At 39.8% G+C, this 115,343-nt stretch carries 90 protein-coding genes, 1 tRNA gene and 3 pseudogenes; 53 read left to right on the top strand and 41 right to left on the bottom strand.

The features are described 5' to 3' along the window. Window positions 1-173: 173 nt before the first annotated feature. From N3A72_02135 to N3A72_02115, 5 genes are all read right to left on the bottom strand, one after another. Entirely contained in the window at window positions 174-884 is a 711-nt protein-coding gene (locus N3A72_02135; GenBank protein ID MCX7918408.1) for an ABC transporter permease subunit, read from the bottom strand. Between the two features lie 29 nt (window positions 885-913). Further along, window positions 914-1,855: an ABC transporter ATP-binding protein gene (locus tag N3A72_02130; GenBank protein MCX7918407.1), complete on the bottom strand. Its 942-nt coding sequence runs from the start codon at window positions 1,853-1,855 to the stop codon at window positions 914-916. Window positions 1,856-1,990: 135 nt separating this feature from the next. Next, window positions 1,991-4,366: a phosphoketolase family protein gene (locus tag N3A72_02125; protein MCX7918406.1), complete on the bottom strand. Its 2,376-nt coding sequence runs from the start codon at window positions 4,364-4,366 to the stop codon at window positions 1,991-1,993. 626 nt (window positions 4,367-4,992) lie between these two features. Then, on the bottom strand, window positions 4,993-7,002 hold the full coding sequence (locus N3A72_02120; protein MCX7918405.1) for an alkaline phosphatase family protein: 2,010 nt from the start codon (window positions 7,000-7,002) through the stop codon (window positions 4,993-4,995). 96 nt (window positions 7,003-7,098) lie between these two features. Next, complete coding sequence (locus N3A72_02115; protein ID MCX7918404.1) at window positions 7,099-7,506, bottom strand: hypothetical protein; 408 nt, start codon at window positions 7,504-7,506, stop codon at window positions 7,099-7,101. Between the two features lie 245 nt (window positions 7,507-7,751). Between N3A72_02115 and N3A72_02110 the strand changes: the two genes are divergently transcribed. From N3A72_02110 to N3A72_02100, 3 genes are read left to right on the top strand one after another with little or no spacing between them, the layout of a single operon-like run. Next, window positions 7,752-8,471 carry a sigma-70 family RNA polymerase sigma factor gene (locus N3A72_02110; GenBank protein ID MCX7918403.1) on the top strand — a complete coding sequence of 240 codons (720 nt, stop codon included), beginning with the start codon at window positions 7,752-7,754 and terminating at the stop codon, window positions 8,469-8,471. Window positions 8,472-8,531: 60 nt separating this feature from the next. Then, window positions 8,532-9,656, top strand: coding sequence for a zf-HC2 domain-containing protein (locus N3A72_02105; protein MCX7918402.1), 1,125 nt, complete (start codon window positions 8,532-8,534; stop codon window positions 9,654-9,656). A 42-nt stretch (window positions 9,657-9,698) separates the two neighbouring features. Further along, window positions 9,699-10,295, top strand: coding sequence for a hypothetical protein (locus N3A72_02100; protein MCX7918401.1), 597 nt, complete (start codon window positions 9,699-9,701; stop codon window positions 10,293-10,295). Window positions 10,296-10,361: 66 nt separating this feature from the next. Here the strand turns inward: N3A72_02100 and N3A72_02095 are convergent, their stop codons facing one another. From N3A72_02095 to N3A72_02075, 5 genes are all read right to left on the bottom strand, one after another. Next, the gene (locus N3A72_02095; protein ID MCX7918400.1) at window positions 10,362-10,838 is read right to left on the bottom strand and encodes an NAD(P)H-dependent oxidoreductase; all 477 of its coding nucleotides are present in this window, start codon (window positions 10,836-10,838) and stop codon (window positions 10,362-10,364) included. Window positions 10,839-11,075: 237 nt separating this feature from the next. Then, window positions 11,076-12,155, bottom strand: a complete 1,080-nt coding sequence (locus tag N3A72_02090) for a hypothetical protein (GenBank protein MCX7918399.1) — start codon at window positions 12,153-12,155, stop codon at window positions 11,076-11,078. After that, the gene (locus N3A72_02085) at window positions 12,139-13,371 is read right to left on the bottom strand and encodes an acetate/propionate family kinase (protein ID MCX7918398.1); all 1,233 of its coding nucleotides are present in this window, start codon (window positions 13,369-13,371) and stop codon (window positions 12,139-12,141) included. The genes N3A72_02090 and N3A72_02085 overlap by 17 nt, the downstream gene beginning before the upstream one ends. Next, window positions 13,361-14,599: a peptidase dimerization domain-containing protein gene (locus N3A72_02080; GenBank protein ID MCX7918397.1), complete on the bottom strand. Its 1,239-nt coding sequence runs from the start codon at window positions 14,597-14,599 to the stop codon at window positions 13,361-13,363. Before N3A72_02080 ends, N3A72_02085 begins: the two co-directional genes overlap by 11 nt. A gap of 96 nt (window positions 14,600-14,695) precedes the next feature. Next, window positions 14,696-15,247 carry an XRE family transcriptional regulator gene (locus tag N3A72_02075; protein MCX7918396.1) on the bottom strand — a complete coding sequence of 184 codons (552 nt, stop codon included), beginning with the start codon at window positions 15,245-15,247 and terminating at the stop codon, window positions 14,696-14,698. Between the two features lie 681 nt (window positions 15,248-15,928). Between N3A72_02075 and N3A72_02070 the strand changes: the two genes are divergently transcribed. The 6 genes from N3A72_02070 to N3A72_02045 all read left to right on the top strand — a co-directional run bounded on the left by N3A72_02070 (window position 15,929) and on the right by N3A72_02045 (window position 19,992). Next, the gene (locus tag N3A72_02070; protein ID MCX7918395.1) at window positions 15,929-16,264 is read left to right on the top strand and encodes a GlpM family protein; all 336 of its coding nucleotides are present in this window, start codon (window positions 15,929-15,931) and stop codon (window positions 16,262-16,264) included. Between the two features lie 30 nt (window positions 16,265-16,294). Next, complete coding sequence (locus tag N3A72_02065; GenBank protein ID MCX7918394.1) at window positions 16,295-17,887, top strand: APC family permease; 1,593 nt, start codon at window positions 16,295-16,297, stop codon at window positions 17,885-17,887. Further along, window positions 17,877-18,101 carry a hypothetical protein gene (locus tag N3A72_02060; GenBank protein MCX7918393.1) on the top strand — a complete coding sequence of 75 codons (225 nt, stop codon included), beginning with the start codon at window positions 17,877-17,879 and terminating at the stop codon, window positions 18,099-18,101. The genes N3A72_02065 and N3A72_02060 overlap by 11 nt, the downstream gene beginning before the upstream one ends. A 17-nt stretch (window positions 18,102-18,118) precedes the next feature. Beyond that, on the top strand, window positions 18,119-18,754 hold the full coding sequence (locus N3A72_02055) for a universal stress protein (GenBank protein ID MCX7918392.1): 636 nt from the start codon (window positions 18,119-18,121) through the stop codon (window positions 18,752-18,754). A 94-nt stretch (window positions 18,755-18,848) separates the two neighbouring features. Beyond that, complete coding sequence (locus N3A72_02050) at window positions 18,849-19,268, top strand: TrkA family potassium uptake protein (protein ID MCX7918391.1); 420 nt, start codon at window positions 18,849-18,851, stop codon at window positions 19,266-19,268. Window positions 19,269-19,338: 70 nt separating this feature from the next. Next, window positions 19,339-19,992 (top strand): NAD-binding protein, encoded by a 654-nt coding sequence (locus N3A72_02045; protein ID MCX7918390.1) that lies wholly within the window; start codon window positions 19,339-19,341, stop codon window positions 19,990-19,992. Window positions 19,993-20,038: 46 nt separating this feature from the next. Here the strand turns inward: N3A72_02045 and N3A72_02040 are convergent. After that, window positions 20,039-20,115: transfer RNA gene (locus tag N3A72_02040), tRNA-Met, on the bottom strand. 108 nt (window positions 20,116-20,223) lie between these two features. Here N3A72_02040 and scpB point away from each other — a divergent pair. Together scpB and N3A72_02030 are read left to right on the top strand one after the other, a co-directional pair. After that, entirely contained in the window at window positions 20,224-20,886 is a 663-nt protein-coding gene (scpB, locus tag N3A72_02035; protein ID MCX7918389.1) for an SMC-Scp complex subunit ScpB, read from the top strand. A 7-nt stretch (window positions 20,887-20,893) separates the two neighbouring features. Further along, the gene (locus N3A72_02030) at window positions 20,894-22,684 is read left to right on the top strand and encodes an O-antigen ligase family protein (GenBank protein MCX7918388.1); all 1,791 of its coding nucleotides are present in this window, start codon (window positions 20,894-20,896) and stop codon (window positions 22,682-22,684) included. A 916-nt stretch (window positions 22,685-23,600) separates the two neighbouring features. On the opposite strand, the gene N3A72_02025 is transcribed toward N3A72_02030, so the two are convergent. Continuing rightward, on the bottom strand, window positions 23,601-23,975 hold the full coding sequence (locus N3A72_02025; protein MCX7918387.1) for a hypothetical protein: 375 nt from the start codon (window positions 23,973-23,975) through the stop codon (window positions 23,601-23,603). Between the two features lie 68 nt (window positions 23,976-24,043). Beyond that, window positions 24,044-25,900, bottom strand: coding sequence for an ATP-binding protein (locus N3A72_02020; protein MCX7918386.1), 1,857 nt, complete (start codon window positions 25,898-25,900; stop codon window positions 24,044-24,046). Between the two features lie 333 nt (window positions 25,901-26,233). Here N3A72_02020 and N3A72_02015 point away from each other — a divergent pair, with 333 nt between their 5' ends. After that, on the top strand, window positions 26,234-26,935 hold the full coding sequence (locus tag N3A72_02015) for an ankyrin repeat domain-containing protein (protein MCX7918385.1): 702 nt from the start codon (window positions 26,234-26,236) through the stop codon (window positions 26,933-26,935). Between the two features lie 554 nt (window positions 26,936-27,489). On the opposite strand, the gene N3A72_02010 is transcribed toward N3A72_02015, so the two are convergent. The 10 genes from N3A72_02010 to N3A72_01965 form a co-directional block, all read right to left on the bottom strand. Next, window positions 27,490-29,004: a DegQ family serine endoprotease gene (locus tag N3A72_02010; GenBank protein ID MCX7918384.1), complete on the bottom strand. Its 1,515-nt coding sequence runs from the start codon at window positions 29,002-29,004 to the stop codon at window positions 27,490-27,492. Window positions 29,005-29,122: 118 nt separating this feature from the next. Beyond that, the gene (gene htpX / locus N3A72_02005) at window positions 29,123-29,989 is read right to left on the bottom strand and encodes a zinc metalloprotease HtpX (GenBank protein ID MCX7918383.1); all 867 of its coding nucleotides are present in this window, start codon (window positions 29,987-29,989) and stop codon (window positions 29,123-29,125) included. Between the two features lie 101 nt (window positions 29,990-30,090). Then, a complete protein-coding gene (locus N3A72_02000) occupies window positions 30,091-30,480 on the bottom strand; it encodes a response regulator (GenBank protein ID MCX7918382.1) in 390 nt (129 codons plus the stop codon). Between the two features lie 368 nt (window positions 30,481-30,848). After that, the gene (locus N3A72_01995) at window positions 30,849-32,309 is read right to left on the bottom strand and encodes a transglutaminase-like domain-containing protein (GenBank protein ID MCX7918381.1); all 1,461 of its coding nucleotides are present in this window, start codon (window positions 32,307-32,309) and stop codon (window positions 30,849-30,851) included. A gap of 127 nt (window positions 32,310-32,436) precedes the next feature. Then, complete coding sequence (locus tag N3A72_01990; protein ID MCX7918380.1) at window positions 32,437-32,844, bottom strand: hypothetical protein; 408 nt, start codon at window positions 32,842-32,844, stop codon at window positions 32,437-32,439. Between the two features lie 38 nt (window positions 32,845-32,882). After that, window positions 32,883-34,082 (bottom strand): HEAT repeat domain-containing protein, encoded by a 1,200-nt coding sequence (locus N3A72_01985; protein ID MCX7918379.1) that lies wholly within the window; start codon window positions 34,080-34,082, stop codon window positions 32,883-32,885. 54 nt (window positions 34,083-34,136) lie between these two features. Further along, window positions 34,137-34,532, bottom strand: a complete 396-nt coding sequence (locus N3A72_01980) for a secondary thiamine-phosphate synthase enzyme YjbQ (GenBank protein MCX7918378.1) — start codon at window positions 34,530-34,532, stop codon at window positions 34,137-34,139. 70 nt (window positions 34,533-34,602) lie between these two features. Next, window positions 34,603-35,649 (bottom strand): aspartate-semialdehyde dehydrogenase, encoded by a 1,047-nt coding sequence (locus N3A72_01975; GenBank protein ID MCX7918377.1) that lies wholly within the window; start codon window positions 35,647-35,649, stop codon window positions 34,603-34,605. A gap of 28 nt (window positions 35,650-35,677) precedes the next feature. Further along, window positions 35,678-36,499: a pyrroline-5-carboxylate reductase gene (gene proC, locus N3A72_01970; GenBank protein MCX7918376.1), complete on the bottom strand. Its 822-nt coding sequence runs from the start codon at window positions 36,497-36,499 to the stop codon at window positions 35,678-35,680. Between the two features lie 23 nt (window positions 36,500-36,522). Continuing rightward, window positions 36,523-37,215: a YggS family pyridoxal phosphate-dependent enzyme gene (locus N3A72_01965; protein MCX7918375.1), complete on the bottom strand. Its 693-nt coding sequence runs from the start codon at window positions 37,213-37,215 to the stop codon at window positions 36,523-36,525. Window positions 37,216-37,403: 188 nt separating this feature from the next. Between N3A72_01965 and N3A72_01960 the strand changes: the two genes are divergently transcribed. Next, on the top strand, window positions 37,404-37,949 hold the full coding sequence (locus tag N3A72_01960) for an ankyrin repeat domain-containing protein (GenBank protein MCX7918374.1): 546 nt from the start codon (window positions 37,404-37,406) through the stop codon (window positions 37,947-37,949). 55 nt (window positions 37,950-38,004) lie between these two features. On the opposite strand, the gene N3A72_01955 is transcribed toward N3A72_01960, so the two are convergent. Next, complete coding sequence (locus tag N3A72_01955; GenBank protein ID MCX7918373.1) at window positions 38,005-39,411, bottom strand: glycosyl hydrolase; 1,407 nt, start codon at window positions 39,409-39,411, stop codon at window positions 38,005-38,007. A gap of 269 nt (window positions 39,412-39,680) precedes the next feature. On the opposite strand from N3A72_01955, the gene N3A72_01950 reads away from it, so the two are divergent. The 4 genes from N3A72_01950 (at window position 39,681) to aspS (ending at window position 43,359) form a co-directional block, all read left to right on the top strand. Continuing rightward, window positions 39,681-39,962: a DUF507 family protein gene (locus N3A72_01950; GenBank protein ID MCX7918372.1), complete on the top strand. Its 282-nt coding sequence runs from the start codon at window positions 39,681-39,683 to the stop codon at window positions 39,960-39,962. Window positions 39,963-39,980: 18 nt separating this feature from the next. Continuing rightward, the gene (locus tag N3A72_01945) at window positions 39,981-40,286 is read left to right on the top strand and encodes a DUF507 family protein (protein ID MCX7918371.1); all 306 of its coding nucleotides are present in this window, start codon (window positions 39,981-39,983) and stop codon (window positions 40,284-40,286) included. Between the two features lie 59 nt (window positions 40,287-40,345). Continuing rightward, on the top strand, window positions 40,346-41,476 hold the full coding sequence (locus tag N3A72_01940) for an NAD-dependent epimerase/dehydratase family protein (protein ID MCX7918370.1): 1,131 nt from the start codon (window positions 40,346-40,348) through the stop codon (window positions 41,474-41,476). Between the two features lie 86 nt (window positions 41,477-41,562). Then, the gene (aspS, locus tag N3A72_01935; protein MCX7918369.1) at window positions 41,563-43,359 is read left to right on the top strand and encodes an aspartate--tRNA ligase; all 1,797 of its coding nucleotides are present in this window, start codon (window positions 41,563-41,565) and stop codon (window positions 43,357-43,359) included. Between the two features lie 362 nt (window positions 43,360-43,721). On the opposite strand, the gene N3A72_01930 is transcribed toward aspS, so the two are convergent. From N3A72_01930 to N3A72_01915, 4 genes are all read right to left on the bottom strand, one after another. Beyond that, window positions 43,722-46,520, bottom strand: coding sequence for a YfhO family protein (locus tag N3A72_01930; protein MCX7918368.1), 2,799 nt, complete (start codon window positions 46,518-46,520; stop codon window positions 43,722-43,724). A gap of 78 nt (window positions 46,521-46,598) precedes the next feature. Then, a complete protein-coding gene (locus N3A72_01925) occupies window positions 46,599-48,440 on the bottom strand; it encodes a glycosyltransferase family 39 protein (GenBank protein MCX7918367.1) in 1,842 nt (613 codons plus the stop codon). Beyond that, the gene (locus N3A72_01920; protein ID MCX7918366.1) at window positions 48,434-49,567 is read right to left on the bottom strand and encodes a DUF2029 domain-containing protein; all 1,134 of its coding nucleotides are present in this window, start codon (window positions 49,565-49,567) and stop codon (window positions 48,434-48,436) included. Before N3A72_01920 ends, N3A72_01925 begins: the two co-directional genes overlap by 7 nt. Before the next feature lie 81 nt (window positions 49,568-49,648). Further along, window positions 49,649-50,908 carry a DUF2029 domain-containing protein gene (locus tag N3A72_01915; GenBank protein ID MCX7918365.1) on the bottom strand — a complete coding sequence of 420 codons (1,260 nt, stop codon included), beginning with the start codon at window positions 50,906-50,908 and terminating at the stop codon, window positions 49,649-49,651. Window positions 50,909-51,059: 151 nt separating this feature from the next. On the opposite strand from N3A72_01915, the gene N3A72_01910 reads away from it, so the two are divergent. Further along, window positions 51,060-53,378: a heavy metal translocating P-type ATPase gene (locus N3A72_01910; GenBank protein MCX7918364.1), complete on the top strand. Its 2,319-nt coding sequence runs from the start codon at window positions 51,060-51,062 to the stop codon at window positions 53,376-53,378. 356 nt (window positions 53,379-53,734) lie between these two features. Further along, window positions 53,735-55,534 (top strand): tetratricopeptide repeat protein, encoded by a 1,800-nt coding sequence (locus N3A72_01905; GenBank protein MCX7918363.1) that lies wholly within the window; start codon window positions 53,735-53,737, stop codon window positions 55,532-55,534. A 28-nt stretch (window positions 55,535-55,562) separates the two neighbouring features. Here N3A72_01905 and gatC read toward each other — a convergent pair whose 3' ends face one another. The 9 genes from gatC to N3A72_01860 form a co-directional block, all read right to left on the bottom strand. After that, window positions 55,563-55,850 (bottom strand): Asp-tRNA(Asn)/Glu-tRNA(Gln) amidotransferase subunit GatC, encoded by a 288-nt coding sequence (gatC, locus tag N3A72_01900; GenBank protein ID MCX7918362.1) that lies wholly within the window; start codon window positions 55,848-55,850, stop codon window positions 55,563-55,565. Window positions 55,851-55,934: 84 nt separating this feature from the next. Continuing rightward, the gene (locus N3A72_01895; protein ID MCX7918361.1) at window positions 55,935-56,294 is read right to left on the bottom strand and encodes a hypothetical protein; all 360 of its coding nucleotides are present in this window, start codon (window positions 56,292-56,294) and stop codon (window positions 55,935-55,937) included. Further along, window positions 56,275-58,293, bottom strand: a complete 2,019-nt coding sequence (locus N3A72_01890; protein MCX7918360.1) for a UvrD-helicase domain-containing protein — start codon at window positions 58,291-58,293, stop codon at window positions 56,275-56,277. Before N3A72_01890 ends, N3A72_01895 begins: the two co-directional genes overlap by 20 nt. A gap of 84 nt (window positions 58,294-58,377) precedes the next feature. After that, window positions 58,378-58,863 carry a D-glycero-beta-D-manno-heptose 1-phosphate adenylyltransferase gene (rfaE2, locus tag N3A72_01885; GenBank protein ID MCX7918359.1) on the bottom strand — a complete coding sequence of 162 codons (486 nt, stop codon included), beginning with the start codon at window positions 58,861-58,863 and terminating at the stop codon, window positions 58,378-58,380. Between the two features lie 26 nt (window positions 58,864-58,889). Further along, the gene (locus tag N3A72_01880; GenBank protein ID MCX7918358.1) at window positions 58,890-59,462 is read right to left on the bottom strand and encodes an SIS domain-containing protein; all 573 of its coding nucleotides are present in this window, start codon (window positions 59,460-59,462) and stop codon (window positions 58,890-58,892) included. 128 nt (window positions 59,463-59,590) lie between these two features. Then, window positions 59,591-59,809, bottom strand: a complete 219-nt coding sequence (locus N3A72_01875) for a DUF2273 domain-containing protein (protein ID MCX7918357.1) — start codon at window positions 59,807-59,809, stop codon at window positions 59,591-59,593. A gap of 139 nt (window positions 59,810-59,948) precedes the next feature. After that, window positions 59,949-60,551: an alkaline shock response membrane anchor protein AmaP gene (gene amaP, locus N3A72_01870; protein ID MCX7918356.1), complete on the bottom strand. Its 603-nt coding sequence runs from the start codon at window positions 60,549-60,551 to the stop codon at window positions 59,949-59,951. Window positions 60,552-60,613: 62 nt separating this feature from the next. Further along, window positions 60,614-61,009 (bottom strand): Asp23/Gls24 family envelope stress response protein, encoded by a 396-nt coding sequence (locus tag N3A72_01865; protein MCX7918355.1) that lies wholly within the window; start codon window positions 61,007-61,009, stop codon window positions 60,614-60,616. A gap of 123 nt (window positions 61,010-61,132) precedes the next feature. Continuing rightward, window positions 61,133-61,771 (bottom strand): cyclase family protein, encoded by a 639-nt coding sequence (locus N3A72_01860; GenBank protein ID MCX7918354.1) that lies wholly within the window; start codon window positions 61,769-61,771, stop codon window positions 61,133-61,135. Window positions 61,772-62,202: 431 nt separating this feature from the next. Between N3A72_01860 and N3A72_01855 the strand changes: the two genes are divergently transcribed. The 33 genes and pseudogenes from N3A72_01855 to N3A72_01695 all read left to right on the top strand — a co-directional run bounded on the left by N3A72_01855 (window position 62,203) and on the right by N3A72_01695 (window position 110,478). Beyond that, a complete protein-coding gene (locus N3A72_01855) occupies window positions 62,203-63,426 on the top strand; it encodes a DegT/DnrJ/EryC1/StrS family aminotransferase (protein MCX7918353.1) in 1,224 nt (407 codons plus the stop codon). A 136-nt stretch (window positions 63,427-63,562) separates the two neighbouring features. Then, the gene (locus tag N3A72_01850) at window positions 63,563-65,356 is read left to right on the top strand and encodes a hypothetical protein (protein ID MCX7918352.1); all 1,794 of its coding nucleotides are present in this window, start codon (window positions 63,563-63,565) and stop codon (window positions 65,354-65,356) included. An 89-nt stretch (window positions 65,357-65,445) separates the two neighbouring features. Continuing rightward, window positions 65,446-66,888 carry an NAD-dependent malic enzyme gene (locus N3A72_01845; GenBank protein ID MCX7918351.1) on the top strand — a complete coding sequence of 481 codons (1,443 nt, stop codon included), beginning with the start codon at window positions 65,446-65,448 and terminating at the stop codon, window positions 66,886-66,888. A 75-nt stretch (window positions 66,889-66,963) separates the two neighbouring features. Then, a pseudogene (locus tag N3A72_01840) lies at window positions 66,964-67,062 on the top strand (prepilin-type N-terminal cleavage/methylation domain-containing protein). 761 nt (window positions 67,063-67,823) lie between these two features. Then, window positions 67,824-69,800: a hypothetical protein gene (locus tag N3A72_01835; protein ID MCX7918350.1), complete on the top strand. Its 1,977-nt coding sequence runs from the start codon at window positions 67,824-67,826 to the stop codon at window positions 69,798-69,800. A 120-nt stretch (window positions 69,801-69,920) separates the two neighbouring features. Continuing rightward, window positions 69,921-71,498 carry a hypothetical protein gene (locus N3A72_01830; protein ID MCX7918349.1) on the top strand — a complete coding sequence of 526 codons (1,578 nt, stop codon included), beginning with the start codon at window positions 69,921-69,923 and terminating at the stop codon, window positions 71,496-71,498. A gap of 151 nt (window positions 71,499-71,649) precedes the next feature. After that, window positions 71,650-71,748: pseudogene (locus tag N3A72_01825) on the top strand (prepilin-type N-terminal cleavage/methylation domain-containing protein). Next, window positions 71,731-72,255: a type II secretion system protein GspG gene (locus N3A72_01820; GenBank protein MCX7918348.1), complete on the top strand. Its 525-nt coding sequence runs from the start codon at window positions 71,731-71,733 to the stop codon at window positions 72,253-72,255. Before N3A72_01825 ends, N3A72_01820 begins: the two are co-directional and overlap by 18 nt. A gap of 208 nt (window positions 72,256-72,463) precedes the next feature. After that, window positions 72,464-72,553: pseudogene (locus N3A72_01815) on the top strand (prepilin-type N-terminal cleavage/methylation domain-containing protein). Window positions 72,554-73,226: 673 nt separating this feature from the next. After that, window positions 73,227-74,078, top strand: coding sequence for an N-formylglutamate amidohydrolase (locus N3A72_01810; GenBank protein MCX7918347.1), 852 nt, complete (start codon window positions 73,227-73,229; stop codon window positions 74,076-74,078). A gap of 13 nt (window positions 74,079-74,091) precedes the next feature. After that, window positions 74,092-75,408, top strand: a complete 1,317-nt coding sequence (locus N3A72_01805; GenBank protein MCX7918346.1) for a Glu/Leu/Phe/Val dehydrogenase — start codon at window positions 74,092-74,094, stop codon at window positions 75,406-75,408. 89 nt (window positions 75,409-75,497) lie between these two features. Then, complete coding sequence (locus N3A72_01800) at window positions 75,498-77,225, top strand: protein O-GlcNAcase (protein ID MCX7918345.1); 1,728 nt, start codon at window positions 75,498-75,500, stop codon at window positions 77,223-77,225. A gap of 97 nt (window positions 77,226-77,322) precedes the next feature. Continuing rightward, entirely contained in the window at window positions 77,323-79,248 is a 1,926-nt protein-coding gene (locus N3A72_01795) for a trehalase family glycosidase (GenBank protein MCX7918344.1), read from the top strand. Window positions 79,249-79,303: 55 nt separating this feature from the next. Beyond that, the gene (locus N3A72_01790) at window positions 79,304-81,436 is read left to right on the top strand and encodes a beta-N-acetylglucosaminidase domain-containing protein (protein MCX7918343.1); all 2,133 of its coding nucleotides are present in this window, start codon (window positions 79,304-79,306) and stop codon (window positions 81,434-81,436) included. 58 nt (window positions 81,437-81,494) lie between these two features. Further along, complete coding sequence (locus N3A72_01785; GenBank protein ID MCX7918342.1) at window positions 81,495-82,709, top strand: family 10 glycosylhydrolase; 1,215 nt, start codon at window positions 81,495-81,497, stop codon at window positions 82,707-82,709. A gap of 50 nt (window positions 82,710-82,759) precedes the next feature. After that, complete coding sequence (locus N3A72_01780) at window positions 82,760-83,962, top strand: family 10 glycosylhydrolase (protein ID MCX7918341.1); 1,203 nt, start codon at window positions 82,760-82,762, stop codon at window positions 83,960-83,962. 11 nt (window positions 83,963-83,973) lie between these two features. Then, window positions 83,974-86,433: a beta-N-acetylhexosaminidase gene (locus tag N3A72_01775; protein ID MCX7918340.1), complete on the top strand. Its 2,460-nt coding sequence runs from the start codon at window positions 83,974-83,976 to the stop codon at window positions 86,431-86,433. Between the two features lie 238 nt (window positions 86,434-86,671). After that, window positions 86,672-87,841, top strand: coding sequence for an endonuclease/exonuclease/phosphatase family protein (locus tag N3A72_01770; GenBank protein ID MCX7918339.1), 1,170 nt, complete (start codon window positions 86,672-86,674; stop codon window positions 87,839-87,841). A 6-nt stretch (window positions 87,842-87,847) separates the two neighbouring features. After that, window positions 87,848-88,696 carry a hypothetical protein gene (locus tag N3A72_01765; protein ID MCX7918338.1) on the top strand — a complete coding sequence of 283 codons (849 nt, stop codon included), beginning with the start codon at window positions 87,848-87,850 and terminating at the stop codon, window positions 88,694-88,696. 40 nt (window positions 88,697-88,736) lie between these two features. Further along, entirely contained in the window at window positions 88,737-91,256 is a 2,520-nt protein-coding gene (locus N3A72_01760) for a beta-galactosidase (GenBank protein MCX7918337.1), read from the top strand. After that, window positions 91,249-92,226: a hypothetical protein gene (locus tag N3A72_01755; protein MCX7918336.1), complete on the top strand. Its 978-nt coding sequence runs from the start codon at window positions 91,249-91,251 to the stop codon at window positions 92,224-92,226. Before N3A72_01760 ends, N3A72_01755 begins: the two co-directional genes overlap by 8 nt. Window positions 92,227-92,313: 87 nt before the next feature. After that, window positions 92,314-93,708: a neutral/alkaline non-lysosomal ceramidase N-terminal domain-containing protein gene (locus N3A72_01750; protein MCX7918335.1), complete on the top strand. Its 1,395-nt coding sequence runs from the start codon at window positions 92,314-92,316 to the stop codon at window positions 93,706-93,708. Window positions 93,709-93,853: 145 nt separating this feature from the next. After that, window positions 93,854-95,728: a hypothetical protein gene (locus N3A72_01745; GenBank protein ID MCX7918334.1), complete on the top strand. Its 1,875-nt coding sequence runs from the start codon at window positions 93,854-93,856 to the stop codon at window positions 95,726-95,728. Between the two features lie 130 nt (window positions 95,729-95,858). After that, complete coding sequence (locus N3A72_01740) at window positions 95,859-96,659, top strand: BPL-N domain-containing protein (protein MCX7918333.1); 801 nt, start codon at window positions 95,859-95,861, stop codon at window positions 96,657-96,659. 5 nt (window positions 96,660-96,664) lie between these two features. Further along, window positions 96,665-97,951: a hypothetical protein gene (locus N3A72_01735; protein ID MCX7918332.1), complete on the top strand. Its 1,287-nt coding sequence runs from the start codon at window positions 96,665-96,667 to the stop codon at window positions 97,949-97,951. Between the two features lie 71 nt (window positions 97,952-98,022). Further along, window positions 98,023-99,570: a hypothetical protein gene (locus N3A72_01730; protein ID MCX7918331.1), complete on the top strand. Its 1,548-nt coding sequence runs from the start codon at window positions 98,023-98,025 to the stop codon at window positions 99,568-99,570. A 77-nt stretch (window positions 99,571-99,647) separates the two neighbouring features. Further along, window positions 99,648-101,138 (top strand): hypothetical protein, encoded by a 1,491-nt coding sequence (locus N3A72_01725; protein ID MCX7918330.1) that lies wholly within the window; start codon window positions 99,648-99,650, stop codon window positions 101,136-101,138. A 40-nt stretch (window positions 101,139-101,178) separates the two neighbouring features. After that, entirely contained in the window at window positions 101,179-103,452 is a 2,274-nt protein-coding gene (locus N3A72_01720) for an extracellular solute-binding protein (protein ID MCX7918329.1), read from the top strand. 62 nt (window positions 103,453-103,514) lie between these two features. Further along, window positions 103,515-104,366 (top strand): carbohydrate ABC transporter permease, encoded by an 852-nt coding sequence (locus tag N3A72_01715; GenBank protein ID MCX7918328.1) that lies wholly within the window; start codon window positions 103,515-103,517, stop codon window positions 104,364-104,366. A gap of 256 nt (window positions 104,367-104,622) precedes the next feature. Next, a complete protein-coding gene (locus N3A72_01710) occupies window positions 104,623-106,413 on the top strand; it encodes a BPL-N domain-containing protein (GenBank protein MCX7918327.1) in 1,791 nt (596 codons plus the stop codon). 41 nt (window positions 106,414-106,454) lie between these two features. Continuing rightward, a complete protein-coding gene (locus tag N3A72_01705; GenBank protein MCX7918326.1) occupies window positions 106,455-107,648 on the top strand; it encodes a M20 family metallopeptidase in 1,194 nt (397 codons plus the stop codon). A 16-nt stretch (window positions 107,649-107,664) separates the two neighbouring features. Further along, window positions 107,665-108,903, top strand: a complete 1,239-nt coding sequence (locus N3A72_01700) for an ROK family transcriptional regulator (GenBank protein MCX7918325.1) — start codon at window positions 107,665-107,667, stop codon at window positions 108,901-108,903. A 270-nt stretch (window positions 108,904-109,173) separates the two neighbouring features. After that, entirely contained in the window at window positions 109,174-110,478 is a 1,305-nt protein-coding gene (locus N3A72_01695) for a lactate racemase domain-containing protein (GenBank protein ID MCX7918324.1), read from the top strand. 187 nt (window positions 110,479-110,665) lie between these two features. Here N3A72_01695 and N3A72_01690 read toward each other — a convergent pair whose 3' ends face one another. Further along, the gene (locus N3A72_01690; GenBank protein MCX7918323.1) at window positions 110,666-111,844 is read right to left on the bottom strand and encodes a serine hydrolase; all 1,179 of its coding nucleotides are present in this window, start codon (window positions 111,842-111,844) and stop codon (window positions 110,666-110,668) included. Window positions 111,845-111,872: 28 nt separating this feature from the next. Next, window positions 111,873-112,454 (bottom strand): hypothetical protein, encoded by a 582-nt coding sequence (locus N3A72_01685; GenBank protein MCX7918322.1) that lies wholly within the window; start codon window positions 112,452-112,454, stop codon window positions 111,873-111,875. Window positions 112,455-112,872: 418 nt separating this feature from the next. Between N3A72_01685 and N3A72_01680 the strand changes: the two genes are divergently transcribed. After that, window positions 112,873-113,754: a ParB N-terminal domain-containing protein gene (locus tag N3A72_01680; protein ID MCX7918321.1), complete on the top strand. Its 882-nt coding sequence runs from the start codon at window positions 112,873-112,875 to the stop codon at window positions 113,752-113,754. Between the two features lie 27 nt (window positions 113,755-113,781). On the opposite strand, the gene N3A72_01675 is transcribed toward N3A72_01680, so the two are convergent. Further along, entirely contained in the window at window positions 113,782-114,903 is a 1,122-nt protein-coding gene (locus N3A72_01675; GenBank protein ID MCX7918320.1) for a putative CRISPR-associated protein, read from the bottom strand. Then, on the bottom strand, window positions 114,903-115,343 hold a 441-nt coding region (locus N3A72_01670), incomplete at its 5' end, for a hypothetical protein (GenBank protein ID MCX7918319.1). The genes N3A72_01670 and N3A72_01675, both read right to left, overlap by 1 nt.

The raw sequence follows: 115,343 nt of genomic DNA, 5'->3' as shown, positions 1-115,343 counted from the left end.
AATTCTTCTGTTTACCATTGTTCGAAAATTATAACTTATACGTAGGAGCTTGATTGAACAAGCCCTTAGGCGGATTATCGAATTGATCCGCTACATCAACCTAAACCGATTCCTTTACCTTATACAAACTGATGTATCTATGTAACCATGCAACTATGTAACTACTTGCCTGGTTACTTCCACTTTTTATTGTGCATTACTCTGACTGCTAAAAATAGCGCGATAATGATAAACGATAAAAAATAGATGATATCTTGAGTATCAATAATTCCGCGGATAAAATTATTAAAATGTTCGTAAATTGACAGATACTGGATAACTGAACCAACCGGACCGCTGAATTGTTGCGCGATAGCGCTAAATAGCCATAAAAGTAATAGGAGACTAAAACCGAAAACAGCAGCGACTATCTGGTTTCGAGCGAATGATGAAGCTAATATGCCAATAGCTAAAAACGAACTTCCCATGAGGAATAACCCGAGATATCCAGAAATAATTGGTCCTTTATCCGGATTGCCGAACGCGATTAAGAAAAGCGGAAAATGCAACGTTAATATGAGCATAAGTAGATACACGCATACCGCTCCGAAGTATTTTCCAACCACCGCTTCGGTTTCAGTTATCGGCGCAGTTAACAACAATTCGATAGTTCCGGTTCGACGTTCTTCAGCAATCAACCGCATGGTTATCACCGGACTTAACAGCAGTAACATAATCGCTATATTATGGAACAACAAACCCAACTCTGCGGTTCTGGTAAAATTAATAATAACCACATAGAAAAATCCGCTGACTAATAAAAACGCTGCTATTAACACATAAGCAATCGGTGAACTAAAATATGATTTTATTTCTCGTTGCGCAATATAATATACATTTCTCATATACGGTTATCCACCCGTTACGGTTCGTTTCAATCTTTTGTTGCTTCTGTTTCTTCTTTTGTCGTTAATTGCACAAAAACATCTTCTAAAGTCATTCGGATTGGCCGAAGTTCAAGTAACCCTAACCCGCGATTAACGATTATTGACGCAACTTCATCACGAATATCAGTATTCATTTCACTTTCAATTACAAATTGCCGTTCTGATTCTTGAACAATGTTAGTAACCCCGCGTATCTTTTTTAAAATATCAACCAGTTCATTAGCTGACTGTTTAATTTCGATAAAAAATCGTTGAAAACCACGAAGTTGCGCGGTTAAATTCTCCGGAGTATCTTCTGCGACAACTTGTCCTTTATTGATAATTACCACTCGGGAACAGGTCATACTTACTTCCGGAAGAATATGTGTGCTTAATATAACGGTATGCCTTCCAGCAAGACTTTTAATTAGATCGCGCGTTTCCCGAATAGCTATCGGGTCTAGCCCTATGGTCGGTTCATCGAGAATCAATACCGGCGGATTGTGGATTATCGCTTGCGCTAGTCCTACCCGCTGGCGATATCCTTTCGATAACTTGCCAATCAGTTTATCCCGAACATCGGTTATATAACAGCTTTTCAGCACATCTTCAACTCGGTCAGCTCGGTCTTTTTTTGCGACCCCTTTAATTTTTGCATGGAATAATAAATATCCAGCAACCGTCATATCCGGATATAACGGCGCGTTTTCCGGAAGATAACCGATACGTTTCCGTGCTTCTAGACTTTGCGTCGCGATATCAAATCCTGCTACTCGAACCGTCCCGCTATTTGCGGGTAGGAATCCGGTAATGATACGCATCGTAGTCGTTTTTCCCGCCGCATTCGGTCCAAGAAAACCAAGAATTTCTCCCGGTTGCACTTTAAAACTCACGTCCCGAATCGCTGCTAAATTCCCATAATATCGGGTAAGATTATTTACCTCAATCATATATAAAAAAATGATTACCTTGATGTTGTTCTCATAGTAATCATTATTAAGAAATTATAAGAGTTTGAGTAAAAAATTATACTGAAAATTTATCTCCACTTGCAAGATGATACCTAGTCGGTCGATGCATTTTGTTCAATATGGCCATTTCCAGTTACGAATTTCCGGTAAATCATCACCGGTTTGGGTAATATATTGACGATGCAAGATGAGTTTATCGCGAATGAGTTGTTTAACATATCCAGCAGCGGAACCGAGTTTCGGAACCCGGTCAATAACATCATTCGCTAGATGGAATCGGTCAACCTGATTCAGAACGGTCATATCAAATGGCGTAGTTGTAGTTCCTTCTTCTTTATAACCACGGACATGGAGGTTGGGGTGGTTAGTTCTCCGATAGGTTAACCGATGGATAAGCCACGGATATCCATGAAATGCAAAAATAATCGGTTTATTGATTGTAAACATCGCATCGAAATCTTTATCTGACAATCCATGCGGATGTTCGCTCGGTGGCTGCAGTGCCATCAAATCAACAACATTAATCACCCGGATTTTTAGGTCAGGGAAATTTTGCCGTAAAATATCAACCGCAGCGAGAGTTTCTAATGTCGGAACATCTCCAGCACATGCCATAACCACATCTGGTTCTCCGCCTTTATCATTACTCGCCCACTCCCAGATACTGATACCTGCCGTGCAATGTTTAATCGCTGAGTCCATATCCAGATATTGCAACGCCGGTTGTTTCCCTGCAATGATAACATTCACATAATTCCGACTTCGTAAACAGTGGTCAGTAACCGATAACAAGGTGTTTGCATCCGGTGGAAGATATACCCGAATAATTTCCGCTTTTTTATTCACCACGTGGTCAATAAATCCGGGGTCTTGATGCGAGAATCCGTTATGGTCTTGCCGCCAGACATGCGACGTTAGGAGATAATTTAATGATGCAATCGGTTTACGCCAGGGAATATGCCGGGTTACTTTTAGCCATTTCGCATGCTGGTTAAACATTGAATCCACGATATGGATGAACGCTTCATAACAGGAGAAAAATCCATGTCGACCGGTTAGCAAATATCCTTCTAACCATCCTTGACATAAATGTTCACTCAATACTTCCATAACCCGTCCATCAGGAGATAGATAATCATCTTCAGGAATCCGTTGCGCCATCCAAGTCCGGTTAGTCACCTCAAATACCGAATCTAATCGGTTCGATGCTGTTTCGTCAGGACCGAATATCCGGAAATTTTTCGTCTCCTGGTTCAATTTCATAACATCACGGAGAAATTTACCCATAATTCGAGTCGATTCCGCAACTACGGTTCCGGGAGATGGAACATCAACCGCATAATTTTTAAAATCAGGTAGTTTCAAATCTTTGAGCAAAAGACCGCCGTTCGCATGTGGGTTTGCGCTCATTCGTTGAGAACCTATCGGCGCTAACTTTGCTAATTCTGGTCGAAGCTTTCCGGTGGTATCAAACAGTTTTTGCGGCTGATAACTTTTCATCCATTTTTCTAATAGTTTAATATTCTTGGGATTAGACGCTATGTTTGATAACGGAACTTGGTGCGACCGCCACGTTCCTTCAATTTGTTTACCATCAACCGCTTTTGGCCCAGTCCATCCTTTTGGTGTTCGCAGGATAATCATTGGCCAGATTGGACGAAAACGGTTGCCAGTTATTCTTGCTTTTTTCTGGATAGCATGGAGTTCGTTGATGATGGTATCTAACGTTTTTGCCATAAGCTGATGCATGTGTTTGGGATCATCACCTTCAACAAAATAGGGTTTATATCCATACCCGATGAATAAGCTTTCAAGTTCGTCATGCGGTAAACGAGCCAAAACGGTTGGATTAGCGATTTTATATCCGTTCAGATGCAGAATCGGCAGAACCGCACCGTCAGTTACAGGATTTAAAAACTTGTTCGAATGCCAGCTCGTAGCTAATGGTCCGGTTTCCGCTTCGCCATCTCCAACGATACAGGCAACAATTAAATCCGGATTATCGAACGCGGCACCATACGCATGCGCTAGCGCATAACCGAGTTCACCACCTTCATGGATCGAACCGGGCGTCTCCGGAGCGACATGACTCGGTATCCCGCCCGGAAAAGAAAACTGTTTGAATAATCTTTTCATTCCTTCAACATCCTGCGAAATATGCGGATAGAATTCGGTATACGTCCCTTCAAGATACGCATTCGCTACTAACCCGGGTCCGCCATGACCGGGTCCGATGATATAAATCATATTTAACCCGAATTTTTTAATTACCCGATTTAAATGGACATAAATAAAATTTAATCCGGGAGTTGTTCCCCAATGACCTAACAGTCGTGGTTTGATATGTTCTTTTTTTAGCGGAGTTTTTAACAGCGGATTATCCAACAGATATATCTGCCCGACGGATAGATAATTTGCTGCTCGCCAATAAGCATCAAGGTTCCGAAGTTCATCAGGTGTTAATGGAGCATTGCTATTTTTGGTGCGCATGTGATTTGGTTTATTGCTTTTTCTTTTCGACACAAAAACATCTCCTTTCGAAAAATTTTTGTTAGATGATGTTCGAAAAAATGCTTAATACTTTAATACAAAAATTAATGATACCTCCATCCTACTGGCTTTTCATTTCTTCGGTAACCCGTTCTTACTTTACATACTACAAGTATACATCAGAATATTTCAAGAGTAAAACAGTTCGTTAAATGGGATAAACCTACATTTTCTAATTGGAGACATTCTATCTTTAATTTCACACTATATGGAATCAGGTATTTTGGGGGTTAAAACCCTTAAAACCTCAAGATGTTTTATATATTATTCCGTTCAAACTCAAGCTCGGGGCTATTCATCCCTCTGAATTGACTAGCTCAGAACCACGAGCGGAGATGGGTGGGTATTGCTCCGAGCAATACCCACTCTTCTCCCTTAACCTAGTTCTAATAATTTATATATATCCTTAACTAAATCAATTGTCTATATCAAATTTAGTGTATTTCTAGGAAAGATAGGAAATGAAGTGTCGAAGTTTTGTCAGCAAGAATGGCGAAATGAAAATTTGATTTAAAATTATTCGAGGTGGACGTGTGGAACATCAGAATATCATTGTTTGATTTTAGCTATTGGATAAACGTCGTTCCATCCATTTGCGGTCCTTTTTCGAGACCAAGAAGATGGAGGATAGTCGGTGCTAAATCCTGAATCGCCGGATTCGGTCGAGTTAACTTTCGGTTCATTAGCAGGATTCCCGGCGTAATATGCGGGTCGAAAGAACAATGGTCAGCGCTCCATTTCCGTTTATTAACTTCGATGATGTTCTCTGGTGTTCCACCAAGTGAAGTCTGCCATGAAGTGCGGTATCCATCATTAAATCCGACCACTAAATCACCGGATTCTTCTGCATACTCACCGTGGAACACCTCTTCCCGTTTATAGACATTATACCAAACCCGTTCGCCATTGAGCGGATTTCGATACTGTTTCATCTTCTGAATAATCGCATTACGCACCTGCTCATACTCTTCCCCAGGCAAGACTATCCCCTGCCCTTCCCGACCCAGCAGGTTAATATAAATCTCGCTTAATCCCAGCGCATACGCTTTCGTCCGACTCCAATCCACATGTTCGAAAAATGTCCCCTGCCCGAAAAACTGCGATAAATTCTTCTCCTGAAATTGCGTATCTTCTCGTAATGCCATAAACCCGTTCTGCACTAACCACGTGTTCGTATTCACTGTATACCGCCAACTATGAAACCCATGGTCTGATAGAACAATCAACGTCGTATTCGGTGGTAACTCTTGCATCACCTGACCGACAAACTCATCCATCTTCTGATAGAACTTCAGAATCGTATCACCATATTGCGCTGCACCTTCTTTGGTATACATTGGATGTTTCGGATCCATATAACGCCAGAACATATGCTGGACTCGGTCAGTTCCTTCAAAAACGGCAATAAATACATTCGCATCCAGTTCTTTTAATAATTCCAAAGCATAGCGACTTCGCTGTTCAAACGTGTAATAAAGGTCTTCAAGGAAGGTATCTTCATCAATCCGATTTTCATTTAACGCCCAAGTATCTTCTGCCCAACCTAACGTCTTATATAATCCAAATCGTTTTGCAAGTTTCTTCGCAAAATCAGCCGGATAACTGATTTGAAACGGAGGATTTTCCGGATTGAAATTAAATGGCGATAAATATAACTTAAACTCTGGTTCGATAGATATCAGATAGAATCGCGCTATCCCGCTTACACTGCGAAACGGTAATAATTTAAACTCTGCGGTAAACCAATCACTCCATTGCCGAAGTCCAATCGTCTGTTTTTGCCCTTGCAGTTCGAGCGTAACCCGTTTACTGTGCCGGTCAATGGTAATATGCAGCGGTAAGGTGACATCAATCCCACCGGGATGCTTTTTTAGAAACCGATTTCGGGGTCCGATAACTTTCGTTGCAATCGTATCGTTATTGAGCTCAACCTTGATTATTTTCCCGCCCATCTCCGTATCCGCATCAGTTACCGCATCGGAATAAAAACTAAATGTGCCCATTGTCCCACGTAAATCAGGTACCCCTAATCCGGATAACATCGCCCCAGAACATGGTTCCGCTGGAAATGTATCCGGACAATGCAAAACGACCGTATGGATATTCTCTCGCCTTGTATATTCCCATAATGGTATCCCTTTACGATTATTCACCACCTTGGGACTCTCGAGTGGGAATCGCCATTTGCCAATATGAATAAATCGCTTCGGAAAAATTAGCGTATCTAGCGCTAATTCCGGCATATAGGTCGCTGGGTTCCGTTTTAAAAAATCATATATTCCGTGTTTTCCCGGATTACAGCCGGTAATAAACGTCGCCCATGATACTGGCGATTCCGCAGGATTCGTCGTCTGCAACGGACTAAAAGTACCTACTTCGGCTAACTTCGAAAAATTTGGTAGTTTCCCTTCTTTCATCCATTTTGCGGTTAAACCAGCATCCATCCCATCAAAACCAAGCACAACAACTTTCTGCGGTAACGATTTATAATTCGTCTGTTTATTTTTCCCACAACTCCCGAGGCTAATAATCAAACCCAAACTAACTAGCCAAATCAACCATCTATATCTATCCATTATTAATCTCCTACAATTAATCTCCTAAAAAATTAAGCCACAGTTACACATTATTTTTTTATCAAAACCAATTTTTGCCTCCGTGCTAATCCGTGGCTAATTTGTTCTATATTGAATCTGATATCCTAAAAAAGCAAACTCTAAAATAGTAGCTAAAACCGATAGTATCACGATGCCTAATATAGTTATAGACGCTGGGTTCCGCTGATGGATTCGGCAGTTGACAAATCCGTTCCGTTCCAGATAATAACTATGCGTTTCGCGAATATCTACTATCGGTTGTTTGATATATCCTTGCGGTATCAAGGTTTGCTCGATAAACCCGGGAAAGCCGAACTCCATCTGCAGCTTTTTATCATTCGGATGCGATTGATTATAGGCATTAATCCCGGCTTGGATATACTCCATCTGCTGCTGGCATTTCCTTTCTGCAAGAGGGGTGAAAATACGATTTCCTAATAAAACCAACAGAGTCACGACAATATGGTTTATTACCAACGCCATCAAAAACTTCTTCCAAGTAAGCAATTTAGCCATGTTTTAGGTATATACAATAAAAAATCTGATGAATTGTACTATTATTTAGCTATACAGTATAACGTATTCATCTATGCTTTAGCAATAAACTTACAGTATGGCATAATAGTAGTCGAAAATGGTTATATCAATATAAATTGTATTTGTGGTGTAATCGTTGAGCGGAAAAATCACTTTTATTTTTGAATAAAGTATTGAGTTCGGTTGTTAGTATGATTGGCAAAGACAACCCTGAAAATAAAGAGGTAAATCAACCGATTGGCTCAGACGAAGATATGTCAGATACCTGCGCTGTATCGATATCAACCGGCGCATCTTCTGCGCGTGTATTGGAAGATATTAACCTTGATGCAGATTTAGCGTTAGTTCTCCGGTTACAACAAGGGGATGCTATTGCGTTTCAGGAATTGGTGGTTAAATATCAGAAATGGGTATATTCACTCTGCTATCGGGTTTTAGGCAACCATGCGGAAGCGGATGATATTACCCAAGAAACATTCGTTGCGGTATTTCGGCACATCAAGCGATTCAAATCGCAACCGAACGCTACGTTTGCAGGTTGGTTATACCGAATAACCGTGAACTTATGCCGAAACCAGATACGAAAACAGAACCGACGTCGAGAAGAATCACTCGATGCACCGGTTTATATCTCGGAGGAGTCAGAGAAACCATCGAAGTTAGCTGATGTTATACCTGACGACAGTATGAACCCGAAACAAGAACTGGTTAATCAAGAGTTGAATGCTCTCATCCAGACCGCATTGAATTCATTATCTGTAGAACATCGAATAGCATTTATTCTCCACGAACAACAGGAATTATCATATAAAGAAATTGCGGAAATAATGCAATGCCCGATAGGTACGGTGATGTCTCGGTTATATCATGCGAAACGAGAACTGCGTAAGAAACTAAAAAAATATTTATGAAAAATGTTAAATTGGAGTAATTAGTCTGATAAAATTGATAATGTAACACTCATGAAAATTATGCGATGTAAAAAGGTTCAAAAATTAATTGTAGCATATCTGGATAACGAATTATCCGGTCGGAAATCGGATAGGTTAACATTGCATTTAGCCCGATGTCCGGTCTGTTCCGCTGAACTTGAATCGTATAAGAAACTGAATGGAATTATTGAACGTTTTCCAAAACTAGAAGAACGGCCACCATTATATTGGCAGAACCAATTGAAAGCAATTGAACAGAAACTTGCTGCAGTAAAATCTGGAAAGAAACCGGAACCAGCGGTTCGTTTACGCTGGCAGAAACCGGTCTGGGGAAAACTTGCAATAGCATCGGCAACGATATCAATTGTTGCGATTATTCTATGTATCAACATAATCAATCAACCTGTGACTACGATATTACCAAAAGAAGAAATTAACCCACCGATGGTTCTAGCTAGGCAACCTACTGCGGATAAGCCAGAAAGAAGTGTTCAAGCAAATCGGCTGCAACCGAAACCAGCAGAACAACCTGCTACGCACGGAACTCCAACGATGCAAGAACAAGATATTACTGCGTTCGGAGAGCCGAAAGTTACCCATGGTGATATTTCTTCTGAAGAAGCTGAAAAGAATCAAACATTAACAAAGATGAAAAGTGTCGGCGGGAACATAACAAGCAGGGAACTTGCCGCTACGCCAACAGCTATAGCTCCATTCTCGCCGAAGGAGATAGCAGGAGAAGCGAAATATGCTAAAGAAGCGTATCCAATTGGTAAAACTAAGTCTGTATCTACTCCTGAGGTAAAAGGAGGAGAATTCGGTATTAGTCAAGCGGCAACTACTGGAGATACTCTCTCTCAAAGTATCGGACTTGCACGGGGGACTTCAGTATCTTTTACTCCACAACGAATGGAACAGGTGGCTTCTTATGACTACCGAACGGTAATTCAAATAGTTCCGTCGGCATTACCACCTGTTGCCCAACCTCATCTTGCATTCGACTCTATCAGAGCCAGAATGATACAAGAAGCCATGGAACTATCCATTCAAACTCATTCGCCTGACCTTCAGATTCAGCGGTTCATTGAAATTCGGGAAATACCACAAGCCGAAAGTTCATCACCACGGCATTTGCAGATAAAAATGGAATTTAATGAAAAATAATACAGCACAGAGAACCCAAAGACTACAGGAGGTATAGAATATATGGATAAAAAACCAATTATCTTAGTAATTGGAATTCTCTTTTTTTCCATTATCTCTATTAGTTATGCTGAACAACCGGCGGAGAAATTAAGCAAGGAGCTAATGAAAATTTCGCTAGAATTAACTAATATTCCTATCACTACGGCAATTACGCAAATTGCGAAATCCGGAAATTTTAGCGTGGTTATTTCACCGGAAGTACCGAATGTAATGATAACAGCAACGTTCAAAAATGTTCCGGCAGACCTTGCGTTGCAGACCGTCTGTGATGCTGCCGGGTTAACGATTCAGAAGAAAGAAGCGAATGTTTATCTCATTTCGATAAAAGGTTGGCGCGATAGCGATATTTCTGAAATGATGCGTGAGATAGTTCCTTCAGCGATTAGTGAAGCGAAAAAAGTAATAGAAGAAAAAATATCCACGCCGATACTGCAAACTTGTCCGATGTGCACCAAGCAATTTCGCGCGTATGCGAAACCGGAATTCTGCCCGTATTGCGGAGCGAGTATGGTAACAAAATGCAAATCCTGCGCGAAAAAGATTACTGACCCTGATTGGTGCTATTGTCCATACTGCGGAAAGAAGCTTAAAAAATAAGAAAAACAATCTTAGCTTACTACAAATTAACTCTACTTAAAATTATCGATAAAAAATACTTATTGGTTATCCGCTGATTCTTTTAACCAATTTCGCGATTCGTTTCCCTTGGCGAATAGCGTTATCTTTCGCGCGGTCATCGGGTTTACCGATAGCAACAGAGCCGTAATGGTCTCCTTTCGGGTCGCCTTGAATTATCATTCCGTGAATCAGCATTGCCGCAAGAATATCAAGTATCGTTGTTTCATTTCCGCCAGCGATATTCGCTGAAGTAGAAAATGCGGCACCGACTTTCCCATCCAGTTTTCCATGGAACTGAACACTATCATCGAGGAGTTTCTTAATTTCCGCTGCCATCGTTCCATAGTATACCGGTGAACCGATTACAATTCCCTCATAATCCAATAATTCTTTAACACTAACATCCTGAACTTTCTTACAGATAACCTCAACTCCTTCAGATTTAATGCCATCTTCGATATACTTCGCCAACTTTTCAGTATTTCCACTGCGGGAATAGTAAATAATCAAAACCTTCGGCATACTTTACCTCCTTTATCGTTATATTATTATATCATTCATGCCTGAAAAACAACTTTATCTATGACTTAAAATTAGGTTCGAATATGAAATCGAAATCATAAAAATTAGCTATCTAACAAATTGAGCTTATTATACACTCATATTAATTTCAATTCAAGGCAAGATAGTTAAAAAATCAAAAGCGTGAACAAGATATTGCGATGCGAATTGGATTGAACTCTCACGACACTCAAAAGACTAAAGTAATTTTACTGCTTCATCATAGATAATTTGTGCAAGATTCTCTAAATTGAGATATACTCCAATTTTCGAATCTGGAGAAGTGATAGACATTATGTTGGTTTTATTCTTCCACGGTAATTCTTTGAGATTAATCCCTAAAAATCTTATCTTTTCGAGCAGATGCAATATGAGTGATTGTGCATATCTGATCAAACCACCAGAAAAAACCAATATATCTACTCCACCGAGAACCGAAATTCCTTCTCCGATATATTTTAAGATTTGGTTTTCGTAGATATCAAACGCGAGTTTAAGTTTTTCATCTTTCCCATATAATTTGAAATACTCTTCCATACTCAAATCGTAGCCCGTAAGTCCATAGAACCCGCTATCTCTTTTTAGGATTTCATCGATTTGGAATATCGAATAGTTATATTGTTTCATAAGGTAGAACACTATCCCTGGATCTATATCACCGCAACTGGTTCGGCTCATTATCCCTTCCAAAGGTGTATATCCCAGACTAATCGCTAATGGTCGATTTTGGTATATAGGACAAACGGTAGTCTGCTTATCAAAAACGATTGAAATAATTCGGTTGTCTGATTTTGATATCTGAGCATTGAACTTATGATAGATGCCGTGGTATCCCCAACGTTTGATATTAGTGTTCTGGAAATACTCATAGGGAATCGCATAATATTTCTCTTCTTCTGGCAAATCAGTAAAAAATGCTGTCTCGAAAAATGCTAGTATCGGAACAGTAGTATATTTCTCATATACCGACCGGAGTAAATCTTCAATGAACGGAATATAAAAAGGGAAAAATTTAACCAACGATCGGAATTTATCGAAAAAAGTTCGGTCGACAAAAACTGCCTGATCGAATAGGTCAGCACCGAAATAAATATGGAATGCAATCGCTTCTAGTTTCTCCTGGTTTAATATAGTATCTATTACTGTTTTTAAACCGATAATATCACGAACCTCATCTGTTTTTTTAAGTAAACAAGTATTTTCGGTCTTACCAGTTTTACCTTTCGTAAAACCCCAAAATGTAATTTCACGTAATGTCGGTTCAATAACGATTATCATGGTTAAACTCCTTATATGCCTCTCGCGCAATCATAATTTCTTCATCGGTCGGTAGTACCAGAATTCGGGTTTCTGAATCTAAGGTTGAAATATCTTGTATTCCATTAGTATAATTTGCATTTTTGAATTTATCCAACTTGATTCCAAAGAAATCCAATCCTTGGCAAATCTCTTCTCGAATCAACGGGACTCCAACTCCGATTGAATCAGTAAACAAAATAATATCTGCTTTTCTTAATAAGAGTATATAGTAACATATATATTTTTTTACCCGGCGGACGTACATATTAAACGCCATTTTGGCTTTATAATCGTTATTAATACTTTTAATCACATCGCGTAAATCCGATGAATTCTTAAATATGCCAAGGACTCCACTTTTTTTATTTAAAATTGTCTCGGTATCTTCAGGCGAGATATTTTCTTTAAACATAATATAAAAGAGCAACCCTAAATCTAAATCCCCGGAACGGGTGTTCATCATTAATCCTTCTAACGGAGTAAATCCCATCGAATTGTTGATTGATTTCCCACAATCTATCGCGCATACACTGGAACCACCCGTACCTAAATGACAACTAATAATCCGTTGAGTTCTATAATCTCGATTTAGATATCGGCAAGCTTCCCTACTTACATACTGATGTGAGATACCATGGAACCCTATTTTTCTTAGCCCATATTTTTTTACCAGTTTCATGGGTAACGCATAGCTATACAATTCCTTTGGAATCGTTGAATGAAACGCGGTATCGAACACCACATATTGCGGAATTTCCGGATACTCTTGTGTGCAAAGTTCGACCAACGCAAATGATATCGGATTATGTAACGGCGCTAATTGCAATGTTTCTCGCAACCGTTCGAGTCTGGCATTAGTGATTTTTGTTGTTTTTGAAAACCACGTTCCCGGATGAACATATCGATGGGCAAAGATATCGAACGTAACCGATTTATGGGTTTTATGGTCTTCTTTAATCAGTGATAACGCTTTTCGGAACGCTACGGTATGATTCGGAATTTCAGTTTTAACCACCCGTTTTTGGCCGAAAACATAATGGGTTATCATCGGGGTATCTTGTGTTTTTATTCCAACCCGTTCCGCTTCACCTGAAACCAATTCCTGTTCTTCCGGCATCCGAATAATTTTATATTTTAGCGATGAACTTCCGCAGTTCAGTACTAGAATGTTAATTGGAGTAGCATTAGATTTCATCTTCGCACCACCCAAACGTTGGCATACCAAGATTCCGGTGAATTATCAGGGTTTGTCCATATACTGATTTAGCTAAATCATCGATCGATATCATAGGTTTGCCGACAGTTAGCATCTCTTCCGAACCAGCGCCAAAACCAATAGTTGGTATCTGTAATTCACCACAAGTATATGAACCTTCGGTAATAATTTTTTTCCAGTATCCAAGTGTAGCATTAAATCCGTTTTCTCTCAGTACTCCTAACGAAGAGAGAACAAATGGATGATGTTCTTCCATTCTCCATGGTTTATATTCTTTTTCAGCAATAACTTCTGTTCCAGCTAGGGTTTTAACTCTGCGCGTTGCCACCGCAGTGTCAACTATTACTTCCGGTTTTTCTCGATAAACACTTTTCGCAATCGATTTGGCTTTATTTAAAATCGTTTCCTCTCTTTCTTCCGGAACATAGGTGCGATCAACGACCACCCGACATTCTCGTAAATCTTCCAATGGCTGATACGGACTACCGTAACCGCTATAGCTAACATCTTTAATCCGTAAACTCGATGGACCTAATGTAAAATCGCGAGGTAACGTTTGTGAATATTTCTCTAATTCGTTGATTAACGGAAACATAGTCCCGAGCATATTTATTCCCCGTTGTTCGAAAAATTCATCTTTCCCAATTTTCCCTTTCACCACAATCTCATACTCCATTTTTCCTTTATGACCAAGATTGATATTAAAGTCAGTTGGCTCACAAAGAATGACTCCCTGAATATGTTTGCGTCGTTCCCGTAAGAAATTATCGAATAGATATTTGATACCTATTCCGCAACTTTCACTTCGGGGAACACAGCAAACGATTAGATTCCCCTTCAATGGCATTAACACCCGCTTCATTAATCCCCCGGCGTATATCGATGAAATTATTCCGGCTTTAAAAGTCAGCATATCCAGTTCTGGTTGGTATGACCTGAACGATTGTAATCCAGAGAACACAGAAAAATCCATATGGGATATCAGAATTAAATCTTCCTGAGCGTCATAACCATTAATGATACCGATAATATTGCCGGCATGGTCTTGAACCACTTCATCAAAGTCTAACTTTTTCATCTCTTGCGAGATCAAAGTAATAAATTCAGTCATGTTCCTTTCATCAAGATTAAACTCAGATAATCGACCGGAAAAATCCTGCATGGGATTTTGTAATCCGGTTAGTTTGGTTTTTAGAATGTTATACATACCTGTTACCTCCCATTACTAGTTAGTTTTATATAAATTAACTATATTAAGTAATAATTAACATAGCGTATAAAAAAATAGAGCAGTTTACTGCACTTAAAAAGTTGGTGGGGTTACCACCCATAGTGCTTCAGTAGTCCCTTTAGAGACATTTCGAAACAGATGCGGAATACTGGAATTAAAATAAATACTATCTCCTTTTTTCAAAATATACTTGCTCTCATTGAGTGTGATTTCCAATGTTCCTTTCAAAACCAAAACAAACTCTTGACCAAAATGGCGATATGACGCTTCTCCGGAATTAGCCTCTTTATCCAGTTTAAACAATAACGGTTCCATCTGTTTATTCGGATCCGGTGAAGTTAATAAATATAATTTAATCCCTTTCCCTAACTGTTTGAGCGATTTGCGTTCCTTCTCACGAACGACTGGTTGGGTCGCCGTAGGTTCTGTTTCACCGATTAAACTCCCTACCGTGGTGTGTAACGCATCGGCAATGTTCTTTAAGGTTGATAATGACGGCGATGCTTTTCCGGTTTCAACCTGTGATAAGAAACTTGCGCTGACGTTCAATTTGCTCGCTAAATCGCGTAAAGTGATTTGCCGCTCTTCCCGATATCGCTTTATATTAACTCCAACTAGTTTCATTGTATTTCTACCTTTCACCAAATAGTATACACCACAAAAAGATGTTTGTCAAGTATTATTTAATATTTTTTGAAATATTTAAGTATAACTTAACTTCTGACGGATACCTATGCCGTGATAGAGTAACTACGGATTTATTTTCCACAAAGGATTATTTGAATGAAAAATTTTGAAGGATCAGTCGGAAAAATGGCACTGTATTTTTCCCACCCTGATAATGCATTACCGGTATAAATCTGGGTATCGAACTTAACTGTTGCCGTCAACGAAAAATATGCGCCTGACATGGAATCGAAACTTGGTTTTTCTTCAATCACAATTTCAATGTCTTGTTTTGTGGTTTTTCAAAGCGAGAAACATAGCGAGGAGATTCCCCGGACTATTTCATGATAATCGTTAAAATACCAAAAGTAACTGCAACCTTATTATTTTCATAGGAGTGCTATTTTATTATATTTTTCATGAGAATGAATAATGGGAAATAATCAAGGTTATTGCGTAGTGCCTTAACTCTACTTCACTTCAACTTCAAGGAAACCCTTAGTACATCATTACATTTAAAAATGGTCAATATATCTCCTAGGAGATTGATTATCATTCGGTTCCTAAAATAAAACCGTGATGTGATTTAATCTATAAGGTTAAAATTATGGTATAATAATGTATGTTACAATATTGTTTATGACTCAAATTTTAATCAAAGCGGTCATTGGCGGCGCATTTATTGGTTTGATTCTATGGCTTTCCCAGACGAAATTGAGTTATCTTGCTGGATTGCTCCTATTTTTTCCAATCATTAGCCTTCCGACATTCTTTTTTTTAGGAAGCAACGGCAATGGCGACCGAATGCGGGAAACGATTATCTGGAGTTTCTGGGCGATTCCGGTCTGGATAGCATTTGCGTCAACCTTATATTGGTGCAGCTATCGGTTTAAAATACTTCCGAGTATTTTACTATCCCTATTAGTGTGGTTGGTTTGTGCAACGATTCTCGTTTTCGTAAAAAAAGGATTTTAGAAAAGTTTCAAATTACCGGTTAAACTCAATATGGTTGGTGAATCTAGCGATACGCCTGCTACCAGTTCTAATCATCAATTTCCTCAACCCGAACTCCGGCGGAATGTAAGCGTGTGGGGTTCGTTCATGTGGGGGTATGCTGATGTCGGCGCAGATATTTATGTTGCACTCGGTATCGTTATGGCAGCTGCACAAGGCGCAACTAATATCGCATTTGCCGTAGCCGGACTTGTCTATATCCTTATCGGTTTAGCTTATACTGAACTTGCGTCTGCATATCCCGTTGCTGGAGGTGGACAGTATTTTACCTTACGTGGTCTCGGTGATTTCTGGGGATTTGTGGCAGGAAGTGCTTTGCTATTAGACTATACTATTGATATTGCCCTATTCGCTACCGGAACCGCAGGTTACATCAACTTCTTTTTCCCAGCCATCCGCGACCTAAATATTTCTTTCGGTCAATTTACCAATTTGAATCCAATATGGTGTTTAGAAGCTCTTCTCTTAATTGTAATATTAATCTGGCTAAATATTAAAGGGATTCGCGAATCATCGTTATTGAATGAAATTCTTGGTGTTTTCGGAATTGTTGTAGAAGGAATCATCATTGTTGTAGGATTCATTTTCACGTGGAAACCGGAAATGCTAATCTGGCATTGGCAAACTCAATTCCCAAGCTGGAATAATTTTATGTACGGTTCAAGCTTAGCGATTATTTCCTATGTAGGATTAGAATCAATATCGCAGGCAGCACAGGAAACCCGTCGTCCAGCAACAATTATCCCTCGGACTTCGTTAAGTCTTATTTTTAATGTTTTTATTTTCGCAACCGCATTTTCAACTCTAAGTTTAGGTATTCTTCCATGGACAGAAGTTTCTTACGGTGATCCAGTCGCAAAATTAGCGAGTAATATCTCATTTATCGGATTAGTTGCCGGACCGTTAACTGCAATTCTTGGCGCATGTTTTTTATTCATTTCCACAAACAGTGGAATTGTCGGGGCTTCTCGGCTAACGTATTCTATGAGTAAAATGGAATGCATAAGTGAATGGTTTGATAAAGTTCACCCAAAATATAAAACTCCGGTTCGAACAATTGTGGTTTTTTCTAGTATCGGAATTATCGAATTATTATTATCGTTCTTAAGTAAAAATGCATTGGATACATTAGGAAATATGTATGCATTTGGTGCATCATTAGGTTATACTTTAGTTTTTATTGCACTAATAAAACTTAGGTTTTCTGACCCTTATACACCAAGACCCTATAAAGTCCCATTAAATCTGAAATTGAAATTAAAACATCAGGTGGTCGAATTCCCGATTCTTGGAGTGATAGGTTTATTTGGTGTATTTTTAGTTCTGGTTATGGTAGTCCTAACACATGAAATCGGACGCATTGCTGGTCCACTATGGGTATTCGGCTGTTTCATCTATTATGCTTGGTATCGGAAAAGACGAGGATTTCCAATTTTTGGTAGCATTAAACGTAATTGGGAAGAACAACAGAAACAGGTGCTCGAATCCGCAGAGGAATTCGATTTGCTAGAACAATATAAAAATGCACTCGCGGAACGCGACCGAAAAAGAGCGCCATTAATTGAATCAGAAAATGTCACCTAAGAAAATTAGTATTCCAACGCTAGATTATTTCCGAATTGCATTCGGAATTATCTTAACGATACTTGGTCCGATTTTAATTTATCGATCGTTGAAAGTCCCAACCTGGTACGGTGTTCTAATCGGAATATTGTTTTTTCTAGCTGGGGTATACCGGATGTGGCTGTTTTATCGGGCAATAAATAATCTAAAAATCACATCCGAATCAAAAAGATAAATTTTAAAATCAAATGTATGCAATTAACGACTGCTAGCGAAACCACAACTAATTTTGTTTCATCATTATTGATTGTCCCGCAGTCTACCGGGGAAATATCGTTTTCCTGGATAGGATTGCTGCTCGCTCTGCTCTTTACCGCATCGTTGAGCGGGATAATGTGGTGGATGCTGCATCCGCCGCCAATGGTATCTCGTGATGTCGCTAAAGCAATACGGTCGGTTGATGCAATTAAACGAATTCTGGTCCCTACACAGGGAACTTCATATTCTGACCGAGGAGTAGAACTCGCGTGTCGGCTCGGCGCTGAACAGAACGCTGAAATTGTGTTAACGTATATCGTTGAAGTCCCACGAACTTTACCGCTAGGAGCAAAGTTGCCAAAAGAAGAAGAAAAAGCAAAACAAGCGCTTGACCGAGCTGAAGCGATTGTTCAATTACGTGGATTACCCGCGATTCGGAAAATCGAACGTGCCCGAGTTGCAGCGGAAGAAATCATCCGCTCCGCTAAGGAATATGATGTAGACATGATTGTTATGGGCGTTCGTCCTCGGGTTAACCCGGCGCAAATGGTTCTGGGCAAAACTACGGATGTTCTCCTTCGACGCGCTCATTGCGAGGTAATCATCGACCGACCAAAACTAGAGAAATAATTGCGAAGTCATCAATTTGGGACATAGGTATTGGGATTGGTATATTATTATAGAATGTACTTAATTTGCAGTTTATAAAATAGAAAGGTTATGTATGCGAATCGTCATTTTAGGTTGTGGTCGAGTGGGGGCACGGTTAGCATCCCAGCTAGATGCTGAAGGACATAAAGTTACGATTATAGATGAGAATCGGCAAGCGTTTCAGCATCTCGATGAAAACTTTAAAGGGACAATCCTTGTTGGCCATGGGCTTGACGATGCGGTTATTCGCGAAGCGGAATTAACTAAAATAGATGCATTTATTGCGGTAACTAATTCAGATAATATGAATTTAATGGCAGCACAGTTTGTCAAAGAGAAATTTGGCATTAATCGGAGTATCGCGCGAGTCTATGACCCGAAACGAGCGGCTGCGTTTAAAGAAATTGGGATTATTACGGTTTGCCCGACCATTATGATAACCGAAATGTTAAAAGAAACGTTATTTCCGAAAATATCCGGAAAAAAGAAATAAAAAAAGGAAAAAATCAAAAATCCAATATTAAATCATAGCATTTGGTTTGGATTGAAGATGTTATAATCGTATGTATGTTATTGTCGTAGGTGGAGGGAAGGTAGGGTATAACTTAACCAAAGTCCTATTAGCAGAAGGACATGAGGTTCTCCTCGTTGAAAAAGACCCAGCTCGATATACCAAACTAAACGAAGAATTAGGCGAAACGGTTATACTCGGTGACGGTGCTGAACTCGAGACCTTAAAAGTTACAGGGATGAACCGGGCAGATGTCTTAGTTGCTGTGACCGGTTCGGATGAAGATAACCTGATTATCTGCCAGATGGCGAAAATTGTTTATTTTATTCCAAAAACTATTGCTCGGGTTAACGATCCGAAAAATGAAGAAATCATGCAAATGCTTGGTATTGATGTTACGGTAAATAGTACTCGAATTATTAATACCTTGATAGAAGAGAAAGTTGATTCGAGTATGGTAATCCCGTTGCTTTCACTACAAGGCGGAAATGTTGAAATTGTTAAAATAGAACTATCAAAAGATGCACCTGTGGTTAATAAACAGATTCAAAAAATACAATTACCTAACGACTGTATTCTAATTGCGGTTATTCGCGAAAGAACGGTGGTTATACCTAAAGGGGAAACAGAACTGAAACCAGGGGATACGATTATCGCAATTATCCCTTCGTCAAGTCGCGAGCAGTTTCGCGAGTTATTCTACTAAAATAAAAAAGCTGAATAATCATTATTATTCAGCCTCAGATCACGATTGGTTGCGGGGGTCGGATTTGAACCGACGACCTTTGGGTTATGAGCCCAACGAGCTACCGGACTGCTCCACCCCGCGTCATTAGTTGCATATAATATTATCTCTCTCAAAGGATATAATTGTCAAGCTAAATAAACCTGAGTTGCGCTTGGGTATATGTTGCAAGATAGGATATAATAAATTATTATGCTCGAAATATCTGAAGTTAAACCAATTATTGAGTCTTTGTTATTCGTTGCCGATGAACCGTTAACTATCCGAAAATTCAAACAGATTATTGAAGATGTTGATGAGGCTACCATTAAACAGGCGCTTGCAGAATTGAAGTTGGAATACTCTCAAAACGGACGCGCAATTCAACTGGTTGAAATCGCTAATGGATATCAACTCGCTACTCGACCAAGATATGCAGAGTGGGTCAAGAAACTAATTCAATCTACCACCAAATTCAGATTAACCAAACCAGCATTAGAAACGTTAACGATCATCGCATATCGGCAACCGGTAATGCGTGCAGAAATTGAAGCTATTCGTGGAGTTGATTCCGGTGGTGTTATCCAAACCTTACTTGAAAAAAAATTGATTCGGGTTACTGGCAGAAAAGAAGTTGTCGGACGTCCGTTACTCTATGGAACCACGCAAGAGTTTCTTGACCATTTTGGACTACGGAATTTAAGCGATTTACCGACCATTGAAGAAGTCGTTCCGGAATCAGCGGTTGGTCCCGCCTCAACTGAAACTGGAATAGACCTTTTTACCCAGACGCAACCGGAAGCGGAACGTAAACCTGATGAAATCGGAAATTCTAACCAACCTGAAGAACAAACCAATCCTGAATCAGCATCTTGAGGATTAAATGATTGCTTCGCTGCTTGTTATTTTCCTAGCTATAATTGTTCTCTTTCCATCTGCAGTTTATCTCTGGTCTAAAGTGCTCATCCAGAGTTTCGTTTTCATAATTTTAGCGGTCGCCTTAATTCCGACCAGAAACTATTTCAGAAAATGGGAATCGGTCGCAACGGCTTTTCTGATTTATGTCATTTTTAGTGCATTCTCGATATTTAATGCGGTATATCTTAACGGCAGTTGGCTCGGTTGGTTAAATCTGTTCATCGGATTTCTTATCTATTGGTTAAGTTCATCTGGTTCCCTAACCTATCCGATTGCACGGCAGTGTCCCGCTTACGAATTTATCGGATACGGATTGATTCTGCTCGGAATTCTTGAAGCGGGTTATGGTATTTATCAATATGTTTATGGGTTCAAGTATACAATTCAACTAATTTCGCAGAATCCGGATTTAATTTCTACCCAGTATTATACAGGGATACTCCATGCACTGCAGACACATCGGATTATCGGAACGTTCGGCAATCCAAATGTATATGCGCTCTTTCTCGCAATGATTCTCCCGATATCAACTTACTACTTTTTAAACTCAACACAAGTTGGGAAAAAGACTCTGCTCCTTATTGCAACGGGAATTCTCCTGACTGCACTCGCATTTACTTATTCCCGCGGTGGATATCTTTGTTCAATGTTCGGGTTAATTCCACTAATATTTTTATTCAAAAAGCAAATCAATCTAAACCAGCTCTTCTGGATTTGCAGTTTGATTATCATCTCAATTGCTCTTATTACAATCTGTTCCCAATTTCCGAAAATGGAATTGCAATCGGAAAAATTGGAAACATTCTCTTCACGGTTGACTAAACCAACCAGCACGGTTAGTGAACGATTCCAATATTGGAATATCGCTAAACAGATGATTTCCGACCATCCGTTCGTTGGAACCGGTATCGGGAGTTTTGCAATCCGGTATGGGAAATATAAGCCGGTCGGAGTTGGCGAGACGAAATATGCGCATAATCTATTCCTGCAGATTTGGGTTGAACAGGGTTTACTCGGGCTCTTAAGTTTTATCGGATTAATGATTACGCTGGTGTATTTCACATTCAGGTATTTGAAAAAAACTGAATTGAACCTTGCGTATGCCTTATCGGGAAGTTTGTTCGCGTTTATTACCGACGGTTTTTTCGGATTCGGATATTATACGCTTGAATTGTTTTATCTTTTTTGTTGTATCCTTGGGGTATATATTGGGTCAATTCGTCCGTCGAAACCTCAATCTGAACTTGAACCTCAAAAACCTTCGTTAGTTTCGTTTGTAATCTTTGGTATTATTCTTCTTATCTTAGCTGGAGTATGGTATTTTGCGGTATATTCTCCTTATCTCGGTCAACTCTATTTTAACACTGCACTGACCCGACTAAAAGAAAAACAACTGGTTTCTGCGGTTGCCGGATATAAAGCAGCGCTGGTTTGTGACCCGATGAATTCTGAATACCATCAACATTTAGGCAATACGCTTCTCCAATTGAACGCAGTTGAACAGGGAATACGACATCTAGAACTCGCAGTTAAACTGAATCCAAATACCGCCTATTATCATTCGGATTTAGCGGAAGCGTATCGGGCTATCGGCAGATATCCGGAAGCGGAACGAGAAGCGAAATTAGCGATTGCACATTATCCGAATAAACCCGCGTACCACTATCAACTTGCCCAGATTTATGCAGAACAGGGTAAAGAAGCGTTAGCCACGGCAGAGATGCTCAAATTCGCTGAACTATCGAAGAATAAATAGTTGTTTCCGTGAAAGCGTAAACAAAACCTCAATGGGTTATTTCGGTGAACTGACTATATATTTACAAAAGCTTCCTTAAATCAGCTTTTAAATCTTCGCTAAGAATAAGTCCAGCAGGTTCTTTTCTTCAGAAATAGTCCTCCATTAATATCATGAAGTTACACGAAAACTTTCTCTACGTCTAATCCTAGGATAGAAATAATTATTTCTTGAAACGGTACTTTATATCATATCAACCATGTTTTATGTCATGCTTTAACCAACTGTAACACGGTCAATTTCCATAATTTCATTTTTTAAAATAGGATACCACGACGCACAAAATCAAACTTACCAGTGGTGAGTTTGATTTTGTCAAATAAATAACCGCTTACTGGACAAACCTACAACAAGAAGATTTTTAATTGATTTTATTAGTGTTACTATCGAAGATATATTACAAGCTAAAAAATTCTCTTCATTAATTATCTTCTGGTTGCCGATTTTCTTCTATACTTTTCAAATAATCGGCAACTATCTCTCTAGCAGCATTATAATCTTTTTCCAAAACAATAACTTCTCCCCAATAGCTTTTGAACAGTTCATCAATGGAAAGGTCAATATATCGAGATAATTTTAACGACCGATAACTCGCTTCTATATTCGCTTGTTTTAAAATTTCACAAATTACGATAGCTTCAAATTCGCTTGCGACAGTACATAAATGTACTGCTGCGGATTCAATTTCAGCTCATTTAGGTTCCGGCAACTGACTGACTAACGGAATCTGGCAGTCGGAACATCTCATAATTCCAAACTCATATTCAGTTCGGCATTTCGGACAAAACGGCATCGGTAAACCCATCTCAACGTAAAATGCAAAATTAACATTGTTTATTAAAATTTCAAATGCTAAATGCTAAATTTGAAATACATTTTATGGTTCTTCTTCCGGTTCTTCTTCAAGTTCAAAATTATCGAGAGTCTTTAAATAATCAGCTATAATCTGTTCTGCTTGGTCGGCATCTTCTTCGAGAACCAACACTTCACCTTTATATGGAGTTGATTCTGTTATTCCATCATATCCCGGAATGATAAATGAACGGAACGTAGCGGTTATACCCGATTGTTTTAACAATTCGCAATAGAATACTGCTTCCGATTCATCCATAATTTGAATAACCGACACCAATTCCGCTTCTGGCACCGGTTTATCTTTTTCTTCAGGTAATCGCTCCATTAACGGAATCTGACAATCAGAGCATTCAGTTATTCCCACTTCATATTCCGCTTGACATTTCGGACAAAACATAGGGTATCTTCCTTTCAAAATATAAAATTAAAATATTAAATTTCTATCGATTACTGAATAATGAACTTTTATTCTTTCGACACGTTAAATGCTTCATTGTAAACCGGGATAACAATAATAAACGTACTCCCTTGATTCACTTCAGATACAACTTCAATTTTTCCCCCGTGGTCGGAAACGATACGGTCAACCATGGAGAGTCCCAGTCCAGTACCTTTCTGTTTAGTAGAAAAATATGGCATAAAGAGTTTACTTTTCGTTTCCTGCGTCATTCCTTCCCCAGTATCAGCAAAAGATATTTGAACCGCTGGTCGCTCGTTTAGTATTGTCGGCTGAACGGAGATAGTCAACGTTCCACCGTTCGGCATTGCATCAATAGCGTTTTTAATCAGGTTTGAAAACGCACGCCGTAACTGTTCCGGGTCAGCATATATTTTCGGGATTTGTTCGTTTACCTTAACCTTAAATTGTATCTGGTCTTGTCCACTGGAATAGAGGGTAACGGTACTTTCTATCACTTCCGACAATTCTATCCATTCCGGCTGGGGTTTTGGCATCCGAGCGAATTCGGAGAACGCGTTGACGATTTTATAGAGATTCTCGACTTCCTCAAGAATCGTTTGAGTTGACTCCTGCAATACCTCATCAAAATTAGCCGCTTTGCGATTATAACTTTGTTGAAGATTCTGGATTGAGAGCTGAATCGGAGTTAACGGATTTTTGATTTCATGCGCAATCCGTTTAGCGACTTCCTGCCATTCGGCAACTCGCATTGCCGTAATCAGTTTCTCCCGATTCTCACGTAATTCTTTCGCCATATAGTTATAAGATGATACGAGCGCTCCAAGTTCATCTTTGCTGGTTATCGGAATTTGGATATCATAATCTCCTTTTGCAATTGCAACTGACCCTTCAACCAATTTATCCAGTGGATACGTGATTCGTTTCGCAATAAGATATGCTACCAACAGCGCAATACACATACCGAAAAACCCAAACCAGATAATATTACGACGTAAATCTGCTACTGTCTGCTGGAGTTTCTCCTGTGATACAGCAACGAGTAGAATACCTACTGATTTGTTTCCGGTTATCAACGGCATACCACCAATACTGAACTCGGTTTGATTCAAAACAAACCGCTGCATCAACGGGATTTTCGACGACCGAATTGAACTCAAGAATTCAGCACTTAGGTGTAGTTGCGTTATTGGTTTCCCTTGACTATCAACGAGAGTACTCACTACCAGATTATTTCCTTGAACCAGCCCAAGGTCAACCGCACCAACCCGTTTCAATCGCTGGATAAATTCCGAATTCATTAAGTATCCGCCGGTAAGTACGCCGATAATTTCTCCTCGGTGATATATCGGTACACTCGATTTCAATGCCAAATAACTTCCGGAAACTAGATTCTCAATGCTAATCCCCTGAGCATTTTTTCCGGTAAGCGCAGTCTGCAGAAAGACATCATCCGATTTGATGGAACCGATTTTTCCAGGTTCGTGCGCTGATGCCAAAACTTTCCCATCATGGTCAGTTATTTCTAGAATATCTAACCCGGTTGATTGCATTAAATCTATCAATTGGTTGGATAACCCGAGATAATCGAACCCGGAACTTTCATACCGCATCAGCATTTTCCGTTTCAGTTCAGTTATTTGCGCGATTTTTTCTAGTTTGCCAGTGATTTCATTTCCAGTTATTTTCAGTTCGTTATCAATCCGAGATAATGCATCGGTTATTTGCTCTTTAGCTATTTCATCGAATCGATGTTTGATAACTCGTTGGGATAAAACGAACACTACCGCTAAACAAACGATTACGGTAAGGAAAAATGCAATCATTAATTTCGTTCGTAAGGTTACCCTAACGATTTTCTTAAACGGCTCTTTAAATTTCTGAATTATAATTTGCGGCGTCATGTTTTCCTTCAGTAACATTCATTATAGCATATACAACTATACTGCTAAATGTCAAAGCGCACATGGTAAATCAAAATTAGGTGATTTAATATCAAAAGTGATTAAGGAATTTCACGTCTAAACTAAATGATAAGTCTTGTCGCAACCGCTTACAAATTCAAATTCCAATACTACTACGGTTTAAATTTGCTATTTTTAGCATTAGACACTCATCCATTTATTTGTAATCCATATAATTAAGGATAAAAAGTCAAATTTCGCTTGACGAATTATATAAAGAGAGTTAGAATAAGGGTCAAATCACCTATATTTTACTCCAGGGAGGATTATCTTATGTTCAAAAGAAAACTGGTTTTGCTCATGATGTTAATTGTTTCACTAATCCCGTTAATCTCTTGCGGGAAAAGTTCAGACCGCGCAAAATCGGAATTACTTCAAATGGATTTGGAGTATACCGATAAAAACTTTTTTAAAGTTGCTACGGAAGGAAATATTATCGCAGTAGATTTATTTTTAACCGCAGGGATTGACCCGAATATCAAGAATCCGAATGGATATACGGCGTTAATGCTTGCTGGATTAAATGGCCATACAGAAGTATGTAAATCGTTATTAAAAAACAAAAAAACTGACCCGAACGCGAAAGGTCCACAAGAAGAAACCGCATTACATCTTGCGGCAAGAAAAGGATGTACTGCAGCAGTACAAACGATATTAAGTTTTCAAGCGAACGTTGATGCGGAAGATAAATTTGGTTCAACACCGCTGATGTATGCGGCAGAATATGGACAGACCCGATGTTGTGAAGCGCTCTTGATTAAAGGAGCAAACATTAATTATCAGAATAAATGGGGCAATACCGCTTTGATGTATGCAGCAAAAGAAGGTAAAACTGATACTGTGAAATTACTCCTTGAACGAAAAGCGAATCCGAATTTAACCAATACCGGCGGGAAAACTGCGTTGAAATTCGCGAAAGCTCGTGGTGCCAAAGATATCGTTCAACTGCTTACCGACGCGGGCGCAACCGAATAATTAAATACATAGTGCGAAACATCGTTCCTAGCGATCTAACCCCTGCTCACGATTACCCCAAATAGGAGGATAAAAAGCAATTTTATTATTCTATACTATCTTGGTTTCTCTGATACTTGTCTGGCTAATTCATAATAAGGTAATTACCGTTATTAGAAGAAAATATTTTAATTACTCAAAAAAATTAGAAGCCCTTTTGGGATTCATAATCGGTATAGGATCATTTATTATTCTTACATCTGCGTCTTTATTTGATTAGGAATTCGATTGAGGGAATACTGTTTCTCGTGTTATGTTTTTTGCTCATTAGAAAAGTGTATTGGGAGATAATGAAATCAATTGAAAAACCGTTTCCGGTAGATAAAGAACCTACCTCTGGTATGACAGCATAGAGATAACTTGCGCAACGAATTTGTGCGGGATTCGAGGAAGACTATGCTCGCGTCTTTTAGGTAATAAATACCCCGTTAGCAGGTGGAAGTTTTCTAACGGGGTTTGGTATTATCATATTATATATTATCAATTCGGTGTCACTATGTTTCTATGGTTAAGACTTATTTTTTCTCTTCTTTCTTTTCTTCTTTTTTCTCTGGAATTTGCAAGATGATAAACATATATCCATTACCACGTTTTAGATAAAACTTCACACTATCACCCGGTTTAATTTCTTTGCTGATATCATTGAACTCTTTAATCTCTTTTACCGGTTTATTGTTGATTTTGATAATAATATCGTTCTTTTGAAATCCAGCTTCATCAGCAAGCGATTTCGATTTAACCTCGGTAACCACTAATCCTTCTTCAAACGAGAGATTCAATTGCTGCGCTAGTTCTTTCGTGAATGTTTGCACCGTTAATCCCCATTTTGTCGCCGCATCTTTACTTGCGAGTTCAACATCTTCGGTTCGTTCGGCGATTTTAACAATAACGATTTTCTCTTTGCCGTCACGAATCAGTTTCACCGGAACCTTCTCTCCTACCTTAGCCTGCGCTACTAGATTTCGCAATTCGGTATTAGAATTTACCGGAACCCCATTTATTTCGATGATAACATCTCCAGGTTCGATTCCTGCTTCTTTTGCCGGACCCTCTAAAACATTAGCAATTAACGCACCTTTCTTCTCCTTTAACCCGAGCGCTTTTGCCATTTTCTCATCGATTTCTTCCGGATTCAGTTGAACACCGAGCCAACCCCGTACAACTTTTCCAGACTCAATTAAATCACCCATAACCTTTTTGGCTAAATTTATCGGAATCGCAAACCCAATTCCAGCATTCTGCGCTATTCCACCGGTTTTAATCGCCGCATTGATTCCGATAACTTCACCACGTAGATTCACTAATGGACCGCCGGAATTGCCCGGATTTATCGGCGCATCCGTTTGGATATAATCTTCATAATCTGCAAGACCTATTGAGCGACCGAGTGCACTCACAATTCCTTGCGTTACCGATTCCGCTAATCCAAACGGATTTCCAATAGCGATAACAATCTGACCGACCTGTACGGTATTCGAATCGCCCAGTTTTGCAGTCGGAAGATTATCTCCATCAACTTTAATTACGGCAACATCAGTTTTCGGGTCTTTACCGACCACTTTAACATTGGTGAATTTCCGGCCATCAGCTAAGGTAACTATGATTTTATCTTTCTCCAAGTCTAGCCCATCTACCATATGGTTATTGGTTAAAATATATCCATCGTCCCGAACAATAACCCCAGAACCAAGACTCGGTATAACTCGTTTCTGCACTTCTGGCGGAACCATCCTTCTAAAAAATGGCTCAAATTGTTTAAAAAATTCATCATCGCCAAACGGGTCGAACCAAAACGGATTTGAAGATCGAGTTAGGACTGTTTTTTCGGTACTGATATTAACGACTGCAGGTTTAACTTTTTTCGCTACTTCAACAAATGCTTTTTCTAAAGCTTCTGCGGCGGAGATTACATTCTCGTCTGATTTCGTTGGTCCCTCAGCAGAAACCGAGAAAGAAAAAAAGGATAGAATGAGAATGCATGAAACTCCGAATAGATATTGAGCTAATAATCGGTTTAGATTGTGACGCATAGTATCCTCCCACACATCTAATGGATATTTTTTATTAATCACATTTAATATCTCTATCTAACACCGTACCCTAAGGGTTTATTCAAAATTTTTTGTAATGAATATTTTAGGGTTAGGGTTACTTCATTGCACCGAGTAACTCGGTTAATGACATCGCTCGAAGCCGTTTAATTCGTTCCGAGATCGGTGGATGCGTCGAAAATAATGTTAGGAAAGAACGACCAGATAATGGATTAACGATAAATAAATGCGCCGTCGAAGGATTCGCATTCATTGGTAATAACTTTGCTGCTTGTTCTAATTTATATAACGCATTCGCTAACCCATCAGCATTTTTTGCGAACCGTGCTCCGGTCGCATCAGCTTCATATTCTCTCGTGCGGGATATCCACAACTGAACCAGTAACGCAGCTAATGGTGCAACGATTATCATAACCAATAACGCTAAGGGATTATTTCCTTCACGGTCATTGCGACCACCGACCCCACCGAACATCGCAGCAAATTGCGCCATCCGCGCTAGCATCATCACCGCACCAGCTATCCCTGCAGCAATCGTTCCAATCAGCATATCTCGATTTTTCACATGCGCTAATTCATGCGCTAGTACCCCTTTAAGTTCATTATAATCGAGAATACGTAGAATTCCTTCGGTAACCGCAATTGCTGCATGGTTCGGATTCCGTCCAGTAGCAAACGCATTCGGCGTATCGGTTGGAATTATATACAATTTTGGCATCGGTAAACCCGCATTTTGTGTCAATTCGGCAACCATCTGGTATAACTGCGGTGCTTCTTGCGGTGTTACTGGTCTCGCTCGATACATCATTAATACCATCTTATCACTGAACCAATACATAAATAAGTTCATTCCTAAGGAAAAGATTAACGCAAATACCATTCCTTCGGTTCCCCAAAATGAACCGATAAACACTAAAATCATGGTTAAAACAACCATTAGCATGGTGGTTTTAAGTACATTCATCTCTATCAACCTCCTATAATTTATCCCATTAGTACTATCACAGCGTGTATCTGCAACTAATGGGATTTATACTAGCAAAAAAATATCGTTGTATTTTTTGGTTACAACTTAAATAATGCGTGACGTACCGCATGTCGTAATAGCGCTATATCAATAGGTTTCGGAAGTAACGAGAATACATTGAGTTCCATCAATGCATGGAATAAATCTGGCGCTCGTGAAGCTGTTATCATAATCACTGGCAATTGCGACCACATATATCTTATTTCACGCAAAACTTCTATTCCATCTCGATCGGGAAGATTTAGGTCAAGCAGAACTAAATCAATTAATTCGTTCATAACAATTTCAGCTACTTGGTTCCCATCCGGCAGACCGAACGTATTGAATCCTTCCCGTTGTAAAACATCTTCTAGTGTCAACCGAGTATATCGGTCATCGTCAACAATAAGAATTTTTTGTTTGTTATAAGGTGAAATTGCAAAGGTCATAATTTGCACCTTGCCTTATGTTATGATTGAACAATTAACTTCACCTGAAAAAGAATAGCATAATTTTAATTGATATTCAAATCAAGTTCAGCTTAACACTCTGCCAAGATTTCCCTTTATTTATATCACTCACAGAAAGTATGAAAAGTATAATTTGAATTATTTTCCGTTTAATCATTCGAGCAATTTCTATACCAGAGTTAACTCACAAAATTCGGATTCGATACAATAGTCAAACAGGTACAAATTCAGCTTAAAATCAAGTGTTCAGCGAACAATGTTGGAATTATAAAAGTTATTATAGGAGTAAATTGTTGATTAGGGTGTCATAATGTACCATTGCACACTGCCAAAATGGCACAACAGAACTATTGGGATTTTAGCAGGTTTTCTAAAACTTTATACATCTCATTTTGACTTGACATTTGAGTATCTTGGGAAGAATAATATTCCCCTGCCATATCGTAGTCAAGTATCTCTAATGTAATTTTTTTAAGAGAACGGAGGAGTTTCAATGCATAGTCACTTAATTCATCTTCTTGAGTCTCAGTTTCCGCAAGTTTTATATGTGTCGCATTCACCCGGATTTCATCCATCGTCGGGTCTAATGCAATCCATTTGCCAACATACACTTCTACCCACATATGGTAGTAAAAACCATCTTCAGCATAGGTTATTCCAGTAACAATTTTGGTCGGAATTCCAACCGCACGAGTTAATGCTGCTAATAAAACCGAATGTTCAGTGCAATCTCCGCGTTTGGTTACCAGCGTATCCTTAGCTGATGCAAACCCCGTATCAAACCCTTTATTCTCAACATAATTATTTACCCAATGGCATAATGCTATTGCTACTTTTACGGAGTTTCTTTCAGAACCAGCAATCTGCTTTGCAATAGCAACTATTGCCGAATCATCTGATTGAATATAGGGCGTATTTGATAAGAACCTCGTTATATTCTTATCTTTAATTTTTAACGGTAGTTCCAGCACTGTATTTTCATCAATCGGATTTGCGGTTATAATTAACACTCGCGATTGAACAGTTGTATCGGATAGCTGTTCCCATTTCTGCCGGTCATCCTCAGGAATAAAGGTTCTCGGGTCACCGTCAGTATAAGTTATTTTAACTCGCATTCGGGTTACTTCTTTTGGCTCATCGAAAGTTACATTACTTTTTAACATTGCGAGATTCTTGATTTCCATTTTCTGCTTAAACTCTTTCGCTTCCGCTTCCGGTACCTGAACCATAACCATCCCATAATTCCCAACCTCTGCTTTGACCACTCGGTTATCTTTCCCAATCCACGTTCGAGATGTCAACTCTGGCGCTTGTAAATACTCCGTATATACAACTACTGCGTCTTGGATGATGCCATTTACCTCTACCTTTTCGGTTGTCCCAACTGATACTGACACATCAAACCATCGCGCTAACTCCGGACTATATACCTTAAACTGATACGTCTTTCCCACAGGTAAGCCATCTCGCACAATCTTTTCAACTACAGCCGCATCAAAATAATTTGACGGAGCCCAAGCTAACGTTTGCTTGGTTATTTCACCATTCAGATTGATTTCTACCAATAATTTGTTTCCTTGCACCGTTGCGGTAACGATTTTTTTACTTCCCATCATTTCTTCTTCATATTTACAAAAACGAGCGGAATAATCTTTCGCTAGATATACCTGCGATCTCTGAATTACATTGAACTCGATTCCGAACCGTGCAAGTTTCGATATCATCTCGCTGTTGATTTCATAGACCTTTTCACCGTTAAAAAGTGTTTCCTGTTTGGTCTCATGATAATACCCTATCTTTTCGCCCATGAGAAACACATTCAACCAATTCTCGGAAGTAGGATTCGAAAAACCAAATGTTCTACAAGGAATAAAAACTATTAAAATGAATAATATTACATGCCAATTATTTCTTTGTATTAATTTCATGAACATACTAGGGGGTTACTACAGGATCAGGAGGAAACATCCAGCGTCCCCAACTAACTCCATATTTACCTGCGCTAGAAATTGTTTTATATCGTTGTTTCTTTAACCAATTGTAACCAACTTTAGCCAGTGTTTTATTCCCACAGGAAATATAAGTAGCTGCTATATCATTATTACCTTTTGCATATAATACTGTTACAAGATAATGAATAATTTCTGCTCTACCGATACAGATAAAAGAATAGATTCCGTTTTCAATTTTTCGAATATCAGAAGTTTCTATATCCTGTATTAAAATTCGTTTGGTTAATTCCCAGTTGTCAATAAGATTTTGCACATCTCTTTTACAAATCATGGAATATATCTGTTCCTTTTCAGTTTTCGGTATCCAATCTAATTTTTCTAAAGCCGCCACAATTCTACCTTGAATGTCCCAATCGGGCAAACTGTTTACTAAATAAGGAATAACTTTTTGTCGCCAATATTGCCTAATGCGTCTATTGCGGTTCCTCGTATGTATTTATTGTTATTTTGTATTAAGTTTATTAACGGTTCGATTGCGCGAGTGTCTTTAATTTCTCCCAGTATTACAGCAGCAGAAGTGCATAACCTAGGATTTCTATCATTCAAATGTTCAAGCAAATGAGTCACCGCTGGTTGACCGATCTTTATGAGCGCATTGGAAACAGAATTATACACATCGTAATGATTATCCTCCAAACATACTATTAGCGGTGCAATTGCCCGCTCATCTTTAATTTCGCCTAACGCATTCGCTGCTATTGCCCGTACCATCCAATTATCGTCCTTTAAACATTCAATTAATGGATTAACTGCTTTAACGTCTTTAATCTCATAAAGAACATGCGCTGCTATCGTCCGTATACTTGCGTCCTTATCTTTTAAACAAGCAATCATTGGCTCAACAGATAACTTACCAATCAAAACCAATGCTTTTATAACCGATTCCCGTTCTATTCCTTGTATCCAGGATTCCTCTTCAGTATCTTTTAAAGCCGATATTAATGAGTCTATCGAAGGTTGGCCTATTTTTGCTAAAGCTACTGCTGCTGTTTCATGCACAGCGTTATCTTTTAAAAAAGGAATTAAATATGTAACTGCTCGATTATCGCCAATTTCGCCTAACGCCCTTATAGTTGAAGAACGTACCATCGGACACTCGTCATTTAAAAATAGAACTAACGAATTTATTGTCTGCGGATCTTTTATCTTGCTTAATGCATTCACTACCGCAATTCGAACGTACATATTATCATCATGTAAACATTTTGTTAATGGTTCAATCGCACGGGCGTCTCCTATCTGACCCAGTGCTTCTGCTACAAATCGTCTGACTTCATCATCTGTATCTCTTAAACATAAAATTAATGATTCTATAGCACGACCGTCTCCCTTCAATATCATTGCTTCTGCAGCGAATCTTCTAACACAAAAATCCTCATCCTTCAAACATGAAATTAGTGATTCGTCCACTCTCGGATCTTGAATTTTACGTAATGCTAAAACAGCAGGGCGACGAACCCAAAAATCTTTATGCTTTAATTGCGATATTAAATCATCAACTCGGTCAGCGAAACTGAACGAAAAACAAATGAATATTAATATGCCTGATACGATTTTTTCATATTGCATAGTATCGGTTTTTTTGCGTTCTTTCTTTTATATAAAGTTTATTACGATAAAGTTCTAAGAAGGAATTATTTTAATCCAGACTTGTCGATGTCGCGGTCCATCAAATTCACAGAAAAATATCCCCTGCCATGTCCCTAAAACTAACCGGCCATTTTCAATCAGGATAACCTGTGAACACCCAACGAATGTTGATTTAATATGCGCCGCGGAATTCCCTTCCGAATGCTGATAATGGTCATCAAACGGAACGAGTTTATTCAATTCTTTTATAATATCGGCTGGAACTGATGGGTCTGCATTTTCGTTAATTGTTATCCCGGCAGTAGTATGCGGAACATATACATAGCATACGCCATTACCTACTTTACTTTTTCTGACCGCATCTTCAATCTGCGCAGTTATATCAACTAACGCAGTCCGTGTAGGAGTATTGATTTCTATCTTAATCATAATAAAAAAGGAAGGCGCAATTTTGTTTGCGCCTATGGTTGTATGGTTTATCTCGTTGCAATGAAACTCTTTATTCAAACCATCTATCTTTAAGCAGCCCCATAGTATGCATTATTTCCGCAATCTGGATTGCATTTAATGCTGCGCCTTTTCGAATATTATCAGCTACAATCCACATATTGATACCATTTGGAATAGATTCATCTTCCCGAATCCGACCAACAAATACTTCATCTTTTCCTGCAGCATTAATTGCTAATGGATACTCATTTTTACTCGGGTCGTCAACTACAATTACGCCAGGCGCATTTTTTAATAACTCTTTAACTTGGGCAACGGTTAATTTCTTTTCCGTCTCAATATTTACCGACTCGCTATGTGCATAAAAAACCGGTACACGAACCGTAGTCGCAGTAACCTGGATACTCTGGTCACCCATAATTTTCTTAGTTTCATTAACCATTTTCATTTCTTCTTTGGTATATCCATTCGGTAAAAAACTATCGATATGTGGTAAACAATTGAACGCAATCTGATGTGGGAATACGGCTGGCGCAGGATATGGTTTCCCTTCTGCCCACGCGCGCGTCTGTTTTTCTAATTCATCAATTGCCTTCAGTCCTTTTCCGGATACAGATTGATAGGTTGAAACAACAATCCGTTTAATTTTTGCAACGTCATGGATCGGCTTCAATGGAACTACCATCTGAATTGTTGAACAATTCGGATTCGCAATGATCCCCGAATGCCAGGTAACGTCCTGCGGATTAACTTCCGGAACAACTAATGGCACATCTTTCTCCATACGAAACGCGCTGGTGTTATCTATCGTGATACATCCTTTTTTTGCTGCATCACGCGCAAACCACTTACTCACATCGCCACCAGCTGATGCGAGAACAATTTCATCTCCTTTGAAACATTCGAGTTTCAGCTCTTCTACTGGAATTTCTTTTCCCCTAAAGACCATAGTTTTACCGATTGACCGCGATGAAGCTAATAGCCGCAATTCCTTTACTGGGAATCGGCGTTGTTCTAAAATTTCTCGGAACTGGATTCCAACCGCTCCTGTTGCTCCTACAATAATAACTTTATAACCTACCTTATCGATTTCCATATGTTTTTTCTCCTTTAACATTAAATTTTCATTTTTTAGCTTGGTTTAATTCTCTCGACCTCGCTGTAGCTGCGGATACCGCTTGAATGAGCGATTTCCGCAATCCAGCTGATTCTAATACAGCAATCCCGGCAATTGTTGTCCCGCCTGGGGATGCAACTTTATCTTTCAACACCGCAGGATGTTCCCCTGTCTGGAGAACCATCTTTGCTGCACCTAAAACCGTTTGCGCTGCCAGCAACAGAGCAGTTCCTCGTTCTAATCCTTCTTTAACTCCTGCATCCGCTAACGCTTCAATAACCATAAAAATATATGCTGGACCACTACCAGATAAACCAGTTACGGTATCCATAACCGTTTCATCTACGACCACCACTTTCCCTACCGCACCGAGTAATTGCTGAGCTAGTTCAAGATGGGATTTTAACGTAAACGACCCAGGGCAGATGGCCGTCGCTCCTTCGAGAACTAACGCGGGAGTATTCGGCATCGCCCGGATTACTGGAATATGTCCAGTTAACTGTTTCTCAATTCGAGCAATAGTAATACCAGCAGCGATACTGATTAATAATTGTTCTTTCGTTAACAGCGTCCCGATTTCTGATAAAACGGTATCAACTACGTTCGGTTTTACTGCAAGAAAAATAATATTTGCTTCTTGAATCGCTTCTCGATTATCTCGTGTTGCTCTCACTCCCACACGACGACTAATATATTCTACTCGGGTATCAAGTGTATCACTGGCAATAATCGCTGACGGTTTCACTAATTTCGAATAGAGTATCCCGCGAATCAATGCTTCAGCCATATTCCCTGCACCAATAAACGCTAGTCGTTTTTCTTTACTCATATTACAGCCCTCCTTCCGGCTCGCTACGGAAGTCGCGCTCCGAATATCGCGGTTCCGATTCTAAGCATATTTGCTCCTTCTTGAATAGCTACCGGATAATCGTTCGTCATCCCCATTGAAAGATACCGCATTTCAACACCAGCTATATGCTGACGTTGAATCTGTTCAGCCAACTCTCGTAACTGGATAAAGCTCGGTCGCGCTCGTTCTGGGTCAGCCACTAATGGAGCAATAGTCATTAACCCTTGGATTCGAATGTTTGGCAAGGGCAAAATCTGTTCAATCAATTGCATTAATCTATCAGGTTCTATTCCAAACTTAGTCTCTTCTCCCGAGGTATTAACTTCGATGAGAACGTTCTGAACTTTATTAATCTGGCGGGCGCGTTTATCTATTTCTCTCGCGACCTCGATACGGTCAATTGATTGAATCAACTCGAACATCGCAACTGCCGGTTTAACTTTATTCGTTTGTAAATGTCCGACTAAGTGCCAGATTACCTTATTCCCAATTTGGTTGAACTTCTCTCGAGCTTCCTGTACTCGATTTTCACCGATATTATGTATTCCAGCGTCAATCGCTTCCAGTATTTTTTCGATAGGAACAGTCTTAGTTACTGCAACTACAATGATTTCTTCTGGATTCCGATGACTCCGTAATGCTATCTCATGAATTCGCTCTTTCAAACGAAGCAAATTGTCCGTAACTTGAGACATACAATGGGTAATAAGGATTCTACATTAGTAGATATTATACCTTGAAATCCTCATTTTTTCATACTGTATATAGATTAGTGTGAGTTCAGAGTTCACGAACCGTATCACGTATCAAAATTTAATAGGCACTATAAGTAAGTTGGGATATAATAAATAATAATTTCGAAAAATTTTACCACGAGAGTATTATGTTATTTTTTAAAAATCCTAAAAAAGAAGCGGTTAATGAGATTTCACGACTCGGACTTATCTACAGTGAAGAAACGTTTTTAAAACGGGTCGAACATAGCGATATTACCGTAGTAAAATTATTTATTACTTCTGGAATAAATCTGAAAGCAAAAGATAAATACGGTCATACCGCATTAATGATCGCTGCTGAAAAAGGACATCTCGGTATTGTTCGGGCACTCATTGAAGCACATGCTGAACTCGATGAACTAGACCCGAAAGGATGGTCAGCGTTGATGCTTGCTGCACGAGAAGGACATCTTGAAATTGTGCGCGCATTATTTAGCAGTGGCGCTAATATCAATCTAACTACTACCGACGGGAGAACGGCGCTAATGGTAGCTGCACGAAATAAACATGTTGCTATACTCCGCTTTTTAATCAGTAAAGGAGCAGATATTAATGCTCGGGATAATTTCGGTGAGACTGCCCTAACCCGCGCAATCAAAGATAACAATTTTGAAATAGTTGAGGTTCTGAAGCAATCAGGCGCAAAAGAATAAAATTTAATCTTCTATATCACATTAAAACAGTGACTCAGGAGAAATCGGTTATTTCTCATTCAATATAAACAGGTTTATCTTTCAAAACTAAATTCAGTTTCCCGTTTTGAACTGAGGCTGACGTGGTGACAAATGCCGTTGCATAATTCGTGACTTTTTTTCCGGTTTCATAGTTCGGGATAGCTTCAGTGATAGTTACCTTATTAGCGGTCAATCCAGGAAGAGTTAACGTTACCGATGCCTGCGAAGCATTATCTACCCAAACAACATAGATTGGTTTTCCCGCTTTGGTAAACTGCACGCCATAAACTCCGGCAGGTAAATTGGTTAATCTGCTGGTTTTCGACCAATCTGCTCCTTCCAGTTTTTCAGTCATTTTCTTATATGCATAATAACTTAATTTTTTTACCCACGGCCCTTCATCAGCCAACCCTAATCCGTTATAGATTAATCCGGTATGGTCGAAATATCCGTCTATTTTATTCATAAAACCATAATCCTCAATCAAGCCCCATGCCCAGAACACTTTTTTTACCCCTAGCCCGAAACTTAAAATATATCGCCGAACTAAATCTATCGCCTGTGCTTTTTCCGTTTGAGATAATTGCTGTTCCGGATGCATTGGAAAATTATAGCTACCACTCGCAGTACCAGTTTCGGTTATCCAAATCGGTTTATTTACTCCATAGTGTTTCATTATCTTTTGCGCATCGGTCACCTTCTGTTCAATCTGGCGATAATCACCCTGCGCATTTCCAAACGCATGGATATCGAGAATATCGAAATAATTAGCACCACCTGATTCTAGAATCGTTGCTAGGAAATTCGGCTGTGAATTCATCTGGATATCCAATCCAGCAATGAGAACCTGACATTTACTCGACGCATTTTTTACCGCAGTATATCCGATTTTTAGCAATTCTAAATATTCGGTAGCGTCAACTCGGTTTTCCGGTTCATTCCCGATCTGCCAATACAGTACCGGTTTGGTTAATCCCGGCATATCATCTACACCATCGCCATCATATCGTTCGACCAATTGCTGGATACGGTCGGATTCCGCAGTGCCAGGCATCGGTCGATTCTGATAGCTCACCGTGAATAAAACATTTACACCAACTTTATTTGCATTTTTCACGATATTATCCGTGCGGGAGAAAATATCGTCTGCCATCATAAATCCGATTCCCATTCGATCCCAGCGAATCCCGAGTTCTTTTTCAAAAGCTGCAATTTTTGTATTCCAGTCCGACCCAGTTTTAACCCCTAATTTCTCATATTGAGCGGTGATATTTTCTTTTAATCCTGGAGGTGGATTTTTCGGCATACCAAGTTCGAATGTTTTCCCATGGATACCAAACGGAGAATCGAAATAAATATCTGCACCATTAGTTTTCTGACAATGCGCGAGCCACAATACAATTGATATACATAATAAGCATAAACTTACCATAAATCGCATAAACAATAAGTTCCCCTTGATTTAGTTTGATGTAATATTATAAAGAATATTTGACCAATGAACAAATGATTATTTCTTGTATATTAATTTACAAACTTGTTTTACGAAGATATGCGGTAGCTATGGAGCAGACTATGTTAGACAAAATTGAAAAATAAATGCAATTAAACCCTAGAGTGTAATTTGACAAAACTGACATTTTAAATGATAATGTTAATTTAAATTTAACGTTATCCCAAACATGAAACGGTCAATCTAAAATTAGACCTATGCGTTTATCCGAACCAAGAATAGCTTATTTAGCAACTAAAATAACCGAATTATTGAAAAAGGAATCTCAATTGACTCTATTAGCAGATGCAACCTCAATTGAATCAGTAATTAAAGAGACAATTGTGTTCGATTTAAAACGTGAAGATGAACTTGAACAGGAAGCGATTAAAATCCTCAATCAACATAAAGATAAATTAAATCAGGAAGGGTTAGACTATCGAACCTTATTAACTAAAACCAAACTAATCTTAGCTAAACAAAAAGGAATTATTTTATAATACCTACTCGATAGAACTATGCTGACTCATCCAAGCAAAACGCGATTAAGCGATGAACGAATTGAAAGTATCGCAAATCAGATTATTGCTAATCTCATTAAAAAAAAGCTTATTGCAGTCAAGAATTCAGATAAAACTAGTATTGTTCATAAAATCGTGCAAATTATCGCAGCCGACCAGAAACTTGAAGAAGAAATTGAATCCGAGACGTTGCGTATATTGAAAACTTACGAACAAAAAGTTGCTCCGGGAACTCCCCAATGGCAAGTTGTTTTTAACCAAACGAAGGAACGGATTGCGAAGAAAAAGGGATTTATTTTATAAAAGCAAACTTAAATTACGAATACTAAATGGTATAACGAAAATAGTAATAAGGGGTATGTATGGCTAAACGGATTTTAGTGACTGGAGGAGCAGGGTTTATCGGGTCGCATTTAGTTGATGCGCTTGTTGCTCGGGGATATACGGTACGGATTTTTGACAATCTGGATCCGCAGGTACATGGTAGTGAACGGAAACCGCCGGCGTATTTAAATCCTGCAGCGGAATTGGTTGTAGGCGATGTTCGCGACCGAGTTGCGTTACAGAAAGCTGTTGAAGGTGTATCGGTGATATTTCATGAGGCAGCGGCGGTTGGGGTAGGTCAGTCGATGTATGAGATTCGGCGGTATGTGGAGGTGAATTCGCTAGGTGCAGCGAATCTGCTCGATATTTTAGCGAATGAGCGGCATACGGTAGAGAAACTGATTGTAGCGTCGTCGATGTCGATTTATGGGGAAGGGAAGTATAGTTGTCGGTGTTGTGGGCTGGTGTATCCGAAACTGCGTCCCGAGGAGCAGTTAGCACGGCAAGAATGGGAGATGCGGTGTCCGTATTGTGGAGAAGTAACCGAAGCCATGGCTACGGATGAGGAAAAGCCGTTATTTCCGACTTCAGTGTATGCAGTGACCAAGCGCGACCATGAAGAATTATGTTTAAGTTTTGGTCGTGCGTATCAGCTTCCGACGGTTGCTTTGCGGTATTTCAACGTATATGGACCGCGGCAGGCGTTAAGTAATCCCTATACGGGGGTAGCGGCGATATTTTCTGCGCGAATTTTAAACAATCACCCGCCGGTGATTTATGAAGATGGTCTCCAGACTCGGGATTTTATCCATGTGCGGGATATTGTCCAGGCTAATCTTTTGGCGTTAGAAAAAGAAGAAGCGAACTATCAGGTATTCAATGTCGGTTCTGGACGGCCGCAGAGTATCCTTCATATTGCGGAAGTATTACTGGAGAAGTTAGGAAAGAAAGAGTTTCTTAAACCGGAAATCGCATATAAGTTTCGGAAAGGAGATATTCGGCATTGTTATGCGGATATCAGCCGAATTCAGAAGTCGTTAGGATTTCAGCCGCAAGTGAAATTTGAAGATGGAATGCGGGAACTCACCGAATGGGTTAAACACCAGCAAGCTACCGATGGATTCGAACAAGCGAAACAACAACTCGAACAACGAGGATTAACTTCATAAAAAGGAGAATTCATTTCAAATTTAGCATGTAGCATGTCAAATTTACAAATGCTAATCTTGCAATTTTAAATGAGGTCGATAACGTTATGGCTTTTTGGCAAAGAACTAAATATTGCGGTACCGTATCGAAGAAAGATATCGGTCGAGAAATCGTCTTAAATGGTTGGGTACAACGGACTCGCGACCATGGTGGATTATTGTTTGTTGATGTTCGCGACCGAAGCGGACTGATTCAGGTAGTATTTAATCCGTCAGAAAACGCAGCTATCCATGAATTAGCGCGTTCATTACGGTCGGAATATGTCGTGGCAATTAAAGGAAATGTAGCCCCACGTCCTGCAGGAACAGAAAATCCGAACTTATCGACTGGAGAAATCGAAATTCATGCAACTGGAGTTCAAATCCTCAATAAAGCTGAAACGCCACCATTTCCTATTGAAGATGATATTGATGTTTCCGAAGATATCCGACTAAAGTATCGCTATCTCGATTTACGGCGACCGAGACTACAGCGGAACTTTATTTTACGGCATCAGGTTTGTAAACTCATTCGAGATTATCTTAGCGAACAAGGGTTTCTTGAAATAGAAACTCCGATGTTGACTAAAAGTACCCCTGAAGGAGCGCGAGATTATCTTGTTCCAGCTCGGTTAAGTCCCGGATTCTTTTTCGCTTTACCGCAATCACCCCAATTGTTTAAACAAATTCTGATGGTATCCGGATATGACCGATATTTTCAGATTGTTCGCTGTTTTCGCGATGAAGATTTACGTGCAGACCGCCAGCCAGAATTTACCCAACTAGATATTGAAATGTCATTTATTACTCCGGATAATTTATTCAATGTTTTGGAACCACTGCTCGCGAAAATTATGAAGCTCGGATTAGGTATCGATATTCCGACTCCATTCCCGCGAATGACGTATACGGAAGCTATGCTTCGGTTCGGTTCGGATAAACCGGATACTCGGTTTGGGTTAGAAATTGTTGATATTACTGAAGAAGTACGTCATGTCGAATTTAGTGTTTTTGCTAAAACGGTTGAACTAGGTGGTGTGGTTCGTGGGTTATGTGCTCCAGGTTGTTCAGGTTTCTCACGGAACCAGCTAGACCAACTAACGAATTTCGCAAAACAATTTGGCGCAAAAGGGCTCGTTTGGTTGAAAGTAACGGAAACCACAGTAGATTCGCCAGTAGCAAAATATCTGAAACCAGAAATAGTCGAACAGTTAAAAATAAAATTCGGCGCTAAACCCGGTGATTTATTACTCTTGGTAGCTGATAAACCACAGATTGCGGCTGAAGTTTTGGGAAGATTACGCTTGAAACTTGCTGATGATTTGAATTTAAAACCGAAAGATACCTATCAATTCCTCTGGATAACCGATTTCCCGCTGCTTGAATGGAGTGAAGAAGAAAAAAAATGGAATGCTATGCATCATCCGTTTACCTCACCAATGGAAGAAGATATTCCATTACTTTCGACCGACCCAGGTAAAGTTAGAGCGAAAGCGTATGATTTGGTGCTGAATGGAACTGAAATCGGTGGTGGTAGTATTCGTATTCATAGTGCGGATGTGCAATCGAAAATGTTTGAAATTCTTGGAATAACTAAAGAAGAAGCACAAATTAAGTTTGGCTTCTTGTTAGAAGCGTTTCAATATGGTGCGCCACCTCATGGGGGAATTGCATTCGGTCTCGACCGTATCATGATGATTATCACAGGCAGCAATACGATTCGCGACGTTATCGCTTTCCCGAAAACGCAAAAAGCCACTTGTCTCATGACGAATGCACCGAGTCCTGTCAGTAAAAAACAACTCGATGAATTGCATTTGAAACTTATCAAACCTGAAATTAGCTCAAAATCGGGAATAAGGTAATAGTTAACTCTCGTAGTCTCCAATCAAAATTGAACATATTTCACGGATACTTCACTATTGTTTAAATCAATTTGACTTCTATTGAGTTTCACAAACCAACTTATCCGAGGAATTCACCCGACCTTAAATCCGACTATTTTAGTCAAATTTAACCACTATTTTCTAGCAAATTGATGCAATACTCAATAACGGAGTAGTAGTGGAGTAGAGTGAGAATTGAACCGTTCAATTCTCACTCTACTCCACCCATGCAAAAATTCGTTCAGATACAAGTTAACTCTTTAAATATTAATGGTATATATACAAATTTGGAAATGAATGCGTATAAGAATAGATTAGGTACTAAATCTTGACTAATAAACTCAAGTTTTAGCAGTTAATTTAATTCCGAGAAGCGATATGACCAGTGTGGTAAGGGAAAGAATAGCACCGAAAAATAATGATTTAGGACGAAAGGTTAAGACAATTCTATGTTTTCCCGATTCCAAATAAAGGCCACGCAGAATATAATTTGTCGTATAAATTTTAGTCGGTTTCCCATCAACCGTTGCCTGCCAACCGGGATAATCGATTTCGCTTAACACCAAAAAACTATTATGGTCACTTTCACTTTCTAATTCTATTCGATTAGGAGAAAATCGCGTTATCGTAACAGTATCCGGTTTAAGTGTTAGCTGATGCGAATTTAATCTAACTGGAATCGGTTCTTGTAGATAGGCGGTGTATCTTAAATCAGCAGTTGGTGCTGCTATTTTCTCAAGGAGCTTTGCTTCGTCTGGAATAACTTCTATTTTATGAACGAGAAATGCGCGCGGATAAACCGTCTTATTTTGATATATCCTTACATCGCCGAAATCTGCAAGTTTCGTAAACTGATTTTCGTCATTCTGTTTAATTAACGTTATATGTTGAACAACTATAATTCCGGGAATTCGTAAATGTGATATGGTAATTGTTTTCGGAATAATCGGTTTTGTAAATTTTAATCGGGTATAGAAATTATGGAGCGTATATTCTTTTCCTGCAAGATTTCCAATCCACGTCATTGCGGGTTGTGGCATTCGATGTGCGGCTGGTGTGGTTTCTATCCGCCAGTCAGCGGTTTCGATTCCCGCTCGTATTGGGAGGATTTCATTAACTCCTTTCGAATCAGTAATGGTTATCGTTCCGATTTGGGTTCCCTGCGGCGTCTTGAGATGCCGGTCAAGTAATGAGATTAACCCTAATTCGAGACATGGGGTATCGACCGAAACCGATAGAGTTGTTTCAATACCTGATGCGAGAACAATTTGTTTTCGAAGAACGCTGAATTCATTTACTTCTCCAACAATATAACCGATATTCAGCAAATTGAGAAATCGTGGCGTGCAGGTTGCTACTGTTGCCATCCGTTGGGGATCTTCCGTTGGTGAACGACCAGCGAGTCGCTGCATAACCGTAACATACTTCTGGAGCATGAGCGGGTCGTAACCATGTGCATCCTGCAAGCGATATAACTCCGCGAGTTTCGGCGCGAGATATTCTTTAAACCGATTATCATTCTGGTCAATCGCATATAAGCGCGAAGAATGGAATCCGATAATTCGAACTGGCGCTTTAATTTGCTGTTGAAGAAACTGCACCGCAGCTGGTGGAGATAAATATTCTTTAGCATTAATAAACCGTTTCTGGATACGCGGAGTGAATTGGTATAAATCCGCAAACAGAATAATGAGGATTAATATTTGAAATGTTCTTAACCCAATGTGGTTTTTCCAGAATAATATGACCGTAAAAGAAGTTAATAAAGTAAATAGACAAAGATTTGCCCAGCGATAGAGCAGCGGGTCAGCCCATTTGGTATTCAGTAAAGTCTGGATCAGGAGAGTGCCAAATCGGAAATAGAAATACACGAGAACGATAATGGAAATTAGAAGTAAGAAGTAAGAAGTAAGAAGTTGGAAATTTCGGATTCCGGATTTCGGATATCGGATTTGAACCTGCATAACAGTTTCGATTCCATATGCAGTCAATACAGCGCCGGCTAATGCTAACAGGACAAGACTTCGGCAAGGAAAACTCAATGATTTTAAAAATGGCAGATGATAAAAAATATGATAGAACGGTGCATATTGTCCTCGTGCTATAAGTATTGCGAGGATAGCGGTCGTCAGCCAAAACCAGAGATAACGGGTATCAATGTTCCGTTTCGTAAACGCAAAGAATATCAACATCAATCCGGCAACACCGAAATACGCAGAGGCATCTAAAAATTCTGGGGTTTGCGTGCCGCCAAGAAACGAAGCGAGAATCCACTGCGATTTCAGCGGTGTTTCGACCACTTGCGAAAAGGTTAAATTCGCGCGAATGCTTCTCGTAAACAGTTCGTTCCCAGGGATAAGTTGGATTGCTCCAATACCGACTCCAATTAACACGGTTATAGTAATAAGGAAGAATGGATAAAGGATTGAATACCATTTTGGAAACTTGGTATTTGTTTCTCGGTACTTAGTCGACCCGATAGAGAAAAGAACGGAAATAACCATTGCTAATACCGGATAAAACATATGGTGCGGTGACCCGATTACTGCGATGATTCCAAGCACCAATCCGGCATAAATCGCATTCCTTAAATGTGGACTGCGGTAGCTTGCTACCGTTTTATTATTCGGAGTTTGCTCCGAATCAGTAAGGATATGCATGTTCCCAGTTATTGCCCGTATCGCAAATAACATAAACAATGGTATCCATGCCATTGAGAAGAACAAGGTTCCACTCATGAGCATTTTTGCTTGGAAATAACTACCGTGAATGTAACAGAACGTACCACCAGTTGCAGCGGTTCTACCTAGGGGTAACGAGCGCAGGAATAGATACATAAAAACCAAACCAAGAACATAATGTATGATATAGAATATTGGCATTGCCGTGAAGACATTCACCAGATTAAACAACCAGCGTAATGGATAGAACATAGCAAACTGCGGTTCCGCAAAAGTAGGAAATCCGCTGAATTGATACGGATCCCAAAGGATACTTGGCGAATGTTTCGCTAAAGAAAAAAGCGGATGGTAGAACGCTAGGTTATCGAAATCAAAGGGGATATTGCCAATAAACAGTTGATAGTTTATTAGAATAGCAGAAAATAAAATTAATACTAAACCGATTAAATCTTTTCTCATTAAATTTTTCCAGCACTTTTGATAATTCGGGAAATTAACCCTCGACTAGAAGAAATAAAACCAAGTGCTCAAGCATTTCTATTGCAACAAATATATTTCAAATCCGTTAATTTCGTTCAATTTCGTACTATATTTCGCAAGGAGTTCACTTATTACCGAATTCCGGGTTGGGCTAATCTGAAAAACTAGATGCGTTATTGACCAAGCACGCAACTGGCTATAAATTCGGTCAGCTGAATTATAGCGCATAATTAAATCATGCAGCGGCGAAATATCGAATTCGCTATGCGCGAGATATCGCCGATTGCAATAGAGCGCAGCATATCCGCTGGGAAGCAAAACTTTCGCATCGTGCGGTAAAGTTTGATTGATATATGCTAACATCGGATAAATCTTGATTCGGTCGCTTAAATAGTGTTCCCGATGCTGTTTACCCAAAACCGGTAACCAAGATTCTTTGAAATCCTGTACGAATGCAATCTTCAGATGGATATATGTTCCTAGCATAATCACGCAGAGGATAAAAACGATACATGTTGGCCGGAATAATAACGAACTTGGCTGCATGCTAGCAATTTTATCGATTGCTAAAGATAACGCATATCCAATCGTGATCGCGAGTATCGGATAACTCGGATAGATAAACCTGCCATCGGTTCCGCCTTCAACCACTGCATACATTAGCCAAGCGACTAAACCATAACCGGTTAACCATTTGATTTGTTTCGGTATCTGTTTCATCAGCAACAGCGGGACGCAGACGATAAAAAATGCGGTTAGTATGCCATTTCCATTGATATTAATCGCTATAAACGTATCTCTTATCCGCTCGAGGATAGCAGAAAAACGCATCGGCGGTAGCGACCGAATTGTAGCGAAATTCTGTCCCGCAATATCATACGGATACGGACTGTTAAAATATCCTGATAATAAAGGATATATCGGATTATTGGTATAAAGATAATTTCGAATTAGCCAAGGAGCTATCGGTAACACCATCCAAAATACAAAATACACAATCCAAAATTTATTGCGTTTTTCTCGAAGGAGAACTACTACACTAGCGAATCCGAGTAGCAGTGGGTAGAAGAGCACGGCAATCAGTTTGGTTCCAATACCGAATCCGCAGAATAACGCTGATAGAATCAGCCATTCTTTCCGATTCGAGTTATACCATTCTAACCATGCAATAATCGCAAGAATGCCAAATAACATCCACCAATTTTCATTAAACGCGGAACTGCTCATCCACGCAACTTGCGGGAGGGTATAAAAAATCGCGGCGGATAATAACGGAATCAGCGCAGTATCGGAATACCGTTTCGCTAAACCATACACGGCAATTGCGGTTAATATCGCAGCGAAACAATGCAATAGTTTCGGAAGCATACTATCGCCACCGGTTAACGCTTGAGCAAGAGTATAAATCATTTCTGCGTTTAACGCATAGGTATAATAGATGGTATATGGCACTTCGGCTATCCGATGTTCTAGCAGAAAATAATGCGGGATTGTCTGATGATATTGCAGCGAATCGTGTCTAACTTCCGGAGTTAACGCGCCAAGGATATTAACGAGCGCTATAACTACCATAACTATTAAGAGCATGGATTTAGCGACGAACGATTGGAAGAACCAAAACGGAGTTCGATTTCGGACGATTTCGCTACTCGATCTGCGTTTGGTATAAAATACAATAACGGTTAACGCAATCAGTATTAAAGCAATTAGCCAAGGGTAAAGGCAGGACATCAAACCGAGGAACAACATCAGGTATGCAAAGAGTGCGAATCCTAAACCGATAGTGAACGCAAATTTGAGTGGAAACGAACTCGGCTGAATTTGGAATAACCGTAGGAGCCGTTCACCTAGAAAATACGTGAGAAGTATTATCCAGAGAAAAATAAGAATCGCTACCATATTTTATCTTTAATTGAAACTTGAATTATCAATCCGGCTACCCAACCGATTAATACGCCAAATAGACTTAGGTAACGATAGAGATAACTCGACTGCCCGATAGTAGTCACATCTCCAAGTTGGAATCCGAGGTTCACCAAAATCCAAGAAATGATTAATATGCTGAATGCAATGTAGGAACGGTTTACAACTGATAGTGTAAGTCCCACGAGATAGAGCGGTAAAGTAAGCGTAAAATGATGTAATTCGATAAAAGGAAGTAAAAACGTAGCAGTTGCTATTGTCCACACGAATTCAAATATCAAACGACCGGTCTCTCGATGGGAACGCCGCTGCCAAGTCATATACAACCAGATGCTGATAATTATGAATATCGAACTATAATAGAATCCTTGCCCGAACCATATTGGCAACGATAACCGAGTGCTGGTATCACACCAGAATGCTAATAGCGAAGTATTATTCAGAAAAAGATAGTCTGAAAAAACCCGAGTAGCTAGGTGTTGGGTAGCAGTGAAATATCGGCTGATTTTTTCCAAACCGAAGATTGGAAGCGGCAATAGCCATAAGATTATGATCGTAATAGTGGATATCACAACAAACTTTTTTTCTTTTTTAAGAAGGAAATAAACCAATAGTAATGCTGGTAACCATTTGATAGCCACAGCGATACCTAACAATATTGCGGCTACAGTTTTTTTACCAATGATATATAACCATAAACAAACTAAAAGAATCGCTAGCAACATTAAATTTACCTGCCCTGTTTGTAGGGTTACAATCAGTGGATAAAAATAATAAATACAGATAAAAACGAAACCCGCTGTATAAAGTGTACCGTTATAACCATATCGTCTCTGACCGTTGTCTACAGACTGCTGACCGCCTTTTGAACTATGTATCCATTGAAATGAAAACCACGAAATGAAAATAAGCACAATTAGATTCAAACTTACCCAAATATTTTTTGCAACTGGATATGGGATTAATCGCCAGGGAATCATCAACAACCAGAAAAAAGGCGGGTAGACAAACCAAATATCCGAACGACCAATATTTTTTTCGAATTCATAATAGTATTGGAAATCGATGCCAATTCGGGAATATGATTCCCAAACCCCTTGCATAACGAAATTATAGGCAACAGATATGAGAATCAGCGTGAAAAGAATCTTTATATAAGGTCTATTGAGCAATTCGTACATATTTCAAATTGATTCGTCAATTCTCTCTTTTACCTTTTTTCGATTGAATTCAGCGAGAATTAGGAGTAGTGCTATATAGAGGAACACTATTCCTAGAAAATGGATATGTCGCATTCCAATAACACTACCACCGAGTGAAGTTAAATCATCTACCGCATACCCAATGTTAACCAGCAACCAGGAAACAGCCAATAATCCTTTTGCCGGTAATGAGGTATACTCCGCTGCATAGATAATAGCAAAAATATACCCAAGTAAAAGCCAAGTAAAATGATGCGGTTCAGTATACGATAAGATTAATGGAATAAGCGTTAACGCTGCGCAATATTCAAATCCTAGTTGAACCCATGATGGTTTCTGTCTTGTAACAACAAGGAGCAATAGAAAACAACAAACGCCAGCGAATAGATAGTGAACCAATACTGCTGGTAAATTTTTCGGGAGAAAGCCGAACAATTGCAATTCACGTAGGAATGAATAGAACGATACATTTGCTTGATAGTCCCAATGTTCAAGTACATATCGCGAATAGATCGCACTTCCTTTAATATATGCGAGATGCGTCTCCGGTCCGTAGAGTAGCAAAGTGAAAAGCGTAGCAATGCTGATGGTTAATATGGTTACAATAATAATCTGATATTCCTTTTTCCAGAACCAATATCCGATGAGCAAAATCGGAACTAATTTCGTCATACTCGCAATGCCGAGCAGAACTCCGCTCCACCATTTCCTATCCTTTCGATAGAAATAGAACGATAAACTTAATAGGAGTAGGAGAAGTAAATTTACCTGGCCACCTCGGATGGTATCGCATACTGGCGCATATGCTAACGCCACGATTATGAGGAACCACTGAATCCATCGTTGTTTGACCTTCTCATAATGTAACTCGTTCAACCAATGGAATGTCAGAAGAATAAAACCTGCTACTAAACATACATTGATACATTGCCAAATTAGTTTAGCGACGTCATACGAAACAAAGGTTAACGGATGTAACACCATTCCCCAGAACGGCGGATAATAAAAATGTGGTTCTGGAGTTTTAATCTCACGGAGATACCACCCGTCAAGTCTAAACAACTCCGCCCAACGATAATATACCCGGAAATCCATATTCAGTTGAGTTCCAGGTATAATAATACCGTGATAGAGAAAGTTTGCACCGGTTACTAATACCAAAATGATGGTTAATATCTGGAGATATTTTCTTTGAATCAACGTTTCGATAATCGTTGAAGGAGCTCGTACTGGTAATTGCATATAACCCTTTCTGAATCGGTCTATTCTACTTAACGTCTAATAAAATAAATAGAGATGGTTTTATAATGTAGTATATTATATAATTCGAAATTCAACAAAATAGAGGTTATTTTTCATATCAAAGTAAATCATTCACTCATTCCAACTCGCTATGGAAAATAAAACAATACAATCGATTATTATTCCGGTTGCTGGTATGACCTGCGCACATTGCGCTCGGAGTATCGAGAAGTTCGTTTCCGAACTGCCCGGCGTAAAATCAGCGGTGGTAAATTTTGCTAACGAACAAGTAGCAATTACCTATGATGCGAGCCAAACCGGTCTGCCCCAATTCATTGCGGCAATTCGTGAAGCAGGATTTGATATCGCTCCCGAAACCTATTCCCCAGAACGAGAATTTAAGCGGGTGAAAAAAAAGTTTATTATCAGCGCCATTCTAACCACAATCATTATGCTCGGTAGTATGGCACATATGATATCTGGGCTTCGAGCGATTCCGAATCAGGTTATTAATCTGGTCTTATTCCTGCTCACCACGCCGGTTCTTTTCTGGGCAGGAAGCCCATTCCTTCGTGGATTCTGGTCAGCGACGAAACATAAAACCGCTGATATGAATACGCTAGTTACCGTTGGCACTGTTTCCGCTTATTTATATAGCACCATTGCAACTTTTTATTCGCTATTTGATGTTCACCCGAGCCATTCAGCTGGTTCGATGCACCTTAGCGCCAATATCTATTTTGATACTACTGCTACGATTATCACCCTGATTTTGCTTGGAAAACTTTTAGAATCGCGAGCGAAGCGTCAAACATCATCTGCGATTCGGAAACTAACCGCATTACAACCCAAATCCGCTCGTGTTATTCGCAACGAAACTGAAGTAGACCTTCCACTTGATGAAATTCTAGTTGGTGATATTATCATAGTTCGCCCAGGAGAAAAGATTCCTGTTGATGGAATTATCATTGATGGAACGTCCGCCGTAGATGAATCGATGCTAACGGGAGAAAGTATCCCAGTTGAAAAACAGGTTGGTGATGCGGTTATCGGCGCAACCATCAATATCCACGGGGTATTGAAAGTTCGTGCAACCAAGGTTGGAAAAGAAACAATGCTCGCACAAATCGTTGCTCTCGTTCAGCAAACGCAATTGCAGAAACCATCAATTCAACGTTTTGCGGATCGCGTTGCCGGGATTTTCGTTCCGTTGGTTATCAGCATTGCCAGCATAACGTTTCTGTTATGGTTATTATTGGGTCCGAAACCATCGTTAGGATTTGCGCTCATGAATTTTGTCTCAGTATTAATCATTGCCTGTCCTTGTGCACTGGGTTTAGCTACTCCAACAGCGGTTATCGTTGGAACCGGGAAAGGGGCGGAACTCGGCATTTTAATCCGCAATATTGATAGTTTGGAAAAAGCACAGCAGATTGATACCGTAGTTTTCGATAAAACCGGAACCCTTACCCAAGGGAAGTTACAGGTTACTGATTTTGTTGTAAATTTCGGTTCTACCGATGCGAATACGACACCATCCCTACAAACGCCGGAAACGGATTTGCTGGTTTTAGTCGCATCACTTGAGAATGCGTCCGAACATCCAATTAGCGATGCGATCGTTACATATGCTGTTAAACAGGGAATCAAACCGGTTGAAGTGGCAGAATTCAAGGTTGACCCTGGGTTGGGATTAAGTGGGATAGTGAACGGAAGAAAAATATTAATTGGAAATAAAAAATTTATGGAGTTAAATGAAATCAAGATTTTCGAGTCGAGTCCAGACGATGGTAGTTCCCGATTCATCAAGGCTATTGATGACTTATCAGCACAGGGGAAAACGATTATGGTTATTGCTGTTGATGGCAAACCAGCTGGAATCATAGCGGTGGCAGATACTCTTAAACCAACTGCGAAAGAGGTTATTGCACAACTGGAATCCCTCAGATTGACCACTATCCTGCTTACCGGAGACAATCAAAAAACTGCTACGGCAATCGCAAACCAACTCGGGATGAATCGGATTATTGCAGAAGTGCTTCCACAAGAAAAAGCAAACGAAATTAAACACTTACAACAGCAGGGACATATCGTTGCGTTTGTTGGCGATGGGATAAACGATGCACCGGCGTTAACTCAAGCGGATATCGGACTCGCACTTAGTTCCGGCTCTGATATCGCAATCGAATCTGCGGATATAACCCTGATTACAAATGACTTGAAAAGTGTTCCAATAGCTATACAGTTATCCCGAGAAACCATGAAAACGATTAAGCAAAATCTATTCTGGGCGTTTATCTACAATCTTATCGGAATCCCTATTGCCGCAGGGGTTCTCTACCCATTTTTCGGAATCCTACTCAACCCTATCTACGCAGCAGCAGCGATGGCGTTCTCCTCAGTATCAGTGATTACCAATTCGCTCCGTTTACGAAAATTTCGGGCTCAAACTCCAGACCCTGGAATTTGAACCGAATGAAGTGTAAATCTTCCATTCATTGAAATATCCAGTCGTATCTACGAAGGAAATGAACATAAAATAACTATCTCTCACCAAATTTTACTCAATTTGCTTGGTTAATCCCAGCAAATTGTGCTATAAATATATACTAACAAGAGAAATATACGTTTTATTAACCTAGCAAGTTTTAATAGATTTCATAATATACTCAGCTTTTCTAGCCTGAAAATACATACAGGATAATTGTACACGAAATCCTAGGCACAAGCTGGTTGATAGATTTTTCCGGTCAATTTTTTATTGCTGGTTTTATGGGACAAAACATGTTCAGATACAACCAAAGAAACACAGTGCTCAGAATCTGCGTGATATTTCTATATCTATGCATCAGTACAGCGGTTCAAGCAGATATTATTAAACTTAAATCCGGCTCATCGCTATCTGGAGTAATTATTGCGCAAGATAGTACCTTTATCCAGTTTCGAACAAATGTCGGGGTTATCTCTTTACCACTAAGTTCTATTGTTGCTATCGAAAAGGAAACACCTGAAGCAAATTATATTCGCGCAGGAGATTTAGCGGTTGAAAAAGGTGAATTGGATAAGGCGACAACGCAATATGCCTTAGCGTTACAACTCAATCCAAATTCAACGGAAGCGAATGAAAAATTGAAAACTATCTCTGCGAAACTCGACCAACTCAAATGGGAACGCCTTGCACCCTACTTTAGCGATGGAGAAAAAATGGTTCAACAAGGGCGATTTAAAGAAGCGATCGCTTTTTATCAAGAGATTTATGCTAAGAATCCGAATCCGGTCTTAATGGACGCAGCACGGAAAAAACTTGCCCAGACCTACTATCAGCTCGGAAAATACAAACTTGACCATATCAGCAAAGCAGAAGCGATTTCTGCATTTCAGAAATCAATTGAATATGACCGGACTAATCCGGAAGTATATTTTTCATTAGGCAGTGTTTATCTTACTCTAGCCCAACGTGAACAAGATGCGGTTGAACAATTCACATACGGGCTGCAACTCCAGCCCAACAATCGGAGTGCGTTATGGCAACGAGCTGAAGCTTATTTTCGGCTCGGCAAATTTAACGAATCGATAGCAGATTATAAACAGGTATTAAGCCAGGAAACCAGCGATGCGGTTAAACAAGTTTTAACCAAACAAATTGCAGCTGCTTATCTCGAGCTTGGAAGAAATGCGGTCACACTCAATGCTTTCGATACCGCTGTCTATTATTTTAGTGAAGCGCTGATATATCGTCCGGAATTCGGTTTAGCATATTACGAACTTGGCGCGATTCAATATAAACAGAATAACTTTGACTCTGCCTTATCTATGCTAGAAAAAGCTGTACAGCTTGAACCGAATCGGACTGAAATTCATCGTCTACTGGGCGATACGAACGTTAAATTGCAACGATTTGCGGAAGCGATAAAACGATACCAGCGGGCGACAGAATTAGCGCCGAGTGATAGTGCAATCTGGACTTCGCTAGCAGATACATATCGCTATCGTGGAATGTATTCTGACGCCACCAAAAACTATTACAAAGCGCTCGAACTCGAACCGAACTATTATCCTGCTCACTATGGAATAGCAATGACATTTGAAGGGATGCAGAAGTATGATGAAGCGATAACGCATTATCGTCGGGCGACTGAGATTCGACCGGATGAAATTCAGGCGCATCTAGCGCTCGGGACAATTTTATATCGGCAGTTTAAACAATATGACCTCGCACGAAAAGAATTTGAAATTGTCCTTCAGGCAAATCCACAGAATCCAATTGCGCATTTTGCATTAGGACAAATTAACATTGCTGAAGGATATTATTCGAATGCGATTGGCAATTTTCAGGATGCATTAAAATATAAACCAGACTATGCCGAAGCATATGCGGAAATGGGAAAAGCGTATCGGTATAAGAAAAACTATGAATTTGCAATTGAAGCTTATAGTAAAGCGACGGCGATAAATCCAAATCTCGCTGAACCGTATCAAGGGTTAGGAATTCTTTACCATCAAGTATATCAGGATTATCCCAAAGCACTCCAAAACTATGAGCAATTTTTAAAAGTTGGCGGTCGTGATCCGCAAGTCAACTCTTGGATAGAAGAAGTCAAATTGACATTGAAAGAAAAGAAATAACCAGTTTAGATAAGCCGAAAATTTATGCCTACTCCAGCACTGATGGAACTTTAAAAAATCCATCATGTTCCTCAGGTGCATTTTTCAACATCTCTTGCCTTTCAGGAGATGGGTGCATGATATCTTCGCGAAAAACATTCCGTAGCGCTATCACATGTGAGGTTGGTTCTACTTCCGATGTATCCAGTTCGTTTATTTTTTCGACATAGGTTAAAATCTGGTTTAAATCTTTTTGAAACTCAAGTTTTTCTGATTCGGTTAATTTCAATCGTGCTAATTGCGCTATATGTTCTACATCTTGAATCGATACCGACATAATTCTCACCTCAATAGCGGATAAAATTAACATTCGACATTTTAACGATTACCTAAACCTATCCTTTTCACTTCTAACCTCAAATTACGCTTCATCTTCCTCTTCTTGAATTTCTTCAACGTTTTCATCTTCATCCGTATGGGAAATACCTGTTAAATGTTCAACATGCGGCACCATATCCAGTTCAGTATGCGATTCTTCAAGTTCTTCTTCAATAATCGGTTTATGAACAGGTTTCGGTGGCGTACCGGAAGCAACTTTTTTCAATTTCGCATATTTAACCATCAAAGTTTTTAGTTTTTCTTCTTTATAAAATTGAACAACAACCTTGGCTTTATCTTCGGAACCGCTCCGATGCATAACCACGCCTAATCCCCATTTGGGATGTTCAACTTTATCATTGATATTGAATTCAACGATATGTTCAGAATTTTCGGAAACCATAGGTATACCTCCAATTAGTATTGCTATAATATTTTGCCATAGAAGGTGCTATTTTGGATAGTGGATAGAACTTTTTTTGCCATTCGGGATTAATTTCAACTAAAAAACGAGACGGAGGATTATAAACAATCTGGCCATACTGGCGACGTGAACTTGCTGCGGTTAATATCACCTGTTCTTTTGCGCGCGTTAACCCGACATAACACAGCCGACGTTCTTCCTCAATTTCATCGGTGAACTCGAGATGGTCTTCGTCGCGAACACAGGGAAATAAATTCTCCTCCATTCCAATCATGAACACGAGCGGGAATTCAAGTCCTTTAGCACTATGCAGTGTCATCAATTGAACCGCATCCGTAGCTTCTGTATGAATATCCATATTGGTTAGTAGTGAAACTTCATTGAGAAACGCAGCTAAGGTTTTATCTTCGCTACGGAGCTCAAATTCGGTTACTGCAGAAACTAATTCTTTCACATTCTCAATCCGTGATTCGCCATCTTCCGGATCGAATGATTTTAAATACTCAAAATAATCGAGGCGGTCAATAATGGTTTTAACCAAATCATGGACTGGTAGGTTATCCATCGCATTGCGGAATGATTCAATAAGTGTAACAAAATGAATAATTTTACTTCTCACTCCCGAATGAAGAGAGGGAATATCTTTGATATGTTCTAACACGTAATACAGCGATATCTGCTTCTCTGCGGCGAACTGTTTCAACCGGGTAATCGTGCTATTTCCAATCCCTCGACCGGGAACATTAATGATTCGTTCTAACGCGATTTCATCTGCTGGATTGATTAAGAGACGTAGATATGCGATAATATCCTTAATTTCTTTTCGTTCATAGAATCGGATACCACTAACGATGGTATAGGGAATTCGAGCCCGGCGAAGCATATCTTCCAATACACGGGATTGGGCATGGGTACGATAAAAAATTGCTACCTGACGCCATTTCCTTTTCCCCTGGTTTTTCCAGTTTAGCAATTGCTGGCAAACCCAATCAGACTCGGTGAGTTCATCCGGTGCGTAGAAAAATTCAGGTTGTGCTCCGGACTGGCGCGTCGTTTTTAATACTTTCCTATGCCGCCGTGGATTTTTGCTAATGAGCCGATTCGCTGCTGCAAGTATTTGGGGTGTTGACCGATAGTTCTGCTCGAGCATAATTACTTTAACTTCTGGATAATCTTTTTCGAAATTAAGAATATTTCGAATATCTGCACCACGCCACCCGTAAATACTCTGGTCATCATCACCAACCACACAGATCTGCCGTTGTGGTTCAGCTAGTTTCTTTATCAAAACATATTGTGCGTGATTGGTATCTTGATATTCATCAACTAAAATATGACGAAATTGGTCTTGATATCTACGCAGCACTTCGGGGAACCGTTCAAACAATTGCACGGTTAAACTCAGTAAATCATCGAAATCGACCGCATCGTTTTTCTTGAGATGGTCTTGATATTTCACATAGATATTTTTAACTAGGTTGAGAAAAAAATCATCTTTCCCATCATAAAAATTTTCCGGTGGAATCAGTTTATTTTTTGCCCGTGAAATCTCTCCGAGTACTGCTCGCGGATTGAGTTGTTTCGTATCATACCCGAGTTCATCAAAACAATCTCGGATGAGTGATAATTGGTCATCAGTGTCATAAATGCTAAATTCAGGAGTATAACCGAGTAGATGAATATGCCGCCGTAATATGCGAACACAAGCGCTGTGAAAAGTACTAATCCACATTCGCGGTAAATCTGTGCCTAGTAGATGCGCAACCCGTGATTTCATTTCATCGGCTGCTTTGTTCGTAAACGTAACCGCAAGCAATTCTGCCGGACGAACAATGTTCTGTTCAATGAGATACCCGATTCGATAGGTGATAACGCGAGTTTTCCCACTTCCAGCGCCAGCGAGAACTAATAGCGGACCCTCTAGATAGGTTACCGCTTCTCGCTGTTGTGGATTTAAATCTTTCAGTAAATTATGCATAGGTGGATACTGCGAAATAATAAACCCGTTCTATAGAATGTAGAACGGGTTCGGTGGTATACAACAATACCATTGTTACTCGCATTACAATCGCTTAATTTTTTCAATGAGTGTTGTTGTCGAAAACCCTTGAACTAATGGAATGGTGAAAACCTTACCACCATACGCTAACACTTCTTTATACCCTACGATTTCGTCTAACGTATAATCTCCGCCTTTCACTAATACGTCCGGCCGTAAAAGAAGTATGGTAGCTAATGGAATCGTTTCTTGAAAAAACGTTACATAATCGACACATTCTAACGCTGCAAGCATTTCGGCTCGATCCTGTTGACCGAGAATCGGCCGCGTACTCCCTTTCAATTCTTGCACCGATTCATCCGTGTTAATAGCTACGATAAGTTTATCTCCTAGCTGCCGCGCTTGCTGTAGTAACCGCACATGACCGATATGGATTATGTCGAAACAACCGTTAGTAAAAACGATTTTTTCCCCTTGTTGTTGTAGTTGTACAATAATCGGTTTGAGATTTTCGCGCGCGATAATTTTTGTGCGAGTATCACGGTTCATAAGAATCTTTGATAACAACCTAAAGTCTATTTAAATAGTTCTTCCTCGACCAATTCACAGATGATATGACCTAGCGTAATATGAGCTTCCTGAATTCGTGGAGTAATTGCGGTTGGTATAATCACGCTAATATCAACAAGCGTTGCTAAGGTTCCGCCGGTACCACCGGTTAATCCGACAGTTTTTAATCCCATAGATTTAGCAAATTCAACCGCTCGATTTACATTCGCTGCATTACCACTGGTGCTGATGGCGATAACCAGGTCTTGTTGGGTTGCGAGCGCTTCAAGTTGACGAACGAATACTTGCTCGTATCCATAATCATTGGCTACTCCAGTTACAATAGAAGTATTAACGGTTAACGCAATTGCAGGTAAACCTTTTCTTTCTTTCATAAACCGACCGACGAATTCCGCGGCAATATGCTGCGCATCGGCGGCACTCCCGCCATTTCCAAATAAAATAACTTTCCCTCCACGATGATAAGTTGCAATGATTTCCGTTATAATCTGTGCAATATTGTTTACAATCCCATCATCGAGCAATAACGTTTTAATCTCAATACCTTCTTGAATTCGTTGTTTGATTCTTGCGTTCATAAGCGAGCCAGAATTTAGTAGGTTTGGTTTAAGATTGCGAGGTAGGATATACTAATACCTTGAGGTAACCCCGCGAAGTAAATTTGATTCCAGAATAAATTCCGTTATCTATCGCTACAATATATTTTTTATGGTTTTTGCGTAAATAAACGATCGAGAATTTCTCCCCAGTCTTTTCGGGTATCTAAATATTTTCCAATACAATACCCGATAGTAACACAGACGATAACCAACACAGTTTTCCAAAAATGTAGGGTAACTAAGAGAAGCCCGATGATAAAACCTATTATCAATCCGATAACTGTTCTCGGTCGTCGTTCAAGAAACGATAGAATTACATCCCACATATCCATTTCTCCCAAGATTAAATCCCAATATCAAAATCCAAGTTCTAAATGTTACCCGTTATAGCCAAATCTAATCATACATTGAAACTCGTTTCGATGTATTTGATATTGGTGTTTGGAGCTTATGATTGATTTTATCCTAGGTAATAAAATCAATATCCGAACTTCTCCTAGTTAAACGTCCACGATCAACTATCCGCACAACATATACATTAATCTGTTGGATTTTTTCACTCCCAATCAGATTGAGCATATGGAACTTTATCTGGTCTTCAATCCGTTTGCGTAACTCCGGAATACTGCTATCCGACCACATGGTTACCCGTACATCAAGTTTCCAGCCGGTTTTAGTTAATATTAAATTCGGTCGTAAATCTTTAATTCCATCAATAGTCCGTCCAAGACGCTGGATAAAATCTTCAATAGCAGAGGCAGATACAATGACGTTTCCGGATTCGGTTCTAACCACAATGGTTGGTGAAAGACTATCTCCCCGAATCGCTAAGTAGAGCGTTATCAAACTAACGAGCAATAAAACCAGCCCAGCTAAAAAAGTCGCAACGCGGGTATTAGGATTTTGCTTTAGCATCAATAGGTACTGAGAGATGATGGTTTCAACCGCAATACTCCCTTGCGTAGCAAAAGAATAATGAATCGCAATTGCTGTCAGGATAATGCCAACGCTTAATACTAAAAGAATACAAATTGTTGCTGCGGTTCTCCGAATAAATCGCATCCCCATAGGGTATTCCTTTCCCTATTTTTGTTTATACAAACACGCCTTTTCTATCCGCGAATAACCCCTTAGCGAATATGTCGAAAATCCACTTCCGGTTCAGGCGTACCCCCTTTTTTGGGTTGAACCCCTTCAATATTAACATTCACTTCGACCACAGATAGCCCGGTCATATTTTCTATAGCCCGTTTTACATTCTGCTGTACCAGATAAGAAATTTCCGGAATATTCCGACCATATTCAACGGTAATATATAAATCTATTGCCGCTTCACCATTAGCAATTTCTACCTTAATCCCTTTATTAAAACTTTTTCTGCCGAATACTTCAGCGATTGAAAAGCCTCCTCCCAATCCAAGCACGCCACTCACTTCACTAGCGGCAATTCCAGCAATCGTTCCAACCACTTCATTCTGGATACGTACCGCACCAAGTTCATTTCTTCTATTTTCAACAGTAACCATAATTATCAACCTGATGATACTTTCGCTCTCAACCTATAAATCATAAGTTGATACCGCAAACTTTGTCAAGTGTTAGAAGAAAAAATGTCGCTAAACAAAATCAGGTATACTCGCATTCAGATTTTAAAGTTCGAGTAGTGCTCGACAGGGAGTTGCGCATACACCGACGATTTTTAAAGGGAAAGCATAGAGTTTCGCCGAATCTTTCGGTATATTTTTTAGATTCACTAACGGAGCTAATATTAAAGCACCGGATTTGAATAGGAGACTATTTACTCTAACGGAATTTTTCTGATTGTCGTAACAGGGGATATCTGCCCCGAGTAATGATATTTTCCGGTCGACCACCCACTGCATCGCTTCCGGCGTGAAATAAGGACTCCCGATAACAAAATCAGGGTTGTTCCATTTATCTTCCCAACCGGTAGAAATTAATAGAGCACTGTTCGGTTTAATTTTTTCAGTGTAAGGTCTAAGTTCTTCAACTAAAATAGCTTCCTGAAATCCTTTCGGTTTAAGTTTAATGATATTCGCATCTAAAATAAAGTCTTCAGGATGTAATTGGTCAATACTACGTTCTCCTTTAAAATAATGGGCAGCAGTTTCCAAATAGGTTGCAGTAAGAGAGGTTAAACAAAAAGCATATATATCGTGCTTACCCTGTTCTATTGCTTCAATTTTTTTTATGGTAATTTCCGGTAAATGTGGTCCATAATTCCACATTCCTTCCTGAATCGGACCGGTTATATCAATCCATGCCATAAGCCGTATTACCTTAATAATAGTTTAATAGATTATAACGATTACAAATTAACAATTTTTTAGTTTTATTTTAATGACAATAAACTAATAATATAGTATAACTAACTATTGAGAATTTGTCTATCGTCAATCTTACAAACACTGTTTAATTTATTAACTCAACGGGAATCATCATCCAAAATAACGGCAATGCAACAAGGTAAATAAAAAATTTTCTAAAAGAAAAGAGTTACCAATTCGCTTTTGCATCTCGTGAAATATAAATAAAAAAAAGTTGACAAAGGTAGTAGAAATGTGCTATAAAATATCTAATACGATAATAAGTTTAAAATTATATTTAATTTATTTGTATAGTTAAATAACTTTTGCGTTAATAAGTTTTATGCTGTTCGATTGAGAAAAAAGCATATAAGAGGAGAACAGATTATATTATGAATAGGAACCAATTTATATACAATGGAAAAATAATGCAGAAAAATGAAGTTACTGATTGGCCGATTTACGATAGTCAAGAAAAAAAAGGATTATTGGCAGTTTTAACCTCAAAAAAATGGGGATGTTTAAATGGTAATTTTGTTCAGATGTTCGAACAGAAATTCGCAAAATATCATGGGGCACAATATGGTATTGCTGTTACGAATGGAACTAGCGGGCTAAGAATAGCATTACAAGCCGCAAATATTCAAGCAGGCGATGAAGTTATAGTACCGCCATATACCTTTCTCGCAACAGCAACTGCTGTTTTAGAAGTAAATGCGGTTCCTATTTTTGTTGATATCGAACCAGAAACGTATAATCTCGATCTCGATTTAGTTGAACGCGCAATTACAAAGAAAACGAAAGCGATTATTCCAGTTCATTTTGCGGGTTTACCCGTGGATATGGATAGATTGAATGCAATTGCGAAAAAACATAATTTAATCGTGATCGAAGATGCCTGCCATGCACACGGTGCAGAATGGAAAGGGAAAAAATTAGGTGCCCTCGGTGATATGGGCGTATTCAGTTTTCAATCAACGAAGAATATGACTGCTGGTGAAGGAGGGATAATTCTCACCAACAACAAAACATACGCTAAATTACTCCGTTCTTATGTGAATTGCGGACGAGAAGAAGGCCGAGCATGGTATGCGCATTATCGTTTAGGTGGCAACCATCGAATGACTGAATGGCAGGGAGCAGTATTATTAGCGCAACTCACCCGATTAGATAAACAGACTAAGCAACGCGATACGAATGGATTATATTTAACCCAGCGGTTGAGTAAAATTCCGGGAATTGTCCCATTAAAACGAGGGATAGGTGAAACACGACATTCATACCATTTATACATTTTCAAGTACAAAAAAGAGTTTTTCAATAATATTCCAAAACAGGAGTTCGTTTCGATATTAAATAGAAATGGTATACCAGCAAGTATTGGGTATCCTATCCCATTATATAAACAGCCGTTATTTATAAACCAGAATTTTGGTTCCTATGCAGCGGCAGCAAAAAAAATCAATTATAGAGCAGTATATTGTCCGAACTGTGAAATAGCTTGTAAACAAGAAGCGATATGGTTACCTCAAACGGTTATGTTAGGATCGAAAAAAGATATGGATGATATCGTATATACCATAGAGAGCATTCAACATAAGCTATTACGTTCATAAATAATTGACGATGGTAACTTTTAGTGATATACAATAAATAATATATCAATAAATGAAAGGAGGGAAAGTAATGAAGTTATACGACATGATGTACAACAGTTTCATTTCCAGAATGAAAGGAGGTGAGTTTGAGTTGATGAAATTAATGAAATATATATGTATAGTAGTATTAGTTTGTATCTGTGCGAGTTTTGGGTTCGCAAAAAAATATAGCGACCCACCTGCAGGGCAAGGTACTTCGACTATCGGCATTGGTGGTGATTATGCATCGTTGTTTGAGTGTGCCCAAGATTTCAATACCACTGCTAATACCGGGAGCTGGACCGTAACCATTCTGAATGATTTATACGAACCGAAAAATGTTGCTTTTGGTAATTGGGTACTTGATGCCAGTACGATATTGTTTAAACCGGCTAAACCATTAACAATATCGTTTACCACAACGTTAGATAATGCTGGTATATCCGGCGCTTGGGTTATTGGTCTACAAGAGCTCGATATGCTCTACGGGGCGATGGATTCTACGGCAATTTCAACGAACAATTTTATTATTGATGGTTCAACTACTGCGGGGGGAACCGACCGTAGTTTAACCGTAGTCAATTCGCCTGACCTTGTTGCTGGAGCATTTCCGGTAATATTAGCAGTATACGGCGCATGTACTAATGTACAGGTAAGAAACTGTAATCTCATAAACGCTGCGGTTCTACCTACCGGAACACATTATGTTGTAAACGTACGTGGTCGGCAACCCACTATGCCGTTACTCTATTACTCAACGACATCATCGTTAGCGCCAAAAGATTTCCTGCTTGAAAACTGCTATGTAATGTCAACTGGTACTCCTGGTGGAGCAGGTGGTTCGGTATGTTATGCAATCCAGTTAGGCATCCACGGTGGCGGAGCGTATGCAAACAAACCGACGGGGTGCACGATTAAAAACTGTTTGATTGAAGCGCGGGCACGTGGTATTCACGTTAATTTCCATGATAATGTTACTATCAGCAATAACACCATCCGAGTGAGACAAACGTTGACCAGCGCAGCTACTCCGATAGGAATAGCGATAAATGATGTTGCTGGTAATGGGATAGTAACCATTGCAAACAATGTTATTGACAAGGTTGAGTCATCGAGTCAAACCGGAAGTGTTACGACTGGTCCAACAGGGATTGATCTTTCTTCCTCAGCTAGTCCGACTGCACTTGAAGCCTATGTTTACAACAACATGATTTCGGGTTTGAAATATGTCAATCCTGTAACCACGACTCCGCAGAATGCTGGTATACGCGGTATTGTAGCGTTTAATGCTGCACATGCATCGAGTAAGTATCATATTATGTACAACTCGATTAGTATAGACTCGCAAGAGAATCTAGGGATTACAGTTTCATCCAATAGTTGTTTTGGTATCGGGTTGATTAAAACTGCTCCTACTGGCGCTCGAACCATTAAGAATAATATTGTTCGAATGGCGCAACCTGGTGGACACTGCATTATCTTAGGAAACGCTACTACTGCGAGTAACCTTTATGGCTACGATTATAACAATTACATCAATCTAAACGGAGCCAACCTCGGCAGATTAGGTAGCACTAATTATACTACCTTAGCTGCTTGGACAACCGCACTAGCAGCAGCAGGTAATTTGACCGGAGACCAAAACAGTCAATCTATTGACCCACTTACAACCGCTCCGGGTAGTTGGATTTCAACCACAAACCTGCGTTTTGTTGGTGGTAGTGCATTTCCTCTGAGAGCCGGAACAACGAATTTAACGCCTAGTCCAATTTCTGTAACGACTGACATTGATGGTCAAACCCGTCATAGTTCGACTCCTTGGCCAGGATGCGATGAGCAATACATAGGTAGTACAAATGTTCAACCTGTTCCAGTGGAATTATCGCGATTTGAAACAGAAACATATTAAAGTAAAGTGATAATCTAGGAAGGGAGTTAATACTCTCCCTTCCTTCTTTTAATAACGTCTCTAAAAGGAATCTGAGTATCGTGAAGAAAATTACTCCTAGTCCAGGATACAGTATAACCCTGCGATTAGAAATCCAAAATCGAATCGGGATGCTCGGGAAAATCACCTCGGCAATAGGTGCTGCTGGTGGTGATATGGGTAGTGTTGATATCGTCAGTGTGAATAAAAATATTATTATCCGCGATTTAACGGTAAACGCTGGAAATGAAGAACATGCGCAACAAATAGTTGAAGCTGTGAAACAGATTAAAGGAGTAAAAGTTCTCAATGTTTCCGACCGGGTATTTCTAATTCATCTCGGTGGTAAAATTCAAATTGCGAATAAGATACCATTGAATACACGGGATGCCTTATCTATGGCATATACGCCGGGCGTAGCGCGAGTTTGTAAAGCGATTCAAGAAGACCCGAAAAAAGCGATGTCGTTAACCATAAAAATGAATTCAGTAGCGATAGTCACTGATGGGACGGCTGTTCTGGGTTTAGGTGATATAGGTCCGAAAGCAGCGATGCCGGTTATGGAAGGGAAAGCGATGATATTTAAAGAGTTTGCTAATATCGATGCATTTCCACTTTGTTTGGACACAAAAGATACCGGAGAAATTGTAGCGACCGTGAAACATATCGCGCCTGGATTTGGAGGGATCAATTTAGAAGATATTTCTGCTCCACGGTGTTTCGAAATAGAACAGCGGTTAAAAGAACAGCTTGATATTCCTGTTTTTCACGATGACCAACATGGAACCGCTGTGGTAGTATTAGCTGCATTAATTAACGCTTTAAAAATTGTTGGGAAACGAATGCAGCAATTAAAAGTTGTCATTTCTGGATTAGGTGCCGCTGGAATAGCTTGTGCGAAAATATTCATGCAAGTCGGTATACCAGAAATTATCGGAGTAGATACTACCGGAACATTGTATAAAGGTAGAAAAGAAAACATGAACCCGGTGAAACAATGGTTAGCTGAACGAACCAACCCGAAAATGGTTAAAGGTGATTTAGCGAAAGCGATTCAAGGAGCGGATTTATTTTTAGGGGTTTCAGCGCCTGGGATATTAAAAGTGCATCATATTAAAAAAATGGCGAAGAACCCGATAGTATTTGCATTATCTAATCCGGTTCCAGAAATTTCTTGGGAAGAAGCGGCTCCCCATGTTAAAGTTATGGCAACTGGTCGAAGTGATTATCCTAACCAAATAAACAATGCACTCGGATTCCCCGGTATATTTCGAGGAGCCTTAGATACCCGGGCATCTGAGATTAACGAAGCAATGAAACTTGCAGCAGCACATGCGATAGCAGCAGTGGTAACCAAAAAAGAATTAAACGAAGAATATATCATTCCGAGTATTTTTAACAAGGAAGTTGTTTCTTCCGTATCTGCAGCGGTTGCAGCGGCTGCCTATAAAACCGGGGTGGCGCGTAGAAGACAAAGTATGTTTAAAAAACTAACTATACAACCAAACTCATAAGGCTAATAAATGTGCGTTAATAAGTTAAAGTGAGCTATGAACACTTTGTAAGAAAGCGAGGTGAACAACAATATGATGGTAAACCGATTATCGAATAAGGGATTTACGCTAATTGAGCTCTTGATAGTCGTTGCAATTATCGCGATTCTCGCAGCAATCGCAATTCCGAACTTTTTAGCTGCACAAACCCGGTCAAAAGTTTCTAAGCTAAAAGCAGAATTTAAAACGTTAGCTACTGCGGTTGAAGCGTATTATGTTGATGGAAATACCTATCCAATATATAGAAGTCCATACAATCAAAATGGAGTTTTTGGTGACGATGCTTACGGTTCGAATCGGTTTGATGTACTAACTACGCCAGTTGCTTATATTACCTCTGTACCTCAAGACCCATTTCGGTTTGTCGGTAGTGGCGGCCAAGCAGCTACTTCAGGTATTGGGTATTTCCTCTATTGTTGGGAACGATTTGTTGGACCGGGAGAATCGTCGTATTCGTTAGCAGCAGATGGACCGGGACCGTTTGCCATAATCTGGCATGCTTCGTATTGGGCGTTACGGTCACGGGGACCTGATGGCATCTGGAGTTCATATATTATCCCCAATGATTCGTCGAGATATCAATTACCTTGGCTGAACGACCCGGCACGTGGGTGTATTGATGGAGATGTAACATTACTATCATACGATCCATCAAATGGAACAATCAGTCGCGGTGAAATCTATCGCACGAGTAAGAAGGGACAGTATTAAACTCAAAACGGGAAACCATAAAAACTCAAAAACAGAAAGGCATAAACATATAAAGTTAGGTTCAGGTTGGTTTTGTCTCTTGAAGATTATGTTAAACACAATCTTCGGGATGTAGCGTAGGATAATTTTTTGCTAGAAGATCAACTGATGCGTTAATTTTAAATTAGAAAGGAGGAGAAAAACTTATGACGATGAAGTTTAGTAAATATAGTAAGAGTATACTGATTTCTATAATGGTTATAATTTGTGTGAGTTTTTGTTCCGCTAAAAAGTATAGTGACCCACCAGCGGGACAGGGAACCTCAACTGTTGGTACTACACTTTGTGATTATACCAGTTTATATGAAGCGTCGCTCGATTTTAATACAACTGCTAATACTGGAAATTGGACGCTCGAAATTATGACCGATTTAAGTGAAACGACCTGTGTATTTTTTATGCGTACACTTGGTGCAGGAACTACGGTGACGATTAAACCTGGTTCTGGGGTTAAACCCACGATAACCTTTGGCAACATACCGGATCAAGTGGTTCCGGGTCTTTTGCTAATCGGGGGGACACATAGCGGTTTTACTACCGCTGATGGCACTCTGAACCTAGCAAAAATGGATGGGTTCACTATTGACGGTTCAAACAGCGGAAGTACAACACGGGACCTGACAATTTGCAATACTGTTGGCACACCAACTTCAGCTCGAATTATTTACGTTGTTGGTGATTGTGATAATGTAACCATAAAAAATTGCAATATCATCAACCGATGTAGTAATTCCGCAGTTTACCAGTATGGCGTTGCGTTTGGGATGATTAGTGCTGCTGCACCGGATAGATGGACGGTACAGAATTGTTATATTGCTTGTACGTCCAGTGTTATCGGCGTAGCGGTCGGTTGTGTTTCCGGATTAAATCCTCCTTCAGGAATAGCACCAACCGATTGGTTAATTACGGGTAATACGCTTATTGGTCAGCGAGATACCATTAGATTATTAGCTAACGCTAGTGGAACGATTTCAAATAATCGGATCTGGATCATCGCACCAAATGGATACATTGGTGGTCGAGGTATCAATCACGAAGGGAGTAATAATACAAACTGGACTATTACCATTTGCAATAACAATTTCGATTTTATGACCTGTAGAAATATTACTCCTGGGACTGCTGGTACGAATACACCGCAAAGTATCTCTTGGGGAATTAGCGCGATAGTCCTTCAAGTGAATGGAGTAGGAACCTGTACTTACAATATTTACAATAATATGATGGGCGGGTTCACCTTCACTCCAGCTGCGATTAATCAAAATTATCGAGCAGTAATAGTTCTTTCGACCACAGCGAATGTTAACCTATTCCATAATTCGATTAACATGCCACATTTCGACGGGTTTACTTATACCCCATGGAAATGTTTTGCTTTCGGAGTAAGTACAACTTCAGCACAGCTACCGTATGTTGGAACTATGATTATGAAGAATAATATCGTCCGACAAGCACAGGCAGGCGGGTGTATTCTCTATGTTGGAGTACCTGAAAGTTTACCGAATATCATTTCAGATTATAACAACTGGTACACTGCGGGCTCTGATCCGGTGGTAGCTTTTGTTGGAAGTTCGGCATATACGACGCTCAATGATTGGAAAACGTATAGTGGGAAAGATACGAATTCGCAGGCGGTTGACCCGTTTGCAACCAGCCCGAATTATTGGGTTTCAACCACCGATTTACATTTTACAGGACCGAATCCGGCTCCGTTAACTCCTGGGATACCGATTACTAGCCCGATAATGATTACTACTGATTTTGATGGAAACGCACGGAGTTTAACTGCACCATGGAAAGGATGCGATGAAGTGATATCACCGTTGGTTTATTCTCCGACAATTATTTACACTCGACCAAGTGGTGCGCCAATACCGATAAGTGTTTCTGGCGGGATTGAACCTTTCAATTGGGTAGTAAATGGTGGAGTAGGAACGTTAGATATGAATACCGGCCGAATGGTACAATTTACGCCGGCGGATACTACTGCTACGGGGAATATCACCGTTACCGATGGAGCAGCTCAGACTGCGGTAATTCCTGTATTTGTTACTCCGACATCAGCACCGTTATTTACTGATGTAATGGAAACAAAAGAAACTAGATTCGAAATTTTTGAATAGTACTACAACGAGTTCTCAATATCAAAAGAAGATGTGGAGAAAAATTTCTCCACATCTTCAAAAGATTTACTTTGTAAAATAATCATTTTAAAACTTACTAGAGAAAGGAGGGATAACATAATGCAAAAACTATTAATTACATTTATACTCCTAACGCTTGCAATGTCAAGCAGTTACGGAGCTGAATGGTTAACTCCATATTTAATCGATACGGATGCGGCACCGGGACATGGACCGATTACGGCTGCGACAGACGCTTCAGTTGGGGTTTCTCCCGATGGGAAAACGCTCTTTATATGTTCCAACCGTGCCGGCGGTTTAGGTGGTTATGATATTTGGATTAGTACCACTGATGCGTCCGGCCGATGGACTACTCCAGTTAACATTGGTGCACCAATCAATACCTCATTCGATGAAGTATTAGGAGCAAGTATAACTGCAGATGGCAGAGAGTTATACTTTTGTTCTCGACGAACTGATATCCCAGGGAGTACACCTGATGCGTACGATTTATTTGTAGCTATTCGCAGTACTGCGAATGACCCTTGGTCGTCGGCGACAGTATTATTTCTCGGTGCACCGATTAGTTATCGGACTATGGTAGGTACCGCTGCGGGTTGGGGTGCTGAATGCCCCTATATTACCCCAGACGGTAACACATTATATTATGGTCTAATGAATGCGCCGCTCGCTGCGGTTACCGTGGCAACGTATTCGGGATATACGTACGGTAATCCATATCATTCCAGTTCGCCGCAAGGTTTTGGACAGATTTGGAAATCTACAAAAGTCGGTGGAGTATGGCAATTTCCGGTGTTTGTAAGTACAACGGTGAATTTAGGCGGGACTCCTGATAGTGGCGTTTATCGAACTCGATATCCCTGGTCAACTCCGAATGAAAAATATCTCTATTTCAGTTCCCGTTCACTAGCGTCTCAGGAACCGTGGATGAGTGTAAAACCAGCAGAAGCTACTGACTGGAGTTCACCAGCGCTTTTGACAGAGCTCGATTCACCGTCAACTGATGGCAACACGGTTTTCGATGCTGAAATGGACCGGATATTTTTCATTTCCGACCGACACAGTGCAGGTTCAGCGAACCGCCGGATATATACGGCAGTAGGCACGTTACAAATTCGGCTCGATGGATTACCAGTAGATAAAGTTACCCTGAAACCCGGTGTTTCAACCACATTGCGGGCACGTGGTGGATTAAAGAATTACAGTTGGAGTACAACCGGAACTGGTGGTAGCATCAATACGTTGACCGGCAGGCAAGTTATATTCACGGCATTAAGTCGCGGGACAGATCTTACCCTGAATGAACCAGGGTCGGTAACACCACCAGCTGCACCAGCTCAGTCAACCACAATTCCTATTATTATTGTTCCGGATCCGCTTGTAGCAAATCCAGCAGGACCAGTAACCCTATCTATTGGTCAGACCCGTGAATTTTTTGCAACCGGCGGAACACCACCATATAGCTGGTCACTTAGTACTACAGGAATCGGTTCTATCACTACCACAGCTAACTCGGTTACATTTACTGCAGAAGCTGCCGGTAATGTAGATTTGATTCTTACTGATGCTGAACCGACACAAACGGTGATCCATATAACGGTAATTCCAACGAGTGCACCTATATTCCCGAATAAGGAAGCGGAAATAATACAATCGCAGAAACTTGACCTGCAATAAATCATGGTGGAACTATTTATGCTTCCTAAGGCTGGGTAGGAAGGTTTGATTTCCTGCCTGCCTTAGGAAGCTTTTTCATACATATCCGATTATGAAAAAATTCGGGTTTCATATTGAAATAAATATTTAAAAAGGAGAGTAATAGGAATCAATGAATTTGTTTCGAAAACGCAACGCTTTTACTTTAATAGAATTACTCATTGTTGTCGCTATTATAGCCATTCTAGCCGCAATTGCGATTCCAAACTTTTTATTAGCGCAAACCCGGTCGAAAGTTTCCCGGGCACAGGCGGATATGAAATCTATCGGTACAGCACTGGAATCGTATCGAGTTGATAATACTGCGTATCCTAGTTCAACCACTGATCCGGCAAGGACTTGGATTCGAGACGGAGTAACAGAACCGTGGTGGCGATGTCAACCATGGGAATTAAGTATGCCAGCGGACTTGATCCCGATGGATTGTGAATTGATTTGTTTAACTACTCCAGTCAGTTACATAACCCAAATTTACTTGGATCCATTCAACTGGGGTAGTCAAACCTTTTATCCAGGAATGCAAGGAAATCGGCGCAGATATCAATACATTGGTATTTGCAAAAATAATCTCGGTCCAGGGATTTTTCCGTATCCGAGCGGGCGTACCTTTCATTGGCGACTATGGAGTGTTGGTCCTAAAGGAACTACACTTACTACTGTTTATGATCCAAGTAATGGCGTGGTTAGTTTAGGAATTATTGCACGATTCGGTCCTTAAACGGGAAAGTTATGCAGAATGTGAATTGTTACCTTTTTAAGGTACTTCCGTTAACCAATAAAACAGTCAGAATTGTGTTGTAATCTCGTATGACCTATCAAACGGAAACAAGTGCTGGAGAATGAAATATGAAATATCATGGCGGCGGTAACGTCATATATAAATAGCTAATCTCTATTAAATAGTAAGGAGGTGATTATATTTTATTATGAAGTCGTTAAAAGGATTCACGCTCATTGAATTATTGATTGTCGTTGCGATTATAGCCATTTTAGCCGCAATAGCAATTCCAAACTTTTTAGCGGCACAAGTTCGTGCAAAAGTATCTCGCGTACGGGGTGAATTAAAAACTGTGGCAACCGCTCTCGAATCGTATTATGTGGATAACAATTATTATCCCCTAACAGCACCAACAACGACGGGGTCGGCAGCGGGTATTCCAGTTACTTTAACTACCCCAGTAGCATATATTACGAATGCTAAAGGGCTGATTGACCCGTTTTTACAACCCGGTAGAACAAGTGGAGAATCATCATCGATTGCTGAAAAGCAATGGTATACATATCACAATATCGTCTGGGAAATTGCACAGGGTAAGTATCTCAACTTCTATCCGGAAGCGCGAGAAAAAGCTTATGGGGATTGGCGAACTATTTCAGTTGGTCCGGATGGAGTATATTATAATCAACGGTTACCGGTAACACGCGGTTGGCGGCATGTGATTGAATATGATCCCACTAATGGAGTTAGCAGTTATGGGAATATTTTCCGGTCGCAAAAACATGCAGAACCATACGAATGGCGGGGAACGAATCCAAGCTACGATTGGGAACCGGGTTTATAGTTGATTGGTGTAAGTTTGGTAGTTATTGGTCAGGTGGTTTTCAATCAATAATGGTATTAAATAGCAAGAAGTCGGGAATCAGTATGACACTGATTTCAGGCTTCTTGCCCTTGTTTTATTTACTAGAATGAGTTTAGTAAGAACAGCATTTTTTGAAAAAGATAATAGGTATCTGGATAATTTTGAATTATGGATAAAAGATACTTCGCCGAATATGGTGCTCTATAAATCTGGCGATATACCTATACTGTTAACCGTGCCCCATGGCGGCACTTCATCGATTTGTAGTCTTCCCAAACGGAACCCCAATCCTTTTTTAAAGGATTTTGCGACTGAAACGGATGTTTACACTATTGAAGTAGCTTTATCTATTGAAACATATATCCATCAAGTAACTGGTAAACGACCATATTTAGTAATCAATTTGTTAGATCGAAAGTACCTTGATGTAAACCGCACACCGGAAGAAGCATATCAGCATCCATTAGCAAAAGAAGTATATGAATTATACCATCGACAGATTCGAGCAGCTATTCGTTCAATTACATTAACATTCCAGCACGGATTACTCATTGATATTCATGGGCAATGTACCGAGTCCGGGGATATTTATTTTGGCGATTGTAACGGATTGACTATCCAAACAATGACTGAACAATTCGGTACAAATGTGCTCCATGATAACTATGGACTAATCCGGCTACTGCTGCAAAAAGGATACGATGTTTACCCTCGTCCGGAAAAGCCAACCCCCGCAAACATATCAGGCGGGTATACCGTAAAAACTTATGGTAGTCACAATGTGGATGGCATTGATGCAGAACAAATTGAAATCCATTTACGAATTCGAAATGATGCAAATAAAAGATACCAATTCGTTTGCGACTTTTCAGAGTGTTTGTTGTTATTTTTCAATCAGTATTATGTAAATTATAAACAAGACTTGGATAATATTCCTAAAACATTTAGTATCTGTTAAAACTTCTACTTCTATGGCAATGAATATTTCACACGAAGAGCAAACTACCCCTTTAAAGAAATTATTTTATCAAAGTGAAGCTCCGACACTATCATCAACGTTGTTACAAAAAGCTGGGGAACAAGCTGGATTCAACCAACAAATAATAGATAGCTTAATCAACCCACAACAAATCGTTGTTTTTCGCTTACCGATAAAATCTTGGGGCAAAGTACCAGTACTATGGGGCGTGTTAAGTCTACATAATAATGCTCGTGGTCCATTCAAAGGAGGAATTCGGTTAGCTGAAGATGTTACAGTAGATGAAACGGTAGAATTATCGCGATTAATGACGTTAAAAACGGCTATCGTTGACATCGAGTTTGGCGGCGGGAAAACTGGTATTCGAATTAATTTTCCTGAATTATACCGGTTTTTCAATAAACAATCGTACGATTATGAATTCGAAAAAGTTATTGCGTTAGATGTTTGTAGTGAACTGGCTCATCAAATTAGACGATACCTTGTTGACCATACCTATGTCCCTGCACCCGATATGGGCACTGGACCGGAAGAAATGGCGTTTATTTATAACGAAACGTTAGACCCAGCGTCCGTTACCGGCAAACCGGACGGGATCCCCGGATGGTTGCCCGGTCGTAAAGAAAGTACTGGCTACGGGGTATGTTACAGCTGTTTATGGTTGTTGCAGAATATCTTGCATATTAAGCCGGAACACTGCCGAGTAGCTATTCAAGGTTTCGGAAATGTTGGTAGTCATACCGCATTATTTTTATATCAAAAAGGGATTAAAATAATTGGAATTACTGATGCAAGCGGAGGAGTTTTTGATAGAAAAGGATTAGATATTCCTAACTTAATAGGTTATAGTCAAACAATGAGAACGGTTAGAGGGTTTACACCATCAGAATTAAGTAATGAAGAGTTGTTTTCATTAGAGGTTGATATTTTAATTCCTGCAGCTTGTGGCAATGTTTTAGACAGCAAAACCGCTGAACTGGTCAAGGCGAAAAGTGTCGTATGTGCAGCAAATAATCCAATTACTGTCGATGGACTAGAAGTTTTGGAAAAAAAGAATATTACAATTATACCTGATATTATAGCAAATAGTGGCGGTGTGATTGCTTCTATGGAAGAATATTCTCGTTCTTTAAGTGCAATTAAGATCAGTAAAGAGCAGGTATTCAAAATTATCGAAGAGAAATTTGATAAAAGTTTGTCACAAATATTTCAAACAAGTAAAGAAAATAATACGAGTTTATACCTGACCTCGGTACAAATTGCTATGGAACGCGTTTACGATGCAATGCGTAAAAGAAAATACATTTAAAATTTACTATGCCCCATTATGTTTAAGCGTTTGGTAAAAAGGTATCTAACAAAAATTAGTGATGGTATCATCATATAGTATCAAATACAATGAAAATTCGAGGTATTGAAATTATACTTCTATTTTTGCTAATGTTATCCAGTATTGGAAATACAAAAAGCTATCCAGTGAAAAGAATTATTATCTCGTCAAAAGCGACTGTCGTGCTCATTCCGTCCGAGGAACAATATCGATGCATAAAGGATACAATTCGGAATTTTACCAAAAAAAATCGAATCCAAGTCACCTTTATTTCCCCTGAAAGCAAGACGTTCGAAATGGGTGAAACGATTATGCTAGTTGGTTCTCCGCTCAACAATCCGATGCTAAAAAAACTGCTGGATACTCGCTTACAACAATTTGATAAAATTACAGCTGATGGCTATTGGTTGTATGCCGATACGCTGAATAAGAACAATATTATCGTTCTTGGTTCACCGAGTATTCGAGGATGTAACTATGCAGTTCAAGATCTGATACAACGAATCCATAAGGGTCGGAAGTATTGGTACCTAGAAATGACAGATCGAATAGAAAATCCATCATTTGCAATTCGTGGAGTTATCGAAGGATTCTATGGGAAACCATGGTCACATGAAGAACGATTGCGGTTGCTCGAGTTTATGAAACACCATAAGCTTAATGTATATATTTACGCACCAAAATGGGATCCGTTCCATCGCGAAAAATGGCGGGAATCGTATTCATCTGAAGCGATGTGTCAATTCCAAGAACTTATTCACCAAGGGAAAAAGAATGGGGTCGACCTTGGTTTTTCGATTAGTCCGGGATTGAGCATTAAATATTCTGCTGAAACTGATTATCAATTGCTCCTGAAAAAAGCGAAAGCAATGATGCATCTTGGGTTTACCTATTTCGCTTTATTATTAGACGATGTGCCGAAACAGTTAAACTACGCTGAAGATTCAGCGCAATATCCAGATTTAGCTAGTGCACAATCAGCTTTAGTTAACCGTTTATATAGCGACTTAAAAACCTCTTACCCGAATATCAAGTTTCTGTTCTGCCCAACCTATTACGCTACATCCCCGGCATACTATGATGATTATAAAATAGCTGAACAATATTGGCAGAAAATTGGGGAAACCATTCATCCGGAAATTTCGATATTTTGGACTGGATATAATATCACCTCACCTCGTATAACGATATCCGATGCTGAGCAAATGCGCCGACGATTACAACGCAAATTACTAATTTGGGATAACTATTTTGCAAACGATAATTCGATTATTCTTCGGTTAGTCCCTTTAGAGGGTAGAGATAAAAATTTGCCAGACTCTTGTGAAGGAATTATTATGAACCCGATGCTCTTTGCAGAAACTAACCGAATTCCATTAACCACGTTTGCGGATTATGCTTGGAATCCATCTACCTACGAACCAGAACAATCCTATGCACGAGCAGCAGCACAATATGGTGGTAACAAAGGAAAAGATACTATTTTAAAAATTTCAAAGGAATTCGGATGCGGGCATCCTGGAATTCGGTTCGGATATGGTCGGTATTTAATTGACCCGAAAAAACTTCCAGTCTCAGAACAACAGAAATTATTGAAACGAAAAATGAAACGAGCATCGGATTTGATACAAAAAGTAAAAACAACGATTGATAATCCTTATCTAAGAAAAGAATTGATTCAGGTTTTAACTCAAACTCGTGCATTTTCGGAATTGAATCAATGGGATTGGAATAGTTATGGTAATTGGCTAAACGATTTTAAACGGGAACACATGCAACGTAGTAAGAATAAATAGTGGTTGATATTTTATAATGAAATAAATAGCAAAACTCACAAGGAACCTATTATGAATTAGCGGGAATGTATTTTCCGCCTTTTTAGCGCCTATGCAAATGTCATTATACAAATTGGTTAGAGAAACGTTTGACGAAAAACTACCCAGAAGAACAGCAATTATTGTTAAGGAACATGATTTTTCACTATCGTTCGCCTACCCTGCGGAGTTTAGTAGTATTGGGTACCTATTTGATTACCGCGAAAATACCACCTATGACGAACAACCGACGTTTGCGATTCGGTTTGCTGAGTATCTATCATCTGGAAATATTCTATCCAAACCGACATTTTATTTTGAAACGATGGAATATTTCCCTTCGCTCATCCGAAGAAAAATCATTTTCTCTAGTGATGGCATTGAAATAGAAGAAAAATTCGTTCAAGCTAACCAACCTGGGTTCCTCTGGGAACTAACATTGGTTGGTCAACATCATGCACCGTTTACGTTTGAAAAAAATATACATACGGTTATCGTGTTTTCTTCCTTAGCGAACGTAAAACGGAACAACCATATGCTCGAAATTAAGACTGGAGAAAAGGTTATTTATCTTACGAGTGATTTCGATGAGTATAAACTTTATAAAAAAATCGACGATTTCATCCGAAAATCACCCGCTAAGAATGTACAATATGGATATTATCTGGTTTTAACTCATCGGATGAAACTTTTACCCCAAGAACATAAAACAATCCGATTTGGAATTAGTACCCACTCGAAAAAAAATGCATCTCTTGCGTTTTCGACTAAACATGTTCAACAGCGATTAGAACGTAAATGGAATACCTGGTTTTCAAGTTTAGCCCATCCGCCATTTAAAACGGAACCTGATAAAAAAGCATATTATAAATGCTGGTGGGTAATTAAAACGAACTATTATCGCGATAAACGAATTGGAAAAGCAGTTCTAGAAGCGTTACCGGTGTATCGGGGATACTGGCAATGGGCATTACCAGCTATGCAATGGCATACCTCCATGAATCCTGAGGTTAACTCTCAATGTATGAAACGCCTACTCGATTTATTTTTACAGTATCAACGAGAAGATGGTTATGTCACCCATGCTATTTATCTGGATGAAAAAATCCCTGGGGAAGCGTGGTCGAAAAAGAGTGTTATCCAGACCCCACATGTTCCTTGGGTATGTTTACAATACTATTATGCTACGAAAGATATCTACAGTTTACGAAAATGGTATCCGAAACTGGTGCGATACTATGAATACTTAAATAAATTCAGAGATGAACATTTTTTCAATCTCCATCTTTGGGCAATAATCTGTTCCTGGGATACTGGATTAGATACAATACCGCAATTCCAGAAGGTTAGTTATGGCGAACATGGCAAGAAAGAACTATTTTGCTATCCAACCATTTTTGCTGCGGAACGATGTCGATATGAACAAGCGATGGGCAAAATTGCTGAAATTATTGGGGAAACGAACTCGCAGGATTGGATTCGCGAATCTACCATTACCAAACAACAAATGCAAGCTATTCTCTGGGATGAAAAAAAACAATGGTATGGAGTATTGCATCAGAATCGAACTCTCGATACCCGGGTGGGAGTCGATGGATTATTCCCATTTGCTTATAATATTGCCGATAGTAAACAAGCGGCTCGAGCAAAACGAAACTTTATGAAATTAATTAGCACGTATGGTATCTATACGGTAGCACCAAATGAAACCGGATTTCATGCGGAACTGTATTGGCGGGGTCCCACTTGGGCAAAATCCTGTTCGCTAGCGATGGCAACCGCATTTTATTATTATCCGGATTTACTTGAAAGAATTAAACAAGCGACCGTCAATTTCATTTTGCGTTATCCAAGTATCTGGGAATGTATGAATGCACAGACCGGAAAAATCGCTCGCGGAGACCCTGGTTTAATGGCAACTCCGGTCATCGCTTCTAATGTCGGTGCAGGTGAATTGCTCGGTGCAATCCAAACCTATTATGGTAAGAACGTTTTTGCTATCTAAAAAGCTCAAAAACTTGTCTTGTAGAATTACTATTTTTTTTACTATAGGACTACTTATGGCAATGCAAAATAGTTTCGGTTCGGGTCTTTCTGCGTTCCAAATTCCATATTATACCGGAACCATACTCCCTACCCCACAAAAGGTTACGTATTATGACGAATATATTCCCTTAACGCATACTGGTATTTATCTTGGTAAAGGGATTACCAAAGAGGATCCTCGTATAGAAATGTTAATAAAACGAATCATAGAAAACGGTGGACAAGTCGAATTCATTTCGCAAGGTAAGAAGCAAAATAAGTATAGTTGTATTCTTATACTCGAAAAAAACAAATCAAAAAAACACTTCTTGAACAAAGAAGGATATTGTATCTATCCGACCAAAAAGGAGAATACTGATATTGTTGCGATACAAAGTAATAATGGTATCGGATTACTCTGGGCGATCATTTCCTTTAATCAGCTTGTAACCAATCAAGCTGGAACACCAGTGGTTAGGAAAGCGGAAATTTATGATTATCCGGATGTAGAAAAACGAGGGTTTCTTGCAACTCCGTGGTCAAGCCCATGCCATGATTGGGCTTGGTTTGCAATCCAATTTAAATTCAATACGCTTGTGTTCACTATCCCTGAAGATAGGAATACTGATTGGAAAAACTGGCGGCACGAACCGAGCGCTGAATGGAAAGGAGAATTAAAAAAAATCGGAGATATTCTTAATCCAATAGATATTTCTTGGTACATAAGCATTTGTCCTATTCGAGGCAATCCTGAAGATAAAATCAGAAGCAATGACACAGCAGATTTCGCAGCAATTTACCGCAGGGCAGAGTTAATTGCTCAATCAGGGGGAAATGTGATGCTACTCTATGATGATACACGGTTTCCTATCAATCCGGTCGATGAAAAAACCTTTGGTTCTGCCCGCGAAGCAGATATCTATGTTTTGAATAAATTACACCAAGCCTTGCGAAAAAAATATCCCCAAGTTAAATTACTTTTCTGTCCTCCCTTTTACTGGGGACCACTGTATCCTCCAAAATATCCTGAATCTCGAGAAGACTATTTAACCGCACTTGGCACTCGGGTACCTAAGGATATAGATATATTTTGGACCGGTCCGGCTGTCTGTTCAGCGGAAATTAATAAACATGATGTTATCTGGATAACAAATTTAATTCGACGGAAACCATGGTTGTGGCAGAATGGCACTGGTTCACCTCATGCGTTTATGTATCATTATGTGACCGATCCGTTAACCAGTTGGAAGAAATGGTACTATCCGGAATTTTTCAAGGATATTGCAGTATATACGTTAAACACGAATGTTCCTCATGAGAGTACAGCATTGGTTACCCTGGTTGATTATTTATGGAATCATCAAGCTTATCAATCAGACAAATCTGTCGCAGAAGCGGCAAAAAAACTTACCGGAGTTGAAACCTTTTCATATCTCCAGGAGTTAAATAAACTATTATCCTATTTTGACCGATATGGTTTACGAGTAGATTTAGTTTCTATTAGGAACATTGCAGAAATAAAAGAAAAAGTTGCAGAATTAGAAACCGCCTGGAAAAACTGTTTATCTTTTTACCCAGAAGCGGTGAAAAAATGGACAAGTCTTGAACGACATGTTAATCAACAGAAAGCATTTCTAGCGAAACTAGAAAAACATCATGATCTATCGCAATTGGTTAAACAGATTGAAGGATTAAAAGAAATTGCTAAACGAGAAACTGCACTCGATGAAACTTATGACATTTTTCTTTCGCCGTATGATTTTTCCGGTGGATATAGTATTAAAGTCTATGAATTAGGTGGTGACCCGCGGTTGGCAACCTGGATTTATGGTGCTAAAACCAATTTTCATAAATTGGAAGCTCGATTTCGTCTAGGCACTCCACCCATAACGAGTTATACGTTACTGGTTTCAGCGCAACCTGATGAGGGACCTAAACCATGCCGGATTCGAATAACCATCAATAATAATAAGGTATATGAGGGGGATAGCCCATTTAACCAATTACCGTGGAGTATCCATCGGTTTCCAGTACCAGAATATTTCTTAAAAGAAGGAGATAATAGTTTAACTATAGAAAATCTAGAGGATAGTGACCGTATCGGTGGTTATCCATTTTTTATGTTTAACTATGCAGTAATAAAACAGGAAGGTGATGCAAAAAACTAATCCCAAGATGAAAAGATATGGATAAAAGTAAAGTTACATTTTTTTATAGGAGGATAATATGACTCAATTTACTTTACACAAGAAATGCTCAATATTTATTCTGGTTGGATTTATTGGCATCTACTTGGCTGTGAGTCAAGGTCAATCTAAAACACAAAAAATAGAGCCGAACCATACTAAACAGTCTAGTTCGTTAGTAAACGAAACCGGTCTAGTTCGTTCGGTATGGTTATGGGGTTCAACGGTGAGAGAGGAAGGAGCGGACAATATTGCGGAGAAACTTCAACGTTATAAATTTACAAAAGTTATCTTACTAGTTAAGGGGGGGAGCGGTCAGGTAAATTTTAAAAGTAAAATTGCACCGCAGACTGATCGCGAACAAGATATCTTACAGGAAATGATTGATGCCTGTCATAAACGAGGGATTGAAGTTCATGCCTGGTTTGTATTTCATAGAGACAGTAACTGGGCTGAAAAACATCACGACCAAGTTGCATACCATGTTGGCGACACAACTGCATGGGAAAAAGGTCCATATGCTATGACTGATGGTAAAATCTGTCCGTTAGCTACTGAATACCGAGAATATAACAAACGGTTAATTAAAGAAGTGCTCGATAATTATCAAGTTGATGGTATTCATTTAGATTACATTCGGTATCCCCATATCGTATATTGCTTCTGTCCACGACACCAAGAAATGGCTAAAAAACTTGGTATTAACTTAGCTTCTATTCGTAATGTAATTTATCAAACATTGTATGAACGGGACTCAACTAAACAGGCTCGGGGCAATTTATATGTAGAAGTATACAAATATAGTAATGATGTTGCGAAGTGGGTTGACCAACGGCAGAACGAAATAACCTCATTGGTACAAGCGATACGCGATATTATTAATACCAAGAAACCCCAAGTGAAATTATCTGCGGCATTAATGCCCGAAGGGGGCGAACTAGATGATGCGTTTGCTTTATGCTATTATGCACAAAATTATCGGCATTTAGGTAAATATTTGGATTTTATCTGCCCTATGACATATCATGGAAGTTTTGGGAAGAGTCCCGAATGGGTTGTTGACATTGCGACGAATGCCGAACGTAAAACTGGAAAACCCGTCTACGCTGGGGTGCAAGCTTTTTCGGAAGATAAACCGTTCTCGATAGAACAATTTGAAGCGGTGATAAACAAGATACAAGCGAGCAATCTTAAAGGATTTACCATATTCCGGTACGGTTCGATGACAGACGAAATGTGGAAGGTATTAGAATAATGTTGCAAAATTTCATTAGTTTGATAATCGTAGGTGGCTTGATCTGTTCAATGGATTATCCGTTATTAGCAGAATCCATGTCCTATACTCGACACGGAAACAACAAAACTACGAGCAACCAATCAACCGCGAGCAAAAATGAATCGTTGGCACAACATCGAACTCGAACCAGAGCTATCTGGGTCTGGGAAACTACCGTAGCGCATGAAGGGGTAGAAAATGTCGTCAATCGTTTAGCTCAATATAAGTTTAATAAGATTATTGTATTGGTGAAAGGGAACAGCGGCGAGGTTGCATTTAAAACTTCGTCATCGCATACTACTGTTGGAAAACAAGATATTCTCCAGGAGTTAACTTCAGCTTGTCATAAAAAGGATATAGAAATTCATGCTTGGTTCATGTTTCATGGAGATAAACGGTGGGTTGATAATCATCCAGGAGAAGCTATCTATAAAGCGGGAGATACAGCGAATTGGGCTGCAGGTCCGGTCCCAGCTAAAAATGAAAAAGTATGTCCACTTGCTCCAGGTTACCGGAACTATTTTAAAAGTTTAATTAGTGACCTGCTGGATAACTACGCAGTGGATGGGATTCATCTTGATGGTATTCGGTATACGCATATTATGTATTGTTTTTGTCCACGACATCAGCAGAAAGCAAAAGAGTTGGGTATCAATCTTGACCATATCCGGAAGATAGTATATAAATCCATTGCAGAGAAAAATATCCAGCGCGGAACGTTTGTAGAAGCATATACAAACGGTGACCCGGATATAGTTAAATGGGTTAAATTCCGGCAGGATGAGATTACCTCAATGACACAAGAAATCAAGGAAATCATTCATAAAAAGAAACCAAACGTGAATTTATCAGCAGCGCTTATGCCTGAAGGCGGAGAAGCAGATGATGCTTTTGCCCTATGTTATTACGGACAGAATTATTGGCAGCTCGGTACCTATTTAGATTTCATCTGTCCGATGTCATATGAAGGTAGTTTCGGAAAAAAATCAGATTGGGTCATAGATATCGCTAAACGGACCGCATTGAGAACTGGAAAGCCAGTATATCCTGGGATTCAAGGGTTCACTGCTGAAGGAACAAATAAACCATTTACCGCAACGGATTTCGCAACAACCTTGCAAGCAATCTATCAACATAACCTCAATGGATTTACGATATTCCGATATGGGTCGATGACTGATGAAATGTGGATTGCTTTAGATAAATTTAATACTACTGTGGATAAACAATAATTTATTTCGTTATGTCATTACAAATCTATAGTAAGCAAAAGAAAAATAGAAACGGCCAAATTAATCTTATTCCTGTGCCTCGGGAAATAAATCTTCTGCAAGGGAAGTATATTTTTGATACCCGCAGTATTATCTGGATTGAAAATAATGATTCAGAACATCGGTTCATTGCAGAAGTGTTGAATGCTGAACTTCAGCAATGTTTTGGGATAACCCTGAACATTGCTCTATCATCTGACCCGCAGATTAAAGGAGCACGGTATATCTATATCAGCAACCTTGCTGAGACCGGGAAAAAGCATAACCCGTTGTTTATTGAACAAGGATATATTTTAAAAATATACCAGGATGCAATATATATTCTTGCGCCATCTCTTCGTGGTCAATTCTATGGAGTTCAGACGTTACGTCAACTTATTCGGACATCACCGGGTAAATTTGTTCCCCAACTTGAAATCACCGATTATCCGGCATTAGCATGGCGCGGGGTATCCGATGATATTAGTCGAGGGCAAGTATCAACCTTAGATGATTTTAAACGAATTATTGAGGAATTGGCGTTCTATAAAATGAATCTCTATATGCCCTATATTGAAGACATGTTTCGGTTCAATACCGACCCTGATATCGGGAGAACTCGAGGAGCAATAACGAAACATGAAATGGCAGAACTGGTTGCGCATGCTAAGAAATATCATATAACACTATGTCCGGTATTCGAATGTCTGGGACATCAGCGCCGGATATTGAGTTTAATACAGAATCGGAAATATGCAGAATTACCTGAACCGGAAAAAACACCGTGGTCATTTTCACCGGTTTCACCTGCAGCGTTCAATTTCGTAACTAAATTGATTGATGAAATAGTTTTGGCAACACCGGGGGTTGATTTTTTCCATATCGGTTGTGATGAATCGTATGACGTCGGATTAGGAACCAGTAAACAAGCGGTTAACAAAATTGGTATCGGTCGAGTACATGCTGAATATTTCTCCCGATTACATGATTATCTACGCGATCGACACCACCGGCGAACTATTTTATATGGTGATATGCTTCTCAAACATCCGGAAGCGATACCCTATCTGCCGAAAGATTGTATTATTATGGATTGGCAATATGAACCGGCAGATACATATCCGAGCGTTAAAAAATTCATCAATGCAGGTTTTACTGATATTCTAGTTAGTCCATCAGTTCGCAGTGATATCTGTTTTTATCCTGACAATTACTTAGGATTTATTAATATACGGAAGTTAACTGCAGTAGCGAAAAAAGAAAAATTGTTGGGGTCTGTTGTTTCCGCTTGGGGTGACCACGGAGCAGAAAATCTGCGTGAAAATAATTATCTCGGATATGCATACCATGCGTCAGCCAGCTGGGAGCCCAAACCGGCAGAAAATCAAACGGAGTTCATTCAACGGTTTGTTAAACTTTATTATAACATTGAAAATCCACAGCGGTTGGCTCTAGCAGAGGAGTTATTAGGATTTCTGCCAGGATATCCGGTTAAATCATTATTCGGAATATTCCATTCCCAGTTTAACTTACGGGAACAAGAGATTAATCTTGTTAAAATGATGCAACGGTTACGAAAACGCATTATCCCAGTATTACCAATTATTTCGCAACAGCGGTCTAAAGTTCGATTACATAGAGAACATTTGGAAAGTATTGAACATAGTGCGAAACGATACCTCTATTTAGCTGAAAGAATTATTTTGCAGGATAAAATATCCAAAAAATTCAAACGTATCACTTCAGGTACGTTACCTTTAGCTGAACAACGAACCATCGCTACTGCATTAATATCTCTACGGAATCAGCTAGTTGAAATTTATAGTGAGTATTGCCGACTATGGCTACGAAATAATAAGTACCCTGAACTTGAGGTCAATCTAAACCGATTACAGTTGCAAATTTCGCAGTTGCAAGATTATATTACAAAATCTATTGCCGGTGAATTACAAGCTCCTAAACCTATGGAAGCGGTCTGGATGTGGTATCCACAGGGTGAACCAACGTCCATTACTGAAATGGGGACATATTATTTTGTCCGACCAATTACTATTCTAAAAAAAGACGAAATTAAATCAGCTGAATTAATTGTCTGGGCAGATGATTATGGTAAAGTATTTCTTAACGGACAAGAGTTATTTACGGTTACCTTTCGCGATATTCCGAAACAAATCAGCGTTCAAGAATTGCTTAAACCCGACCTGAATATTCTGGCAATAGAAGCGGTTAACGCATTACCGACTTATGCTGGCTTAGTACTCGAACTGCGCATTGAATATAGTAACGGGAGAAAAGAAATGATTACCGGTGACAAACACTGGCGAGTTACTGACCGACGTATTTCCGGCTGGTATAATCATGTACCATCAGCGAGAGAAAAACATTGGGTGCCTGTAAAACTGCTCGGTAAAGGTTTTATTTCTCCTTGGAAAACCAAAATTGACTGGTATTAATTATAAAATATAAATCCCTCTCGCGAAACTCGAGAGGATCAATGGTGAAAGCTGATTAAAATTTAGGGCAAAGATTAGACTAACAATAAAACTTATGCAAAGAAACAGGGTATCCATAATTCTATTTTTGCTGCTATTGGTCAACATAACTTTTAGTTCGGCGATGCCATATAACCTAATACTTAATTCTGGTTTTGAATATTCAGAAGGGATAAGCACTACCTTTTCTATTAAACTCATGACATACAATATAGGAAGAGGGAATGTAAATTTAGATACTATTGCGGAAGTTATTGCGCAAGAGAATCCCGATATTGTTGGCATTAACGAGATTTTCGGCGGCGGAGGGATTTACGGTGACCAGGTTACTTCTTTACGGAATAAAATACAAACGCGTTTAGGAGGAACCTGGTACTCCGCATTTGGTAAAAATACATACTTTTTTTTAGAAGGGGATTATGGTAATGCCGTGATATCTCGTTATGCAATTACTTCAAGTTATAATCGGTTACTCACTCGTGAACCGTCATCGAACGAACAGCGGGGTTGTCTGCGAACAAAAATAAAAGTTGCTGGTTCCGATTTCTGGTTTTACGTTACCCATTTGGCAAATGGTGCAACAAATTCTACTGAACGGAAAATAAGCGCTGAAGAAATTCTAACGTTTATGGGAGAACATACGGGAGTAAAAGTGCTCGCTGGCGATTTTAATGAATCATATACTTGGCCAGCAGTGACCAGAATTAAACAATATATGCGCGATGCGTGGAAGGTATATACCGGGAGTGATAGTGGTGGATATACTTTATCCAATCCAAATCCGAATGCGCGGTTTGATTATATATTCATTCCACAACCGGTTACTTTCACTGTGACCACCTGCTATGTTCCCAATTATGGGTCGGCAACATCTGCGTCAGACCATCGACCTGTTGTAGTTTCTTTTGTATTGAAAAACGAACCTATTCGGTTGTGGGAACCATTCGGTAACGATTTTTATTATACTACCGCTACTTCCGATAAATATAGTGGCAATAAATCAATTTTTTTGTATAGCACGAGTACAACCAGTAATAACGGTATTAAAAGTCAACGATTTGCGGTGAGCTCGTTAGCCACGTATGTTTGTTCGGTTCGAGCAAAATGGGCAAATGTCTCTACCGGTCAGGTTCAGGTTCAAGTTCGTAGTTATGATGATAAACTTGATGCACCTACTTATTATGGTGCGTTAACAATACTAACTACGGGCAGTTCAAACAACAATTGGGTGTTGTTACACGGTGAATACCAGGTGCCAGCCGGTGCAAAAACAATGGAAGTTCAATTGAGTCTAGTCAATGCAAATAATGGAGCGTATAGTATGTTTGACGATATTTCGTGCGGGTTAAAAATCGGGTATGGAACATAATCTACGTTGATAATCAATAGTGAATCTGAATCGATATATACTGCCCAGTCCGTACCAGCGTTTTGGATACGATGGAATGGTAATAGTTCTGATGCAACTATTGACTCGACCGTTGTACGTTCTGGAAGTAACAGTATCTTATTACGAAGATTTTCCGGACAGACTACTGAAGTTCAATGGCGGATTAGTCGTGATACTCTATCGCAAAGTGGGTATTTTCCAGCTATCCCTAACCAAGGGTATCTATATGGCGGCTGGCTCCGTTGGGAAAACATTATTTCACCGGGAACAATTGGGTGTAGAGTTAACTGGTATGATGGTAACGAGAATCTTATTGTTTCCACGAGTATATCTACGGTAGGAACCTATACAGCAAATTGGCACCCGTTATCGGGAATAGCCATTGCACCAGCAAATGCAGCGTATGGTTCATTCTGTTTATTCAATAATTCTACACCAGTTGGCTCTATCCCAAGTCAAGTCTGGTTCGATGATTGTTTTGTGTATCCAATGCCGGAACTTATATTACAACCGACCGCTGAACTTTTTATTCCAGTTGGACAAAGCACGATATTTCGAGTTTCCGGCGGTTTATCGCCATATACACAATGGACAACAAGTAATTGGTCGATAGCAACGATTACCATGTTGTCTGCGAGTAGTACTGCGTTATTGGTAGCATTAAGTCAAGGTTCATGTACCGTTTCCGTTTCTGATAGCTCATATATTCCACAACGTGTTCAATCAAAACCAATTTATATCTATACGAACACGATTGCACCGAATTATCCTGAATTAGAACACCGGAAAATATTTTTATTTGACAACGATAATGAAACCAATAAAACTAATTAGATGTATTAATATTGTAGGAGTATTGTGTATTTTGACCGGTATGTGCTATCCCACAGAACTAACTTCAATTCCGCATATCAATAAATTTATTTCTGGCGAAAATATGGTTTATACGGTGTCATCCGGGATTAATTCAGTGTTTATCGCGGATATTGAATTTGATAATATTAGCAATGAAATAGCGATACCATTTCAGTTTGCAGTATTCGATAGTAAAACGCAACGTCAGGTATATCACTATCGTTATTCCGTAGGGTTACGATCGCAACAAAAAAAGATTTCGTTACGATGGAATCCACTTTCTTTCCCGAAACGAATCCAGCCAGACCATGAACAGTACTACGTCACGCTGCAAGTTCAATATGAGCAGAATATCCTTCTCGATACAACATTTTCGTTAGTAATTAAAGGGGTATCAGCAATACTTCAAGAAATCGAAAAAAAGAATCAACCGGTTTCAAAAGAATATTTACATAAACTTTTAACCGATGACGTTATATATAGTGCAATGCACGGTTGCGCTAATGTTACCGGTTGGACAAGTTCCAAATGGGATTTATATGACCGTAAATTAGCTGGCTGTGAAGTGGTTGATGTTCGGCAATGGTGGTATCTTTTAGAACCAGAACCGGAGAAATTCGACTGGGAATTATTAGATAATCACGTTCAGTGGGCTGAAGAACTCGGGATTCCAATTATTATAAGCATAGTCTGGTCGGAAGGAATGAAACCGTTATGGATCACAGGGAATGATTATATGGCGCAACCGAATATTTCAATAACCCATCCCCACAACTTACTTAGTTACGCACCGGGGTTTTCAATCCCCTCGTATGCGAGTGATTCGTTTCGTCTAGCGGTATTAAACCTGACACGGAAAGTAGTCGAACGATATCGCTCCCGTGATATTATTCTTGGGTGGAATATATCATTTTGTAATAATGACAATTTATATACTGAGGTTCCGGTTTGGGATGTAGACGCTTGGGTTCACGGTGACACCAGCAAACCGTTATATCTTCTTGATTATTCATCACATGCTCGGAATGCGTTCCAACAGTATCTCAAACAGCGATATCCATTGACGGAAATCAATAGGAGATACGGAAATTATTATAATAATTACCCTGAAATAGACTTACCTCAACCGCAATGGACACACCGACTTGACCGACGTCCAATATGGTTCGATTTTCAGTTGTTTAAAGTTGATTTAATATCAAAGTTACGGGAACAACAGTTTCAGGTTATCCGCGCTTTAGATAGCACACGATGGATTTATGGGTTTGGATTACGACCGGGAATTTTGGATACCTATCTTATCCCGTTTAAAAAATATCATGCAATATTCAATGCTTCCATCTACGGGCCGTTTACAAACGAAGTGTATGGTCATATCTGTCGGAAAAATGGAGTGCGATGTTTAACCGAAGATTATTGGATACCGCCGGCGGTAACCCGAGAAGTATTCGATGCTGAAATGTTACAAAATTTCCGTTCCGGAGTAATCGGGCATATCGGATTACGACCGGTGAGTACGCAAGGAATTTATACTGGCGATTTCGCTCGATGGCGACCGGTATTTCACGAACTCGCCCGAGCTAAACCTATTTCGAAATCTATCGGTATTCTCGGTTCATTTGCCACGCAATTAGCTCGGGAGAAAACATTCTATACTAGCTATTACTTTCGTGGGAATGAATTGATTAATAACGGAGTCAATTTTATTGATACAATAAACGATTCCGGATTTAGCTTTGAATGGTTTTCCGATTACTCGGATTTAACGGAACTCCCCTATAAATTAATTATTGACCTTGATTCGGAAATTTTACCGGAATCGACTATGAATCGTCTAGTTCATTATGTTCAAGCGGGAGGACATTTATTAGTATTTGCTGATTCTGGCAGATATACTCCTACGTCTGAGTCAGATGCAAGTCTGTTAAAAAAATTAGGATTTATGTATCCGCTGAAAGAACAGGGAACGACACAACGCATACAGACCGTTCAAAAAGGTTGGGAACGAATTATTGGTCTACCAATACATTTTCCGATTGAACTGCCGAAAAAAATATCGAAGCAATATACAGTTTATGCTTACCGTCAAGATGGTACCCCTGGAATTATCGGATGGCGTTTGGGAAAAGGTAGCGTGTATTTTATTTCCGGCGTGGTCGATTGGAAAAGTAATGATCAAAATGGGTATTGTTCGTGGTTGTTAGACATAATAGCGCATTATGCGGGATGCCATAGAGATGTAAAACTACATGGAGGAACGAATATACGTTCCGTCTTGTTACAGAAAGATTCGGTTTATTATTTGATTTGTTATAACGAAACGACACAGAATCAACACGTTACCGTTCAGGTAAATTTGCCACCAGCTAATAATTATATGGTAACGGATTGCTATAATGATACGGTCATTTATCCACATATTACTGGAAAGGAATTAACCCAAACTGGTATCTCCGTTGTTCTAGAGTCGAAACGAGCTATGGTTTGGCGGATAGCCGCAAAAAGTACGGGAACGAAACGTATAAATTATTATGACTAGTCGGGAACGAGTTCGACGTGCTGTGTTATTTCAAGGACCAGACCGAATACCGTATGAATTGCCGGAACCTTTCGGGAGTGATTTTTTGCGGGTAGGTATTGACCCTGACCCGAATTGGAAACCTAACCGTCCTGGGGAAGATGAATGGGGTTGTATCTGGGAAAAACTAGAATCCGATAAAACGATGGGGCAGGTTAAATTTCATCCTTTAGATGATTACGAAAAACTGAAATATTTTCGATTCCCTCGATATGATATTAGCGAACGTTATCTGACGGCGAGAAAATTGATAGCGGAAAATACGGATGAAAAATTTGTTTTAGCGGTGGTTCCCTGTAGTTTTATCTATCGTCTGCAGAATTTACGGGGACTTGAACAGGCATATACTGATGTCTATTTATTTCCAGAGCAACTTGAACAGTTGCTTGATATGTTAACCGAAATAGCAATCCAAGCTGTAAAACAGTTTGCGGAATTAGGTGTCGATGGAATATTTTCCTGTGACGATTGGGGATTTCAAGACCGCCCGATATTATCGCCGGAAATGTTTCAACGATATTTTAAACCACGATACCAAAAAGTTTATACCATCGCGCACCGGTTAAATCTGCTTACTTTTCTCCACAGTTGCGGATATATTATAGATCTGTTGGATGATTTTATCGATATGGGTCTTGATGTGATTCAGATGGATCAACAGGAGAATATGGGGGTTGAAACTCTAGCGAAACGGTTTGGTGGAAGAATATGCTTCTGGTGTCCAGTTGATATCCAAAAAACTATGATTGAAGGTTCAATAGATGACGTTATTACCTATGCTAAAAAATTAATGAGAGAATTCGGTAAGTTCAATGGTGGGTTTATTGCCCAATGGTATGCTTCTCCAGAAGCTGCCGGACATAATTGGGAGAAAATTCAAGCGATGGCAGAAACATTTATACGGTATGGTACCTATCCATTAAAATTATAGGAAACATAATTGCCATTGGTTACCAGGTGAGTAAACAATTGATTTTGATTTTTTTATCGAGAAAGGATACGGGTAAAAAAGGAAAGTATGTCTTGTAAAATTGGTACATTCCAAGTTGATATAACTCCAACAGGAACGGTTGATTTAGCTGGGTTTATCGCTCGGCAACAACCGATGGTCGGAGTTCATGACCCTTTATTTGCAACGGCGTTCGTTATTGAACAAGAGAAAAATCAATTTGTATATATTGTATGTGATTTATTGAATTTATCCAGTTTGGGAGTAGCATATATTCGCAAATTGATTCAAGAGAAAACCGGTATACCGCCTGAAAATATTATGATTTCTTGTACGCATACCCATTCCGGACCAATAGCTACGTTTATTCCGCCGAATTCTGACCAGGGAGTTCCTATCACTCGGCGTCGAAAGAATCTAGGAACGGTAAATCCACAATATATCGAAGAGTTAACCCAAAAATTACCGGAATTAGTTGTTTCTGCTATCGCGCCAGAGAATATGATAGAAATTGGTCATATTGAATATAATCATGGAACAATTGAAGGATTAAATTTAGACCGTCGCGCAGAACAAGGAATAAAAGGTATCCATGGTCCGTTAGTCACCAAGAATCCAGAGCATGACGACTCATTGCAAGTGGTAATTTTCAAAAGTATCCATAACAAAATTCAAGCGGTATTAGTTAATTTCGCTTGTCATGCGGTTGTTCGCGATTTTACCAACCGAGAGGTTACCGCTGACTTTCCGGGAGTAGTGGTTAAAACACTGAAAGAGAAACTCTGGGATATGCAACTTGCAGAACCAGGATTACAAGTCTACTATATCAACGGTGCGTGTGGTAACTTAAATCCGGTAATTATGGGCGGAACGTGGGATGAAATGGAGCAATTTGGCCGAACTATAGCAGATGCGGCATTAAATCTAATTATAGACCAACATAAGATGGCGAATATCGCAGCTCAGTTTATTTCGGTACATGCAAAATCGAAAATTATCGGATTACCGTTGCGACCTTTAGCGAAAGAAGAAGTTCAAGCTCAATTAGAACAATTTAAACGTGAAAAAGAACGAATTACTGATATCAATTCAACAGAATATAAAATTAAAGAAGCGTTTATTCAATGGGGTGAAGACACTCTACGTTTAATTGAATCCGGTAAAGCACCAACTCAAACGCCTATGGAAGTATACGTTCTAGCGTTCGATGGAGTACGTATCATCGGGTTAAGTGGAGAAATATTTGCCCGAATTGGCAAAAATATCAAATCGCGTTTGCCAGGATATACGCTGATCGCTGGGTATACTAACGGTAGTTCGGGATATATTCCTACTGCGGAAGCGCTCGCTGAAGGAGGATACGAAACGAGAGATGCATATAAATTTTTCGCGACGTTCCCATTTAGTCCTGAAGTAGCTCAGGTGGTTGAAAATGCTGCGGTTAGTTTAGCATTGCAAAAATAATATCGAGCGAGATACCGCATTCATATTGGTAAAACGATAGCGATTGATATCGTAAGTTGAATAAAGTTTAGAGATGAGAAATAAGATATACTGGATAGTCCTATTATGGATAGTTTCACTAGTGTTTCTTGACAACCATAGTAATATGAGTTGCGCTGAATCGCATAACGTTGGTGGAAATGTGCAAAAAAGTAATAGAACTTATAGTGGATTTATAATCGGAATAAACGAATTCAGAAATAATCCGAAGGAAGTAGTCCGCTTTGTCAACGAGTTAATCAAACTCGATTATGCGGTTTATCGTTGTGCAACTACCGCAAATATCTCCGGAATACAATTTTATCAAGGAGAGTTTATTATTGATTTGAATCTAACAAATAAACAAACTATGGTTTTTCGGCGATTACGTACTCACCATGGTATTATCGGTCGTTTTGAATCAACAGCGTTTAGCATCCCGGCATATAAACTGGTTAAAGGAAAAATAGCGGTTTTAGATACCGATTATTCGCTTGGTGGCGCTGATAATCATGTTAATGTACTCGATAATCTCGGATTTTCTGTCGAGTATGTCACAGATATGGATTTATTAGATGGAACTTTAGTATATCCGGAATATCTCGCTCTAGTATTACCGGGCTTGGGAGGAAATAGTGGTTCTCCATGGTATACGTTTGGAGAAAAAAGCAAACAGGTTATACGCTCTTTTGTTCAGAACGGCGGCGGAATTTTTGGCACCTGCGCCGGGGCAGGACTCATACTGTCCCAAGGAGATTTCAATGACGAGTTTCCGAATAATTATCTTGATTTAGCTCCAATTGCTGGAACCGTAACATTTCGAGGACGCGGGTTAATTCTTGAAAAAGTGCTGGATACTGCAAGTCCTCTATTCTACGGGCTAGATGATGAATTCTATATGTTTCACAACGGTGGTGGCGGAATGCGGGTATTGAATGACAATGCGAAACCAATGGCAGTATATACCAATTTAGCTCGTTACGCCGCTAAACCTTGGGCGCATGATTATTATCATTGGGATACGGTTCAAAACCGATATCAAGGGCATCCGCCAGCTAATACTGAAGAAGAAGCACGCGATTGGTTAGCACCATATTTACATAATCCGAATTATGCAAGTACGGTTTTTGCTACGAATGGTAACGGTCGATTGGTTGCAACTGGAGACCATCCTGAAACATTAGCACGGCTTCAAGAAGGGGAAATGCCTTTATATAAGGATGGACCAACCATCATGGTAACGAGAGAGGATATTAATACCGGATGTATGTATGAAGCAAATATTATCTATGCGATAACACAATCGCCCATATCTTGGATACAGTTTGGGTTGCCTCGCAAAGTTTCGGATAGTAATTTAACCCAGATACCACGAGAAAAATTTAATAGCAGGTTAACGCAAAAAAATATCGCCCGTTTGAAATCGGAACTCGGTATCGTAGAACAGGAGATAAACGAACTTAATGAAATTATCACTGAATTGAACTCGCAACAAGCAAACCAAACGAATGTTGCAGTAAATAAATATTTAGGAAAAATATTATCTCAGACAAAAAAACTAGGTACAGAAATATCATATAGTTTGGGTACGTTACTCCAGCTAGAAGTTAATCTTGCAAACGAGAAAACAGATATACTGTTGAAAGATTTGATATGCGCAGAACAACAATTAAAAAGTATTAAGAAAGAACTAGTGTTTATCAATAATGCGGTCACGCAGTTACATTATATTGCTAAACAAATTGAACGGACGAAAGGACAGTATGGTTCGGCATATTCTGCTGATGACCGGCAAGAACATTGGCAAACGATATCCGAATTTTTACAGTTATATATATCTGATTCGATTCCATCGAATGAACGGATAGACTACGTTTTCGAAGCACCAGTTAACCCAGCTTCAGCTAATCGGATTATGGCATTGCGATATGCGAGAGATATAGTATATCGCATAAATCGGCAAATCCGAGAAATGATATTTCTTAAAAATTATGTACAATAATCGCTTATTATATAGGTTTTTGTTAAGCAGATTATCTTGTTATTGTAACAAAAATCCGTTCTATCTACGCTAGGGAAAGAGATACGATATGCAAAAAATGAGATTATGGTTAATATGCTTTTTAGGAGGTATGATTGTACAGTTCATGCATCCCAATTATTGTCGAGCTTTTTCAATAGTAACCGTAAACGTTTTAATTCATAATGGGATACATGCATCAGCGAACAGTGTTAATGGTACTGTAGCCTGTTTATCCACAGCTAATTATCATAACCTAGTTCCCGGGGTATGGTTTACGTGGGGTTTCAATGGAACCATTAATGCTTCAACGTTATCCGGTTATGATGTTCTCGTTATGCCCGGTGGTGATGGTTTTGGTAGCGGGTATCGGTTGGATCCCAATATTAATTCTAACGATATAAAGAACTGGATTGCAACCGGAAAAGGATATTACGGAACCTGTGCTGGAGCGTATGGCGGTACCTCAACTGTTTATGATTATGCACCCAATACTACTTCAGTGAGATATTATGCTTGGGGACTAGCACCACATGTAAACGCTATCGCTACCGCTTCGGATTCAACGGCGTTAACGGTAAGTATGACTTCTGCTGGACAATATACGTTAAATAATTCAGGAACCTTAACGCTTCGTTATATAAACGGTCCGGCAATGAAAGAGAATACACCGGGCGGAACCGTATTTGCTATCTATGCTGATAATATAACTGGATATCCAGGACATATTGCGATTGTCGGAGACACCTATGGTTCTGGAAGAACTATTCTTTGCGGACCGCATCCGGAGTTATCTCCGCAGAAACCTGAGTTAGTAGCGAGACTAACCGCTTGGGCTGGAAAAGCAATTGATACACAAATTCCCGTTGAATTATTTGATTTTGATGCCATAGATGAACCTGCAAATAACTAACAATAATGAAATTAATTATATTCCATACAATAGTTATGCTTTTACTCCTTATCGTTTCAGCACAAGCTATTAGCCGGGATAGTGTTATGGCAACAGCTTATGCTTACTATACTGCAACTTGGTTATGTTCAACCGCAAATGCTCATTCTGCATGGAATACGTTTACTGCAGGAATGTGGTATACCGGTGTACCATATAACATGGGTGGATGGGACACTCTCTCAACTTGTTTATGGAAACTAGCGAATGGAGTTATTGCGGGGAATAGTAAACAACTGAATCAGCATACTCCGCAACATGCTGGAGTTGATTGTTCCGGGTTAATTACCCGATGCTGGGGGATTGATACCGGAAAAATGTATACGTGGACATTACCCAGTATTTCACGAGAAATAAAATGGACTGAATTAATCCGTGGCGATATTTTAAATCGAACTGGTGATGACGGACATGTTCGTCTCTTTGATTATTTTACTGACGGAACCAAACAAATGATGGTTTATGAATCTACTGTCGGTGTTAAACCAGCGAGGGTAGTCCATCGTCCGGTGCGCTGGAATAAAACATATGTTCCACGCCGATTTGAACTGATAGAAGAACTACCGTTACCGCAGGTGCCGTATCATGATTTAGTATATTCTTCCGATACATTTTATCAACCATGGATACTCGGTGGCGTCGGTAAAGTTGGCGTAATTACCTGGAATATGCTCGATAGTTCGACTACCGAAAATAGTTTTATGGTAAGTGATAAGAAATATATCGGACAACTTACCCAACAGAATCCGGGGTTGAGTTATGCCTATACTGGTAGTTCAACTGATTCAAATTATACGGTAGAAGTTAACGTATGGTGTGAATATAATCATAATAGAACAAGTAACATCCAGCAATATCCCCAGATATTAGTTTATTTTAACCCTTTAACCATGCAGTATATAACGTTATATCCAGATTTCTCCCCAGGAAAAGATAGGCAGCGATTATGGTTACGAGCGTACGGTCCATTAGGTACGGTTAAAACCATTAAAACCTGGCAGTATCCGAAAGATTTTCCTGACCCGAAATGTTCCGGCTGGCATCAGTTTCGATTGAGTATCTTACATGGAAAGTTTATAGTCTGGATTGACGGTAAGAAATTATCTGAACCAAAAGGGAAATATCCTGGATTATCTTCAGGATATGTCGCTTGTTCGCTCTATGCAAAATCTACTAGTTCACAACGCGTCGGCTGGTTTAGCGAGCTAAAAGTAGAACCGACGGTTAGGAGAGAAACAATAAAAATAAAGTAGTAGTTAATATTTGAATAGCGTTAAATAGCCAAATGGTTAATGAAAAAATAATATTGGTTTTCATAATAATAATGTTTATATTTTCCGTTTCAGGATATCCAATATCACGAGATAGTGTGATGAGTATCGCTTATTCTTATTATACGGCTACATGGCTCTGTTCATCGGCGAATGCTAATCCAGCGTGGAATACTTTCACAGCAGGTTATTGGTATACCGGCGCACCCTATAATATGGGCGGTTGGGACACTTTATCTACCTGTTTCTGGAAACTTGCTAATGGTGTTATTGCAGGAAATAGTCAGCCGTGGTCAATCAATACCCATACACCAAGTCATGCTGGCGTAGACTGTTCCGGCTATGTTACTCGATGTTGGGGGATTTCTACTGGGAAATTATATACTTGGACTTTACCGAGTATATCGCGGCAAATTAGCTGGTCTGATTTAGTTCGTGGCGATATCCTGAACTGTTCTCGTGAACATGTCCGTCTTTTTGATTATTTTACTAACGGAACAACTGAAATGATGGTGTATGAATCTACCGTCAGTGTTTCACCTGGTCGAGTTACGCATCGTATTCTGCCAATAAGTTCTTTTACCGACTATATTCCAAGAAGATATAATCTCATTGAAGAGTTACCGTATCCGCATCCTCCATATCAAGATTTAGTTTCAGCTTCCGATAAATTTCAGCTGCCGTGGATTATTGGCGGGCTCGGTGGCGTAGGTGAAATGAGCTGGAATGTAGTAGCGGTTGCAACCACAGTTGGCGGTCTACCACCAGGAAACGATGGGTATGTCGGACAATTAACCCAGGAAAATTATGGCACCGGCTATGCTTATACCGGAAGTTCTACCGATAGTAATTATACGGTTGAAGCGTATGTCTGGTGCCGATATAATTCTAATGCAAATGATTCTGCATATCGATATAATCAGCTGTTCGCATATTTTCATCCATCACCGATGCATTATCTTCGGCTAAATGCTGATTTTACTCCAGCACGAAAACGGTTGTGTTTACAAGCGCGAAACACCCAAGGAACAATAACCACATTAAAAGAATGGAACTATCCGACTGATTTCCCTGACCCCGGAAAATCCGGTTGGCATCATTTCCGATTAAGTATCCTTGATGGATATATGAAAGTATGGTTCGATGGAACAAAATTGTCTGACCCCACAGGAAGCTATTCAGGTTTTACTACGGGATATGTTGCTTGTTCGCAATATTCCAATGTTGCAGGCGCTCAAATCGGTTGGTTTGATGAGTTGAAAGTATATCCAACTCGAATGACCCTTGATTCAGCAACTAGTATAACGCTTACTGTAGGACAAAGTACAACCCTTAAACTTATCGGCGGGATACCAACGCAACTGTGGATGGTATCTACAACCGATATTGTATCATTGAACACTACGGTTGGACCGCAGGTGGTAGTTAGCGCTTGTCATCCTGGTCAAGTTGTCCTAACTGCACAAGATACGTATTGGGCACAATCCGTTAGTGTAATCATTACGGTTCTTCCACCGGCAACGGTTGCACCGTTATTTAATGAAACCGATGGATTGATACGTGATAAGCAAAACCATCGAATACTATGGGATAACTTTTAGCTGAAGATTTAGGACTATAATGTTTACAAGGATATTCGCCTAAACATGGTTAGTATTGAAAGAAAGGTGAGGTATGTATGTATAAAAAAATATTTTTGGGGATATATCTGTTAAGTATACTATCAAGTTTTCTTATAATTAGTTCTCTAGGCATAGCTGCACCGACGGTAACCTTGAACGGTTCAGGAACCATAGTAATCGGGGATACGAGAGTGCTTATCGCTAGTGGCGGCGTCCCGCCATATACCTGGTCGATTAAAACGGTTTCCGGAGCACCGGGAATTTTAAGTGCATATTCTGGAGCTACCGTCTCATTTCTCGCTACGGTAGATGTTGGAACGTGTTATGTGGTTGTAACGGATAATTCAGCTCAAGCGAGCACGACGAATAATCTCACGGTCGTCTCTTCACCTATACCCATAAAAAGTTATTGGATTTGGGGTAGTTCCATTTCAAATCGTAGCGCTGCTACTACGGTCATCACCACGTCAACTACACACCAAATACGCGATGTTTTCTTGCTTGTTAAAGGAACATCTGGAACGTTTGATACGACTCGATTAGTTTGGATGACACAGATTGCTAAAGGGTTAAATACCAACGTTCGAATCCATCCGTGGGTAATTTGCTTTTCAGATTCATCAGCAGCAACGTTAGGTATCTATACAACTGTTAGCAGCACTTGGATAAGCCCGATGGATCCTCGATACCGCCAGTATTTAATGGATTCGTGTATCATTCCATTAGTTCGAGACCATCCGGATATTAATGGAGTCCATTTAGATTGTTTTCGCTATCCTGGAAATGCCTACAATTACGATACCGGGTTATCATTAGTTAAATTCTGTCTAGAAATCGTGACTACTGTTCGACGATATAACCCCGCAATCCCAGTATCAATAGCTGTTATGCCAGAAACTAGTAATAACGAGTATTCTTATGGACAAAGTTATTATAAACTCTCGACTGCTGGAGCACGAATTCTTGCACTGATGGCATACACCGGAAATTATGAACAGACCGCCGCGTGGGTAGGTAGAGTTATCAAATATGCACGGAATACTGCTGTCAGAACCTGTTCGATTTATGCTGGGTTACAATTTACGTATGATACCGGCGGATATATGCCAGCAGCGGAGATAGCTGCTGAAACTAGATACGCAATTGATTCCGGTACGCAAGGAGTAGCGGCATTTCGTTGGCCGATTCAATCATACCAATGGACTGCTTGGGATACTGTTGGAAATCCGACTCCATTAACCATTAGTCCTACTGGCACAATAACGTTACAACCGATTGGTGCGAGTACCGTGTTTCAAGCTAGTGGTGGATGGCAACCGTATACACGCTGGACAACAAGCAACTGGAGTATCGGGTCAGTTGCGGTATTTTGGGGAGAGAGTAGTGCTCGATTTTATGTCTGTAATACTGGAACTTGTACCATTATCGTTCGCGATTCTGCACCAGGTCCAGCGAGCGCAACTTCGGTAGTAATCCAGTGTGTTCCGGTTGAATTGATTGAGTTTGAAGCGATTATCGAACCAGAAAAAAATTATATACGTAAATAAACATTATCCAATTAAAATTTTTATATTACTATAAATTACTATGAGAAAAATTATCAAACTATCATATTGTTTACTATTCGCTCTTTCTATTATAACCACGCAAAGTTTTTGCCAGGATTCTTCAGGAAACAAACCGGTTACCATCCGCTATTTAACCTACGAAACGGCTCATCAACAAATTGTTGGAATTAAACGGATTATCGCTGAATTCGAAAAACTCCATCCGAACATTCGCGTGCAATTAGAACCGAATGCGGAAGCTTCGCGAATCTTCCTCGTTGAAATGGCAAGCGGTACACCGCCGGATGTGATGTATCTTGTCGGAACATTTTTAGCGCAATTAGTTGCAAAAAATGCGGTGTTAGATTTAACCCCGTTTATTGAACAAGACCAGATTGATATGTCGATTTTCTATCCGCAGGTACGAGATGTATTAACTTTCAATGGAAAGTTATATGCGTACCCAATCCATTTTTCGACCAACGTTATTTTCTATAATCGGAAACTTTTTGACCAAGCGGGTATACCTTATCCGGATGAAACTTGGACGTGGGACGATTATAAAGCCGCAGCAACGAAATTAACTAAAGATACGAATGGCGATGGTAAAATTGACCAATTCGGTACTTTGATTCCGGATTCGCGAATTCTGATTGCTTCATTTGGCGGGACATTCTTTAATGCGGATTTAACGAAATGTACGATTAATTCACCGGAAGCACGAAAAGCATTAGCTTGGGGTATGAGTATGTATGGGAAAGAAGCGCCGACTGTTGCCCAACTGTCTGATACTTCAGATATGCAGTTATTTGAAAATGGTCGGCTCGGAATGTTTATCGGTCGAACCTGGCAACTGGTTAAATTAACGGAAACGATGAATCCTGACGAGTGGGATGTTGCGCCGATGCCGAAAGGTGCCCGACGTATTTCAGTTTTAGCCGTAGGTGGACATTGTATCACGCGCGGTAGTAAACATCCGAAAGAAACCTGGGAGTTTATTAAGTTCTATTCGAGCGCAGAAGGACAAAAATTGTTAGGGGTTCAAAAGAATTGTGTTCCTGCGAATATCGAAGTGGCAACGGATACCAATTATTTTTTATGTCCGCCACCGCGTTCAATCAAACTGTTCATCGATTCATTATCATATTCGATTGTTGATATTCCTGATACACCATGGAAAACAGAATTATTAACTCGAGTTTGGAACCCGATTTTTGAAAAAATTAGAATGAACGCTATGCCTATCGATACTGGATTAGCGGAACTGCAGGAAAAAACCAATATCTTTCTATCGGAATTCGCGAAACGACCGGTTCCGGATTACGGCGCTTTCCAAACCGGGAGTAACAAATGGTCGAATTATTTCCCTTACGGAATTGCGGTTGCGGTCATTCTTTTAGTAGTGTTAATTATCGCCGCACGAAAATACCATTGGATGGAAGGGTATTTATTTATCGCCCCGTGGTTATTAGGATTTCTGATTTTCATTGTCGGACCGATTATCGCTTCGTTCCTATTAAGTTTTACGGAATATGATATTTTAAGTAGTCCCCATTGGGTAGGATTGAAAAACTATAAAACGTTGTTTACAGACCCGTTGTTCAAAAAATCCTTGTTTAATACCGTGTACTACGTCAGTTTTACGGTTCCACTTGGATTGGTTTTCTCGCTTTTCTTAGCCATGTTACTTAACAATAAAATTCGCGGGATTTATATATTTCGGGTTATTTACTATTTACCAGCGGTGACTTCCGGAGTTGCAATCAGTCTATTATGGCGATGGTTATATAATCCGGATGTTGGTTTAATAAACTATGTATTAAGTTGGTTCGGGATCCCAGCGTTAGGCTGGTTAACCTCACCGACTTGGGCATTACCGGCAATCATTATTATGGCAATATGGAGTTTCGTTGGTGGTCCGATGATTATCTATCTGGCGGGACTCCAGGGGATACCAGAACATCTGTATGAATCAGCAGAAATTGACGGTGCGAATTTTTGGCATAAATTCCGATATGTAACAATTCCGATGTTAAGCCCGACGATCTTTTTTAACTTAATCATTGGAATTATTAATTCTTTCCAAGTATTCACCTCCGTGTATGTTATGACCGGAACAGCTGGCGTGATTGAACCTGGTGGACCAGCGAATAGTACGCTCGTGTATATTCTCTATTTATATCAGAACGCATTCCGATATTTAGCGATGGGAAATGCTTGCGCTATGGCTTGGATTCTCTTTCTCATCATACTCGGCTTAACGATACTAAACTTTAAAGTAGCCCAGCATTGGGTACATTATGAACAAACGTAATCATTATCGTTAACGTTTAATAAAACACAGAAGGAGGAGAATTTGGATTACACTTAAACGTTATGTCTTTCATAGAAAGTAAAAAAACAAAACAACGTATCGGAAAGATAATCGTAATAACCATACTTTGCATCGGTGGTATTCTTTATCTACTACCCTTTTTGTGGATGATTCGAACTTCGTTGATGGAATATACCCAACTTAATCGGTTACCCATGGTATGGATTCCGAATCCCATTCGACTCGATAATTATCGTCAAGCGTTAACAATGATGAATTTTCCGGTTTTGCTTAAAAATACGCTTATCATTACTGCATTCGCGTTAACTGGTCAACTCATTTCCTGTTCGTTAGTTGCTTTCGGTTTTGCACGGTTACGGTTCCCAGGTCGAGAATTATTATTTTTCGTTCTATTGAGTACGATGATGTTACCAGCTATGGTAACTGAAATCCCGCGTTTTATTTTATTTACGAAACTTGGTTGGGTAGATACGTTTTATCCCTTAACCGTTCCGGCATATTTCGGCGGAAGCGCTTTTTTTATCTTTTTACTACGTCAATTTTTCCGCAGTATCCCTATCGACTTAGATGAAGCGGCACGGATTGATGGGTGTAGCTCGTTCCGCATTTATACCCAGATAATTATGCCATTATCAAAACCGGTGTTAACGACGGTCGTTCTATTTTCATTCATTTGGAACTGGAACGATTTCTGGGGTCCGCTGATTTATCTGCGGAGTGCAGATAAAAAAACATTAGCGCTCGGACTCCAAGTTTTCCAAGGGTTGTATCAGACAGAGTACCATTATCTAATGGCAGCTACGTTGGTAGTATTATTGCCGGTAATTATTCTTTTTATTGCTGCACAACGTTATTTTGTTAAAGGAATTGTCATGACCGGAATTAAAGGATAATTTCCCTTTCGAGAAATTCCGAATGTCAAAATACTTTAGGTTAAAATAAATCGATTTTTTCATTCTAGGTTGTGCATGAGGTTTTGTGTATCAGTTTCGGAAAGTGAATCGCACCGAGTTTGTGTTCAACCTCATGAAACATACCTAATCTGAGGGTTTACCCTAGCATCCTTTAATTACTCTGAGGTGATATACGAAACGATTATCTCCTCTAACGAAATTTGCAATTATTGTATGGTATCTCACTCATTCTGCTATGGGAATTACTCTAGGAGCTCGGGAGCAGGGTTGCCATCATAAAGGATACATTGTTCCTCTCTCATCGATAAGCGATTCTTCAACGGAATACCAAAGGCAACTGGATAGTTTTAAAGCGGTGAGTCGATTATTACGAAACCGATATACGGTATTCTGGCTGGCTGAATCGGTTCAGGTTCAGGGGACTGAAGTGTTACCTGGCAGTTTTATTGTTCCGGAATCTAGTTCCCCTGCATTTACAGAATTATTTTCTAATATCTGCCAGCAATTTAAGCTAAATCCGATATATACAGAATTCCCACGAACCGTAAAGGTATATACTTTACGGTTACCTAAGGTAGCGATATATTGCGGTGACCGAACGTTTGATGGCCCGGCAAGTTTCGTTCGAATCTGCGAACAGTTAGGGGTTGACTGCGATATGATTAATGGTATGGATATCCGCAATGGGATGCTAACACGTAACCGATATAATCTGGTTTTAATTCCCGGCGGATTATCCACCGTGCAAGCGTATGTAATCTATCCGAAAGGATTAACAGCAATTCGTAATTTTGTAAAACGTGGAAATGGTTATTTAGGGGTTTGTGCTGGAGCGTATCTCGCCGCAGATACGGAGTTGGGATTGAATTTGGTAACGAATACTCTAGCTGATAGTGCTGCGGTTGGTGAAGTAGAAATAGCACCGACTAATTCCGATTTACCAATATTCTGGGGCTATCCTCGTTCTCGGTTCAAGCTTAAATACTGGTGTGGGCCAACGTTTCAACTTGATTCTCGTGTTCTCGCTAAAATCGAAACAGTTCCGGCGCAATGGAAAAAACCGGAATTATGTCAGCAGGGGTGTATGATTGCTAGTGAGTATCAAAAAGGTAAAGTGGTGTTAATCGGACCGCATCCTGAATCTTCTACCGGTATTGAGAATGTTGAAGGAATGCCACGGTTGTATGGAAATATTATCTTCTATTTAACCGCAACACAGAGTACACCTTCTACTCGAGCGATACAACCCTATTTCGCTTGGAAGTATGTTTCATCTAACCGTATATCAACTTATACCAAGAAATCAGGTAAACCTACTGTCAGCTCAGCGAAACTAGCGGAATTAGCTGAACGAAATTTAGTTACAGTTAACCAAATCGCTGACCTGATTCGAAAAGTTGACCGTATCTGTGAGAGGATTGATACTCAACCAGAACAAGGGAATTTAATGTGGCATAAATGTTATTTCGTATGGAGAATGCCGAGCGCAAAAGAGTATATCCAGAAACTGCAGGAACTATTAATTGCGATTGTTCGAATGACAACAGCTGATACAACGGATAGGAATAGGAAGACTCAATGCGTTCTCCCACAGGGTACAGAAATGTATGTTCAATTGCAGAAAATGCAGCGAGAGTTACCGCCGGTATTAGCGTCGTGGCGCAAGATTTATGCGGGTATGACCGAGTTTGAACAGGAATTTCATAACGTAGTTATGGTAGCGCAAAAAAACCAATCTACATCAACCGGGAACCAGCTGGATACGAATACGGTTATATCGTCTGACCTAAAACGTGCATGGTGGAAATTGAATATTAAAGAATATATAATAAGTGCAGAATTTATTGGCGGTGAGAGTTGGAAATATTGGAATAATGAACATGATATGACTGAAAGTAAACTCATCCGAGACCAGAAAACTGGTACTCCCGTGAAGGTGATACATGCTTCTACGTCAAAAGGAGCATTATGGACTATCGTTCAACTTTATCTAGAACTCCACCGGATATTAGGTAATGAACGATGATTGCGAGTGTATAATCCTAACCATATTCAAGGGTAAGAACTATGATGCCCAATACTATTCAAGAGATGAAACAAGCAATTATTCAGGAAGTTGACCGGCTTAAGGATAGATTGATTGGTTTAAGTCAGCAAATCCATGCGAAACCGGAACTGGCTTTTGAAGAGTTTTATGCTGTAGAAATATTAACCAACTATTTAACCGAGCAGGGGTTTAGAATTGAACTCAATCTTGCAGAGTTACCAACCGCATTTCGTGCGGTATATCAGGGGTTGCGTTCAACTCCGGTAATTGGGCTACTTGCGGAATACGATGCACTACCGGAAATCGGGCATGGTTGTGGGCATAATTTAATTGCGGTTGCTTCCGTTGGAGCAGCGGTCGCGTTAAAAAATGTTTTTCACTCGCTCGGGCTACCAGGACAGATTCAGGTAATTGGAACACCGGCAGAAGAAAAAGGGGGCGGTAAAATTCTACTGTTACAAAAAGGGATATTCGATTCCCTTGATGTAGCGATGATGTTTCATCCGGATAATAAAACGATTGTTGATTATTATAGTTTAGCAAACCAATCCATTACCGTAGAATTTTTTGGTAAAGCGTCACACGCTGCAGTTGCTCCGGAACAAGGTATTAATGCGCTCGATGCACTTCTATTAAGTTTTAATAATATCAATGCGTTACGACAGCATATCGTTTCCAGTTCACGCATTCATGGCATTATTACTGCCGGCGGAAAAGCCGCAAATGTTGTTCCTGATTATGCGAGCGGCGTGTTTATCGTTCGTAGTCTAACGAATGGATATCTTAAAGAACTGGTGGAAAAAGTACTGAATTGTTTTCGCGCTGCGAGTACGGCTACAGGAGCAAAATTGGTCTATAAACTATCCCCGGTATCATATGCGGCGATGCAATCGAATCAGGCGTTAGCGCGTTTATTCAGTCAGAACTTAAACTTGTTAGGTATTGAAGTACAGCCGAGTTATCCGACGAACGGACTAGGTAGCAGTGATATCGGTAATGTCAGCCAACTGGTTCCGACAATCCATCCGAAAATCGCTATTACTGACCCGCCAGTAAGTTTACATTCGCCTGAGTTCGCTACCGCAGCTTGTTCAAACCGAGGATGGAACGGTTTATTAGCTGCAGCTAAAGCGTTAGCGATGACTTCGGTTGACCTCTTGTTAGAACCGAATACTATTGTTATAATAAAGCAAGAATTTTTTAGGAATAGATGAAAGCAGGTGGTTAATTATGGTAAAAACTAGCGTTGATGAGAAGAAGCGGATTTTGAATCAGCATCGCATGGAAATATTAAATTTAATCCGGACGCATGGACCGTTATCCCGAACGGATATCAATAACATAACGAATATTCGGTTAACCACGGTTACTGAAATTGTAAAAGAACTTATCGAGAACGGGATTGTTATTGAAGTTGGAAGTGCTGAATCTACCGGTGGTAGAAAACCGATACTATTGACCATTAATCCTACACAAGGTTATATCATTGGTATTGATATACGAGCGACGAATATTCGCGGAGCGTTAACAAACTTACGGTCACAAATCATCGCGCATCAGCAACAGGATATGCCGCCAGAAAATTCCGGGATGGCGGTAGTGCAACAGGTTAAAGATATCATTCGCCAACTGATTAATGCTGTTCCGGATAAAGATAAACTGTTAGGCGTTGGGATAGCTGTAGCAGGTTTGGTAGATAGTGTCCAGGGGATAGTTATTTTTAGTGCGAATATTCCCGGATGGCGGAATATTCCATTAAAACAATTAATCGAATCCGAGTTTAATATTCCGACTGCTATTGAGGAAAAAGCGCGTTCTGCCGCGTTAGGGGAACGCGTGTTCGGTTGTGGTCGAGATATTGATGATTTGATTTATTACCATATCGGAATGGGTATTGGTGCGGGAATTATCAGTCATGGGGTTCTCTATTTTGGGGCAAGTCAGTCTGCAGGAGAAATAGGCCATACGGTGATTGACGAAACTGGTCCACCGTGTCGATGCGGTAATTTCGGGTGTTTAGAAGCGATTGCTTCTGCAAAAGCGATTCGTGAACATGCGATTGCTGCGTTGGAAAAAGGGGTTGATTCGATTCTAAATGATTTAGTTAATAAAAATTTAGAGAGTATTACTTCTGAAAAAGTCTACATTGCAGCAACACGTGGGGATAAACTCTGTCGGCGGATATTACAAGAAGCGGGAACGCATCTTGGAATCGGGGCTGCGAATCTGGTGAATATCCTAAATCCAGCATTACTCATTATCGGCGGCGCTTTAACGAAAGCTGGCGAGTTCATTTTAGAACCGTTACTGCGCACGTTGCAAGAACGGAGTCTAAGCGTCTCTGCGCAAGCGGTTAAAATTAGAGTGTCAGAACTTGGCGACGATGCTGCGCTTCTCGGTGCGACGACGCTCATTTTAAAAAATATTTTTACGATTCCTGAGTTAGCAGGTTCCCCACACATTAAATAAGATACCGTAGAATACGGGAATATCGCTGAGGTGAAGTTCTCGGTGATATTGTGGATATGCTAAAATTCGCTGGGGCTATGGATAGAGGATTAATCTGTAGCAGGTTTGATTTCTGTTCCTATCAGGAGTTTCACCGATACTTTAGTCTACAGTATTGCCTTTTCAATACGCGAAACTTACCTGAACAATCATCGTGTCGTGTTCAGAATCATCTAAAATAAAATGGATATGCGAACAAAATTCTATATTATTTTGACCTAATGAGCGATTATGGCTATACAAGAATTTAAATTAGCGTATGGGAGTAGTAGTATTACTATCCATATTCCAGAACAGAATGTCGCTGGATATTATTCTCCATTATCCGTTAAAACCGAACCGGATACGAAACAAGCGATTACACAAGCTATTCGAGCAACGAAACTATCGGTATCTTCTCTCGTAAACGGTAAACGAATCTGCTTGCTTATCGCTGACGGTACCCGGTCGGAACCGCATCAGGAACTGATTGAAGTTATCGTTCCCTTTCTTAAATCTGCTAAAGAAGTTACATTTTTTATCACCACCGGTTCCCATGATATTAAAATGGATAAAACGCGCCAGATTGCTCGATGGATAGACGAGAATAGCAAACAAGTAGGGTTAGCTTCGTATACAATCAGGTTAAACGATTGCTTTGATCGAGAAGCGTTCGTCAATCTCGGAACAACTTCTCGAGGAACTCCGATTCTCGTTAACCAAGCGATACTAAATGCGGAAGTATATCTGGTTATTGCCGATTGTAAATATCATTATTTCGCTGGATATAGCAATTATCTCAAACATTTCATACCCGGTGCTTGCGCATTCGAAACTATCGAAAAAAACCATCGGTTAGCCCTTGATGAATTATCTACGTTCGGTCGGCATCCCTGGCATCCTGACCCGAACCGGAGAATCCAACCGCTCGCAGAAGATATGCTAGAAATCGTGAATAGGATCATTTCCCCAGAGCAACCAGTATTCAATTTAACGATTGTTACTGCGAATAACCGAATCGTCTGGGCGAAAGCTGGTAATCCGCAAGAAGTCAGTTCCGCTGCGTTTACGTTTATTGACCAGACGATGTCGTTTGCAGTTGAACCGGTCAAATATCTCGTGGTAACCCCTGGTCCGAAACCCGAAGGCGACCAGCTTTATGACGCACAGCGCGGCCTTGAATTAACGAAACAAGCGATTATCCCTGGTGGTGAAATTTTATGGTTAGTCCCCTGCGATTTAGGTATTGCTCCGAATCAGAACGCATACCACCATTTCTATGAGTTATTAGCTCAATCGGAAGAGCCGGATGAAGTGATGGAAAATATCGCCAGCGGATATAAGCTCTATTCCCATAAAGCATATAAATTCGCCCAGCTATTGAACAAGGTTAATATTTTGGTTTATACCGAGCTGGCGGAAGAAACGGTTACGAAAATTCATATGAAAAAGATAACTGACCCGCAAGCGGTTATCGACCGATGGCTAGCGGATGACCCGAACGCAAAAATCATCGTTGTCGATGGCGCAAATAAAACTGTACTTAGAGCGAAATAACTTACCCTACCGGCGACTGTTCGTAAAAAAAATTGAGTTCTCCAGTTCTAAAAATGCCTACTTACTTTATTATTCTACCTACCCCACGTTAGCCCGAAGGTTAATAAGTAACGAACCTAGAATTGAATACTAAAAAAGCAGAACATTTACGCAAAATTTTCAATTAAAACAAATCTAGTATACGAGTCTATTCTTCAATAATCGCTGCACCTACAATATTACATACTTGACGTAATAAAGGATTGATATTACCTTTCCCATCAGGATGGATACGATTGCATAATAACACGATAAAAGTTTGCGTATTTAAATCAGCACGAACCGCAGTTCCAGTCCACCCGATATGCCCGAAACCCTGTTTGGGAAAACTGAGCATTGGTTCTTGTCCGGTATCACGCGCGATGATACCCCAACCGAGTCCCCACGCACGAGTTGGAGTCGGTGATTGATTGGTAGTCATCAGCCGAACTGATTCCGGAGTAAAAATCCGTACCCCATGATATTCTCCACCATTCAATAGCATCTGGCAGAATATTACCATATCATCCACTGTTGAAAATAACCCTGCATGACCGGCAACTCCGCCCATTTCCCAAGCGGTTGGGTCATGAACTTGACCACGTAATAATTTCCCGAATCGAAATTCAGTCGGCGCACATCGTGACCATTTATATTTCGGCGGTAGATACCCAGTATCTTTCATGTTCAACGGGTTAAAAATCCGTTCCGCAACAAAGATATGTTCTGGTTTACCGGAAACACGACGGATAATTTCCCCTAGAATAATGTATCCTAAATCGGAATATACATATTTCGTTCCCGGAGAATAGCTTGTACTCATTGAAGCGATATCTCGGATAATCCCATCATAGCCAAGCTGTTTATTAAAATATGCGCCACCCGGTTTAAGCCCGGAGGTATGCGTTAACAAATGTAATATGGTTACATTTTCCTTTCCATTCTGCGCAAATTCCGGAATGTATGTTGATACTTTATCATTAATATTCAGTTTACCATCTTGCACTAACAACATTATCCCGCTTGCAGTTGCTGTCGGTTTGGTTAACGATGCCATATCGAATATCGTATCCACCGTCATTTTTTCAATCCGCGGTTTCACCATCCGGTTCCCATACGCTTTTTTATAGACTAGTTTTCCTTTCCGAGCGACTAACAGAACCGCACCCCGCACTTCGTTGTTCGCGATACTTGTTTCAATTGCAGTATCAACCGTAGTCAAAACAGAAAGCGAGATACCAACTTTTTCCGGAGAAGTTTTCGGTAGCGGACGCGCAAAGATATTTTGGCAATTAACAGTTGCTATACCCACAACGATTGAGATAACAATTCTCTTTAACTGATGCATGGTAATGTATCCTTTTCAAATTTTCTTCTTATAATAAAACCCTTTTAAGGAACTCGAGAAATTTGATTAACTCTGGCGAATTACTTTTTAGGAATTCTTTATCGATCAGGATTTTCTTACCTTCCTTCGTTAGGAAGATTAGTGGCGTTGGTTGCATAAATCTTGGAAAGTATTGCTTCTCCCAAAGTATACCTATAACGTTTCGTTTCATGCGCGAAAGAGATCTTTCAACCTTAATGCCTTCTGAAAACACCGCGATGAACTTCTCATCTTCCTCATGGATCGTCATTGATAAACATTCTCCAAAATTGATGGACAAATGTTTTAGTCTAGGAATCTTCTTAAGGAACTCGATGAATTTTACTAACTCGGGTGATTTACTCTTCATAAATTTTTTATCGATTTCAATTTCCTTATTTTCCTTCGTTAGAAAGGTTATTCTCACCGGACTCATAAATCTTGGGAGGTATTTCTTTTCCCAAAGCATATATTCAACGTTTCGTTTTGTCCGCGAAAGAGGTTGTTCAATCTTACAATCTTTTGAAAATTCTGTGATGAGTTTCTCATCTTCCTCACGGATCGTCATTGATACTAAAAATCCAATGCCCATGCTCACTCACCTCTATAGGGAACCAACCCAGCAATACCAGCAATACTTTCTAATCTTCTACAACTTATATTATTATCACAAAAGGGTACCTATGAACGCGATATTATCGTGTTCGTCGTTCCAATACTACTGAATTTTATATCATATATAAAGAACGGATGTCAATATCATTCACCAGGTAAAAACCTAGTCGTTTCTTACTTTAATCTAACTACTTCGACCCAACTTTAATAGAGAATCTATTAGGGGTAGATTTAAACGGTTCTTAAGCATGAACTAAAATTTCCGTATAAATTTCGAACGGTATCTCTATCCGTACCAACTTGTCTAACTCCAGGAAGAAATGAGAGACATCAGGGGTAGCTCATGGTGCAGTAAACTACTTCCGTAAAATGACTAATGATTCGGAGGGTAAACTATGGTCTTCTTACCTATTACCGCTATCAAATATACTTCGCACGTTCGTAAAGAACTCGGCGATATTGAAACCTTAGCAGAGGATATCCAACAGCACGGAATGGTACATCCGCTAGTCGTGAATCAAAATAACGAATTACTCGCAGGGTATCGTCGCCTGAAAGCTGCAGAACGGCTCGGTTGGCACGAAGTCCCAGTCACAATCATCCATTCCGACCAAACGCTCACCCAACTGGATATCCAGCTCGCGGAAAATATGAAACGAAAAGAACTAACTCCGCTGGAAATCAGCGAGGTGATTCTCGAACGAAAACATCGGTTCGAACAGCGGTATGGTCCGATCCATCGCGGCGGAAACCGAATGGGACAACCGAATGACCGGAGCAAACTCCAGACTCCGGAGTTTGCTCCCCCGAATTTCTATACCGAAACTGCGAAACTCCTCAACCTGAGTGCAAGTTCGATATTTGCATTACTCCAACTGCGGAACCTCGACCCTGACCTGAAAGAACAGGTTAGTAACCGGAAACTCGGATATTGCGCTGCACTCGAAGAACAAGCGAAACGAAACCGAACACGGAAACTCCTCGATAAAACTTCAACTCCGCTCAAATCTATTCCGCTTCCGAATAAAGCGGATATTGCTCCGCTCCAGAAACAATATCAATCTGCGCCGAACCTGATGAACCTGTTCATGCTCGTTCAGCATTCCTACCAGACGGTTCATCAGATGAAAGAACGAACGCTCGAATTCGACCGATTCGAACCGGAATATTTGTTTTTATTCATCCAGCGACTAGAAGAAGTGGTTGATTATTATCAGAAACTCTTAGCTACCCTACTCCAAATGCAGGAACAGAATCTTCGCGAGCAATACACTTAATTTGTGCAAAAGGAAAGGGACTGTAATTCAATGGGACGAGCGAAAATCGATGGCTAAATCTAGATCCATGTTTAGATCTACTACAGCAGCTTCAATTTGGCTAGCATTTTTTGCAGTGGTATAGACACAAAATTCTGTTGTCGCTGTACCATCGGAATAGATACCTTCAATCGCATCCGGATGTTTTGTAGATTTTCGAAACTGGTTTTTCTTAGGCAAATCCGGATTATAGTAGTAGGTATTAATTCGAGTAATATAGGGTTTTTGTAGCAATTTTTCAAGATATTCTTTCAGCCCGTGATGTTTGCCAGAGTTTTTATTCTCATAACTAATTTTTTTCTGTTCTGGAGCAAGTCCCGAATCTGGCGGTAATAATTGTTTTCGCACATTTGGAAATTGCTGGAGAAAAAGTTGATGATAGAGTGTGCCGAGTGCACTTAAGAAAACATTCCCATCTTCCTCCAGAAACAGAACTTTCATTGATTCCGGAATTCGCTGATACTCCGAGTCAGTTACTTTCAAAAATTCGTCACTAAATTTAGCTTCTGCAGATTCAAAGAGTTCATAATGGTCTAGCCATAAATCGAAACTAAACGAAATCGGCATCGGCGGCAGTTCAACAATCGAATCGAACTTTTCAAACTGATAATAGACCGGAATCCCAAACGCTTGACCAATCAACCCGGCGAACGATATCTGCGCTTTATATCCGCCAGTCGCATTGATTGCAATTGAGACGTCCGGAAATTTCTTTTTCAATTCAGCAATATAGTCTACCAGATGTTTCAACCCACGTAAGAACTTCTTTTCGTCAGTATGCTGTAAATCCTTGATAGTTTTGGTATTGACGGTATGAAACTGGTTCGCATAAAATGAACCGAGAACTTCGCCGATAAATTTTCCTTCCGGGGTATCAGAAACGCAAAAATAAAGTTTAGTATCCCGATTAATCTTGTTCTGGCGAAGGAGCGAATTTAACGAAGTGATTTCTGCACCGAGAAGTTTATCGTTTTCGTCAAGCTGACGCAGGTGGTTGACCAGCCAAATCCGACTCTGCTCCGAGAACTCTTTCAGTTTCTGTTCTTCAAGTTTAGCTCGCCAATGTCCCCAGAGCGAGGTACCGACCGTCGAAATTAAGATTCGGTTCATCAGCTTATCTCCACCCAGCCGAATGAAGGATGCCCGCCTTCAAGCCGTTTTCGAGTTTTTGGCGGATGAACTCTTGTCACCCGCTGATATTCGGAGTCTAAACCAATATCTTTTGCAAGAATTAAGAATGAGGTGCTATATGCGGTTGCGCCTTGTCCCAATCGAAGCAGGGTACCTTTTGGTATTGGAGAAGTTACTGGTTCGTTTTTCCACTCTTTCCGGTCTTCTTCTAGAACCCGGCGATAGAACGTATTAGTAATTTTAAGGATATTCTCGAGAGAAACCTTTGCGTGTTGCACAGTTGCTGCTAAAGTAAAAGTAGTATTTGATTTTACCACTTCGTATAAGATTGGCAACTGACTTTTTCCTTTTCCGCCAACGACTTTCGCTAATAATATGGCTAACGAAGTTTGCGGATTATGGCTATTACTATCTGATAC

The sequence above is a fragment of the bacterium genome (genome assembly GCA_026416715.1).
Lineage (GTDB): Bacteria > UBP4 > UBA4092 > JAOAEQ01 > JAOAEQ01 > JAOAEQ01.
Note: the sequence above shows the minus strand (reverse complement) of the source record. Positions and strands in the feature narration are given on the sequence as shown.

What these genes read in the sequence shown, in the direction of transcription:
- N3A72_02010 (MCX7918384.1), bottom strand. Translation starts at nt 29,004, where the DNA reads ATGCGTCACAATCTAAACCGATTATTAGCTCAATATCTATTCGGAGTT.
- N3A72_01965 (MCX7918375.1), bottom strand. Translation starts at nt 37,215, where the DNA reads ATGTCTCAAGTTACGGACAATTTGCTTCGTTTGAAAGAGCGAATTCAT.
- N3A72_01920 (MCX7918366.1), bottom strand. Translation starts at nt 49,567, where the DNA reads ATGCAAGGGGTTTGGGAATCATATTCCCGAATTGGCATCGATTTCCAA.
- N3A72_02020 (MCX7918386.1), bottom strand. Translation starts at nt 25,900, where the DNA reads ATGACGCCGCAAATTATAATTCAGAAATTTAAAGAGCCGTTTAAGAAA.
- N3A72_01830 (MCX7918349.1), top strand. Translation starts at nt 69,921, where the DNA reads ATGCAAAAACTATTAATTACATTTATACTCCTAACGCTTGCAATGTCA.
- N3A72_01980 (MCX7918378.1), bottom strand. Translation starts at nt 34,532, where the DNA reads ATGATTAAGATAGAAATCAATACTCCTACACGGACTGCGTTAGTTGAT.
- N3A72_01775 (MCX7918340.1), top strand. Translation starts at nt 83,974, where the DNA reads ATGTCATTACAAATCTATAGTAAGCAAAAGAAAAATAGAAACGGCCAA.
- N3A72_01680 (MCX7918321.1), top strand. Translation starts at nt 112,873, where the DNA reads ATGGTCTTCTTACCTATTACCGCTATCAAATATACTTCGCACGTTCGT.
- N3A72_02095 (MCX7918400.1), bottom strand. Translation starts at nt 10,838, where the DNA reads ATGCCGAAGGTTTTGATTATTTACTATTCCCGCAGTGGAAATACTGAA.
- N3A72_01950 (MCX7918372.1), top strand. Translation starts at nt 39,681, where the DNA reads ATGCGTTTATCCGAACCAAGAATAGCTTATTTAGCAACTAAAATAACC.
- N3A72_02030 (MCX7918388.1), top strand. Translation starts at nt 20,894, where the DNA reads ATGATTGCTTCGCTGCTTGTTATTTTCCTAGCTATAATTGTTCTCTTT.
- N3A72_01910 (MCX7918364.1), top strand. Translation starts at nt 51,060, where the DNA reads ATGGAAAATAAAACAATACAATCGATTATTATTCCGGTTGCTGGTATG.
- N3A72_01960 (MCX7918374.1), top strand. Translation starts at nt 37,404, where the DNA reads ATGTTATTTTTTAAAAATCCTAAAAAAGAAGCGGTTAATGAGATTTCA.
- N3A72_01750 (MCX7918335.1), top strand. Translation starts at nt 92,314, where the DNA reads ATGTCTTGTAAAATTGGTACATTCCAAGTTGATATAACTCCAACAGGA.
- N3A72_02105 (MCX7918402.1), top strand. Translation starts at nt 8,532, where the DNA reads ATGCGATGTAAAAAGGTTCAAAAATTAATTGTAGCATATCTGGATAAC.
- N3A72_02090 (MCX7918399.1), bottom strand. Translation starts at nt 12,155, where the DNA reads ATGATAATCGTTATTGAACCGACATTACGTGAAATTACATTTTGGGGT.
- N3A72_02025 (MCX7918387.1), bottom strand. Translation starts at nt 23,975, where the DNA reads ATGTTTTGTCCGAAATGTCAAGCGGAATATGAAGTGGGAATAACTGAA.
- N3A72_01725 (MCX7918330.1), top strand. Translation starts at nt 99,648, where the DNA reads ATGTATAAAAAAATATTTTTGGGGATATATCTGTTAAGTATACTATCA.
- N3A72_01800 (MCX7918345.1), top strand. Translation starts at nt 75,498, where the DNA reads ATGAAAATTCGAGGTATTGAAATTATACTTCTATTTTTGCTAATGTTA.
- N3A72_01995 (MCX7918381.1), bottom strand. Translation starts at nt 32,309, where the DNA reads ATGGGCGAAAAGATAGGGTATTATCATGAGACCAAACAGGAAACACTT.
- N3A72_01735 (MCX7918332.1), top strand. Translation starts at nt 96,665, where the DNA reads ATGAAATTAATTATATTCCATACAATAGTTATGCTTTTACTCCTTATC.
- N3A72_01810 (MCX7918347.1), top strand. Translation starts at nt 73,227, where the DNA reads ATGAGTTTAGTAAGAACAGCATTTTTTGAAAAAGATAATAGGTATCTG.
- N3A72_01940 (MCX7918370.1), top strand. Translation starts at nt 40,346, where the DNA reads ATGGCTAAACGGATTTTAGTGACTGGAGGAGCAGGGTTTATCGGGTCG.
- rfaE2 (MCX7918359.1), bottom strand. Translation starts at nt 58,863, where the DNA reads ATGAACCGTGATACTCGCACAAAAATTATCGCGCGCGAAAATCTCAAA.
- N3A72_01790 (MCX7918343.1), top strand. Translation starts at nt 79,304, where the DNA reads ATGGCAATGCAAAATAGTTTCGGTTCGGGTCTTTCTGCGTTCCAAATT.
- N3A72_02120 (MCX7918405.1), bottom strand. Translation starts at nt 7,002, where the DNA reads ATGGATAGATATAGATGGTTGATTTGGCTAGTTAGTTTGGGTTTGATT.
- N3A72_02080 (MCX7918397.1), bottom strand. Translation starts at nt 14,599, where the DNA reads ATGTATAACATTCTAAAAACCAAACTAACCGGATTACAAAATCCCATG.
- N3A72_02115 (MCX7918404.1), bottom strand. Translation starts at nt 7,506, where the DNA reads ATGGCGTTGGTAATAAACCATATTGTCGTGACTCTGTTGGTTTTATTA.
- N3A72_02050 (MCX7918391.1), top strand. Translation starts at nt 18,849, where the DNA reads ATGCGAATCGTCATTTTAGGTTGTGGTCGAGTGGGGGCACGGTTAGCA.
- N3A72_01730 (MCX7918331.1), top strand. Translation starts at nt 98,023, where the DNA reads ATGTTTATATTTTCCGTTTCAGGATATCCAATATCACGAGATAGTGTG.
- N3A72_02130 (MCX7918407.1), bottom strand. Translation starts at nt 1,855, where the DNA reads ATGATTGAGGTAAATAATCTTACCCGATATTATGGGAATTTAGCAGCG.
- proC (MCX7918376.1), bottom strand. Translation starts at nt 36,499, where the DNA reads ATGAGTAAAGAAAAACGACTAGCGTTTATTGGTGCAGGGAATATGGCT.
- N3A72_01760 (MCX7918337.1), top strand. Translation starts at nt 88,737, where the DNA reads ATGTGCTATCCCACAGAACTAACTTCAATTCCGCATATCAATAAATTT.
- N3A72_01985 (MCX7918379.1), bottom strand. Translation starts at nt 34,082, where the DNA reads ATGCAATATGAAAAAATCGTATCAGGCATATTAATATTCATTTGTTTT.
- N3A72_01675 (MCX7918320.1), bottom strand. Translation starts at nt 114,903, where the DNA reads ATGAACCGAATCTTAATTTCGACGGTCGGTACCTCGCTCTGGGGACAT.
- N3A72_01805 (MCX7918346.1), top strand. Translation starts at nt 74,092, where the DNA reads ATGGCAATGAATATTTCACACGAAGAGCAAACTACCCCTTTAAAGAAA.
- N3A72_01875 (MCX7918357.1), bottom strand. Translation starts at nt 59,809, where the DNA reads ATGTGGGATGTAATTCTATCGTTTCTTGAACGACGACCGAGAACAGTT.
- N3A72_01880 (MCX7918358.1), bottom strand. Translation starts at nt 59,462, where the DNA reads ATGAACGCAAGAATCAAACAACGAATTCAAGAAGGTATTGAGATTAAA.
- N3A72_01890 (MCX7918360.1), bottom strand. Translation starts at nt 58,293, where the DNA reads ATGCATAATTTACTGAAAGATTTAAATCCACAACAGCGAGAAGCGGTA.
- htpX (MCX7918383.1), bottom strand. Translation starts at nt 29,989, where the DNA reads ATGAATGTACTTAAAACCACCATGCTAATGGTTGTTTTAACCATGATT.
- N3A72_02065 (MCX7918394.1), top strand. Translation starts at nt 16,295, where the DNA reads ATGGTTGGTGAATCTAGCGATACGCCTGCTACCAGTTCTAATCATCAA.
- N3A72_01915 (MCX7918365.1), bottom strand. Translation starts at nt 50,908, where the DNA reads ATGCAATTACCAGTACGAGCTCCTTCAACGATTATCGAAACGTTGATT.
- N3A72_02055 (MCX7918392.1), top strand. Translation starts at nt 18,119, where the DNA reads ATGCAATTAACGACTGCTAGCGAAACCACAACTAATTTTGTTTCATCA.
- N3A72_02045 (MCX7918390.1), top strand. Translation starts at nt 19,339, where the DNA reads ATGTATGTTATTGTCGTAGGTGGAGGGAAGGTAGGGTATAACTTAACC.
- N3A72_01755 (MCX7918336.1), top strand. Translation starts at nt 91,249, where the DNA reads ATGACTAGTCGGGAACGAGTTCGACGTGCTGTGTTATTTCAAGGACCA.
- N3A72_01955 (MCX7918373.1), bottom strand. Translation starts at nt 39,411, where the DNA reads ATGCGATTTATGGTAAGTTTATGCTTATTATGTATATCAATTGTATTG.
- N3A72_01795 (MCX7918344.1), top strand. Translation starts at nt 77,323, where the DNA reads ATGTCATTATACAAATTGGTTAGAGAAACGTTTGACGAAAAACTACCC.
- N3A72_01945 (MCX7918371.1), top strand. Translation starts at nt 39,981, where the DNA reads ATGCTGACTCATCCAAGCAAAACGCGATTAAGCGATGAACGAATTGAA.
- N3A72_01865 (MCX7918355.1), bottom strand. Translation starts at nt 61,009, where the DNA reads ATGGTTACTGTTGAAAATAGAAGAAATGAACTTGGTGCGGTACGTATC.
- N3A72_01780 (MCX7918341.1), top strand. Translation starts at nt 82,760, where the DNA reads ATGGATTATCCGTTATTAGCAGAATCCATGTCCTATACTCGACACGGA.
- N3A72_01925 (MCX7918367.1), bottom strand. Translation starts at nt 48,440, where the DNA reads ATGGTAGCGATTCTTATTTTTCTCTGGATAATACTTCTCACGTATTTT.
- N3A72_01745 (MCX7918334.1), top strand. Translation starts at nt 93,854, where the DNA reads ATGAGTTGCGCTGAATCGCATAACGTTGGTGGAAATGTGCAAAAAAGT.
- N3A72_01855 (MCX7918353.1), top strand. Translation starts at nt 62,203, where the DNA reads ATGAATAGGAACCAATTTATATACAATGGAAAAATAATGCAGAAAAAT.
- N3A72_01740 (MCX7918333.1), top strand. Translation starts at nt 95,859, where the DNA reads ATGATTGTACAGTTCATGCATCCCAATTATTGTCGAGCTTTTTCAATA.
- N3A72_02125 (MCX7918406.1), bottom strand. Translation starts at nt 4,366, where the DNA reads ATGCGCACCAAAAATAGCAATGCTCCATTAACACCTGATGAACTTCGG.
- N3A72_02085 (MCX7918398.1), bottom strand. Translation starts at nt 13,371, where the DNA reads ATGAAATCTAATGCTACTCCAATTAACATTCTAGTACTGAACTGCGGA.
- N3A72_01835 (MCX7918350.1), top strand. Translation starts at nt 67,824, where the DNA reads ATGACGATGAAGTTTAGTAAATATAGTAAGAGTATACTGATTTCTATA.
- N3A72_01695 (MCX7918324.1), top strand. Translation starts at nt 109,174, where the DNA reads ATGGCTATACAAGAATTTAAATTAGCGTATGGGAGTAGTAGTATTACT.
- N3A72_02110 (MCX7918403.1), top strand. Translation starts at nt 7,752, where the DNA reads ATGATTGGCAAAGACAACCCTGAAAATAAAGAGGTAAATCAACCGATT.
- N3A72_01720 (MCX7918329.1), top strand. Translation starts at nt 101,179, where the DNA reads ATGAGAAAAATTATCAAACTATCATATTGTTTACTATTCGCTCTTTCT.
- N3A72_01705 (MCX7918326.1), top strand. Translation starts at nt 106,455, where the DNA reads ATGATGCCCAATACTATTCAAGAGATGAAACAAGCAATTATTCAGGAA.
- N3A72_02060 (MCX7918393.1), top strand. Translation starts at nt 17,877, where the DNA reads ATGTCACCTAAGAAAATTAGTATTCCAACGCTAGATTATTTCCGAATT.
- N3A72_01850 (MCX7918352.1), top strand. Translation starts at nt 63,563, where the DNA reads ATGAAATTAATGAAATATATATGTATAGTAGTATTAGTTTGTATCTGT.
- N3A72_02075 (MCX7918396.1), bottom strand. Translation starts at nt 15,247, where the DNA reads ATGAAACTAGTTGGAGTTAATATAAAGCGATATCGGGAAGAGCGGCAA.
- N3A72_01700 (MCX7918325.1), top strand. Translation starts at nt 107,665, where the DNA reads ATGGTAAAAACTAGCGTTGATGAGAAGAAGCGGATTTTGAATCAGCAT.
- N3A72_01975 (MCX7918377.1), bottom strand. Translation starts at nt 35,649, where the DNA reads ATGGAAATCGATAAGGTAGGTTATAAAGTTATTATTGTAGGAGCAACA.
- N3A72_01930 (MCX7918368.1), bottom strand. Translation starts at nt 46,520, where the DNA reads ATGAGAAAAGATTTAATCGGTTTAGTATTAATTTTATTTTCTGCTATT.
- gatC (MCX7918362.1), bottom strand. Translation starts at nt 55,850, where the DNA reads ATGTCGGTATCGATTCAAGATGTAGAACATATAGCGCAATTAGCACGA.
- N3A72_01785 (MCX7918342.1), top strand. Translation starts at nt 81,495, where the DNA reads ATGACTCAATTTACTTTACACAAGAAATGCTCAATATTTATTCTGGTT.
- N3A72_02100 (MCX7918401.1), top strand. Translation starts at nt 9,699, where the DNA reads ATGGATAAAAAACCAATTATCTTAGTAATTGGAATTCTCTTTTTTTCC.
- N3A72_01685 (MCX7918322.1), bottom strand. Translation starts at nt 112,454, where the DNA reads ATGGGCATTGGATTTTTAGTATCAATGACGATCCGTGAGGAAGATGAG.
- N3A72_02070 (MCX7918395.1), top strand. Translation starts at nt 15,929, where the DNA reads ATGACTCAAATTTTAATCAAAGCGGTCATTGGCGGCGCATTTATTGGT.
- N3A72_02015 (MCX7918385.1), top strand. Translation starts at nt 26,234, where the DNA reads ATGTTCAAAAGAAAACTGGTTTTGCTCATGATGTTAATTGTTTCACTA.
- N3A72_01860 (MCX7918354.1), bottom strand. Translation starts at nt 61,771, where the DNA reads ATGGCATGGATTGATATAACCGGTCCGATTCAGGAAGGAATGTGGAAT.
- amaP (MCX7918356.1), bottom strand. Translation starts at nt 60,551, where the DNA reads ATGGGGATGCGATTTATTCGGAGAACCGCAGCAACAATTTGTATTCTT.
- N3A72_01770 (MCX7918339.1), top strand. Translation starts at nt 86,672, where the DNA reads ATGACATACAATATAGGAAGAGGGAATGTAAATTTAGATACTATTGCG.
- N3A72_01895 (MCX7918361.1), bottom strand. Translation starts at nt 56,294, where the DNA reads ATGGTTTCCGAAAATTCTGAACATATCGTTGAATTCAATATCAATGAT.
- N3A72_02135 (MCX7918408.1), bottom strand. Translation starts at nt 884, where the DNA reads ATGAGAAATGTATATTATATTGCGCAACGAGAAATAAAATCATATTTT.
- aspS (MCX7918369.1), top strand. Translation starts at nt 41,563, where the DNA reads ATGGCTTTTTGGCAAAGAACTAAATATTGCGGTACCGTATCGAAGAAA.
- N3A72_01690 (MCX7918323.1), bottom strand. Translation starts at nt 111,844, where the DNA reads ATGCATCAGTTAAAGAGAATTGTTATCTCAATCGTTGTGGGTATAGCA.
- scpB (MCX7918389.1), top strand. Translation starts at nt 20,224, where the DNA reads ATGCTCGAAATATCTGAAGTTAAACCAATTATTGAGTCTTTGTTATTC.
- N3A72_01715 (MCX7918328.1), top strand. Translation starts at nt 103,515, where the DNA reads ATGTCTTTCATAGAAAGTAAAAAAACAAAACAACGTATCGGAAAGATA.
- N3A72_01710 (MCX7918327.1), top strand. Translation starts at nt 104,623, where the DNA reads ATGGGAATTACTCTAGGAGCTCGGGAGCAGGGTTGCCATCATAAAGGA.
- N3A72_02000 (MCX7918382.1), bottom strand. Translation starts at nt 30,480, where the DNA reads ATGACCTTTGCAATTTCACCTTATAACAAACAAAAAATTCTTATTGTT.